Below are 115,343 nucleotides of genomic sequence, written 5' to 3'. Positions count from 1 at the left end.
TTTGTTTTTTGCTTTGATACAGCGTTTGATATTTTTCAAAAACTTGAGAAAGTTCTGTTGCCCGCTTTGGATTCGGTTGGTAAGTTTTTGAAGGTAGTTTTGCAGTAAACGTCGGATAGGCGATTCTTAGTGCGCCAAAGGAAACTGCCTCATCGATATTAATGACTTTCAATTCTTTGTTCATCGCATCTGCTTTTAGTTGCAGCCATAACGGATTATTGATTGCTGGACCAATAACAACAATTCTGTCAGCAATATTATGCTCAAAACATTCAGTTACCAATTTTAGTTCTAAAACTAATCCTAAAACTAAGGCAAAAAGAATGTCCTTAGCTTGCGTCGTCAGGTCCAATCCATAAAGCATTCCCTTCGAACGTCCGTTTTTAAAAGGAGCACCTGAACCGTTTAAATGCGGAATAAAAAAACCAGTTTCTAATGGAACGATTTTATCTTTTAGATACTCATCAAGCAATTGGCCACATTCGCTAGTTAATTGTTCCTTGGATTTGTTAAATAACTGCTGATACCAAGCAAAGGCACTCCCTCCCGTTGGCATAGAGGAAAAAATCGTGTACATCTGCGCATCAATAAAAACACCATTTGACAATGATTTCCCGAAATTTTCTTGATTATTTGCTGGGCTTCTCATTAATTGAAGTAGGCCTTCTGTCGTACCAGTTGAATTTAAAAGCTCGTTTTCCTGTAATTCGATTCCAAAAGCACCCACCATGTGGTCATGTCCAGCAATACGTATAGCTATTCTTTCATCACTTAAAATAGGTAACCCAGAATCTGTGGTATAGCCAGCAATAGTGCTCGCAGAGATGACTTCTGGAAACTGAATCAACCCATCTAGACCAAAATAGCTCAGTAGTTCATCGGACCAGTCTTTTTTTTCAATGTCATAGCACATTGTTCTGCTGGCTAATGAATATTCCGTCACTTTTCTTTTCGTTAAATAGTACGCAAAAAGATCAGGCATATTCAACCACAAATACGGACCTTGCTCTTTGTTCTTAATTCGATCCATCAGCCACTTGATTTTCCCCAAACTATAATTGGAATGCGCCGGTAACCCAGTGATCCGATAAATCATTTCTTTCTGTTGTTTTGATAAGCATTCGATATATTCTCTTGCCCGTTGATCATACCAAGCGATCATTGGAGTTACAACTACTCCTTCTTGATCAAGCAAAACACCTGCCTCCCCAACGCTGGCTATAGTGATTGAATCGATTTTTTCCTTGTTTTGGACTACAAATGATTTTAAGATTGCTTCCAATTGTCCCCAAATTGCCTGATGATCAAATAATTCGCCCTCTTTATCCTCTATTTTTATCGTAGGAAAAGATGCTCTCTCACGAATTTCTCCTGTAGTATAGTCAAATAAAGTAACCTTCGCATTCGTTGTCCCTATGTCAACCGTAATGGCAAGATTTTTGGTCATTGTGCAGTTCCTTTATCAATTAAATGCGTTTGATTGTAAGTTACTTTATAAATCCAGAATATAACTACTCCAACTACAGGAATCAGACCAAGAGCAATGATATTCCCATTGAAAATCTGTAGTAACCAATATCGTAAAGGGTTCCCCCCGTCCAAGAAACTTGAAACAAGGCCGCTCGAACCTTCTGGAAAGTTGAAATTCACATCTTTTGCCATAGTAGTGATGAATGGGGCGATTGCTGAAGCAATATAAAGATCGCCAATCATGATTGGAATTGCAATCAAGACTGCTCTAAAAACATTTCCCTTAGTCGAAAGAACTACCATTGAAGCCATCACTGCTAAGTTAGCTAAATCTCCCAAAGGAAGAACCGTATTTCCTGGTAAGATAAATGCCAATACAACTGCGATTGGTGTTAAGAGCAATGCAGTAGAAATGATCGCAGGATTACCAATCGCCACGGCAATATCGAGACCTATATACAGATCATCTCTATCTGGATAACGTTCATTCAAAAACTTTTTGATTGCTTCTGATAGGGGAAGCAATCCTTCCATTAAAATACGAACCATTCGTGGCAAGATAAACATTACTGCTCCGATACTGATACCGGTCGTTAAAATCCCTTGTAAATCATATCCAGCAACGATTCCTAATAACAAACCTAAAATCGTTCCCACCATCATCGGTTCGCCAAAAATTCCAAATCTTTTTTGAATCGTCAGCGGATTGATATCAATTTTACGGATGCCTGGAATCATGTCGATCAGCTTGTTTCCAATCAAACCGATTGGAAAAAAAGTAATAGAAGAAACAGTCGGTAATGAAATTCCTTCTAGACCAAAATATTCTTCTCCCATTGGTGCTGCCCAGTCTGCCAATTTGAAAACAATGACTGCGATCACACCAGAAGCTAGTATTCCCAACCAAAAACTACCTGTGCTATAATAAACTAAGGTTCCTGCAAGCGCAAAATGCCAATAGTTCCACATATCAACGTCGACGGTTCTCGTTTGCTTGATTGCGATCATGATTACATTGATCAACATCGTTAGTGGAATAACAAATGGAGCAATCGGTGATCCCCATGTAATTGCTGATAAAGGCGGCCAACCTAAGTCAACTACTGGAAGATTGATCCCTGTTTGTTCTACCATTGCTTGTGCTGCAGGACCTACATTATTAGTCAATATATCGAAAATCGCATAAATGCCGACAAAACCAATTCCCACGGTTAAAGAAGACCTCAGTGCTTTCGCTGGCTTGATTTTGAAGAATAGTGCCAGAATAAACAATACTAAAGGTAGCATAACTGTTGGTCCAAATCCTAAAATATATTGCACACCATCATATAATTTCTGTGTAAGATCCCCCATTTTATTCTCCTTCTGTTAGTTTTTCATAAATACTGTTCAATACCTTCTCTTCGTTGATACCTGTAATAAGCGCTAATCCATTGATTACTGGAACATTTAACTCATAAGGTATTTTTGTTGTTGAAACGATCAAGTCTGCATCATCAGAATTCGATTGAACTGAAGCAACATTTGTTTGTGAATAATTAACTGAATTCAAGCCTTTTTCTTTTAAAAATTCCATTACCTTCTCAGTAACTGCTGTTGAAGTCGCAATACCTGTAGCACATACGAACAAAAGATTTTTAGCCATTTTTTTCCTCCTATTTTTAAAGGTTCAATTCATTTTTAGCAAAAGCAAAAATTTCTTTTTTGCTGCCATTCTTCAATGCCTTTAAGATTTCTTCTTGATTTAAGATCCCCATCAATTTTTGTAAAATATTCAATTGTTTATTTGATTCTCCCAGTGCTAAAAGAAAAACAATTGAAACCTCGACCGTATCTTCATCCATTCCCCCCATAATTTCCATTTGTATCGGAGCGTTCAGGGTGGCAATCGTTACTTTATTGTTATATACAAATTCTGGATTCGTGTGGGGAATCGCCACGCCTATCGGTTGTGTCGGTAATCCTGTGGGAAACACTCGTTCTCTTTGTATCACTTGCTTAGGGAAATCCACAGTCACATCATTGTTTTCAAGTAATGGTTGCGCGATCATTTCCACAAGCTCTTCAAAATTTGAAACCTCAATATCAACAAAAATGTTTTCTTCATTTGTTAATTCTTCTATCACTATTTTTGCACCACACTATTCATACTCAAGATTTTTTCGTGAACCGTCTCGAAAACCGAATCCTCTGCTTTTTGCAGCACTTTGATTAAGTTTGCTTCATTCGGGTTTTCTTCATACGCTCGCCCGACACTTCTAATAAAGCTTTGCCGCAAATCACTCGCAATATTGATTTTGGCAACATTGTATTCAACCATTTTTTGGATATGTTCATCTGGGATACCTGATCCACCATGGATCACTAATGGAACTGGGGATACTCCATTGATTTCTTTTAATAGATCAAAATCAATATTCGGTTCATCTTCTAATCCATGAACATTTCCGACAGAAACCGCTAACATGTGGCAACCTGTCCGTTCAACAAATTCTCTCACCTGTTGAGGATCTGTTTTTGCATCGGCTTCAGAAACATGGTCATCTTCTTTCCCAAGAATAGCACCAAGTTCCGCTTCAACTGGGATACCATACGATTTCGCAAAATCCACTGCTTGTTTAGTGAAAGCAATATTTTCTTCAAAATCAAAAGCAGCACCATCAATCATAACTGAGGTAAATCCTGCGCGTATCGCTTTCCTCACATCATCAAATTTTTTGCCATGGTCTAAGTGCAATGCAACAGGTGTGTCCATCTTTTCTGCATATCGTGAGACCATATCAACTAAGTATTCATACCCAGCAAGCGTTATATTAGTCGGCGCAACTTGAATAAATGTTGGGATGCGTGTCTTTTCAACTGCTTGTAATATTCCTATAGTTGTTTCTAAATTCGTCGTATTGAATGCTCCCGCAATGACTTTCCGTTCTTTTATGATATCTAACAATGTGAATCCGTTTACTAATGGCAATTAAATTTCCTCCCTTTGAAGGATCGTTCCAAGGTAGTATTTATTAGCCTTTAACCAGACATTTCCAAATTCGACAGGGGTTCCTCCTTCCAAATAAACTAATTGTTCCAAGTGAAGAACGGGCGAATCCGGCGAAACCTCTAATTCTAGCGCTCGCTTTTCTCCCATTACTCTCGCAGCATAACGACTTTCTGAATACGCGATTTTGCTGCCAGTCAATTGTTCGATTACACGAAATAGGCTTTCGTGATTAAAATCATGCGCTTCGATTCCCTTGCACAGCTCTGCATTTAAACGGTTCTCAATCAACATGACTTTTTCACCTTCAACATATCGAATCCGTTTCATGTACAGGTATTCATCGCCAACATTAATACTGAGTCTTGTCGCGATCTCTTTCGTAGCATTTCGAAATTCAGAAGTGATAACTTTTGTTTCATAAGACAATTTTTGACTTTCCAAAGATTCAGCAAAAGAAAGCAACCCTTTTCCTAAAGGATAGGAAATATTTCCTTCTGTTACATAGGTACCCTTCCCCTGTATCTGATGAAGAAGCCCTTCCTCAACTAACATATTCACTGCTTTTTTGACTGTACCTCGACTGACTTCAAGATCCGTCATAATTTGATTCTCTGACGGTATTTGTTCCCCCTTTCCCCATTCCTCAGCATAGATACCATTTCTCAAGTAGTCTGCCACTTGAAGATAAATCGGCTTGGAAACATTACGATTGATAATCATTCAATCACCTCCTACATTCTTTGCGTACATGTATACACCACTATAGACAACTTTAAACCAGTGTGTACAACCGAGTACAAGTTCATTGTAAACGGTGACATAACGAAAGTAAAGCGGTATTTTTTAACAAAACATTATTCGGTTTATAGTTTTTGCTTAAAAATCATTGAATCTCTGACTTTTGAACCATTCTTGAGGAGTTAAAGAACACTTTTTTATTCAGAACAATCAAAAAAGAGTAGATTTCTCTACTCTTTCGTTCTTTTACTTAAACGATAGCTTGTTTATTCTGCCCGCTCCAATTCAGCAGATTTGATTGCAACCCGCTGAGCGATTTTTAGAAATGGAAAATAGATTGCTACACAGACGACGATAATGATCACTTGAACCAAAACAACTTTAAAATCCCCTTTTGATGCCAATAATGCACTAAGAATTGGCGGTGTCGTCCAAGGAACCATGACTGAAAGTGGCTCAATGAATCCTACTGCGGTCGCAAAGTAGCCAATCAACGTCGCAACAATCGGACTTGCAACGAAGGGAATGATCATTGGTAGATTGAAGACGATCGGTAAACCAAAGATGATTGGCTCGTTGATATTAAAAATACCCGGAGCTAGGGATAGATTGACGACATCCCGAAAAGGTTGGTAATTGCGGACGAATAAGAGCACTGCAATGATCAAACTGATCGTAAATCCAGTCCCGCCTAGTTGTGCGAAAACCGTCACAAATGCTGAATTTAAGATATTGGGTGGCGTAGCACCGTCCTGCACAGCCTGCATGTTCTCATTCATATTGACTAACAGCAACGGATCTAACAAGGTGCCATTGATGACGGTTTGGTGAATGCCTAAAGTAAACAGAAAGTTGCCCGTTGAATAGATGATCAAGAACCCAAAAATCGATGTGTTCAATAAACGCAGTGGTTCTTGGATCACTGTTGAAATGATTTGAATCAGGTCGGTATCAAATGCTGCTAGCACGGTCGCAACTACGGCAAAGAAGGAAATCACTAAAATAGCAGGGATCAACGTACTGAAGGATTTGCTGACAGCAGGAGGAACTTGATCCCCTAAATTGATTTTTAAGTGCTTGTTTTCTGATAGCCGAATAAATAATTCCGTGGCAACTAGCCCACAAATGATTCCAGAAAACATCCCTTTGGTCCCGACATCATCAAACAGCATCACACCACTGATGGTCACTTCTGCTTGGGCGCCTTCTGGCATCACGGCATGAGCCATCGCCAACATGACCACTAAGCAAGTCGTTGCCACAAAAGTTGCATTGATAGCGCTTGGATTATTTTTGTTGCGACAAAGGAAGTAGGCGATCATCGGAGCAATCAGCAAACCGGCGATATTCAATGTTCCATTGGTGATGGAATTGCCAAACACTTGCATTCGCGCCAAGGCAGCCCCTTCTAAGAACCACGGAAAGAAGACATTATTAAACAACACAGCGATCCCTGCGATAATAAAGGCAGGCATTAAGGTCGCAAACGCATCACGAAGACTTTTGAGATGAACCTGATTGCCGAGACGGACCGAAAACTCTGTAAATTTATCTAAAAACGTGCGCTTTTCTGCTGCCATTTTCTGTTCCTCCTATTCTGCATATGGGTTTGTATAGATCGTACTACCATTCGTTTTGATCACTTCTTTGAACCATTCATACGATTTTTTCGGCACACGTTTCATATCTCGCAACTCATGATTGCCACGATTGACATACACAAGTCCGTATCGTTTCTCCATATCACCTTGAGAGCTCAAAATGTCGATCAGTCCCCAGCCAAGATAACCAAGACAGACCACTCCATCTTCCACCATCGCTGCAAACATCGCTCGAATATGCTCTTGATGGTAGGCAATCCGGTAATCATCTTGAATCGGTTCGTTGCCATTCCAATGCTCTCTGACACCAATTCCGTTTTCAATCGGAAACACTGGCAACCGGTACCGCTGATAGACTTTATTTAAGACATCACGGAAGCCGAGCGGATCAATTTGCCAATTCCATTCCGTCGTTTCAATATACGGATTGTCTTGTTTTCCAAAAGTCATGTACCGATTTGGCGGCGTTCCTTCAGGGATTTTTTCAGCGTTCAAGGTAGAAGAAGCATAATAGCTAAAGGCAATGTAATCATTTTTCTGCGCTGCGATCGCTTCTAATTCCCCAGGTAAAATATTCATATTGAGTTGATGATTTTTCACGTATCGGTCTTGTGCTGCCGAATACTTGCCGTGCGCATAGCAATCTAATAAAGTAAAATTCGCAAATTCATCAAACTCTCTTGCTGCTTTGATGTCTTGTGGACGACAAGTCGCTGGATACGCTTCAGAATACGCCAGCATGCCGCCAATCTTCGCATTTGTTGTTTCATGAAGATAGTTACAGATCTCTGCATGGCAAACCATGACATTGTGGAAAATTTGATACAATTCTTCTGTTGTTTCTTCCCCTTCTAAATAGCCGCTGATCTTAAAGCCATGGTCTTGGTGGAAAAGATTTTGTTCGTTAAAGGTTAACCAATAATAGACTTTATCCGCAAAACGATCCACCATTTCTTTTCCAAAGCGAATGAATGCGTCCTTCACTTCTTTACTGATGAAACCGTTATAGGTTTTCGCTAGATGCAGGGGCATATCAAAATGGTACAAACAAATCATAGGTTCGATTCCTCTAGCTAACAGATCATCAATAAAACGATCGTAATAGGCGATCCCTTCTTCATTAAAGGCACCATCTCCATCGTGAACGACCCTTGACCAAGAAATTTGAAAACGATACATGTTCATCCCCAAATCTTGCATATAATCAAAATCTTCTGTATACGCATGATAGTTATCATTTGCTACATGCCAATCGCTAGCCTGTTCCGAAGCTTCCCGTATATCATAAACGGATAAGCTTTTACCACCTTCATTCCAACCACCTTCTGTCTGCATACTGCTGACACTGTTCCCCCAATAAAATGTTGTCATAGTGATTCCTCCATCATTTGTATTCGCTTACAAAACCTATTATAATTAGGTGAAATCGGCATGTAAATTTTTCAAACACACATGTAAAGCTTTTTCTGTACATTTGAATTGCAGTTGATTCTTTAATGATATACCTTGTTTTTATCCCCTTCAAACAAAACTCAAGTCCATGAATTTCTTTACATAAGGAGTGATGACTATGACAAAATACAAAGAAATTGTTGATCAGTTGCGGACGAATATTTATGAAGGTGTTTTTCCAGCTTTATCAAAAATACCGGAACAAACGGCGTTAGCCAAACGATTTCAAACCTCGCGAATGACGATCCAAAAAGCGCTAAATCAACTGAAGCAAGAAGGCCTGATTTCCACCAAAAGAGGTCATGGCACCTATGTCAATTCAGCGACCTACCAAGGACAGATCAATGAGTATATCGGTCTAGTCAACCGATATGGCGGGCGGCATAAAGTGCAAAGTAAAATCATTAGTTTCAATGTTCGTTTCCCAGAAGCCAACGAAATGGATTACTTGTCCTTGCGAGAAAACGAACCTGTTTATGATATCGTACGACTGCGCTATGTTGATAACGAACCCTTTGAATTGGAGTACACGATCATGCCCATCAAAACCATTCCCGATATTGATATGGCGATCCTTGAACACTCGATTTATCGATATATCACTGATTCCTTACACCTCAAAATAGGCCCCGCCATACGTAAAATCCGTGCCGACAAAGCGGATTCCTATGATATCAAATATTTAGAAGTTGATCCCAATGATCCGATCTTAGAATTAGAACAAGTTGCTCGTCTCTCCGACGGGCGGCCCTTCGAATTTTCGCAAACTCGTTATCCTTACCAAAATCGTGAGATTTACTATCTTTCTGAACCTTAATGGCAAAAAAACAAGTCTGAAGAAAACTCAGACTTGTTTTTATTGTCTAGGAAAGGTGAACTCGTTAAGATTCTTCGTTTTTTTTCGCCGTTCGCTCGGGACTGACCCAAACGCCGCTACCGTAGCCAAGGATGGTTTTGACGGCTGGAATAAAGGTAGTGACGATCGTTATGGCATTAATCATCCAGTAAAACAGCATGTAAAAAGGGGCAAAGCGGAAATACTTCAGCTTGCTGCGGTTGTCATCCGCCAAAAGGCTGGTAAATAGCTGCATGACCCCTGCAATCATCTCAAAACAAACGAAGAGAAAGGCCATCGTAAACATATGGTAGATCCGCTCGTAATTCCCAGTTGCCCCATAATAAATCAGATAAAAAACAAACAAAGCCGAAGACAACCAGAAAAAGAATGACCAGATAATACTTAAGGACTGATCCACAAACATCGCGGTTCGTCCGATATTTTCAAATGGGTGTAAGAAAACTTTTTTAAAATTGGTCAACCACACTTCCGTTCCGCCTTTCGCCCAACGTTTCCGTTGCCGATAGAGCATCTTGAGTGTTTCTGGCACCTCCATGAAAAACATCACTCGTGACGCAAATAATGACAACCAACCATGGAATTGGTGGTCCCAGGCAATACTGATATCTTCCGTGGCACGATTTTGTCGAAAGAGACCAACATCCATCAATGCGGCTCTACGATACATTGTGTTGGCACCGCTATAGGCATAGATGACGCCGAAAACGGCTTGCTGGGTTCGTTTGATAATTCCTACGATACTTGAAAATTCAACGGTTTGTGATTTCCCGACGATCGTTGTGCGATTTTGAACGTCCATATTCGCCGTAATGGCAGAGATATTGATGGAATCTTGGCGGATGAAATAATTGACATATTTCCACAATGCATCAGGTTCAGGGACCGTATCTGCGTCGTTGCTCAAAATCAATTCCCCTTTAGCAAACCCTACACCAATATTAAAGGCATGGGCTTTCCCTTGGTTTTTTTCGATACGCAAAACCCTTAGATTCGGGTACTGTTCCATCAATCGATCTAGTATCACAGGAGTTTGATCCGTTGAGCCATCATCCGTCACCAACACCTCATAGTTGCTGTAGTTTAGATTGTTCATTAAATAATGAATCGTGTCTTCAATTACGACTTCTTCATTGTGAGCCGGTACCATAATGGTGATCATCGGCTCGATCTCTTCGGGGATTGGTATCCACTCTAATTGACGATAGCGGAACAAAAAACGATTGCAGATCACCCCGATGAACCAAGCAAAGCCACCTAAAATTGGGTACGTGAACAGAATCATTAAAACGACCGTTAAAAATGTATCCAACCACGGGAACCCAGTATCAAAATTGACAACCATCAGCCCACCCCATTTCTACGGAAAAGTTCTTGGATCTCCGTTTCTCCAATGTTTTGCTCAGGAGCAACGGCATAGTACTTGGCAGCGTGACGCTCTTCTTTCGTTCCGAAGCGTTCTTCGTAAAAAGCTTCTAATACTTCTTTGCGTTTTTCTAAGGCAACTTCGTCATGCATCGATTGCTTTTGCAACAATCGTTTGAAACGCCGGTTGTTCCTCAAGGTCAACAAAGTAAATGTCAGAACCAAGACCAAAAAAGAAATTCCTAAGAACAACGCCAAAAAATCAAAAGTCACTGCTTCTTCCAGATATGTCCGAAAGGCGATCCGATCCGCCAGATTCGGTAAAGTCAGCGGGATGGCCAGCCAGACAAACGGAACCAAGACCATCAGCCAAGCAAGAATCGTCAAAATCGTTTGGCGGGTCTTCAAAGCAGAACGACCTTTTTGAAAATACGCATCGGTGACCAACCGTTCTTTGACTTCTTCCCGTGTCACTCGTTGTTTCATTTTACTCACTCCTTAAAAAGTATTTTTTTGCTGTGAAGAAAAAGAAGCAACAAAAGCAAGTCGTCTTTTGATGGACCTGCTTCGTTCTTCTTTTTGACCTACTTGGATTTCTTGCCAACTTTCAACGCATTGAACAGCGTGTGAAATTGGCCTTTAAAGGACATCACTTGCTCAAACACATCTTCCCCATCATTCAGCATCTTGACAGTCACCCAGCCTAATGCTTCGGTGATACCACTAGCCACACTGGCATTGATCGCAGCTCCAGCAACGGTGCCTACTGCTGGGACAAATTTCAAGATATTGCCAACGGCACTGCGTCCAAAACTCACCACCACTAACTCTTTCGAGATACTCTTCGCTAACCCTTCACGCCACGTTCGCCCAAAAATGCGATACAAACGTGCCATCATCGTCATTTGAACCGGCACAAGTAACACTGCATCTGAAAAAGGAATCGGTGAACAGCCGATGATCGCCGCCGTCAAAGAAGCCGCATGGATCGTGCGGTGGGCTTTTTTCCGCGTTTCATCATCTACGCCAACCAAAAACTCCTCAAACACCTGATCAAATTGATCCTTGCTTTTCGCTAACACTTTTTCCGCCTGGGCTTTTGATCCGTCATAGCCTTTCATCACGAGGGCAGCCGATTTTTTCGGCATTCGCTTCATGACATCCGCAAAAAAAGAAGTAAACTCCGCTTCTTCTTGCAGCTCTTCTCTCGTTTGACTTTGCTCGACTTGAACGGACTGTTCCGTTAATAATTCATTTTCGTTTTGCTTCTTTTTGCGTTTTATCCATGGTTTTTTCAAAGAAATGTCTCCTTCTTTCGACTCGTTGTTCATTTAAAAAATCAAAGTGAGCCATGATTTTGTTCCTCTTTCTATTTTAGCTCAGGTTTTTCAAGATAGCGAAAATGTAGCTTGAGAGAGCTTACACTTGATGAAAAATGCAAATTTGCATCTTTAGATTATTTATTTATATTATCGTTTTTTTATGCTATGATACACAAAAGGAGTGGATCGAATGAAAAAGAAATTGAATTGGAAAGTCCTTTTTTATCTAGGCTTATTGACTTACTTTCTTTTAAGCGGGATCTTCGCATTCTTTGGAGTCGAAATACCGTTTCTTTATAAACGTTGATCTTCACGTTTTCTCAGAACCATATCATTCAACTCTCTGCTCTATGTTGAGAGAATCCATCATTCTATCGTCCATTCAATCTAATCAGAAAAGGTGATTTTCTTGTCCATTTTATTTGATCTATTGCAGCTGCTTGCCGTTATCTGTATCGCGTATTTATTGTTCACAAAAAACCACTTCCTCAAACAATTAACTGCTGTTCAGAAAATGGTCTTTGTCGTTTTATGTATTTCGGTGATACTGCCGGCTCTCTACGAATTTATTACTGGTTTTGCGCAGGGATTTTGGGAACGGTTGTAACAAATCTTTCGTTAACTAAAAATTATATAGAGCGCTAGCAAGTCTCTAACCTATGAAAAATAGCCAACTAACAGGAACAATCATTTGAAAGGGATATCCTGTTCTCACACCTGTTGCTTTTTCATTGCTGTTGCGAATAAAGAGTAAAAAAAGAGATAACAGAACCAGTTGGTTCTGTTATCTCTTTTTGCTTAAACAACTACTTCTCTCTTACAGATCCCTTCAATCGGAATCGGGATGTAAGCTGTACGAGTCACCACAGCTAATTCTACTTCATGAGTACCTGCGGGTAAACCGCCTGCTTGCTGAACATAAATGTATAAAGGCTCGCCATACTCCCACTTATAGGTGGTAACCGTCGTCATCTCATCTAGTGTGAACCAATCTTTTTGGTCAACACTGCAACGAATAGCTTCTCTTGCTACTTCTTCACCGTCTACAGTAACGCGAATATCATTGACCATTGATAAAGGAACACCACGATAATACGTGATGTGCGTCTGTAATTCAAACCCAGCCGTCTCTCCTTCAACGACTTTATTTTTGCAAGATCCGTTAATAAACACATTGTTATCAAACATTGCTCGTCGCCCCTTCCAATTCAGTGATTATCGACTTAATCAATTTCTGATGGGCAATCACTTGTTCTTTTTCGACCATTGGGTGTCCTGGCAAAATCCAACGGTTGCCTTCATATTCTGTCGCCACATAACCATCGTAGCCATGTTCATGCAAGTAAGTCAAAATCTTACGATAATCGATGGAATACTCTTCTCCTTCGTCCGTCATTTCCCACAGTTTAAAATGGAAATGTTTGATATACGGAAAAACGTCCTCTAAAACTGAGAGAGGTGTATTCTCATAACCGTCAGCCAACATAATGTAAGGCATGTCTTTTGGTTCAGCCATCGCAGCCAATTCTGGTTTTAATTGGTGAGCTTCATCAAAGGCTTGCGAGCCATCCAATCCTTGATCAAAAAAGGCATTGAAATAGTCGATAATAGCTGGATTGACTCCCAAAACTTGCTTATTGAATTCATTAAAAACACGGGGAATTCGATCACAGAAAATACCGGTATCAATCACCAAACCGCAATAGGGTGAATTGACTCGTTTCATTTCATCGATAAATGCTTTTGTTTCGGGAATATCAAAGCTCATCCCCGCGTGGATCTCCAGCGCGAAAGCCACATCATACTTTTCCGCATACGGTAGCAACGGTTCAATCACAAAACTTGGAACCATCGAGACCAGTCGAATGAGTTTGAAGCCTAAGCGAGAGGCAAGCTTGATTTCTTCGATTAAAAGATCCAGGCATTCCTTTTGCGTCAACTCACGATTGTTATACAAATTTGTATTAAGAAAGACATCTGCGCAAACCGGCTTGACCTGTGCTTTACTCATGATGCAATCCCATTCAGCCAGCGTTTCTTTACTTGGATGAGGTGTGTCATGGAGCATTTGATCCGGTAAGATTTCAAACCCCTCAACGTCATGTTCATCTAAAAATGCGATGATTTCTGCAAGGGTCATTCGTTTGTTCATATATTCGTCTTGCAAGCTGTATAAGCTTACACCTGATTTTATTCCCATACTAACTTCTCCTTTACTATTTTTATTATTGTCTTATTCTTTCAGCCAGCAGTGTTTCTGATTTTGACTAAATAAGCTGCGCCGAAGATCCCAGCATCTTTACCTAATGATGCCCTTTTGAGTTTCGTTGTCTTGCGAACCGCTGGGAAATTCCCTTGTTCGAATCGTGCACGAACACGGTCCATTAAAAAGTCCTTAGCTTCTGCTACCCCGCCGCCAATGATGATCGAATGGGGATTTAGCAGATTGGCAATCATACTACAGGCTTGTCCCAAATAGTTGGCAGCTTCATTCACCACTTTTAATGCAAGCAAATCCCCTTTCTCGGCTTCAGCAAAGATGATTGCACTGGTCAATTTAGGGCAATGATTCAACGTAGTCGCAGTGGTAAGCCGATAACTTTCTGCTAACTTGACGATACCGGTAGCACTGACTAACGTCTCTAAACAACTGCTGTTACCGCACGAACAATCAAACGAATGAGGATTTGTCACAGGAAAATGTCCGATCTCACCACCGGCACCGCCGACTCCGGTAACTAGTTGATCGTTCAAAATGACACCTCCACCGACTCCAGTTCCTAGTGTCAAAAAAACTACATCCTTTTCGCCATCCCCAGACCCCTGCCATTTCTCTCCTAAAGCCGCCGCGTTGGCATCATTTTCAAGAAAGAAAGGCAGACACAAGCTTTGTTCAAAGGCCGCACGAATCGGTTGCGCATGCGTCCATCCTAGGTTAAAGGCATTACTGACCGTTCCATGGACCCGGTCAACGGCGCCAGGACAGCCCATCCCGATACCTAAAATCCTTTTTTGCTTCAGTTCTGATGCCAGCTCTTTTTGAATACTTGCCAGACAGTCAGGAATGATCCGTGTTCCGTTCTGACGACAGTCTGTCGGAATCCACCATTCTTTTTTCAATCTGCCTTCGGTGGTGACCAACCCGAATTTAGTCGTAGTACCGCCTAAATCAATGCCAAGATAATAGTTTTCCATAGCAGCTTCTCCTAAACAAAATTTCGCAAGTAATGGGTACTTAGGGCAACTGATTTCTTGACGGCCTCATAACTATTCTCAAAGGCTTTGTCCTCGATCTCAATACAGCTGTATCCGTCAAAGCCGATATCTGTTAATGCCGAGACGTACTTGCCCCAATCCACATCGCCGAGACCAGGTAATTTAGGACTCATATAACTCAGAGGAACAGCCATCGTACCAACATCGTTTAGCTTTTCCTGATACACCTTGATGTCCTTATAATGAACATGAAAAATCTTTTCCTTAAATTCATATAAAGGTTGAATATAATCGATCTGCTGCCAAACAAAATGGGATGGATCATAGTTTAGACCAAGGTATTCGCTGTCGAGCAGCTGAAAAACCTGACGCCAAATCGTTGGTGTGGTCATCAGATTTTGTCCTCCCGGCCATTCATCTTCTGTAAAAAGCATCGGACAATTTTCGATGGCGATTCTCACTTTCTGCTTTTCGGCATAAGCAAGAATCGGTTGCCAGACGTTGACCACTTCCTCAAAGTTCTCTCGGATATTTTTCGTTGGCATTCTTCCTAAAAACGTTGTTACAAGATTGATTCCCATGCGTTTGGAAGCATCAATCAGCGTATACAAATGGTCAATCGCTTCTTGCCTTTTATTCAGGTTTTCGTCTAAAGGATTGGGATAATACGCCAATGCAGAAATTTCCACTCCCTTTATTTGGCAATAGTGTTGGATTTCTCGAATGCGTTCATCCGTCAACTGTTTCGTATCGATATGCGATACCCCTGCATAACGCCTTTGGGCTTTTCCTTGCGGCCAGCAAGCGACTTCCACGCACTCCAAGCCGTTAGCAGCAACGATATCGATCATTTCTTCAAAATTGCTTTGATCAAATATGGCACTTACAACACCAAGTTTCATCCTTATCTGCTCCTTCTTTTTTCCACCTGTTCAAGTGGGTTTTTCTCGTTTCAATCATTTTCCTTCTGTAGCTACTGTCTGAAATTTGTCTGATAAAACGACCAAGCGACTAGGCCAGCGCAACTGCCTGCTTCGTTTCGGCAGATACGCGAATAGCATCCAATACTTTCATCAAGAAAAAGATTTGATTTGGTTTAACAGCCAACTCTTCTTCTCCTTGGACAAAGCAATAATAATTATCAAAAAACATTTCATGATTTACATGAACCTTCGGCAGCGGTTCGCTGATGACTCGGCCTTCCGGCGGTGGGCCAAATGAACGGGTCGGACCTGCTGGGGTCATGGTTACTTTGCCACTAACACTTTGCAGCAGCTCAGAAGTACGAGTGATCGTACCTTGTGGATCAAACCCATCGATAACCGCACTTCCTTTGTTCCCACCAATAAACCAGTGGCGCTCAAACCAATGCTCCTTCTCACTCAGCATATAGGTGCCCAGCTCGACTTGCCCGGTCACTCCATTGTCAAAGCGAAGCATAATCGAAAAATAATCATCAACATTCTTATTAATGACGTTTTGCACATCGGCGTAAACAGATGTTAACCGACTCGGCGAGAGCATCGTCAACATTTGATCGATCAAATGAACGCCCCAATCATAAAGCATGCCACCACCAAATTCTGGATAAATATGCCAATCATGCATGTTGCCATTAAACCCATAGAGACTGTTTTTGACCGTAAAGATTTTTCCTAACGTCTGGCTTTGGTAAATTTCCTTGGCAATACAGAAATCTTTGTCCCAGCGACGTTGATGATGAATCGTAAAGCGGACATTGGCAGCTTGAGTGATCTGCATCATCTCGGAAAATTCGGCGGCATTCATAGCAGCTGGTTTTTCGCAAATAATGTCTTTGCCGGCTTCGGCTGCTTTTTTGACCATTTCTAAATGCAGGTGATTCGGAACTGCGATAATGACTGTGTTGATTTCAGGGACAGCCAACAACTCATCTGCTTTTAAAAAGGTTAAAATAGGATCGCTTGCTTCTTTAAACTGCAGTGCATTGGTATCGCATACTGCAAGCAGTTCTGCATAGTCCAATGTCTCGATCGTCTTTGCGTGGGTCTGGCCCATAAAACCAAAACCGATGATTCCAAATTTTAGCATCGTCTATTCCCCTCTTCTATAATTCCACGACTTGCCCGGTTTCTGCTGATTGATAAATTGCTTCTAAAATCTGTGTTACAACGATTGCCTGCTCCGGTTTTACCAACGGCTCAGTGTCATTTAAGATTGCTTCGACCCATTGTTTCGCTTCCGCATCTCTTTGTTCCAACGAAGCTCCTTCAAAACCGAAGACACCGCCAGCATCAGAAGGTTGTGTTTGTTCTAATTGATTATGATCGGCTTTATTGAAAACGACGTAGCCCTGATCAAGAAAGGCTTTGCCAAACATTTCCGCACCTGCCTTATCTCCGCATAAAGTAACTTGTGCTTCTTTCGGATTCACCATATTCAAGGCCCAAGCAGCTTCTAAAAAGATCGTGGCACCATTTTCCATTTTGATTAAACCGAACGCTGAATCTTCGGTTTCAAATGTTTCAGGATCCCAAGGACCAAACATATTCGCCATTGGATTATCCTTTAGTTTTTGATAGGTTGACCCTAAGACCATTTTTGGTTTGTAATTATCCATGCACCATAAAGTAAGGTCTAATGCGTGTGTCCCGATATCAATCAGCGGTCCGCCGCCTTGTTTTTCTTTGTCCGGAAACACACCCCAGGTTGGTACTCCTTTGCGTCTTACCGCGTGAGCTTTAGCAAAATAAATGTCTCCCAATTCCCCTTTGGCGCAGGCATCATGGGTAGCTAATGAATCCGAACGGAAGCGATTTTGATAGCCGATCGTTAATTTTTTACCTGTTCTTTTGGCTGCTTCCAACATTTTTTTTGCCTCTTCATAATTGATAGCCATTGGCTTTTCACACATCACGTGTTTACCAGCCTCCAGCGCTGCCACTGTGATTTCCGCATGAGAAACATTCGGTGTCAAGACGTGAATCACATCAATGTCTGGGCGTTGGGTCAATTCCTGATAGTCTGTCGTTACGAAAGCACCACCGATTCCATAGGTTTCCGCCGCTTGAACTGCTCGTTCTTCGATAATGTCACAAAAGGCGACCAGCTCTACTTGGTCAGCTAACTTAGCTAGTGCTGGAAAATGTTTTGTATTAGCAATTCCTCCGCATCCGATAAATCCAAAGCGTAATTTTGTCATGTTCGTTCCTCCTTGTTTTGTTTTACATTTATAGATTAACCGTTTTCAAAAAAATCCACTTCCTTATTTCAATAAATTTGCACACACAAATTTAACTAAAAAAAACTTCATCTCGATCCGAAGCAAAAAAACACCACACTTTCCATACTGCATTGTCACTGTTGCCTATCAAAAAAAACCGGACAAATCCTTCATTTGAAGAACGTCCGGCACGTTAGGGAACACAGATTAAGCTGATTTTGCACAAAATACCTTAGATCATGCAAAGAGCAATGATTAAGCACCTATGTTTCGACTTGCTCGATCCGTTGGTGGATCGCAATGATTTCTTTCGCTAAATCGCAAAACGCAATCGCTGTCATCAGATGATCCTGACTATGGATGGTCAGCAGCGTAATCTCGGCTGCGATTCCTTGGGCTTCATTTGTCAGCATAGTAGTTTGGGCATGATGCGCTTCTACAATCGCAGCTTCTGCGCTTTTCATCCGTTCTCTCGCCTGCTTAAAGTCTCTGTCTTTTGCCGCACTGATAGCTTCCATCGCGTCACTTTTTGCGTTACCACTATGGATGATTAATCCCATCACTGCTTCTAACTGTTCTTGATTCATCGGTTGATTCTCCTTTACACAGAAGGAATAAATCCCTTCTATGCGCTGTTTTTTAAGGTTTCCTGCTGTCTATCGCAAATTTTCGCTTTACTTGATTGGCAACAACGTAACTGACGAGTCTTCGAAAATTTGGGTTGCCTCCAGCTGATACATTGTTGATTTTACTAATCCTGTATTCGCAACTCGCTTTTTCTTTTCTTAACACTCGGTTACTGTGCTTGCGAGACCAATCCTAATGCTTGTTGTAGTACTTTTTCTCCGTTCATCGTTCCATATGCAGACATATCGATCACCGAAACCGGAATCTGGTCTTCTACCATTGCGCGAATCTGTTTTTCCTTAAATCGAACTTGTGGACCTAACAGAATCACCTCTTTGCCGGGAAGATAACTTTTGATATCTTCGATTGGTCGCGCATCAACACTAGCGTCAATTCCCTTGGCTACCCCGGCTTTCTCCATTTTTTCAATTAGAAGGCTAGTACTCATTCCCGCATTACAGACTAATAAAATGTTGATTTTTTTCATTTTCATTCGCTCCTTTATGTTTATTCTGTTACGACAGCACCTAAATTGACTGCTTTTTCTTCTGCTTGTTCCCGCTTGTATTCAAGATTGTCGGCTGCTTTGAAAAATGGGAAGTAAATTGCAGTGGCAACAATGACACAAATGACTTGTGCTAGCATCATTTTCCAGCCACCAACCACTATTGCATTAAAGAAAGTTGGAAACCCTGTTGGAAGATGGACCCCTTGCGGCCTAGGTACCAATCCGCTGACAATCGAGAAGTAGCCAATTAACCCCGTCACTAATGGCGTTACTAGGGTCGGTACAAGAAATATCGGATTCAAGCAAACCGGTGTTCCAAAAGTAATGGGTTCATTGATACTGAAGAAAGTTGGTATACTGGTGATCCGACCGATGTTTTTGTACTGACTACTTTTAGCAAAAAGAATAAAACAAATCGCAAGTCCTAAAACACAGGCTCCCCCGCCAATTTCCAAGAAGACATAAGTAAAACCAAGATCAATCACATTAGGCGGTACCTCACCAGCTGCTGCTGCAATCATGTTCTCGGTCGTCATTGCTTGTAAGATCGGCGCATATACTCCGAAAATAATCGCTTTTCCGTGCAGACCAAACCACCAGAACAAGCCAATCAATGAATAGGCGACTAAGACACCGGCAACCGACCCGCCAATCGATTGAATCGGCGCTTGAACAACTGTATAAACCATATTGTGAACGCTACCATAACTTGTGAAAGCAAATCCCCAAGAAATAACCGCCATCAATAAAGCGATCGAAAAACACGGGATGATGGAACTAAAAGATTTTTCTACAAAACTCGGCACACTTTCCGGCATTCGGATGGTAATATTATTTTCAATAAACCAACTGTATAACTTTGCTACGACTAAGCCGACAATGATTCCTACAAACATCCCTCTGGAACCGATAAAATCAAAGCTAATAAAATCGACTGGTTGCATGGCTCCGCGTACTTCTTGATCAATCGTTGCTAAAGGGGTCAGTAACAAGAACGAAACGATTGCTAAGAAACCGGGAACCATTCCGTCAAGTTTAAACGATTTTGCCAAATTGAAGGCAATAAAGTACACAACGATGACCCCCATGATATTGCTGGTAAAAATTCCCGGAAGCAGCAACAATGTTCTTAACCCATTAGCATCAATAAAATTTTGGTAACCATCAAAAGGTATATTTGCCAACAGAGTCAGCATCGATCCTGTGATACTAAAAGGGATCGTCATGACCATCCCTTTACTGACTGCCTTGAAATAACGATTATTCGACATTCCTTCTGCCGCCATTTGCAGCTTTTCAAGCTTATTTATAAAATTCATTTTTGAAGCCTCCCCATTCGTTTCTCTAATTTAACCCGATCTTCGATGACTTACTTTAACTTTATGAGTCACTCACCGCTTCAGTGTTTGTATAATAAGTACTACAGATTCCTTCCCATAGTAATCGTCTTTTCTCATTCTCGATAAAACTATACTTATAAATTCACGCTCTGGTTATAAAAGAGCAGTTTTTTTTCATGCTTTGTCAGTGCTATCTTTGTGATTGCTGCATTCAAGACAACCTCCGCACAATCTATCTGCGGATCAATTAAATAGGCGAGATTTCGGATCGTATTGCCGTGAGTCACGACTAAAATCTTGCTGTCAGAAGAAAACGTATTTTCGAGTTTTTCCAACCCAGCTTTGATTCGAGTGACAAAAGTTTCGTAATCCTCTGCGTCTTTTTGCGGATCAGCTTCATGAAAAGCATTCATCACCTCGTTGATTTTTAAATTTGCATAAAACTCATTGACGGTCTCGAAGCCTTTTGACTTTGCAACTTTGGGCCAAACATTTTGGTTCAATTCACCTTCAAAATAACCGAAAAATGTTTCGCGGAACTCTGGCATGAGATAGATCTCCTTTGTTATGTTTAACTGAGTTCTAATGATTTTGCTGGTTTCAATCGTTCTGCCTAAATCACTTGAAACAATCTGGCTGATTCCTTTAGAAGCCAAATAAGCTCCGCATTTTCCAGCACTTATTCTCCCTTGATGTGTCAGCGGGGTATCTGCCCATCCTTGCATACGATCGTATTTATTCAAATACGTTTCACCATGTCGAACAAAATAAATTTCCATCTTCACTCGCCTCGTTTTCTGTCATCACATCTGCTTACTTCTATAATCTCAAAATCTTGTAATCGATTACAATTGAATCATATCAAGTTCTCCTTGTGGTTACTTCGCAGGTTTCTCCTTATCTCTTGTATGTGTATGACACTACTATGCTTCGAAAATAAAACAAACAGGAAAGTATGATACTTTCCTGTTTATTTTACTTATTATTCTTCGATTACAATACATTTAAAAAGCAAATCATGGGTTTCCATCGCAAATTCGATCGTCAGCTTTTCCCCTAGTGGCAAATGTTCGATCCACATTTTTGGCAGACTTTGCGCTTGTAAATACGCCTCTTCTTCTCTTGTACTAAGAGTCTCAATCGCAATTTTTGCCATTTCTTCTAAGTGAGTCCCGTTTTTTAAGCCAATCTGCTGCGTAGTGATTTTAGCTTGTTGTCTTTTGTGAATCTCCGGCAAATCAATCGTCAGGCGAAATTTTTTATCTGGCATATTATTAAAAACTGCATAGACATTTTCTTTGCGGAAGGTTCCTTGAGAATTGTAATAGTATGCTGAATTTAAATGGGCATAACTGATCGCCAGAATATTGATCGTATACGGATCAGGCATTGTAACGAGCAGCTCTTCATTATAGTAGAGGGTTCGCCCTGTCATTTTCGCTAAAAATAAGAATGCATAGTAACCGATTTTCGGAATCGCATGACGGGTTATGAGACCTGCCCCGCCAAATACTTCCTTCTCCTGGCAATCAACAGCAACAGCTGAAATATCTGAAAGCAGCCAATAGCCGATCACTTTACAGTACGGGCTGACTTCTATCGCATTTTTAATGATATAACTGCCTTTATAAGCTGTATCATTGATCAGATCTCGATTCGCGATCGTGACATTAAACTCAGTAATATAAATCGGGATATCAGCTTGAAGGCGATTAAATATCTTTTTGACGGCTTTTACGTGGCGCGACATAAAGTACATATCTGGTGATATTGGATTGCTTCTTCTTTGTTCAGTAAAATCACTTTTGATCTCATCCATCGGATAAACCGCTAGACTAAAAAAATCCGGTTGCTGTTTTTGCTCTAGCCACAACTCGATAAATGTAGATAAATTTTCGTCACTATTTTTGATATCGACACTAATGCCGCAACCACCCACCTTCATGTTCGGAAGGATTTTCTTGATTTGCTCACTTATCTTGGTAAAAAAGCAATAGAAGTCCTTGGCTCGCGTAATTTTTAACCGCGTATCATCATAAAAGACTTCACCAAGAAATGGAGCTTGGATTGCTTGTAGGACGATGGGATGCGGTTTCCATACCTCGACCTGCCATTTTTCAACTGCGATCCGACCATAGCGGCTGATGCAGTGCTTATAAAACAGAGCAATGGTTTTTAGGTACGCTTCTAAGTGAAGGCTGTTTTTACTGAAAACTTGATTCGCCAAAATCGAAGTGTAATCTTTGTAGATTGTTTTCCCTTTAAAGCCAAGTTCCAGAAATGGAATTAAATCAGCATCAAGGATCGCATCAAGGATTTGGTCTGTCTGTGAAAAGTCCAGCTGATCTGGGTCACAACCGATAATTTCCGGCGACAATAGACCCCAAATCCGTCCGTAAGTAAATGGTCCATCTTTCTTCACACGTGCTAGCGCTACATGAAAATCCTTTCTTAACAAGTCCTGTGCAAACCCTAAATTTATCAAAAAAGTCGGTGCATAGCTTTCAAAACTTTTCTCATTGCTGATTTGGATGGCATAAGTGTCGGTTCCTTCATGGGAAGTTGTCGTATCGATCAGCTTCTTTAAATCCGCCAGATCTGTCTCCTCCTCTTCCACAGGATTCGATAAGATAACGATTGATTGCTTTACTTCTTTCCGATAATCAGTCGGCGTCAGGCCTTGATACTTTTTAAATATTCGATTGAAAGAATTGATATTGGAAAAACCGGCATCATAAGCAATTTCAATCACCGATTTTTCCGTATGAAGCAGTTCATTTCTGACTTTTTCCAGACGTTTCTGCACTAAATAATCACTGATCGATAGCCCAACTTCTTTAGAAAAGACTCGAGAAATATATTGTTCAGACAAGTACAGATTATTGGCGATATCCGCTAATTTGATATCCTTTTGAAAATTATTGTCGATGTAAAACTTGATTTCTTCAATTTTTTTCGTTGTACTTTTTTTACGGTCCATGGTCTCTTTTTTTCGAAAATGCTTTTCCAGATTTCCGATCAGCGCAAAATAATTTTGAAAGGCAAACGCATTCTGGTTATATTCTTTATAAACAAATAATTGCAACAAGCGATGAATGTATTTACGAATCTCATTGTTAACAGTACTTTGCTTTTCAATAGAGTTGCCTTGGAAGATATACTCAATATCAGTATCCTTTGTGTTCATGGGAAAATCATAAGACAAAGTCAGTGTGAACACTTCCGCATTGTTGTTCTGGATCAAAATTTTTTCTCCTTTAGGAACAACTAAAAAATCGTCTTTTTGCAAAACAAATAGCTGATCACTGTCTTGAATCGAAACATCGCCGATCAGAACGAACAGCAGATGAATATCATTATCAAAATAATAGAGCTCTGAAGTATTTAGTTTTTCTATCTTTATATTTTCCCAAGGATTTACCAGCTGCACAAAATCACCTTCTTCAAATTTTTTTTAGTATACCATGAAAAGAAATGATTATTGTTACCGCTTTCTAAAAAATCTTGGGATTTTCGAACCGAATCGATGCCTTAGTCTGTTCAGCTATCAGAAATCAGAGCCCTCGCTGAGTAGGTATTTCTCGCTTTAAAAAACAATTTGCTTTTTCTTGCCCCTAGTCACTAAACTTTTTCCACAAATAAAAAAAGAACCCCTCAAAAGAGGAGTTCTCAAGGCTTGCTTACATCATGCCGCCCATACCCATTGATGGGTCCATTGCAGGAGCTGCTGGCGCTGCTGGTTCTGGTTTGTCGGCAACGACTGCTTCAGTTGTTAACAATAATGCGGCAACAGAAGCTGCGTTTTGTAAGGCAGAACGCGTCACTTTTGTTGGGTCAACGATCCCAGCTTCTAGCATGTTTACCCATTCGCCAGTTGCTGCATTGAAACCAACGCCTAAGTCAGCGTTTTTCAATTTGTCGATGATGACTGAACCTTCGTAGCCTGCGTTTTCAGCAATTTGACGAACTGGTTCTTCTAATGCACGTAACACGATTTTGACACCTGTAGCTGCATCGCCATCTGTTTCGATTTCTGCAACTTTGTTGATGACATTGACTAAGGCAGTTCCCCCACCTGAGACCATGCCTTCTTCAACAGCGGCACGTGTTGCATTCAATGCATCTTCAATACGTAATTTCAATTCTTTCAATTCAGTCTCAGTTGGTGCCCCAACTTTGATCACTGCAACTCCACCAGCAAGTTTTGCTAAGCGTTCTTGTAGTTTTTCACGGTCAAAGTCAGAAGTTGTATCAGCGATTTGGTTTTTGATCAATTGAACACGTGCGTCAATTGCTTCTTTTTCACCAGCACCTTCAACGATCGTTGTGTTGTCTTTATCCACAACCACTTTGCTTGCTTGACCTAAGTTATCGATGGTTGCATCTTTCAACTCAAGACCTAAGTCTTCAGTGATCACTGTACCACCAGTTAAGATCGCAATGTCTTCTAGCATTGCTTTACGACGGTCACCAAATCCTGGTGCTTTCACTGCGACAACGTTGAATGTTCCACGGATTTTGTTCAAGACAAGTGTTGGTAATGCTTCGCCATCAACGTCATCAGCGATGATCAATAATGGTTTTGATTGTTGTAAGATTTGTTCTAACAATGGCAAGATATCTTGGATGTTAGAGATTTTTTTGTCAGTGATCAAGATGTATGGATTTTCTAACGCTGCTTCCATTTTATCGTTGTCAGTTACCATGTATTGTGATAAGTACCCACGATCAAACTGCATTCCTTCCACAACATCTAATTCTGTTTCGATCCCTTTTGATTCTTCAATAGTGATAACACCGTCATTGCCGACTTTTTCCATTGCATCAGCGATATATTGACCAACTTTTTCACTACCAGAAGAAACAGCACCAACTTGTGCGATCGCTTCTTTTGAATCAACGATTGATGAAATGTTGTGTAGCTCTTCTACAGCCACTTTTGTTGCCATTTCGATCCCACGACGAATACCTAATGGGTTCGCACCAGCGGTGACATTTTTCAATCCTTCACGAACGATTGCTTGTGTTAATAACGTAGCAGTCGTTGTTCCGTCACCAGCGATATCGTTTGTTTTTGAAGCAACTTCAGAAACAAGTTTTGCGCCCATGTTTTCAAAATGATCTTCTAATTCGATTTCTTTAGCGATCGTTACACCGTCATTTGTAATCAATGGTGAACCGTAAGATTTTTCTAAAACCACATTACGACCTTTAGGGCCTAAGGTTACTTTTACTGTATCTGCTAATTTATCTACCCCACGAAGCATTGCTGCACGTGCGTCTTCTGCAAATTTGATTTCTTTTGCCATGATTTCATCACCTCAAGTATTTTTTATTTTTCTTATTCTACTACTGCAATGATATCTTTTGCAGCAACGATCAAATATTCTGTTCCTTCATATTTCACTTCTGTGCCAGCGTATTTTTCAAACATTACTTGTTCGCCAACGTTGACAGCAACAGGAGCTTTTTCACCGTTTTCGAGCGTGCGTCCTTCGCCGACTGCAATAACGGTACCCGTTTGTGGTTTTTCTTTTGCTGCTGATGCAAGCACGATTCCGCCTACAGTTTTTTCTTCTTCTTTTGCGACTTCGATAATCACACGATCACCTAATGGTCTTAACACGATAAATCCCTCCAATGAATGTTATAGAATTTAGTATTAGCACTCTCTTGTATCGAGTGCTAACTTACAGTTTCAATATTACTCATTTTCCCAAATTTTTGCAAGCCTTTTGCTAAATTTTTTTTGCATTTCTATTTGATTGATAAAAATAGTAGGATTTTTTGTTTCTAGAAGCAACCTAGTCTATAATGAAGCAAAGGAGTGTGAGGAAACAACTATGTCTTTATCAAAATATTCTTTGTCCACGATTCTTACTTACGGCATCGTCTTTTTTCTACCGATCGCCTTCATCCCTAGCGGACATCAAGTGGCCGCAACAACGATTGGTTATTTAGTTGGTGCTGCGATCATGTTTTTCTTGTATTTCAAACAAACGGAACCGTTATCGTTTGAACACAAAAGATCAAAAATTTCATCGATTCTTATTTATGGACTGACAGGTATTATTGCAGCGATCTTGTTGCAAAATCTAGCCATTTTTATCGAATCGCTTTTCGGTGAAGTCAGTGCTTCGCAAAATACCGAAAATATCATTGCTATTGTGCTGCAAAACCCACTGTTCGCCCTCGCGGCAATGGTTGGTGGACCAATTATGGAAGAATTTGTCTTCCGCAGAGCCTTAGTTGGCATCATTGGGAAATACAGCAATGTTTGGGTCGGTGTAGTGGTCAGCGCTGTAGCCTTTGCCTTTGCCCATAATGACAATCATCTCTTAGTCTATATTTTCTTAGGACTGTTCTTTTCTGGGCTTTATGCCTTGACCGGCAGCATTTGGACTTCCATGATTACCCATGTGGGAATGAACACTTTAGTTATTATTATTCAGTTGTTGCTTCATTACGGCTATATCCAAATGCCCTAAAGAAAAAAACGCTACGCAGAAATTTTGCGTAACGTTTTTTTTCTTTATACCTTCATGCCATTGGACGCAATCACTTGCTGATACCATGCAAATGAATCTTTCTTCCGACGATCAAGGGTCCCATTTCCTTCATTGTCTTTGTCCACATAGATCACACCATAGCGTTTCTTCATTTCCCCTGTACCAGCAGAAACTAAGTCAATGATGCCCCACGGTGTATAACCTAATAAGTCGACGCCATCATAAGCTACTGCTTCTTTCATCATTTCGATATGGGCTTTCAGGTAATCAATACGGTAGTCATCATGGATCTGTCCATCCTCTTCCACTGTATCTACGGCACCAAAGCCATTTTCTACAATGAAGAGCGGCAATTCGTAGCGTTCGTTGAACCAATTCATGGCGTAGCGTAAGCCCACGGGATCAATCTGCCAGCCCCATTCGGAAGCATCAACATAGGGATTATCCACCAGATCTTGGCTCTCATCATAGTCATAGGTTGGATCATTTTCCTTACCTTTGATCGCAAAAGACATATAGTAACTAAAGCCGATGTAGTCAACACAGCCGTTTGCCAAAATTGCTTCATCTTCAGGGGTGATATCTAAATCAAATTGTTTTCTCTCAAAATAGCTGCGCATATATCTCGGATAGTGTCCACGGGCATGCACATCTGAAAACCAATAGCGGCGCTGCATGGCCACCGTGGCTGCCATCATGTCTTTGGGATCGCAAGAATACGGATAGATTGGACACATCGCGATCATCGATCCGATTTGAAACGCAGGATTGATTGCATGCCCTAGCGCCACCGTTTTCGCACTGGCAACGAGTTCGTAATGGGCTGCTTGGTACATGATTTTTTCTCGGTCTTCTCCTTCGGTAAAGAACAGACCGGAATTGGTAAACGGCGCAAAATCTTCTTTGTAGTTTGCTTGATTGTTGATTTCATTGAAAGTCATCCAATACTTCACTTTCTTTTGATAGCGCGTAAAACAAACTTCTGCAAAGCGGACAAACAAATCGATCAACTTACGGTTACGCCAACCTCCGTATTCGGTAACTAAATGATAGGGCATTTCAAAGTGAGAAAGGGTAATAACCGGCTCAATGCCATAGCGTAAACACTCATCGAATAATTGATCATAAAAGGCCAAGCCTTCCTCATTTGGCTCGCGTTCATCACCTTCTGGAAAAATACGGGTCCAGGCAATCGATGTTCGGAAGCACTTCAACCCTAATTCGGCAAAAAGCTTGATGTCTTCAGGATACCGATGATAAAAATCGATCGCTTCATGATTGGGATAACTTTCGCCCGGTTGGATACCTTCCGTGATTCGGCGAGGAATTCCGTTGCCTCCGACTGTCATGACATCAGCGACACTCACGCCTTTTCCGCCCGAACGATAGCCGCCTTCCAATTGGTGAGCAGCGACTGCGCCACCCCATAAAAAATCGTTTCTAAGTTTATTCATTTCTTTTCAACCTGCTTCCTTGGTATTAAACGATCTCTGTTTCTTGTTTATAGTTCAAACTATCGACCTTACGAATGAAAGGATAGTAAATAAAGAAGCCGATTGCTAAAACAACAAATTGTAAAATAGCGGTCCGGATGCCCCCTACTAGAAATCCTGAAATGATCGGTGGGGTCGTCCACGGAACTTGCACAGCAGTAAATAGCGGTACGATACCGGTATAAAGTGCAAAATACGTGATCACGCCTGAAACCATCGGTGTCAAAATAAATGGTAATACCATGATCGGATTCATGACGATCGGTGTCGCAAAAATAATTGGTTCATTGATATTAAAGAATGCTGGGATCAAGGAGAGACGTCCTAATTGTTTGAACTGCGCTGAACGGGCAAAAGCCACCATATATAGCACGATGCCAATCGTCATTCCTGCGCCAGTTACCGTCATAAATTGATCTAAAAACTGTTGGGTCACGATGTGTCCCCCATTTTCCAATGTCAATGCTTTACCAGATTCAAGAATAGCCGTATTTGCTAATGAATTGGCTTGTAAAATCGGCCCCATGATGCCGCCCACGATCGTCGAACCATGAACCCCGAAGAACCACAAGAATGGTACTAAGAAGCCTAGCATCATTGCACCGCCAAGAGAATCCGTCACACCTTGCATTGGACTTTGAATCACGGTGTAGATCCATTCGACCACGGTTGTCTGAAAGACTTTATCAAAGAAAACATAAATGCCTAATGCGATGGTCGTCAAAACAGCTGCCGGAATCAACGCTGTAAATGAGTTTGCAACATTGGTGGGTACTTGTTCTGGCAGTTTGATCCGGATGTCGCGTTTTAAGAACCAAGTATAGCCCCAACCCACAAAAAGCCCTACTAAGATGGCACTGATCATGCCTTGTCCACCAGTCCATGTTTTATCAATGACATTTGCGATGGTCACATTTGCTTCAGCATCCGTTACACTTGACTCCATAGTTAATAAGAAAATAACTAAACCAATCATTCCTGCAGGGAGTCCTTCGTAACCTTCTGCTTTTACATACGAATAGGCGATGCCCATTACGGCGAAAAAGGCCATAATTGCAAAAGAGGCGCCATAGGCTTGGTTGAAGTATTCACCTAAGCCGCTATTCGTTACCCAATCCGCAATCGACTGGACGGGAAAGTTTGCTAACAGTAAGAAAATCGATCCTACGATTGAAAAGGGCATCGTATAAAGCATACCGTTTCTTAATGCAGTGATTGCTTTCGTATTAACAAATTTTAATATTGGGGGTAATAATTTCTCATTGATCCATTCGTTCATCTCACATCACTCCTAAAATAAAATTCCATCCACCGGCCAGTGAATTCGCTTACAAATAAATCTTAATGGATAATATTCCCCTTGCCTATAGCTTTTCTAAGTTATGAAACATGTTCCAACAAAAAAAACAGCCGAAGCTGTTTTTTTACGATCGCTTAGATTTGCTTGTAGACTTGATGGGCTAGAAGTTCGATCAATGTAATCACCGGGACTTGCGTTGTCAGGTTCAAATCGACTTCTTTTCCGCCACTTACGACGGGCATATAATACGATATATTGTAGTCTGCCATTTGGGCGATCGTCGATTTTTCATCATTGGTGATGCTGAGTACTTTTGCTCCATAGCGTTTGAAGTCCTCCGTTTGCTTGATCATTTGAATGGTTTCACCCGACACCGATAAAATGATCGCTAACGTATTTTCCATTCCGCGGGGCGGTACTGGCAAAAAGGGATCAACGATGCTATAAGCATTGATGCCTAAGTTGGCAAAATAGCGACTGCCATAGGTGCCCAGAATGCCGCTTGTGCCGATACCGGAAAACGCCACATGGCGTGCGGAAAGAATCAATTCTACTGCCGGCTGGATAAACTTACGGTAATCTTCATTATTGACTTTTTTTAAGAATGTATTGACTTGAATCGTTGCATCATAGAAAAGATCAAACGCTCGTGCGTCTTGTTCCTTTTTTTGACAGATTGCATACTTTAACTCTGAATATCCACGATAGCCCAATTTCGTGATACATCGTAAAATCGTCGACGTTGAGACGTGGCATGCAGCTGACAATTCGCGAATCGTCAGCTGATCGATCTCTTCAAAATGCTGGACAATGTATTTATAAACTGCCATTTCAAGCTCGTTCAAAGTCTTGATTTTTTCTTCATCAAACATCCCACTGCCTCCACCCAACAAATTCATCGCTCTGATGATCGATTAGATCGCAAATAATTCCGTCGCTTTGTCAGGATCGGTATCATAGACTTCAAACGTTTCTCCAACACCTAGATCATGTTCTTTCATGGTATTGACCATCGTTAAGTGCGCCAACTCTTTCAGGTTGTTTTCTTTACTTAAATGACCAAGATAGACCCGTTTGGTGTTGTCGGTCAAGATATCCGTCATGACAAGTGCGCCATCTTCATTCGATAAGTGACCGCGATCTCCAAGAATCCGCTGCTTGAGACTCCATGGATAAGGGCCCATTCGCAGCATTTCTAGGTCATGGTTGCTTTCCACAAGGTACGCATCGGCGCCTTTGATGATGCCTCGCACATGATCGCTGCAATAACCGGTATCCGTCAACATCACGAATGATTTGCCGTCTTTATGGAAACGATAAAATTGCGGCGCTGCAGCATCGTGAGAGACGCCAAAGCTTTCAATGTCCAAGTCACCCAAGGTCAGCACTTTTCCCATTTCAAAGATATGTTTTTGTTCGACAGCGACGTTACCGATCATTGGATCCATCGCTTGCCATGTTTTTGTATTCGCATAGACATCAAGTTTGTATTTTCGTGCCAGTACTCCAACACCGTGGATGTGGTCCCGATGTTCGTGGGTCACAAGAATGGCGTCCAAGTCTTCTGGTTTGCGCCCTACTTCATCCAATAATGAAGTGATCTTCTTGCCGCTCAAACCGGCATCCACTAAGATCCGCTTTTTATTGCTTTCGATATAGAGCGAATTCCCTGAGCTTCCGCTGGCTAGAATACTTACTTGAAAGGCATTTTCCTTCATCATGGTTTACGTGACTTCCTCTCTGGTTGTTTCAACGAGTTCCATTATACCCGCTTTTTTATGGATTTTCTACCTTTTGAACGGCATTATTCGTGATGATCCGATTGCTGAAGGCATTGACCGTTTCGATTTGGATGGTGTCATCGCCATCTAATTGGAAAGCAATAAACCATGCAGGAATATACACATTTTTTTCCCTAACCTTCAAAATCATCGTATAGGCTAATTCCGTCCAGAGAATTTTCGAGTGACTTGGCAGCTTGTTGTTCAGATAAAGCGTATTTACTGCTTCTTTTTCTGAATAGACCGTCATCTTTTCCCTTAGAGGCGTAATATTGGAGATATGTGTTTGCGTATAACGGGCAATCTGCAGTAGATCATCCGTTTGTTCTAAGGTGATATCGATCCGACTTGAGCTGTCATTGAAAGGAATGCCTTCATACGACTGGACCGCCACCACCGTCGGATGATTGGCGTTCAAGACAGAGAGGTTTTCCAAATAGTCATATTCATCCCCAAACAGGACTTGGTCTTTACGTTGCAAGAAACCATTGACGGTTTCTTCCGTTTGAGAATCATCACTGATATAAAAGCCATTGGTTGAGACATGGATCAACTGCTGCCCTTTGACCGTCGACCCTCTTTTGAACTGAGTATTGAGTTGCGGATTTCGTAGTTCTGCCTCAAAATCCGTCTGTTCACCGCTCAAATAATAGCCACTCAAGACCTCGTCTGATAATTCACCAGAATACCGAATGTCCTCAGAATCGAGTCGTTGTTCGATAGGAATCGTTTGGTTTGATTGTGAAACCATCTGATGCTCGCTGCGAGCCTCACTATAAACATTGAATAAAAAGACATTCAGACCAAGAAAAGCGAGGAAAAAAATCCATTCGATTCGTTTAAAATCCAATTAATTCTCCTCCGTTTCTGCTAATTTTGTCATTAATGCATCATAGCTAATCCAAGACGAGTCATAATTGACATACCAAGCAGGTGTCAAATCAACCAGTGGTGCATCTTTGATCTCCCCCCATTGATAGCCGACGATGATCTGTTGCAACAGCTCTGGGTCAGCCCCTGCCGCAATCAAATCATTTTTGACTGACAAACTAGAAGGCAATTCAATCTCCGTTTCAGAAGGAATCGGCACTTGGATCGCATTCAAGCTGGCAGAAATCGTCATTTCACGACTGCCGGTCTGACCACTTTCTGAAAAAGCGACACTGATCACCCCTTGGCCGCCAGTACTAAAAACTGGATAGCCTTCGACGAAAACCCGATAATCCAAGTGTTTGTCTTGTTGATCAAAATAGCGGATCGTCCCAAAGTTATTGCCTAGACGAATAATGTAATCCGCACTCAACATTGCCAGATCCATTTCATCGGAACCGTCTGTGGTGGTTTCAAACTTGACTTGCTGCTGATCTTGCAAGACCGTCATGTTTTGCCCACCTTCATAATAGTAGGTATCGACACTTTCGTCGTTGATCTTGACATTTTTAGGATTGCTGAAAAAGGCTTCTCGGAACAAACTCTGAGACTGTGTCGAAGAATAGTAGCTGTATTTTTTTAGCTTGATCGAATCCTGCGTATAGTATTGATTGCTAGATCGTTCTTGATCAGTCCTCATTGCCGTCCATTCCCGAGGATTGTCTGCTAGCAAGTGTTTTACTTGGCTTTTATCCCAGTCGATCTTGCCTCGAACTACTCGTTGATGGGTAAAGTCAACAAATTGGATCGTATTTTCTTCGAGATCAAACTGGATGCGAGAAAACGGAAAATCCTCTGTTTCACTTTCGTCCTCTAAGGACAGTTCTTTATCAAAGGTTTTCTCGTAATCTTTCAAGTAAAATGTCGTATAGTAGTTTAAGGATATTCCTTGATCGACCTCTTGGGCTTTCGAAAAAGCCTGTTCTTCACCATAGGTTCGCAGGGTCAAATCACTGATCGTTGCCTCGTTGATCACCTCTTGGATCTCTCGAATCACCGCTTCAGAGTTGGTTTCTTTGATATCCTCTTCATCATTCCATGTTAGATATAGGGGCAAAAACAAATCGCTTTTTTGTTTGTACGTTTGAACCGAAGGATTGACGCCAGTATCTGTTTCGGTGCTGGCATTGTTGAACCCGGTCGGATTTAGCCAAATCATATAGGAGAAATAAAAACTCAATGCGATCATCACGATTAAACCTGCTCGAATGATTTTTTCTGAGATTCTCATACCCACCAATCCTCCTCATACGGTTCATACGGCAACATAATGTAAAATGTTGACCCGCGATTTTCTCGACTTTCCGCCCAAATCGCACCGCCATGAGCTTTGATGACTTCACGTGAGATCGCCAACCCTAAGCCGGTACCTCCTTGTTGCCGGGCTCGAGCTTTATCGACTCGGTAAAAACGATCAAAGATCTTCGTGAGATCTTTTTTCGGAATTCCTAGTCCTTGGTCATTGATGCTAAGGACGATGTTGTTATGAGTCTCCATCAATTTCACCGTAATAATCCCACCATCTGGAGAATATTTGATGGCATTATTCATGATGTTGTCGATCACTTGGATCATTTTGTCCGTATCGACTTCCACCCACAATTCTCGTTTGGTGAACTCCCGACGAATCAGATATTTTTTGCTTTCATTCGTCACCATCATGTCAAAACGGTCCAACACGAAATTAACCATCTCATTGAAATTGATATATTCCAATTGCAGTTGCGAATTGCCGCTATCCATCCGCGACAAACTCAATAGGTCATTGATCATGCGAATCATCCGATCCGTTTCATCCAAGGTCACTTTTAGAAAGTTCGGTGCAATTTCTGGATCTTTCCAAGCACCCTCACTCAGCGCTTCGATGTAACTACGCATACTCGTTAGAGGTGTTCGCAACTCATGGGAAACGTTGGAGACAAATTCTCGCCGTTCCTGCTCATTTTTTTCTTGTTCCGTGACATCGTGCATTACCGCAACTAGACCGGAAATGAACCCGGACTCTCGACGGATCATGGAGAAATCGATGCGCAAGATCAGATTTGTTCCCGTCAAATCATTGCTAGGACGTTCCAAAAGCATGTCTTCAGGATTTTCCAAAAGTTTTCGCAACGTGTATTCTTCATCGATTTCCAATAACGTCAAAATCGACTGCCCGATCGCTTCTTCGTTAGTGACATTCAACAAGGACATCGCCATCTCATTGATGGTTATGACTTTGCCTCGTCGGTCGGTGGCAACAACGCCGTCTGTCATGTGGGATAAGACACTATCCAAACGATTTCGCTCGGACTCCATCGCCTCTTGAGTCTCTTCGATTCGTTCCCCTAGTTGATTGAAGGTTTCCGCCAGTTGTCCCAATTCATCTTTCCCATGAATCGCGACCTTGCGGCTATAATCTCCTTTAGCGATGCGAATCGCTTGTTCCCGCATCTCTCCAATTGGTTGGGTAATCGAACGAGAGACCAATAGTGCCACAATGATCGAAATCACTGCCGCAATCAGCGAGGCGGTAACAAAAATGACCGCCGTCGTACTGACTTCATTGTACTTTGACTCTAGATTGCTCCGTAAATAAAGGGTTCCTAAAACGGTATCCCCTGTCGGTGATTGGATCGACTGGACGATATTGAACACCCGCTGACCGCTGGATTCATCATAAAGGACTTCACTGCGGTTCGTATCGTAATCACGGTAATCATTTTTTTCTCCCACCGAGCCACGATCATTGATATTGGTGGTTGCACGAATAATCCCTTGCTCATCCACCACCCGCATCTCCAAAATTTCTGAAGAGTTGGTACTCGTTAAGATTCGATTCAGGGAAGCATTCATGGAATCCCAATCCAACCCGTCTTCATTATCCATGCGACTCAATTCAGAGCCTAATGTCACCACTAACGTGCTGGCCCGTGCCTCCATGTCGCGTTTGAAGGCATCGACCGTTGTTCTTTCCAATTCGCGAATAAAATACGCCCCGATAATCTGGATCGCAATCAATAAGATCAAGATAAAAGTCAGGGCGATTTTGAAGTTCACCGATTGAAAAAAGCGAACCTTATTTTTCATAGCTTATTCCTGTTCTGGGTTCCGCAAGTAATAGCCCACTCCGCGACGAGTAACCAAATAGTTTGGATGGCTCGGGCTGTCTTCGATTTTTTCACGCAAACGGCGCACCGTCACGTCAACGGTTCGGACATCACCAAAGTAGTCATAGCCCCAGACAGTTTGCAATAAATGTTCTCGGGTCATCACTTGACCAAGATGTTTTGCCAAGTAGTGCATCAATTCAAACTCCCGGTGCGTCAGTTCGATGGCTGCACCATTTTTAGTGACCATGTAGGCATCGGGATGAATCGTTAAATCACCAATCGTTAATTCGCTGTTGGCATTGTCGTCTGCTTCCTTCGCAGCTGCCGAGCCGCGACGCAGATTGGCTTTGACGCGGGCCACCAATTCCCGGTTTGAAAATGGTTTGGTTACATAATCATCCGCACCAAGCTCAAGGCCTAGTACTTTATCGATTTCAGAATCTTTGGCTGTGACCATGATGATTGGCATGTCATGGGTTTTGCGCACTTCCCGTGCAACTTCCAACCCATCCATTTTTGGTAGCATCAAATCAAGCAAAATCAGATCAGGATCGACCTCGGCTACTTTTTCTAATGCCTCTTCTCCATCATAGGCGGTATATACTTCATATCCTTCTTTGGTTAAATTAAATTTGACGATATCAGAAATTGGTTTCTCATCGTCCACGACTAGGATCTTTTTCAAAAATGTCACCTCAATTTTTTTTGGTTTCTTACTTATTATACATTATTTAAACGGGCTTTTCATCTTTCCCAAAAACCGCGGCCTTATTCTTAAGTAAAGCACAAAAAAAGAAAGGCACGGGGCCTTTCTTTTTTACTCTTCTAAAAGCTGGATACCGATCCCTAACAACCCAGGACCCGTGTGGACGACTAATGCGGGAGAAATTTGTCCAAATAAGATTTCTTTGACCTTAGGAAATTCGGCTTCTAATCGTGCTTTCATTTCTTTGGCTTCTTGCAGTGCATCACCTTGCGCCACAGCTAAACGCACATGGCGATGATCACCGATGAATTGCTTGATCAAGTCAACGGTTTTGTCCAAGCTTTTCTTCCGTCCACGAGATTTTGCGACCGTATAGTAGATCCCTTCTTCATTACAAGAGATAATTGGATTCAATTTCAAGGCATTGCCTAAGATGGATGCAACCAGACCGATGCGGCCGCCTTTTTGTAAATACTCTAAGGTAGCTACGTTGAAAAAGACTTTGTTTTTCGGCACTTCATTCGTTAATTGTGCCCGCAGTTCTTCCCAAGTCACGCCTTTTTCTAACAGTTCTGCTGCACGAATCGCTTGCAGCCCTGCACCGATTCCGATATTTTTCGTATCAAGCACGAAAACCTCAAGATCCGTCCGTTGTTCACCTAACAGGCGAACAACATTAAACGTTCCACTCAATCCGCTGGAGATGGTTACAGCAAAGACTTTTTCATACCCATCGGCTTTGATCCGATCAAAGATTTCCCCGATCGCCGCGCCATCAGGTAATGAAGTACTAGGAATCTCTTGCGGCAAACGTTCGTAAATTTCTTCGGCAGTAATATCAACTTTATCGGTATAGGTCCGATCCTTGTAAATAATTTGCAATGGCAGCATATACATGCCGTATTGCTCCATGATCTGTGCGGGAACATCGGTACCTGAATCAACTAATAGGGCAATTTTCTCTTTATTCATGGGCTTCTCCTTTATGTGTTTCTAAATAAATGACTTCTAATTCGATGGTTTTTTCTGCCAACAATTTATTAGCAAAGGAACGCGTTGCACCTTTCATGGCCACTAATTCAATCGGGATTGGTTCCGATGCCATTTGCTCGGGCTCTCCCATTGCTTCTTTGCCAACAAGATGAATTGCTTTTTCTTGTTCTTCACAAAATACATTATAGGCATTTCTGATTCCGACAGCTTTCCCTTGAAAAAGGATGCCTGTCTTTATTTCTGGAATCGTCAACACTTGCTTCAGCATCGTGATCGCGATCAAAAATGCGAGATGCTTTTGGTTGTAACGTTTTTTTTCTGGTGCGGGGATCATCCCTTTTTTGACATAATTATTGACCATAGAAGAGGTCAATAGCGGATGTTTTTCTGTTTGGATCACAGGTGATAAATATTGGTCAATCAAAGTGATTACCTGATCCATATACAGTTCCAGGGTTGGCAACTCTTCCCACCTAGGCAGATGGAATTCCAGCAGCGATTCACCCCATGTTTTCATGTCCGATTGTAATTTTTCCATGTCATCCTCCATTTTGACGAACAGAAGGTTAGATTATCACAAACTAATCATCTAGTTTCGATAACTAGATACATTTTATCACGGTTTTCTGAGTTTTTAAAGCAATCTGATCAATCTTTTAAGAATTTCCTATCATTTGAAATTGGGGAACGAATGGTGTTTTTTTAAGATAACCCCTGTTTTCCAACTGAAAAAAGCGCACATTTTTTTCAAAAGAATGATTGATTTTTAAACACCGGAGTGCTAAGATAATGAAGTACTTTTGGTACGGGCCGTTAGCTCAGTTGGTAGAGCAGCTGACTCTTAATCAGCGGGTCGCGGGTTCGAGCCCCTCACGGCCCATTGGGTGCCAAACCCACGGAACAGGTAAATGTTGGTGCGAAAGCATTTCGAAAACATTTATGCTGTTCCATTTTTTTTGTTTATTATTATCACCTTGCGAATAAAGGGATTTTTTTTGATAAGAGGATTTCTTATTTGAAGAGGTCTGTGTAAAACTTCAAAAACTTTTGAGCGATGAAGAAGGCATCTCAATACGATTCTCTCCCTTACTCAAACGATGACTCATTTACCGATCACGAAACGAGTATTCTACAGATTTAAATCATTTGAGAACATGAGAATTAGAATCATTTTGATCAATCAACTAATCAAAGTAAGCTAACAAAAAATCTGAGCCAGAATGCTATTTATTCTGACCCAGATTTGATTTTGTACGACTCATCAGTCCTTATTGACAAAGAGTCGAAATAGTTTAGCATATTATATCCCACGTTCATAGTGTGACCAAACAGAGAGAATCGTGATCGTTTTACTCTCTTCTTCCACGCTGTAACCAACCTGTGTTTGATATTGAGACGTCTTGAACAGTAAGGTAATCCTGGTAATTTTTCGTAAGGCGGCGGTGTTTGAAAAAGATTTTCCTTAATGACTTTGATCAGTTCATCAAACTTACTAGTTAGATTGATACTCTTCAATTTAGACAAATCTTTGCGAGCATTCTTTTTGATCTTTACATTCTATCCCAATCAATTTCACCTAAGTCTTCACTTTCTTCATTCTCAAAGTGTTTGATCCGATCAAGTACACCCACATTTTGTAAGTTGAGCAGTTCTTGTAAGGAGTTCCAATCGCTCTTACTAATCATGCTGACGCTTTCTTCCTCTTTTGTACTCGCAATTTCTACAGGTTGACTGTCAGCCACAACATGCTTAATGATTCCATAAAGGTTTTTTCTTGCATTCGTTGGTGTAATTACTTCCATGTTTTCTCCTCCTTCTATTTAAAAATCTTAAGCATATTATAACGTACGTAAATAAAGAGGAAGAATATACTTAATTTTTCTTACAAGTCTTCAAGTCTTTTAGTAATCGTTTTTTGTGCCGTAATTTGTGGTTTCGATTGCTCAAATTGGTTACTGTTTGCCGTCCTATTTACCAAATGGGCGGTTTCTTGTATTGATTCTTGGTCTTTAACAGCTGCCATAGTCATTTTGTCTTCAGCGGCTTGCTTTTTGATCCGTTTATTAATCGAAGAATGCAACAAGAAAAGAAATTGCCAATCACTGTTTTGCTTCTAGTATGACTGTCCTTTGTGTCCTGCACAGTAATAAGACTAAATGTATTGAAAAGGAGTAAAAACATTTTGATGCTACTTCATTTATTCTTTTGCTCAATCACTACTTCATCTTCATTTATCGGTTCTTCGAATCCTGAAAAAAACCGTTGAAGGATTTCTTCTGTAATAGGAAAAGCGGAATTTGCAGTCTGGACTTTATTTCTGATCGCTAATCGTTTTCGTAAAGTGTCATAATCAGCTTTTAGATAGATTACTTTAATCGTCACATCATATGCTGCCAGTAGTTCTCTATAAGCGTCTCGGTGACTTTTAGCCCAAAAACTAGAATCGACAACTACGTTTTTTCCTTCTTGAACAGCCCTTACTGTAAGCTCTTTCAATTTAACTGAAGATAATGACGAAACTTTTGCATATTTTTCCGAAGGGTAATCAACACCATAAACGCCATAGTCTTCCCAAATTAATTCATCTATTGCTAATCTTACATAACCTTCTTGCTCTTTTTGTTTTGAGTAAGTGGTTTTGCCTGCACCACTAACGCCACACATCAAAAGTACCTCAACCATTATTCTCCTCCTACCTTTTCTGATCAATAAACAAAGAGAACGAAAAAACCTTATTTGTAATCAACGCTCGTGTTTTAGACCACTGTTCGCCACCCACATCTGATGATACAATGATAACATTGTTTTTATGAACAACAAGCAGATTGGGAAACAATCGCAAGAAAAATAGGAAGTAAAACCATATATTAGAGAATAGAAGCGTTAGCCACTTAAGCTAACGGATAATCAAATTTTTGTCCATTTCCACTCTACTATAAAAAAATTATTTTCTACAAAAAAAAGGAACGCAAGCCAAAATACGAAAGAAACATCATGGCTAAAACTTATGTATGTAATGGTATCTTTATTTCTATTATTCCAATTTTAAAATAAAATAAGCCACCACTCCAAACTATGATAGAAAAACAAGAATAGACTCTTGAATAGAACTTGAATGCAAAACTACCTCCAAAATCAACGCAAGAGTCTATCTGTATAGATAAAGATCTTTATGTGCAAGTTCTTTTGCACCAATAAAGATCCTTAGAATCAAACAAATCAGAATGCTTTCAAATCAAATGTAATGATATCATTGTTTTTTAAAATCAACTCTTGTGCCCCTTTATCGGTCATTTCGTCATTGACGGTATAGACCCAAAATAGATTGGCTTTTTGATCTTGGCTGATGCCGTTGATCGAGGTGATAAAGCCATCTTTTTCTTTGATTGCAAAGTTTTCTTTCATTACTTCCAGCAGCGACTCATTTTCTCGGAACATTACTTCTTTTGAGGTCACAGCTTCTTGATTTTGGATGACGATCGTAGCTGTTCCTTGTTCTTGCTTCAAGGAACTTTGCTGCGTGCTTTCTGGCGTTACACTTGCCTGTTGGCACCCTGTAGCGACGAGTAGTGTGCTCACTAGCATGAATACGACAAATACTTTTTTCATCTATTTCTTCCTCTCCAATAGTCAAAATACTAATCGTTTTTCTATCCAATATGCGGATAAGAGTTATTTTATCAATCCCGTTTTTTCTTAGAGCCCGCATTTTAATTGGATTTTACAGTTTGTGCAGGTACTACAGCCGCCGATTTCCTCAATGGTTCCTTCATGGCAGATGGGGCAGATTTCACCAGAGACGACGGGTTCATCTACTTGAACGACAGGCAGCGGTTCAACTTGTGCGGTCAGCTCATTTTCTACCGCTTCTAAGGTAAGTACTTGTGAATCTCGGCTGCCATCTACATAGACGGTTCCTCCTTTGGCTCCTCCTTCATAAAGATCTCGATAAACCTTGGCTACTTGGCTTACTGTATATCCTTTTGGTGCATTGACCGTTTTTGAAATGGAGCTATCCACCCAACGTTGAATGGTGCATTGCACACCGACATGTTCTTCGGGCGTCAACTCCATAGCGGAAATGAACCATGCCGGCAACTGCGCTTTGCTTCTTTCAGGATGATCCATCAGGTATTCGTCAACGATCTCCGCATTGATTTCAATAAACTTACCTAGTCGACCGCTTCTAAAATAAGAAAAGGAGTAGTAAGGTTCTAAACCGGTTGAAACTCCCGTCATCGTGCCTGTCGATCCTGTTGGTGCAACGGTCAAAAGATGAGAGTTACGAATGCCGAATCGCAGCACGCCTTCGCGGATGTGCGCTGGCATTTTTTTCATGTATCCTGTATCGACAAATTTCTTCCGCAACGCTTGCGTCTCTTGGTCATTTTTTCCAATCAGGAAGGGAAAGCTGCCTTTTTCTTTCGCCAATTCAATGGATGCCTCATAGGCAGTGACTGCCATTGCCTCGAAAATTTGATCAACGAATTGATTCCCTTCTGCCGATCCGTATTTTTTCCCACAGTAGATCAATAAATCTGCCAAACCCATGATCCCTAATCCAACACGTCTTTCCCCTTTCGCCTGCTGCTCATTTTTGTCAAAAAAGTAAGGCGTTGCGTCAATAACATTGTCTTGGAAACGAACTGCTTTTTTCACGGTTTCTTTTAGTTTGGCAAAATCAACGGTGCCTTTCTGGCGATCCGCCATGTTTGCGAGATTGATAGCTGCCAAGTTACAGACGGCATAAGGGGTTAGGGGCTGTTCACCGCACGGATTGGTTGCCACGACTTTTTGTCCGTATGCTGTAGCATTCGTCATCTTGTTGGCATTATCGATAAAGAAAATACCAGGCTCAGCAGAATACGTTGCACAAAAAGTAATCAAATCCCATAACTCACGAGCTTTGATCCTTTGATAGGTTTTGACTTTATGACCAGCAGCTGCCCATTCTCGCACATCCCCGACTTCCGCCCATTTTGCATCATATTGCGCCATCTCTGCTTCTGAATAATTGTCAATATCTGGAAAGCGCAGCTCATACCACCCATCTGTCTTCACTGCTTCCATGAATTCTCCTGTCAAGCAGACTGAAATATTCGCACCAGTTAAGAAATCACTTTCTTTTACCGTATGGCTGCCACCTATTCGCAATTTTTCTTTTGCCTTTTGGATCATGTCATTATGTTCCTTATCTGACGATTCAGGCAGTTGCGCTAGATAAGTGAACATTCTTTCTTCCATTTTTGTCAAAGGATCAAATTGCAGTTTTTCATTGATCAGTTGTTTGATTGCCGCATTCGTGACTGTTTTTTTCAGGTGAAGCAATACAGCAGGATTTTGAACTTTAGAAAGAATAAACGTAAAAATATCTGGATGCCAATCTGCCATCATAATCATCTGCGCTCCGCGACGACTACCTCCTTGTTCGACAAGGTTCGTCAAGTTCGCCAAATCATTCAGCCAAGAAACTGCCCCAGAAGACCGACCACTGACGCCGTGGACCACACTTGATTTTGGTCGCAAGGTCGACCCATTGGTTCCAACCCCGCCACCACGACTCATAATCTCCATGACTTCTTGTCGATGGACAGCAATCCCTTTTCGGGAATCATGGATGAAAGGCATCACAAAGCAATTGAAGTAGGTAACTTGAGAATTTGTTCCTGCTCCATAAAGTACTCTGCCTGCGGGAATTAGGTTTTGCGCCACGATTTGTTGGTAAAACGTCTCAAGGAAGCGCTCCTGGTCATGGGACTCGTTGGCAGAAATCCCTTTGGCAACACGATGCGCCACTTGCTCAAAAAAGAGTTCTAACGGTTTTTCAATGTCACTTTTTCTTCTTTTCACAAGTCCACTGGCTTGTTCATCAGTATCTTCTAACGCTGAACGATAGGCCTCTTCCACTTCGATAGAGACTAGTTCCCCATCGATTGCTTTCACAATGCCGATTCCTCGTGCAGGATATTTAGGATCAGCTTTCGTTGTCAAAATCACCAAATCATCCTTACCCAACGTTTGATGGGTTTGATCCTTGAATGAGTAACGATCCAACATAATCAAACGAGCGATTCCCTCAAATGTTTTGGTCATTTCCGGTGTGATCGCCGAAACTTCTTGGAACAACTTGATATCCTCGTTCAATTTCTCAATCGTTTGTTTTTTGTAGTCCATTTCTTTCCCTCTCCTTCTAAAAACACAACATATTGTGCTCCGTTTTTATTATCGTACTATATACTGTGTATTTCAATCTTGAATTATATTATTTTCCATGTATAATGAGAATGATTATCAATTAGAAAGTCGGCGATTTTCATGCTTCCTCCCCAATCCAAGGTATTCTCCGTTCAAAGAATTTCTCATTTAGCACTGCTCACCGCAGCGTGTATCGTTGGACGGTTGGTTTTTGTCTTTATCCCTAACGTTCAGCCTATGAGTGCCCTTTTATTTTTAGTGGCTTTTTCTTACTGCTTAACCGATGCGTTGATGATTGCCTTGCTAAGTTTGCTCGGAACAAATATCTATTTAGGCATGGGTCCCTGGACGATCAGTCAATTGGCTGCACTTACCGGCACCATCGTTCTTTTTCAACAGCTTGGAAAAACCCCGATCATCAAGAAAAATCGTATCCTGCAAGCTTTCTTTGCCTTTCTTTGCGGACTTCTTTATGGCTTGATCGTTTCGTTGATGGAGGTTTGGCTGTATCAGTTTCCTTCGTTTCTTGCCTATTACCTTCAAGGACTACTGTTCGATTTCTTCCATGCCAGTGGAAACTTCGTCTTTTATTTGCTTTTATGGCCAGTATTTGAGCGAATAACACCCAACTCCTATAAATTGAAGAAAAAAAACCAGTGATTTCGATGGAATGAAGAATCCGGCTAACTTTGTTTTCGTGTTTCTTTGAAAGAATGTTAGCGTAAAGTTATTGTTAGAAAAACAAAAAAGCTACGACTACTCTTCTGTTTCCTTTGCTTAAAAATCTATCCAAAAAGTACCAGTGAAAAGCTTTTCGAAAGGGTTTCTTTCATCTTTATGCGTCCATTCATTTAAATGAAACGTTCTCTATTTCATCCACGCCCTTGACCGAATGTAGTAGCATTTCTTTCAGATTATTAATGAATGATGATGTTTGCTTTTTCTATCATCAGAAATTTATTATTTTTTTTAAATAACAATTTAATTTTTCTTGACCAAAAGAATTCAGAGGTTTATCCTAACTATGGAAAATCAATGACTGGATAAAAAAGAGCAGCTGAAATTTTTTTATTCAATTTGACCTTTGACATTTGTGAAAAAGTGCATAAGAAACTTGATAGTGATCAAGCGCTTATGGAAAGAAATTTTTTTCTCACTAAATTTCAAAAAACGCTCTATTTTAACCAGTCAGAAAAATCATTTTAAGAAGGAGAAAGCGATGAATGAGAAACAATTACGCTGGTATAATATTGCGCTGATGGCGTTCGTCTCTGTTTGGGGACTGGGAAATGTTGTAAACAATTACGCTCAACAAGGATTGACTGTTGTTGTTTCGTGGCTATTAATTATGGCTCTTTATTTTGTACCCTATGCATTAAGTGTTGGTCAGTTAGGATCGACCTTCAAAGAGTCAAGTGGTGGGGTCTCCTCATGGATCAAAGAAACCTCAACAAAGCGGTTGGCTTTTTTTGCTGCTTGGACTTATTGGGTCGTTCACGTGCCCTACTTGGCACAAAAACCCCAAGGAATCTTAGTATCCTTGAGTTGGTTATTTAAAGGAAATGGTACATTTGTATCGACGATGGGTTCCATGGAAGTCTCGTTGATTTGTTTAGCTATTTTTCTATTCTTTTTATGGATTGCCTCTAAAGGATTGACGACCTTAAAAATGATTGGGAACATCGCGGGAACAGCCATGTTCGTGATGTCGATTCTTTTTATTCTTTTAGCAGTCACCGCTCCAGCAATGACTGGTGCTGAAATTGCTACACCAAACATGTCATCTGTTTCAACCTATATCCCTAAATTTGACTTTACCTATTTAACCACGATCTCGATGCTGGTATTTGCGGTAGGCGGCTGTGAAAAAATCTCGCCTTACGTAAATAACACAAAAAATCCTGCAAAAGAATTTCCAAAAGGCATGATCTTTTTAGCCGGTATGGTGGCGTTATGTGCCTTGCTCGGCTCGATTGCTATGGGGATGCTTTTTGATGCCAACCATATTCCAGAAGATTTGATGGTCAACGGCGCTTATGAAGCCTTTCAACGACTTGGAAACTTCTACGGAATCGGCAACTTCTTTGTCATTCTTTATTCCATCGCCAATGCGTTGGCGCAAATCTCTGCTTTGGCCTTTTCAATTGATGCCCCATTGAAAATATTACTGTCTGATGCTGATTCAGAATTTGTACCAAATGGCTTAGCAAAACTAAACAAAAAAGGAACACCAGTAAATGGATATATTATGACTGGTATCCTGGTAAGCATTTTGATCATTATTCCAGCACTAGGAATCGGCAATATGACCGAACTGTACCGTTGGTTGCTGAACTTGAATTCAGTTGTCATGCCACTGCGTTACTTATGGGTCTTCTTAGCCTTTATGCTAGTCAACAAACACGCCAATCGCTTTACTTCCGATTATAAATTCGTGAAAAACACCAAAGTTGGCTTTGGGATTGGCTTATGGTGCTTCTTGTTCACGGCCTTTGCCTGCATTTTAGGGATGGTTCCTAAGCTTGATTATGCGGCAGATCCGCAAGCTTGGTTCTTCCAATTGGCCTTAAATATCATTACGCCGATCGCCTTTCTTTTGATTGGCTTGATCTTGCCAATCATTGCGAAACGTGTAAATAAAAAATAATCATTTGCTCAAAAAAAAGGTGTCCGACAACTATTTCGGTTGTCGGGCACCTCTTTCTTTGTAAATGAACTTCTCCGCCGCGTGCGGTATTTGATCCATCCTCTTGCCGAAGCGTTCATTCCTCTTTGTTGTACTCTTTGTTGTCCTTTTTGATTCCATACTTGATCCACTGCACCTTATAGCGGAAATCTTTGATCAGCTCTTTTGCGGTCCATTCATTCGAAATAAAATCTGTCAGACTATCCATCACGACCGCCATAATAAAGTAAAGGAAACTGACGGCTTCTTGCGTATCATGGATCGTGAAGCGATTTTCTTCCAACAGCTCCAACCATTGGCGAATCATGGGCGAATCGTCAGGGATCGCATCGCGCTTCGTCCAGGCATTGCTTTGGGTACATAAGTGGATCATTTTCCAATGATCATCTTCAGGTGACCATTGACTGCACCAAGCCAAGTATTCTTCGATCCCTTTGAAAAAATCATTTTTGTTGCGATTGATAAACGTAAAAATCGCAGAATGGATTTGGTTGGAATAGTTGGTGATCGCATAGTCATAGGCATCTTCTAAGTTTTGAAAGTACTTGTAAAACGCCCCTCTAGAAATGTGCGATTTTTCGACGATGGCAGAGACCTTGACTTGACTGATATGCTTGCTAAAAAATTCTTCTAAAAGCACGGCATCGATTTTTTCTTTTTTCTCTTGTTTTAAATGAAAAAATGTTGTACTTGGCAAGGGATTCTCCTCCATCATTCGCAATCTACTCCCTCTATTATAAACAAATCCCTCTACTTTTCCACTCAGACTTGTGCAGTTTCTCTTGATGGGGCGTTTTGTTCGATCAGATTGCCATCTTCCATTCGGAAAATGCGATCACTCCATTGGATCATTCGCTCGTCGTGGGTGACCATAACTGTCGCTTTCTTTTTCTCATGCGCTTCTTTCACTAATAACTTCACGACTTCATACGCATGATCGGTGTCTAAGCTGGCAGTTGGTTCATCCGCTAAAATCAAGCTTGGGTCATTAAACAAGGCCCTGCCGATCGCTACTCGTTGACGTTCCCCACCAGATAAATCGCGGGGAAACTTGTCTTGAAGATCGAGAATATCTAATGAAGCAAGCAATTCATCAATCCGTTCCTTTTCCTTGGCTTTTCCTGAAACTTTGTCGACCAAATAAAATTGTTCCTTTACTGTTAGAAAAGGGATCAAATTCGAGCTTTGCAAGATAAACCCAATCTCTTTAAAACGCAACTTCCCTCGTTGCTTTTCATTTAATTGGGAAAAGTTGACCTGGTTGATGATGATCTCTCCGGCTGTTGGACTTTGTAAGCCGCCAGCGATGGTCAAAAAGGTACTTTTTCCTGAACCAGAAGGACCGATGATACTGACAAACTCCCCTTCTTGAACGTGAAAATTCAGTCCTTTTAGTGCCGTTACTTCGGTATGCTGCTTGCCAAATTTTTTTATAATATCCTTCATTACTAAAATGTCTTTCATCTTTGTTACCCTCCTATTGCCGTTATTGGATCGACTTTTGTGACCGTCCGAATGGAGAATAAGCCGCCTAGAACTGCCACGAGAATCAAGATGCCGCTATAAAGCAGCCATTGCTTTAATTCAAAGAAAAATGGCATGGCATCTGGTAAAAACAAGCTGGTGCCGTATGCCGCCGCAAAGGCTAGGGCTACCCCGATCACTCCTACCATAAATGCTTGCGCAATAATTGATTTGGCAATGAAGCTGGTCCGAATCCCTTGGGCTTTCATCACACCAAAAATCGCTGTTTTTTGTAGGGTGATCACATACATGAAAATCCCCACGATTGCCGTTGCAACAACAAACAAGAAGTAGATCATGGCATTTAAGGTCAAGTTTTGGGCAGAAAATCCGGGAAGCTTTTCAATAAAGTCTTCCGTTGCCAACACTTTGAGCTGGGTTCCTTCCTGGTTATTGACTTTCGGATCACTTGATTTGGTCACAATGATATTGATTGGCTGCTCCTTGTCAGATGCAAATGGTTGATTAGCAAACTTCATTTTCGTCCAAGTATCGAGGGAAGTATAAATCACTGGTGACACCGTATAAGACGTTTCTGGGGTGATCCCAACGACTTTGAAGGTTTCATCTGAGCGTCCGATTTTCACTTGATCCCCGACCTTGATACCTTCTTCTGCTAAGTTTTCTGAAATCGTGATCTCATTTTCTTTTGAAAACAGCTTGCCCTCTAAGACTTCTGGTAACAAGAACGCATCGTCTTGTGTACCAAAAACAGTCACATTGACTTGTTCATCGTTGACCGTAATGACACTGCTGTATAAACCAATTGGGGCTTTTTGTGTCCCTTCTACACGGTCTAAATCCCCTCTCGTCAATTGCGAAGCCGCAAATGTGTCATTCGCATCTTCTGATAAAACGATCGCGGATGAATCCCAGTCGACGATGGCCTTTTTAAAATCCCAGTTAAGTCCGGTAGCTAAGCCAGACAATATAAAAACAACATAGGCGATCAAAAACATGATTCCTACGATCAACCCATATCTTAATTTTGAATAACGCATTTCTTTTATAGCCAGAAACATTGTTCTTTCCTCCTACTTTCCAAATATTGACAAAGTGTCACTTTTTGAAGAATACCACACAAGGTGACACTTTGTCACTTTTTACCACTCGGAAAGTTTGTAAGGTTGATCGATCATTCTTTTTCTGTCATTCACTGAGGATGTTTTTTCCTAAAGGAGTGTGAATAAAGAGAGTTGAATATTGGGCGTTTCGCGTAAAATACGCCATTTCCTTTTAACATTCTTTGCTAGATGAAAAAAAGCATGGCAGACCGTAAATAGTCGAACCATGCTTTGGCAAAAACGAACACGAGGATTTCATTATTGGTGTTCTAGAGATCAGCTGACTTTGCTTTGTCCAATTGTGGAAATTACTGCTCGTAACTGATGACACGAAGTATCAAATTGCCGTTTTTCCTCAGGTGTAAGCGTCAATTCAATAATTTCGCGGACGCCGTTTTGGTCCACGACTGCAGGAACCCCTGTGAATAAATCGTTGATGCCATATTCCCCATTAAGGTAGGAAGATACCGGCAGAATCGCTTGCTCATCATTTAAGATCGCTCGAACGATTCTTGCGACACTCATCCCTATCCCGTAAAAAGTTGCTTGTTTTCGATCGATGATTTCATAGGCAGCATTTTTTACTCGTTCAGAAAGAACCGCTAGATCGGCAACGGTCAAACGATCCTTTTGCTTGATCAATTCTACGATCGGTTTCCCACCGATCGTTGTATGGGACCAGACAGCGACTTCCGAGTCACCGTGTTCCCCAATGATGTACCCATGAATATTCCGTGGATCGATGGCTAATTTTGCCGCCACTTCTTTTCGAAGTCTTGTGGTATCGAGGGTCGTTCCCGTACCAACGACCCGATTGGCTGGCAACCCGGACACACGCCATGCTTGATAAGTTAAGACATCGACTGGGTTTGAAGCGATAACAAGCACGCCATCAAAGCCTGAATCCATCACTTGTTTTGTGACGCTTGCCATAATTTCGGCGTTCACATCAATCAATTCAAGCCGTGTTTGTCCTGGCTTTTGGTTGACCCCTGCGGTAATAACCACGATGCCAGCATCTTTACATTCCGAGTACTCTCCAGCCCAAACTTTGATGTTTTCTTGCCCCCATGACATACCGTCTAACAAATCGAGGGCTTCTCCTTCTGCTTTGTCCCGATTGACATCGATCAAGACCAATTCATTGATCAGTCCTTGATTGATCATGGAATACGCAATGCTCGTTCCAACGAAACCTGTTCCGACAACGACAACTTTTCTGCTTGTACTTTTCATGTGCGATCCCTTCCTTTTCTTTTCAAATACTTGTGCTATTGTTTTGCGTATATTACGTATTTTCTCAAAAAATGTATGATCTCTTGTGCTTCCTTAGTAACTATGACCGGCAATCAGCGCTTTGGCTTGCTGATACAAATGAATTGCATATTTTCCTAACACATAGCAGACGACAATCACGGCAAAGCTTGTTTCAATAATCGTTAAGGCTTGTAGAAACCCAAATATCAGTGGGTGATTCGCAAAAAACAGCGCTGATTTGAACATAGCAGTCGCTGAAATCACAAGAGGAAACGTAAATGCCGCATAGCTTGGGTAAAAGCCGACTGCCAGCATGTTTTTCATATAAGCGACGACACAAAAATAAATCGTTTGTGACAATAACAGCATAAAGGCGACAAACCAAGCAGAGCCTTGTTCAAATACGGAAAGGTAACCTGCTAAGCAAAGAGAACCTGGTGCTGTTAAAATCGTGATCAAAGGAACTGCCGCACGTTCCGTCAGCTTCTGATGGACGATTCGTTTTAAAATAATCGGCAAAAGCGCAAAATACAATACCAATGCGATCCAGACGATCACTTCCCCCAGCTCTTTAAAAAAGACAGCAGAAGTATTGGGAATGACGCCAATACCGACGAAGGTAATAAACCAGCTCGGATAAATGTATTCCAGCGAAAGGTCGACAGGCAAAATATGCACGACAACAAAATAGATCATTAAAGCAAAATGTAAGCCGATAGCCCCCCACCAGAGCAGATCATTCATCACTGCATCGGGAATGACCCGTTCAAAAACAGTGGAAATCACCATCAGCGCCATCGTAAAGGTCGGCGCCACAGAAGCAACGATTGGGTTTTGCAACTCTGACATCGTGTGCTTAAATGTAAAGCATACTTTCAGAAGGAAGAGCCCCATGATGAAAATACCAAGGGTACAAAACGCATTTCCAACCGTCTCCATTCCTTCTGAATACAATAAATTCCCCAAAGACACAGTGCCTAAAATCAAGCCACAAATCGGGATTGGCAATGAATGTAAAAAATGCTGGATCGATGTTTTCATCAACTCATCCTTTCTAAACGTATGAAAATTTCAACTAAATTTGCTTTCTTTTTTCTCTACACTTATACTATAATCACCTGATAACTATTTGTAAAATTATACTTTTAAATACTAATTATAAATATTATTAATAATAAAGGAGTCCCCAAAATGATTGAATTGCTCAAAACCTTCATTGTTGTTTATGAAACGAGAAACTTTAGTCTTGCCGCCAAACAACTCTATAAAACTCAACCAACGATTTCCTTGCAAATCCAACGCTTAGAGGCCGAACTTGGCTTCAAACTTTTTGAACGTAAAGGAAAACAATTGATTTTACCCACCAGCCAAGCGGAGTTTTTGTATCCTCGTGTGGTCGAGTCTCTCCGCTCAATGTCCACTATTTTTTCGCAAGCCAAAGACACCAAAAATTTTAAAACAGAGTGTGTGCTCGCTTGTTCGAATACCACCGCCGTCTACTTACTGCCCAGCATCATGGCGCAGCTGATTGCAGAATTTCCAACGTTTGCTTTTGAAATCAAAATCATGAATTCTCAAGAAGTAATCGATGCCGTCGAATCAAACAAAGCCCATATTGGCCTGATCGAAAAATCAATCGTTTCGCCATTGATCCAAAAAGAATTCGTTTATCGCGATGAATTGGTGTTAGCAGGCAACCTCGCTTCTGATTTTTGGGTCTTGCGGGAAAACGACTCGGGGATGTACTACATTAACGAAACCTATCTGTACGCACAGCACTTGCATCCGCAAATCATCAAAGCCAATAACAGCGAAGTGATTTTGTCCCTACTAAAACAAAACATCGGCAAATCGATCATCTCGAAACTTTCACTACCAGAAGAGTTGCCTTGGCAGGAACTTGATCCAGAGTACCGCTATCGTGATCTTTTTATCATTCAGAATCGTCAGCGTGCGACGCCGGAGACCGGAGAGATTTATGAGGAGATTAAACGGCTGTTGTTGGCTTTGATTCCATAAATACTAGACTTTTGAAACAATTATAGTGAATACAAAAAAGACGCTGAAGAGTCGTTTGTCACTCCTCCAGCGTCTTTGCATTTTTATAATTCCTTGATAAACCGTTTCTGTTCATGACTGCTGTGATAGCCATGGTTTTCATAAAACTTGTGGGCAGCATGGCGTTTGACATTCGAATTTAATCGAATGCCTTGCATTCCTCGCTGTCGGGCTTCTGCTTCAATTGCCGACAGTAGTTTCCCGCCAACGCCTTGCTTTTGCACTTGATCATCCACTACCAAACCTAGGACATTAAAAAATCGCCCGGCAGAATAAACTGTTGAATATGGCTGTGCTTCAATCATTCCAACTGCTTTTCCCTCTATTTCAGCGACCAGCAAGAGATGATCCTCCTCAGCTAAAATTCTCTTTAGGCCTTCGATCAATACTTCTTCTTCGATTGGATAGCCTAGTACTTTCGACAAATGAGCTAGTTCTTTATGATCAGACAATGCAGCAGCTCTAATTCTCATAGTATTCTCCCACCTTTTGGCTTTTTATTCGGTCTTGTTTTAGATAACTCACATTCATTTATCAACTTAGAAATAAATGACAGCTAGTTGATTTGTACAAGTGCAATAGAAAAAAAGTATACAGACAATGTACTAGAAATCCCTTTGCTATGATCTTTTATGTTATTTAGCTAAACCAGTTTTTAATTTTGATCAAATGAAATGAGTGCATATTCGTTAGGAATATACCTGATTGTCGTATATTCGAATAATTTTCCCATATCATTATAGACCGCATTTTCCAATATTCCCACACAATTATTTTTTCCTAAAGCTAATTCTTTAAAGTCAGAATCTTTTGCAGATTCAACTTTCATTATAGACTTTGATGCAGCGATTTTAAAATCTAAGTTTTGTTTGATATGGTCGTAGATTGATCCGGCTATGATTTTCTCATTAAGCCCCTTAACGATACTTTTTTTGAAATAACTCGTATCTGACATCATCGCTTTCCCATCAATGAGGCGTAATCGTTTCACAAGGTATACTCTTTCACCAACCGGAAATGAAATTTTTTTTGCTAATGAATCATCAACAGTCAACTCGTGAAATTCTTGCACAATTGTTTTTTTTTCGACCTCAGTATCTGCGGATAGTGCCTTCAATCCTTGAAAATTTCCTACCTTGAAAGACTTCTTGTCAATCTCGATTCTTTCAAGAATAACTACCCCTCTTCCTTTCACACTATAAACCAATCCATCTTCATTAAGCAGTTGAATCGCTCTGCGAACTGTATTTCTACTAGTACCAAATCGCTCAATTAACGCCATTTCGGTCGGTAAAACCATTGTATCGTTATAGAGTCCCTCATTAATTTCATTTTTCAAAGTGTCATATATATCCCGAAACTTATTCACCATAGTTCCACCTCACTCTTTCAGTTGATTATAACATGATATCATTCTACCTATACAAATAACTTAAATTTGTTTAAACAAATGCTTGATTATTTGTTTAAACAAATTTAAAATGGGCCTAACCGGTTAAAAGAAATGAGGAGGTTTCATTATGAGTGACAAACAGTTAGCGGAGTACATGATTGAGTACGTTGGTGGAAAAAATAATATCAAAAATGTGATCCACTGCATTACACGTGTTCGTTTCTATCTAGTGGACAAAGAGAAAGCCGATACAACTAAGATAAAAGAGTTGGATGATGTAATGGGCGTAGTAGAAGCTCAAGGACAATATCAGGTGGTTGTTGGAAACAAAGTAAATGCTATTTACGAGGAAGTAATGCGCCAGTTAAACAATGATCAAGTCTTTGATTCTACAGAGGGAGTGGTGGAAAATGATTCCAATAGTGATTTTCTTCAGCTATTTCGAAATGGCTTCAATCAGTTTATTGGCATAATTACAGGTTCAATGATGCCCGTCATCGGTCTTCTTGCAGGAGCTGGAATAATCAAAGGATTACAAGCTTCGTTGGTGACGTTTGGTTTATTACAAGATAGTTCGCAATCTTATCTATTGATTAGCACGATTGCAGATGGCATTTTTTATTTTTTACCTGTCATCTTAGGTTTTACTGCAGCTCAAAAATTAAAGGTGAATCCTATTGTTCTGGCAGTCGTGGGTGCGATACTCATTCATCCAAATATAGTCACTATTGCTTCAAGTACAGCTGCGAAGGTCGTTATTTTTGGCATAGAATTCCCCATTATGAATTATACAGCTTCGGTTTTCCCTATTCTGGTCGCTGCTTGGTTAGCAACGTATGTTGAAAAGTTTTTAAAGAAAATTGTTCCTCTCGTGATTTCTTCCATTGTGTCACCAATCGTTGAAGTTCTGGTACTAAGCTTAGCCGTTCTTCTTATCATCGGACCAATCATAACGATTATTAGTGATGGGCTAGCATTCGGAATTAGTACCATTTTTGACTTTAACACGATTATTGGCGGAGCAGTCTATTGCGCACTTTTTCCAGTCTTAGTGGTCTTCGGCATGCATTGGCCATTGATTCCGATCATCGTCAACGATTTAACTGTTAACGGATTTAGTATGATGAATGCCTTCTCGTCTGTATTGATGATGGGTATTGCGGGTGCAACGTGCTCAATCGCATTGAAAACAAAAAAAGCTCAACTAAAACAAGTTGCCTTTGCTGCCACTCTTTCACAAATATGCGGTGTTGGCGAACCTGCAATCTATGGTATTCTACTAAAATACAAAAAAGTCTTCTATCTCGTGACCCTTTCAAATATTTTTGGTGGTGCTCTAGCAGGTTTCCTTCACTTGGTCAACTATGGATTCGCAGGTGGGGTTATAGGATTTGCCTCTTTTATCAACCCGGTTGCAGGGATCGATAAAAACTTCTATGCTTATCTACTCTCTCATATAGGAACATTTTTGCTATCCTTTCTTTTGACTTGGCTTTTTGGTTTCAATGATAAAATGAAAGCTGCAGATGAACTGTAAGGTGATATATGATGAAAAAAATAATTTGGCATCAAGTATTTTCTAATTACCAAGTACTAAACTTTTCTCCTAATGGACGTAAATTACGTTTAAGAATCAAGCAGCCGCTTTCTGGACAACAATTAGCACTCGAACTTTGTAACCGCTATGATTCTTTTGATTTAAACGTAGAGTCGATAAAAATCAGTAGTAATCCGGGAAACCAACAATCCAGTGTTATTACCTTAGATAATCGACCACAATTCATTGTCCCAGCTGGGTTCACTTTATGGACAGATGAAATTGTTTTTTCAGTAACCAAAGGAGCCGATATTCTGATAGAGGCATTATTTTCCAACGAGATCAATCGAGTATCTTCCTCGGCAAACTTACTATCTGATCAAGTAGTCCATTCGAATATAAGAGAAACCAATAACTTTATTTTTGGGATTACTTCAGTTGCTCTAGAAACGAAAGTTGATGCAAAAGTCATTGCTTTTTTTGGCGACTCTTTGACGAATCAAGGATATTTTAGTGATAGTGTCATCGACAATCTAAACAAACGTGGTCTGATTGCAACAAGCTTTAATGCTGGCATATCAGGCAATCGTCTGACACATGCTGGTTCAGGGATTTCTCGTTGGAAAGACAGCTTTGGGGTTGCTGGGATAAACAGGTTCCAAGAAGATGTCGTGGATCAAAAGCCAGATTTGATTGTTTCTTTGATTGGGTTAAATGACTTATTTCATCCAGGAACGGGCTCACCACTTTCAGAATTACCTACCAAAGAGGAGTTGATCAAACACTACAAAGTTCTAATGAATCTGGCAAAAAAAGCAGACATTCCGTTTGTTCCCCTCACGCTTCCCCCTTTTAACTATTCTTACAACCAAGGAAAGCCGAGTTGGACCGAGGAAAAAGAAGCTATCCGAACTGCGTTTAATCAATGGTTAATGACGCAAGAAAATACGATCGATATCAATGATATGGTAAGAGATTCTTCTGATAAAACGAGATTAGCTTCTGCATTTGATTCGGGGGATCATCTGCATTTTTCTCAAACTGGAGGGGAAATTTTAGGAAAAGCTGTTGCTGAGAAAATTCTTTGCCTTTCATTGCTGTGAATTGATAGACTCTCAACAAAAACTGTTAAAAATAGTCAAAAATAAAACCTACCTCCCATACACATCTGGTTAAAATGTATACGGGAGGTTGACCTTTTCACTATGAATTTTCTTCAACTCTGTGTTTGAATATCCTTACTCTCGATCACTAGCAATTACTCCACATACAATGTCACAAATTTTGCATGGTCTATTTTTTCAAGAGTGACTACATTCTTTTCCACAACAAGTGCTTCTTTTGTAGCTTCTTTTAAATCGACTGTTTCTACTACGTTCACTGGATGGTTAAATGTGATCGTCGCGTGTCCAACTTCATCTAAAAGCCCATTGTATAGACGCAAAATATAACCTGGACGAGCTTCGGCTTTTTTCAATACACTTAGGGTCAAATTGCCATTGTTCTCAAAAAGACTAAAGTTTGCCGGTAAGGTTGGTTCAACCGGCCCTAAAGTAAATATCAAGCGGGAATTCAGGAATTCTGCGGATTGATAAAGAGTGATCGGTGTTACTGCTTGTTTGGCACGCTGTGCAACATTTGCTTGATCAAATCCTTTAGCAAAGTAAGCAACAGAGAAATCAAAATGCATCTTTTTGTGACACTGCGCAGCTGGTGTTGCAATCACTGATTCTCCTGAAGCACGCCCTGGTCGATACAGTAGATTCTCTTTCCCCATGAAGCCATAGGTTCGGAAAATCGTTAAGCGAATCGTGTCAAACGCTTTCCCCACGATCTCATATTCACGTACACCCTTGGGCATGACTGATACGCCATGGGATGCATCGAATAAACCGACAAACGATTGACAAGTTTCTATGGCGATCGGCTGCTCATTCCATTGCTCTTTATTAGCTTCCCAAAGAGCCATTTCTTTTTCAAACACAACGGGGCGCTGCAACGTACCAAACTGTTGGTCAGCCAGCGAAAATTTCGAGGCAATTCCGGTATCAAATAGCACACATACCCGATGACTATCCACTTGTTGGTTTTCAACCGTTAAGTTGAAATCAATTTGTTGCGATTGTTTTTTCAACACGATCGTCAATTGGATCGGCAGTGAAGCCGAGACCTTCTTTTCTGCACGTTCAGCTAAATCCTTCGGAACCCTCAGCGTGAATGCCACATCAATCTTTTGGTAGATTGCTGATTGCTGAATCGAGATCGTTGGTTGCGCATCAATTGATGAAATCACAAAATCTTTCACAGGTGGTGAATAATTGAATGAATCACCATCGTCGCCATTTTCTTCAATAATCCCTTGATTTTGATAAAGTACTTGATTGGTTTTATCTAGAATATCCAACGAACCATTGCTATTGACAGTGATCTGATAGTACTCATTTTCGATCGTATTGGTTGTAATCTCCTGCAATGGTGCGCTTGTATCACCTTTTAAATCAATCGTCAGCTGGGTATACCCCATACTCGGCACGTCAGTCGTTTCTATGGCAATTTTTGCTTTATAGACTTTCTCCGGCAAATAGATCTCCTTGACTGGATCTAATATGTTCCCCTGATTCAACACATACTCCGTTTGGTCGGTAAGCTCTAAAATCGTATAAGGTAACGCCTGACCTGACTGGTCAAGGATCGCAAACTCTTTTTGCGGCAAATAAACCTCTGCTTCGATCACCCCATTACGTTTTGTGTCATAGGTATTGAAAAGCGTAAAAGTAATTTCTTTTGCTTGTGGGTTGTTGATTGCAGTAGAAATCTGTCGTAACGTCAATTCGACAAGATTCATAGAAATATCTCGCGCTTGCTTATAGCGCATATAGATATCTTCGTTGGTCGTATCAGAAACACAAGAACCAATCGAATCATGCGCCGCATTTTCAAACATTAACTTCCAAATCTCTATGACTGTTTCTACGGGGTACTCAAATCCTAATTGCATAGCCATGGTTAAGATAGGCTCCATGACATTGACTAAGTAATGTTGGATCTGGGTGTTCATCGCCTTCAAATCAGGACGTGAAGAAAAAATCGTTTTGTGGATTCGCATCAATTTGCCGTTGATCAGTTCACCAGCGATTTCTTCCAACTCAGGATGGCGTGCTTTGACCGCAGCAATGTATTTTTCGATCGTTGAAAATTGTAACACATACTCATCCTGATACAGTTGATTCATTCGATCAACCAATTCTGGAAGATTTTCTCTAACTGGTGCTTGATCGAAACCATTTGGAAAATACACTTGATCCGTTGCACTGCGTCCCCAAGTCGTTTTAAACGGTTCTTGATGTAAGAACTTTGCTAATTCTACTTCTCGCTCAGGAATGGCACCTCCAATGTAGTACCCACTTGGGATCTGATAAACATTGACCACAGAACCATCTTCTCCACGCCATTTGTACTCTGTGCATTTAACATCGTCATCACTGACACCGCGCCAAAACATCGTGTCAGTGATACCAAACTCACGATAGATTTGCGGCATACTAGCTGCTTGTCCGAAAGAATCTGGCACATAGCCGACATTCATGTAGGTTCCGAATGCTTCACAAATTTTCATGCCATATAACATATTTCGAACAATGCTTTCTCCCGAAATCACTAATTGATCGGTTTGTGTGTACCATGGACCAATGATCAACTTCCCTTGTTGAACAAGTTGTTGAATCCTTTCTTTGTCCTGCGGACGCCATTTCAAGTAATCATCTAACAGAGAAGCCTGTCCATCTAAGATAAAACTTTCATAAGGATCATCCTTTTCTAGTTGTTCAATGACGTTTTTTAGATCGTGCATCAAATAGATTTTCGAGCGACTCGTCGTAAAATACCATTCGCGATCCCAATGACTGTGGGGTACGACATGTACTGTTTTTTTCATTCAATCATTCCTCTCCCGTGATTAGAAAAGGCACGTAACGATGGGTGTCGTTCGTGCCTATTAATTTTTCTCAATTTTTTTACCATCTGGTACACATAATTTGATTCTTACACAAATACTTCGAATTTTGAAAATCGATTCTCTTCAAATACTCTCGTTTTCTTCCCCAAGTCTTGACATTGTCAGATGCCTTAAAGCGTTCTTGAAAAATCACCTGCTCGTGCCTTTTCTTTTGCTACTATTTAGCTAATCAGCCTTGTTGCTTAATTTTCAAAGCTCACTTCAATATCATCGAGGGCAATATCTTCTGTTTGTTCTTCTTGCTTATTGAAATTCACGAATAAAGGCGCGACAAAACCGATGAAGGCTGCTCCTGCAAATAGTCCAATCAAATACGCCCAACCGTTTCCAACAGTGAAGAAGCCGTATATTCCCCCAACTGGCGGCATTTTGTCATACATTCCTAATGCGATCCCCAAACCAGAAGCGATTGCTCCTCCCAACATGTTGATCGGCACAAGCCGTAATGGATTGACTAATGTAAAAGGAATTGCTCCTTCTGTGATTCCGATGAACCCCATAATAAAGTTATTACGCCCAGCATCCAGTAGCTCTTTGTTGAATCGATTTTTGTGGAACAAAGTTGCTAAGGCATATCCAAATGGTACCGCACAAATCGCAACATTCACGATGATAGCTGGCAAAAAGACCCCTTCCGCTAGTAACACATTTCCTGCCATCCAAGCAGCTTTGTTTACAGGTCCCCCTAAGTCAGAGCCAATCATTGCCCCCATGATGACTGCCAGTAAAATTTTGTTAACGTCATTTTCAATCATGGTTCGGATCCATTCAACCAAACTAGTATTGATCCACGCCAATGGCTCAGAGAGTAAGGCGCCCATGACGATTGCTACAGACAATGTAGCAATCAAGGGTAAAATTACCAGCGGCATCACCCCAGCAAACGACTCCGGTAATTTGATATGTTCTTTCGCCCACTTCACTAAGTATCCTGCTAAGAACCCAGCAATAACTGCCCCTAAAAACCCAGCATTGGTGCTAGAAGCGACTGCACCACCGATAAAGCCGGCACCTAGCGCAGCCTTATCTCCAACAGAATACGCGATAAAACCAGCCAAGACAGTATTGATCAAGCCGATTCCTGTCCACCCTACTTGTTCAATCAAATAAAGCGCATGTTTAAAGCCTTCCGTGTCAGCATAAGGATCTAAGCTTGTGATCCCCATACCAAGAGCAATCATTTTCGGAATGGCAACAACCAGTGAAGCACCAATAATCAATGGCAGTACAAAACTAATTCCACTCATCAAGTGGCCTTTTAAATCTGCTAGAACTCTTTTCATCATCCTTGCCTCTTTCCTTTAGTTTGCGTTTCTTTGTTCAACAGCAGCGACACATTTCTTCAGCACCGCTTCCGGTGCTTTGATACACGTATTGATATTTACTCGAATTTGCGGTTTTCCTTCAAACCGTTCCATCCCAACAACTTTTTGGTCAGTCGCTAAAAGCAAGAAATCTGCTTCTTTTGCTTCGGCTGCAGTGATCTCATTGACTTGCCCTAACGAGCCTTGCTGTTCGATCTTGACCTCATAGCCAAGTTTCGCACCAGCTTTTTCTAAAGCTTTTGCCGCCATCGGTGTATGTGCCAATCCTGCTGGACAGGCGGAAATCCCTACTATTTTCATATAATTTTCTCTCCCATCATTTCCTTTTTGATCAATTCTGCTAAATAAGCTTTGTCTTCTGATTGTTGAATCTGCTGGATGAATGTCTCTTCAAGCAATGCGGTTGCTAGACGACTCAGCATTTGCAGATGCACCGTTCCTTCATCTTTTTTAGGGACCATCAAAGCAAACACATTTTTGACTGCCGAATCATCGAAAGTTTCCCATTCGATGGCTTGCTCTAAACGAATAAACAAAACGGTCGGTTCCAAAACCGGTTCAGCTTTTGCATGTGGAATAGCAAAGCCTTCTTGTAAGCCGGTTGAATATTGTGCTTCCCGTTCAATGAATGCCTCACATGTATCTGCTGCATTGGTAACGATCCCTGATTCATAGGCATGATGCGCAATTACGTGAAACAGTTCTTCTTTTGATGTAACAGCCACATTCAAGAGAATACTTTTTTCCTGAAAATCCATCTCATCTGCTCCTTTCCTTTATTATGAAACCATTAGCGTAATTCGTGTGGTTTATTTTCTGTACACGTTTAATTTACGGTTTCTGATTCACCATGTAAACACAACAAATTTCCAATTCAAGCGGCACTCATTAGTAAAGCGTTTTCCAAAATGATTGCCAACTCTTCTGGAAACTTTCGGTACTGGTGAAGCATTTCCTTCTTATTCTTTCTATTGTATGATGAGAAAGAGCACGGAGGTGAAACAAGTGTCAAAACTTGCTTATCAACGATTAGATGATCTAATGGAAGTATTAACTAGACAAACGGCGCCGCTACCAATGAAGGAGTTAACAAAAAGCTTCTCGATTTCTGAGCGAACGGTTCGGACCGACATTGCAAATTTGAATGATTTGTTAACAAATGTAGGAGCCTCCATCAAGTTGATTCGAGGACAAGGCTATTTGTTGTCTATTGGTTCAAAAGAACGATTTCATGACTGGTGGACTGAAAGTATGTCGACTACCGAGTCCTTTCTAACTACGAGTGAAGAACGACAAGCTTATCTACTTTTCCTTTTATTTAAGAATGAAACCCCTTTATCCTTGGATGATTTTCTTGATCGATTATTTATTAGTAAAAACACCTTTTACTCATACTTAAAAACGGCTCGAGACAATTTAGCGACCTATCAATTAAAAATAGTAAATCGTCCAAATATTGGCTTTGAAGTCTTGGGTAACGAATTCGCCAAACGCCAAGCAATCAGTGATCTGTTGATTGAAAAAGATCTCCAAGAGTATTTGGTCGGCTTCACGGAAATGGAACTTGAGTTGTTTGATACGATTGATCTAACCCGCTTGCAAGAATTGTCATTAAATCATCTGGCACCCTTAGACTTATTAGACTCTGATTACTATCATAAAAACATTCTTTCTCATTTTGCTTTAGCAATCAGTCGCTTTATAGCCGGTCATCAGATCAACGAATTTCCCTTGCATGTGCCCGCGCTCAAAAAAGACGCCCAGAAAGTTGTAGGTCACTTCTTAGAAGAAATCGATCATGCATTTGATATACAATTGACTGCTGGAGAAAAACAATACTTCATTTACTATCTCGCGATGAACGCACCACGTTTAGTTGAAACAGGCGATGCAAGCGATTCTTCCACGAAAACTGCGAAAGCCATTGTGGAAGAATTATTAACTGCGATCAAACAGACGTCAAACTATGCATTAGAGACAGACAAGATGCTAATAGAAGATCTGACATCTCATATTGAGGGCTTTATCAATATGAATCTAATGGATGCACGCCGTAGCAATCCATTGCTGACAACGATCAAAAAATCTTTTCCACAGGCTTATGATTTATGTTTGACTCATTTAGAAACGGTAAGCCTGAAACACGGTTTTTATTTTTCTCCTGATGAGATCGGCTATATCGCTTTGCACATCGCAGGTGCTATGGAAAGGAATTCCATCAGAAATCATCATAAACATCGCGTCATCCTTGTTTGTGGAACTGGTCGAGCCATGAGTCGTATTATTGAAGCAAAAATTATCAAGCACTATCAAGAAACGATCGAAGTCGTTGATCGCTTTTCTTACGTCGAGCTACAACAATGTGATCTTTCTGCGATTGATTTTGTGATCACAACCGTTCCATTAGAACAGTTTTCGGTTCCCTCTATTTACATCAACATGGCCAAGCTAGATAAAGAAATTGGCAAAATCGAACCGTTCATTGAAACGCTCAGTGAAACAAAAGACGGCATCTATTCATTGTTTCAAAAAGCATTTTTTCTTCATGAAAATCATGCAGATAAAGAAACCTTACTAAAGAAAATGGCGCAGCAATTGTACCAAAAAGATTTTGTGCCCCAAGATTTTTATGACAGTGTGAAAAAACGAGAAGCAATCAATCAGACCAATATTAACGAGTGGCTTGCTATCCCCCACCCCATGACATTGCTGGCAAAACGCTCAGCCGTTTCAGTGGCGATCATTCCTGATGGTGTTGATTGGGGAAATGGTGATTTGGTTAAATTTGTCTTTCTCTTTGCGATTCAAAAAGACGAATATGAAGATACCGAAGAAATCTATAGTCTTTTATTAGAATTGATGGATCGTGAAGATATTCAACAAGCAATCTTACAAAAAAGTGACTATCACCACTTTTTGAGCTGTATCAAGCAATTATAAAAGGAGCTGGGGAATCCAGCTCCTTTTGTTGATTCTAACTTTTGTGAAATGCATGCAAACTATGGTTAGTAAATGAAAAGATTCTGAATTCAGAGAGTTTGACAATCTCTCCCTTTTCAGCTAAGATTTTATTATTGTTACATTAATTGAATATCCAAAACACCACCGGGTGATAGAAGTGTTTGGTAAACTCATTAGGTCCTTGAAGAGTTTACTGAATGCTTATTTTTTTTTGAGGAGGAGAATAAATTATGACATGGATTTATTTACTTTTAGGAGGATTTTTTGAGGTCGTATGGGCATCTACCATGAAACTGAGCAACGGGTTTAGCCACTTTTGGTATAGTATTTCAACAGTCATCGGAATGCTTTTCAGTTTTGGCTTCTTGGCTTTAGCGGTCAAAAACCTACCATTAAGTATCGCTTATCCTGTTTGGACAGGGATAGGTGCGGTGGGATCGATTATTGTGGGGGTCGTGTTCTTTAAAGACCAGCTATCCCTTCTGACTTGGGTTTTCGTCGTCTTATTAATAGTTGGTATTTTGGGCATCAAGTTTACCAGCGGACATTGATTTAGCCATTTGATAATAGTTTTGCTAGCCTTTTTGTAGGTACCTTCATCAATCAAGCGCCTTGACTCCTATAACGAAACACGGATCCAAATCGCCATTTTCAGCCCATCTAAAGAATTTTTTTTGCAATTAGCCTATAGGTAAAAAATATTTTCAAAAAACGTTTGACCTTATAGTCACTCTAACCTTTATGCTATTCATGTAAAGAAAACGGAGGGAAAATAATGAAACAATGGCATAATTTGGATATTGAAAAGGTGCAGTCAGCGACAAGTAAGACGCTTATCACAAATGAGGTACGTAAAGCGTATCAAGAAAAACACGGGAAAAATAAATTACAAGCATCAGAAAAGACACCCGAATGGAAGAAGTTTTTATCTTACTTCCACGATGCGTTAATGTATGTCTTGATCGGTGCAGCTGTTTTAAAATTTATTACGGGAAGTTTAGTTGAAGGAGCGATCGTTTTACTCGTTGTCGTTTTAAACGCAATGATTGGTTACTACCAAGAGAGAAAAGCAGATGATTCACTATCTAGCATTTCAAAATTACTTAGTTCAAAGGCGACAGTCGAATCTGAAAACGGACGTCTTTCAATCGATGCAGAAGATTTGATTCCAGGGGACCGTGTTTATTTATCACCTGGTGATGTTATTCCTGCTGATTTGCGTATGGAAACCGTGAATGAACTAAAAATCGATGAATCGATTCTGACTGGAGAGCCTGATGCAGTCGTAAAAACAAGTGCTCGTTTAGAGGGGCAAATAGCACTTGCTGAACGAACCAATATGGCGTATTCAGGTACGCAAGTACAGTCAGGAACTGGAAAAGGGCTCGTTGTTGAAATTGGCTCGGACACTGAGATTGGTAAAATCAATGCTTCTTTAGCAACCATTGAAGTGAAAGAAACCCCTTTATTGAAAAAAGTGAACGAAATGAATCATGCTATTTTTAAAGGGATCGGCGTCTTTATCTTCTTATTAGGATTGATCAGCTACTTCATTTATGGCATGAGTCCGATGTATATCGTGTCAGCAATCATTGCTTTGATCGTTTCTTCTATTCCTGAGGGATTGCCTTCTATCTTGACGATTATTCTGTCTTCCGGCGTGAAAAATATGTCTGAGCAAAATGCGATCGTAAAGGGATTGCCTACTGTCGAAACACTTGGCTCAATGACAGTCATCTGTTCTGATAAAACAGGTACTTTGACCAAAAACGATATGACCCTTACCAATGTGTTTTCTAATAATCAGGTAACAGTGATTGATCATGAAGACCAAACAGATTCTTCGAACAACGAACTGCTAGCCAAAATCATGCAAAACTGTCAAGAAACACAGAGTTTCGATGATCGCCACTGTCCAGTGACCGGAAATGCAACAGAATTAGCTTTATTACGTTGGACCAATCGTATTGGCACACCGCGGATCAAGAGTCTAGAAACATTACCTTTTGACTCAAAATATAAGTATATGGCAACAAGCCATTTGATCAATGGGAAAAAGCGGATTTTTGTAAAGGGTGCTCCAGATATCGTTTTAAATAAAGCGACTGCTGCACATATTGATGGGCAGATAGCGGAGTTTGATCATGCACAGTGGGAAAAGATCAATTTGGCTTTTGCTTCAGAGGGACAACGAGTGATCGCGTTTGCTTATAAAGATGTAGATACAACGACTGAATTGACTCATGAAGAGATGGACGAGCTCGTAATCATCGGATTAGCTGGCATTATCGATCCAGCAAAAGAATCAGCGATCGAAGCGGTAGCAGATTGTAAAAAAGCCGGGGTCAGAGTCGTAATGATCACCGGGGATCACCCAACGACCGCAAAAGCGATTGCCAAAAAATTAGGAATCGACCATTCTGAACGGGCAATCACTGGAACTGAATTGGATCGTTTATCCACAGATGAGTGGCAAAGAGTGGTAAAAAATACCAATATTTTTGCCCGAACGACACCTGAGCATAAACTGATGATCGTTACTTATTTACAAGAACAAGGCGAAATCGTTGGAATGACTGGTGATGGGGTCAATGACGCACCCGCACTTAGAAAAGCAGATGTAGGGATCGCCATGGGAATTAAAGGAAGCGATGTTAGTAAACAAGCTGCCGACATGATCCTCATTGACGATAATTTTGAAACGATTGCAAAAGCAATCAAAGAAGGCCGTCGAATTTTTGATAATTTAAAAAAGACGATCCTCTTCTACTTGCCAACCTGTCTGGCCCAGGGGCTTTTGCTGATCGTTTCTATGTTGGGAAATCTTCCTTTACCACTAAGCACAGTGCAGATTCTTTGGTTAAATCTAGTTGCGTCAATTACACTCTCCTATGCGTTAGGTTTTGAACCAGCTCACAAAATGATCATGAATCGAGCACCTCGTGATATGAAAGAAAAAATCATTTCCAAATATACACTCTTTCGAATCGTTTATGTCGGCCTACTCTTGACCTTCTTCGGCTTTCTAACGATGAATGCATTCGGCGACGAAGCTGTCAGACAAACCGTTTTGATCAATGCGATCGTTTTCGGTCAAGCTTTTTACATGATCAACTGTCGTGAGATCACGGATTCAGCCTTCAGTAACAAAATCAAGCAGAATAAAGCCTTGATTTACTCATTACTTGTTATGGCGATTCTCCAATTAGGAATGGTCTATTTTTCACCATTGCAAAGTATCTTACAGACCACCTCTTTAACTTTATCCGAACTGCTTATCAGTGTTCTCCCAGCAACTCTACTTTTCTTATTAGTAGAATCTGAAAAGCACGTAACACGAGTCATTCTAAAGGAAACTACTCCCACCTACTCAATGGATACCAAAGTAGAGAAATAAGAACAGTTCTATTTCATAAGTCATCTTATCGATAAACTTGCTGAATCACTAAGTACCAATAGATACGTTTCTCCTTGATCGATTCCGTTTTAATCGGGTTGATCAAGGAGAATTTCTATTTTACTCACGTATTCTTCCGGTAAATTCGTCTCATGAAAATCAATCAAGTAGAACTCATAAAAATTTCCTTTCGCGACCAGTCTATTTTTCTTTAGGTAACTTTTTAGTTCTGCTAAAGCAGCTAAGCGCTGCTTATATGTGCCCGTATAATAAATAGCGAGATACTCTCCTGCAGGCATTGTAAATGCCTTCTCATCTGCCAAATCGTTTGTCAGACAATAGAAAACTTGATGCCTAAATGCGTCTTCGTGCGGCAGTAAAATCGTTCCGAAAACATTTTGATTATTGGCATGCAGTTCTTTTTCAAATTGTTTGTGCAGGCGTTTAAGTTCAAAGTACAAGTCTTTCCCCATTGTGTCTTTCTCTTGACTTAAAACAAGGTACCGTTCTTCATAAAATGTACGTTCAATTTCATGGTTTTGCTTTTTTTCAGCGTAGACAAGCAAGTCAATTCGCTCTTTTAACAAATCTTGTTTCTCTTTTAACGCATGGATTCTGTCTTCTAATTGCTCCATCTCGAAATGAAGGATTTCTTTAGTCAGCGCTTTATTCTTTGTATCCAAGTAGTTCTTAATTTCCTCAAGTGACACATCAAAAAAACGCAGGTCTCTAATGGTATTTAATCGCTCAATATCCTCGTATGAGTAATCTCGATACCCATTCTCAGTATAGTTGGGTGATAGCAAACCAATTTGTTCATAGTACCTAAGAGTATGTGGTGTGATATCATAGTTTTCACTCACTTGTTTTATCTTCATAGTTCCATCCCTCCCTTTATCTTTCATAGCGTGTCTCTGTCACAAAATCATATCATAATTTTCTTCAGAAAACGAAGGAGTTTTTCTATTGAAGTGGTCAGAAGGTTTGGTGTGTGATAGTACTTGAACAAGCTTCAAATCATAATGAAAAGACTGCTGATAAATTTCCAAGATTAGTATGGGAAATTATCAGCAGTCTTCTACTTCGCCAGTATTCTATTCCATTTCATAAGAAAGCTTTTTCTGATTTCTTATTTTCGTTTCTGTCTTAAGCGTCTTAAGAAAAATGCTAGCAGGGATGATACCGCCATAGTCACTCCAGCGTATAATATGAAGGGTTCCTCTTTCTCTCCTGTTTTTGGAAGACTTTTTTCACTCGTGACTGTTCTTGTTGTTTCTGATACGTTAGTCGTTATTTTCATATCAGTAGACGATGTGTTATCATCTGTTTTTGTCTGATCATTTGGCGTGTTGCTTGACTCTTTTGATGAGTCTGTTGGATTGGCTTCGTCTGTTGCATTTTTTATATACGTCACAGTCAGCTCCGTATCTTCATCTTCTGCAGTCATTCCTGTTTGTTCTTTGACTGTCGTCTGGTCTGCCGTGTAGCCCTCAATTTGCTTGCTTTTCACCTCATCAAATGTCGTGTCACCATTTGTGGCTGCCCAGTCACTATATGCGACTTCACCAGTCAGCAGATTGGTTGTTCCCGTGCGTGTATAGGTTAAGGTTTCCGTATAACTTTCTGCCGCTTGGCTACCATCTTCATAAACATAATGAATCGTCCGCGAAACCTCTTTACTTTCCTCTTTCGTTTCCGTATTTGCTTTGTAGATCACAGTCAACTCGGTATCTTTTGCATCGGGTTGAATATTCGTAATTGCTTCGATCAACTCATTATCTGGTGTGCAATATTCAATCATTGGGCTGGAAATTTCAGCAAAAGTCGTGTCGTTGTCTTTTGCCTTCCATTCGCCATAGGTCACTACACCAGTTGCCAAATTCTTTGCTATCACCCGGGTGAACGTGACTTTATCGGTATGATCGTCCGCCGCTTTGCTACCATCTTCATAGACGTAATGAATCGTTTGCTTGACTTCCTCAGTTTCTGTTGCGGTTTCCATTTTTGGCACATACGTAACGGTGACTTCGATGTCTTGATTATCAACCGCTACTCCTGTAACTGCTTCGATCGTTTCCTTATCGACGGTATAGTTCTTAATCTCAGGACTCTTCACTTCGTCAAATGTCGTATCGTTTTCTTTGGCTTGCCATTCGCCATAGGTCTTATCACCTGTTGCTTCGTTGGTGGTGACCGTCCGCGTGAACGTGACCGTGTCTACTTTATCTGGCGCGGCTTCTTTGCCATCTTCATACACATAATGGATTGCTTGGTTGACTTCTTTGGTCTCCGTAGATTCAATCATGTTTGGCGAATAAGTAACAGTCACTTCACGATTTTTGTCCTCTGCCGTCAAACCTGTGACTTCCTCGATGCTTGTTTTGTCTGCGTGATAGTTCTTAATCTCAGGACTCTTCACTTCGTCAAATGTCGTATCGTTTTCTTTGGCTTGCCATTCGCCATAGGTCTTGTCACCAGTTGCTTCGTTGGCGGTGACCGTCCGCGTGAACGTGACCGTGTCTACTTTATCTGGCGCGGCTTCTTTGCCGTCTTCATACATATAATGGATCGTTTGCTTGACTTCTTTGGTTTCTGTTGTTTCGGTCATATTTGGTGAGTAAGTGATTGTTACTTCACGATTTTCTGATTTTTCTGTCAGCCCTGTAACTTCTTCGACTGTTGCTTTGTCTGCATAATGGTTCTTAATTTCTGGGCTCTTCACTTCGTTAAATGTCGTATCGTTTTCTTTGGCTTGCCATTCGCCATAGGTCTTGTCACCAGTTGCTTCGTTGGCGGTGACCGTCCGCGTGAACGTGACCGTGTCTACTTTATCTGGCGCGGCTTCTTTGCCGTCTTCATACATATAATGGATCGTTTGCTTGACTTCTTTGGTTTCTGTTGTTTCGGTCATATTTGGTGAGTAAGTGATTGTTACTTCACGATTTTCTGATTTTTCTGTCAGCCCTGTAACTTCTTCGACTGTTGCTTTGTCTGCATGATAGTTCTTGATTTCAGGACTCTTCACTTCATCAAATGTTGTATCATCACCTTTGGCTTGCCATTCTCCATAGGTCTTGTCACCAGTTGCTTCGTTGGCGGTGACCGTCCGCGTGAACGTGACCGTGTCTACTTTATCTGGCGCGGCTTCTTTGCCGTCTTCATACATATAATGGATCGTTTGTTTGACCTCTTTGGTCTCCGTAGATTCGATCATATTTGGCGAATAAGTGACAGTCACTTCGCGATCTTCTGATTCTGCAGTCAGACCTGTGACTTTATCAACCGTTTTTTGGTCCGCATTGTATTTGTCAATTTCTGGACTTAACACTTCATCAAACATCGTATCATCATCTTGGGCTTGCCATTCGCCATAGGTCTTGTTGCCAGTTGCTTCGTTCGTGGTGACCGTTCGAGTGAACGTAACCGTGTCTACTTTGTCTGGGGCGGCTTCTTTGCCGTCTTCATATACAAAATGGATCATTCGTTTGACTTCTTTGGTTTCTGTTGACTCGGTCATATTTGGTGAGTAAGTAACAGTCACTTCACGATCCTTGTCTTCTGCTGTCAAACCTGTGACTTCCTCGATGCTTGTTTTGTCTGCGTGATAGTTCTTGATCTCAGGACTCTTCACTTCGTCAAATTTCGTGTCATCATCTTTCGCTTGCCATTCGCCAAAAGTTTTGTCACCTGTTGCTTCATTTATTGTGACAGTTCGTGTAAAAGTAACAGTGTCCGTTTTGTCTGGCGCGGCTTCTTTGCCATCTCCATACACATAATGGATCATTCGTTTGACTTCTTTGGTTTCTGTTGACTCGGTCATATTTGGTGAGTAAGTAACAGTCACTTCACGATCCTTGTCTTCTGCTGTCAAACCTGTGACTTCCTCGATGCTTGTTTTGTCTGCGTGATAGTTCTTGATCTCAGGACTCTTCACTTCGTCAAATTTCGTGTCATCATCTTTCGCTTGCCATTCGCCAAAAGTTTTGTCACCTGTTGCTTCATTTATTGTGACAGTTCGTGTAAAAGTAACAGTGTCCGTTTTGTCTGGCGCGGCTTCTTTGCCATCTCCATACACATAATGGATCGTTTGGTTGACTTCTTTGGTCTCCGTAGATTCGGTCATGTTTGGCGAATAAGTGACAGTCACTTCGCGATCTTCTGATTCTGCAGTCAACTCAGTGACTTTCTCAACCATTTTTTGGTCTGCATTGTACTTGTCTATTTCTGGACTTAACACTTCATCAAACATCGTGTCATCATCTTGGGCTTGCCATTCGCCATAGGTATTTTTCCCTGTTGCTTCATTCGTTGTCACTGTGCGTGTAAAGGTGACCGTGTCGACACTGTCTGGCGCGGCTTCTTTACCATCTTCATACACATAATGGATCATTCGCTTGACTTCTTTGGTCTCCGTAGATTCGATCATGTTTGGCAAATAAGTCACAGTTATTTCGAGATCTTCTGATTCTGCCGTCAAATCTGTGACTTTATCAACCGTTTTTTGATCTGCATTGTATTTGTCAATTTCTGGACTTAACACTTCGTCAAACGTCGTATCATCATCTTTGGCTTGCCATTCGCCATAGGTATTTTTCCCTGTTGCTTCATTCGTTGTCACTGTGCGTGTAAAGGTGACCGTATCGACATTGTCTGGCGCGGCTTCTTTACCATCTTCATACACATAATGGATCATTCGCTTGACTTCTTTGGTCTCCGTAGATTCGACTATCTTTGGCGAGTACATGACAAATTCTTCAATATCTTCTGAATCGGCCTTTACATCGATAACTTCATCGATAAACTCCCTGTCTGTATAGTAGTTGACTATCTCTGGACTCTTGACTAAATCAAATATCGTATCATCATCTCTTGCTTGCCATTCACCAAAGGTTTCTTCGCCAGTGGCTAGATTCGTCCTTACTTCTCGAGTAAATTCAACTGTGTCTACTTTATCTGGAGCAGCTTCTGTACCGTCTTCATGCAAATAGTGAATGACTCGTGCGACAATTTTTCTTTCCTCATTACTTTCTATTTTAGGATTATAGATATACGTGACCGTTTGCGGAACATTGCTAAAGACAATTTTTTCCTCTCCTTGAACTTCCTTCAATGTATAGTTAGGAATATCCTCAGGAACAACTTCAATTGAATCGCCAATATTTCCACCAGTCAATACATTAGGTGGCAATAATTCATTACCCTCTTCATCTAGGTAATTGACTGTGACTGGTGCTCCTTCAATAAACCGAGGCTGCCATACATAGGTGTCAGCCATCGTCGTGCCATCGTAAATCAGCACTAGCTCCTCTGATTTTAATATATGTTCACCGTATGGCGCATCTATGGTACCTGTCCCTACATTTTGCCAGTAGCCGGTATAATAACTTGAATTCCATCCGTACATCCCACTTGGGTCAACCAAGTTCACCGGATAGGAATTGCCTGGCCAATTGTTCCACCCAACAAAACTGAATTTTGGTCCTAATGTTAATTCTCTTAGATAGCGTACATTTGCTAAAAACTGGTTCATCCCAGCACCTAAAGAATTTATAACACCGGTGCTATCAAAATTCGATAAATCTAATGTAGATCCGCTATAGCCATAAAACATACTATTCATCGTGGTGGCTTGACTCGTATCAAGATAAGTCAGCCCAACAATCTCATTCAATTGAGAGGGTACAGTGCCATAGTGGGAGTAGCTCTCGAACAAACCTGCCACATCGGCTGGCAGAATGACGGGCGCAGTGAGAATAACTTTTTTTATGACCATATTTTTAAGTTCTTCCGTTAAAGGAATCACTTGGTCCACCGCCGTTGTCAATGTACCTGCTCCTACAGTCAAAACCCCTTCAATATCTAATGTGGCTGGAGCGGTTCCCCAGTTACCTGACCAAAGGATATTTTCTGCTTCCGCTACTTTTGTTTTCGACTCCTCATCAGATGTTGTACTGCTCTCAGCGGCTTCTGGCTCACTGGAGGATTCTGTCATTTGCTCTGTGGATGGTTCCACTTGATCTTCACTTGCTTGTGATGACTCCGATGCCCCATGTTCCCCTGTACTTTCTACTACTTGTGTTTCTGAATCGACGGTTTCTTCACCTGTAGCTTGTTCGACTATTCCTTCTTGTTGTTCAGATATGAATTCATTTGTACTTCGTGTTACTTCTTCTGTCGTTGAAGTGCTGATCGTTTCAGCTACTGCCGGAACACTGACAATTGCTTGCGTGATCAATGGGCTGCCTAATATAAAAACAGAAGAACTGATCAGAATACGTGATAAAAGTTCTTTCTTCGCTGGTTTTTTCATTGCTTTTCCCTCTTTCAAATTAAGTAAATAAGATCAGCTACACTCTCTCCAATTAAAAAAAGCTGCCCATTGACAACTACTTCTTACATCTATGTAATACGTTCGCTGACTCATTCCTTATGACTGCATTATTGCATGGTTTTCAGGGACGAACACGACAATAATTGTCATGAAAATGACAAAATAAGTCCTATTTTATAAAACGAAAATAAAGAATATGAACAACTGCGTCTCTGAAAGTGTGAACAAATTAAAGAAATATAGCTTAACTTGCTTCCTAGAACTGGTTCACACTATGTTTACAAAGCGTTCGGAGTCCTCGTAAAAAACTTTGGGTTTATCCGATCAATCCAATTATCTCGAAGGAAAAAATAGCTGTATAGAGATAAAAAAAAAGAGACTGGATATTCAGCCCCTTTTGTTTATCATTCTTATTCATAGAAACAGCCAAGACGCCCTTGATCTTCTCCCCTTATCCTACGGCTAACAAGCAAAAACATCGAAGCCCATTTTGATTTCTAGGTACTTACTTTCCCTGATCTTCCTTAAAAGCAATGGCATCGATTTGAAAAAGAATGCCTACCTCTCCAGAATGAGCGAAAGCTGTCTGAATTGATTTTCTAACCGGAAATTTCCCATGGAAGGTTTCTTTCAAGATCTTCTCCATCACTGGAATATCAAACACATCTTTAAAAAGTACATCCATTTGAACCACATTTGCAAATGTCAAATCGACTAATTTCAAACGTTCTTCTAAATGATTCAATGCCCCTACAATCTGTTGCTCTATTGGCTGCCCGATGTTCCCCACGCAATAGCCCACGAAAACAAAATTTCCCGCTTCAATCACACCTGAAAGTGCCCAGTCCTCATTGATATCGTATCGCTTCATTCGTTTTGTTTCCCCTTTCTATTTATTTTCATAATAAAAACCATGTCTGTTAATTGACTTGGTCATATTATTGCTTTTTTTGTCTTTGAGCGTCAATCCGTACATTCCAACTGATAAATTCCTACTCCACCGAAAAATGCAAGGAATGAGGGGTTGGGGCGATCAATGTCAGCCCGCACCTTTCTTTAAAGTAAGTCTTGCTGTCTTCTTTTGCCACTTGCAAGATTTCCGCTTCAGTAAAAGGCACAACACTGTCACTGCCTCGAAGCTCACTACACTCTAAAATAATCAAAATCTCTGCTTCAAGGGTATTGATTTTCGCAAGCTGTTCGAAAAAATTTTTTTGATTGATTTCTTGAATCGCCATGCGAATTTCTAAACAGTTTCTATGGATTTTTTCTTTGATTTTTCCATACTCATCTTTACTGAAAAGCCGTTCAGATTCCTCAATATAAAAGTTCAAATATTCTTGCAATGTGTGGATTTTAAATGGTTCCTCCATCTCCAGCACCTCCTGTATTTTAATGGTTGATTCTTATGTAAAATGATTTATTCCAGCTTTGTATGTCTGTATTATCACACGATTTTTAGCTGGAAACGCGTCAATATGTGACTGATTAAATACAAAATACGTCCTGTTATATAAATACTGATTCTAGTTAGTACAGTTCATTTACATAATCACCTTTATCTCCGAACATACTTCGCAAGCTATAGAAGGTGTGACACTGTTGTTCAGCAAATTTCTATCCTCTGGCTATAAAGAAAAACAGGCAGTCCTCTCAGATTTGAGAATACTGCCTGTTTGCTGATCTTGGGTAAATCAATCATTTTCATTGTATTTTTTATTGGAGGTATTTTGAAATGTTTCCACCGCTTCAATTAGTTCCAGCCACCGGTCACCGGTTGGAAAGCTATTCCACTTAAAAAATTGGACGTTTGGATTTTGGTCCAAAAAGGCTTGCCAATCAACTGGATAATCGGTCACCACAAAATCTGGTTTTTCTGAAACGAAAGCGAGGGTATAGCCAAACCAGCGTTTCAATCGTTCTTTTTGTCTGATTTCTTGAATTTTTCCAAATTTTGATTCATGAAAGATGCGGACTGTCGTTCGATCGATTTTTGCTACAATTGAAAGAAGCATGCTGTATTGAAAAAGCAGTCGATTATTGGAAGCATACATGGTAGTAAAAATTGGGGATTGTTGGGCTAACGATTGGTACATCTCCTGCACGAGTGGAAAAATTTTGGGAAAGACTCTGCGATAATCTTTATCCGTTGTCGTTTTTCCAAAAGCATCAATTTTATTTTTCGACGCAAAGAGGAGTGACACAGAATGAATGTTCAAGGCATTAACGAAAAGATACTCGATCTCCCCTTCAGGGACGAGAAAGATCTTCTGAGCAGTTTTTGCAAACAGTCTTGCTGTTGCAATTGATCCTTCCGAGAAGTGATCAACAACTCTTAGTTGGCTAGGAATCTCTTCAGGCAAATACGTCGTCATCACAGAAAACATATAATATAAGAAGAGAAACTCTGTTTCTGGAACGTCACTTAGAATCAAGTTAGCGTTTAGCAATGGTTTTATGAGCTCTTCTTTGAATTGCTCGTAGGAAATCGTGTGATGGACCATTTTCTTCATCTCTTGAGGAATCTCTTTTACCGGAAAACCTCTTTTAAAACGATAAAGACTTAGTGCAAGCAGTTGAATAAATTTTTCCTGATCGATACCACGATAAAAACTAGGATAACTTGTCAACTTCTCCTTCAATGCACGAACACTTTGCTTCGACAATCCAATATAACGCACATTCGTCGCATCATAGATCTGCCAATACATGATATGGAAAAAATGACGAATTCGGTATTCTTCCGCTACAAATAACGGTTTCTTTTTTAAATTCAATTTGATTTGATAATTCTCAAGAATCGTTTCTACTTCCTTGAGCTTTCTTTGAACCGTTCGATTACTGACATAATGTTGTTGGGCGGTTTCTTCCAAAGACACGTATTTATCACTAAAGAGTCTGTCTAAAATTTGAAAGGGCATACTTTCTGCTAACATAACCGAATAGAATTTTGACAACAAAAAATTAGGCGCAAAATCAAGGGCTAGCTCCCTTCCTTCTCGCATGTCGATTTCAAAAAAAGGGTATGATTTTTGTAAGTCTCTGGCACGCTCAAAAACTAAAACGATTCTTCTTTTTGATAAATGCACATGATCCGCAAGGTCACTCAGTAGTTCACGATCAATGGCATGTTCAAAAAAATACGCAAATAGCTCATAGACATCTTGATCCAATTTAGTTAAAAGAAATTTATACATAGTAATACCTCTTAACTTTAGTTTTACAGTAATTATACTCTTTTAAACGTGCATTTTCATTTCCTAGGTGTTGATTCATTCGTTTCTCTCAATGAAACATTCTTGCTAAATAATTCTGTTATTCGAGATTGTCTTGGAACGTTAGTCTGATAAAGAATCAGAGTCTCAAATGATCAGAAATTCTTTGAGCTACTGGGAATAGTCAGATAAAATCCATTCAAAGATTAAGGAGACGAGGAAACCGTCCAATCCATCCTACAAAAAAGGAGTGGATCGCCCCACTCCATAAAAGGTTAACTTTTTAAACCAATCGTCCATTCTGGACATATTTTACTCTTTATAGAGAAGCTTTAATTCTCAGTTTTTCTTTTTCTTCGCCAAATTGCTAAGAAAGAAAATAGAACAATGATCGTTCCCAAAAAGCCCATGATTCGTTGACCTGTTAGTTGCTCTCCTGTGGCAGGTAATTTACTTTTCCCGTCGGTTTGTGTGTTGGTTTGTGTGTTCATTTGATTGTCTTTGTTTCCTGATTTATCCTCTTTTTCTTCTTCAGGGGTTTTGTTTTCTGATTCAGGCGTATCTGCTCCTGAATCATCCTCTGGTTTATTCTCTTTTTCAGCACCGTACACATAGATGACTTCTTGTGCGGTAGTACTGAACATCCCTTTGGCATTGCTTGGTATTTGAGAAACCGTCCAGCCTGAAAGTTCTTTGGCTTCACTCTCATACGGCAAACCTACTTTGCCGTTCAGAATCGTTGGTTCGGCTAACTGATTGCCTTCTGTATCTTCGTATTTTACCGTCACGGGTGCAGCATCACTACGTTCATACACATAGACCACTTCTTGCGCGGTGTCGCCGAAGATGCCTTTGGCATTCGCTGGCGTTTGAGTCACCGTCCAGCCTGAAAGTTCTTTGGCTTCACTCTCATACGGCAAACCTGCTTTGCCGTTCAGAATCGTTGGTTCGGCTAACTGATTGCCTTCTGTATCTTCGTATCTTACCGTCACGGGTGCGGCATCACTACGTTCGTACACATAGACCACTTCTTGCGCGGTGTCACTGAAGATGCCTTTGGCATTGTCGGGTGTTTGGGCTACATACCAACCAGAAATAGATTCTGACTTGCTCTCATACGGCAAACCTACTTTGCCGTTCAGAATCGTTGGTTCGGCTAACTGATTACCTTCTGTATCTTCGTATTTTACCGTCACTGGTGCAGCATCACTGCGTTTGTATACATAAACGACTTCTTGCGAGGTATCACTGAAAGTACCTGTTTTATCCCCTTGGATTTCTTTCAATGTATAGCCAGCAATCGGCTCTTCTTGTGTCGTATACGGTTCACCAACAACCCCTGATAAAGTGACGTCTGGTAACAATGTCTTTTTATTTTCATCAACATACTTGACGGTCACATCTTCTGCAGTATTCACATACTTCACTGGTATTTGATAATTCACTAAATATTGAATGGTACCTGTACTAGCAGCTCTCTCGGTGGATAAACGATTAGGAACAAGAGAAGTGATTGATAAATAATCAACATTGGCGGGAATATTTTTAAATTGAATCCCTTCTTCAGTAAGTTCAAACCCATCATTTTCATATAAGGGAAAGATATAGCCATTTTTATCTATCCCCCGAATCGAATAAGAATACTTTTTGTTGGACAAAGAAGAGAGCAACGCATTTCCTTGGGTATCAACCATCATACGGTCTTTATAAAGAACATCAGATTGGCCGTCTTTTACTAACATTGGCTCTAATAGTATTTTCTCCTGAGTCATAATAGATAGTTGGGAATTTTGATGGTGTTCTGCAGATAGCTCTAACTTAGAAAAATCCGTCATGCTACTTGCATAGACCGTCAGATAGTCTGTAACCCATCCACTAAGATATTGACCAACCCCAATTAATTCTTGGGCTGTCAAATAGGCATCATAATTTCCTATGTGGATATTTGAAAAAGATCCTTTTGGAAAAATTTGTGCTAGTACATTAGGACGGGTAAACAATGTTGCATTGTCCGCCATAGTGATTTTGGGAACATTCGCAGCAATAATAGACGTCGTATATAACGCTTGTAAGTTGCTAGCGTATTCTAAGCCAGTAAAATCGACTACTGTGTCTTTGACTAAAGAAGAAAAATCTAGCTGTTTTAGATTCGCCATATCTTCTTGAGTGATTGTATCAACTGTTTTGTTTAGCCCTTTCGCTACCTCATTTTGCAAATTCTTATCCGGCATCCAAGCGTCCAATGGAACGCTGCGATCAGAGAATGCCTCTTTCATTTCTGCTGACGATTCGGTTGCCAAGCTAGCTGTGTCTTCACTTGAATCAGGTAGTTTTTTTTCTGTACTTTCCGTCGAGCCATTTTTCTCATCATCATTAAATACTTCTTGCGATTCTGAGTTACTTGTGGTGTCCCCGTTGAATTCTTCTATACGAGAAGAAGCGACTGTTTCAGTAGTCTCCTCCACTTTTTCTAATGTTCCTAGTGTCGTTATTTCCTTGTTTGATGGAACGGTTTCCTGTTCCTCAGCCATAACTTGTGCCAAAGGTGCCAACACAGGCTGACTTAACAAGATCGCCAATGACAAATAGCCCCAAAATTTCCTTTTCATAACATTCTCCTTTTATATTCGTTTAAATACGATACGCTTTCCTATCTTTCACCTATCTACAAACTTCGCCTTCTGATGATGGTGATGACTTGTTAATTACAACCTTTAGACACAGGATGCTCCTGTTCATTTTGATAGTATTGCATGGTTCATCATTCTGAACACGTCAACATTTGTATCAGAAATGACCAAACTTGTCAGGTTTCAACGAACAGGTTATTCAAGCAATCAGATCGTTCACTTAACCTGCTTCTTCATGCTCCAAGCTTGGACTCGGTCAGTGTTCCAATCACTTATTTAAATTGTTATTTTTACACACATAAAAAGAGACACATAACATGCATCTCTTTAGGCGCCCCATTGTAAGTTCAGTCTATTATTGATTTTTTACTAGTTATCCCGATACTCGATCGTCAATCCTTTTAAAAAGTTGCGGGCATATTTGTCTAAGCATGGCTTGTAATTGCGATGGCCTTCTTTGCGTAAAATGGCGCCCAGTTCACCTTTTGAAACCGTAACTCCCGCTTGCTCGAAAATGTTCAGCATTTCATCCGTTGTTAGGGAAAGGGCGATTTTTATTTTCTTCAGCATCAAATTATTCACATTGCCATTGTTCAACTCTAAGACAGGTTCTGCAGCATCTGACTTTGTTCCTCGTTGCGAGCGAATCAAACCATTTAAGAAACGCTCAAAGGCTTCATTGGTACACTCAATCTCGTAGGTCTCAGGGTCTTTTTTCTTCAATAATTGTCTTACTTCTTCTTTCGTGAAAGAAGCGCCGCCAAGTTCAAAAATTTTCACCATGTCAGTATCTTTGATATCCAAAGCATAGCGTAAACGCGTCAAGCGATCATTGTGATTCATTCTATACACCATCCATTTCTTAGGTTGATTATAACAAATAAAGGAGCAAGTGATATAGTTTATTAATTTTCCCGGTAATATCGTTACCTTATTCCAACAAACTATAAAAATTTCTAACAGAAAAATATTAATTGTTTAGAGTGACGGCTCAATAAGAAAAGTTGGATTCGAAATAGAACTGAAAATTCTCTCGGCTAACCAATCATCATCTACTATGGTATTATTCCTCCCGAAGTATCCTCCCACAAGTTTGTATTGCCCATTTGAATTGTAGGGATATCCTGATCGTGGATTTTCTGTAATTTTTCCTATTCCATTTTTACCAATTTCAAAATAGTCATCTCTATACTCATGTTCAAAATTCATATAAGATACATTATAAAATCTATTGATTATCATCCCTGTAATAGTTGCATCTACCCCACTTTGATCAATCATTTCATTAATTTTTCTTGTGGTCTCTAAAGTGTCAAATCTTTTCGGAAATAATGCTTCAAACTCATATTGTTCTTGTGACTGTTCATATTGTAACTCTTTTTGAATATACAAACTCTTATTATTATAAGTACCATATACATAAATAATTTCAAAAACAGAAAAGTTCACATTATTCATTTCTCCTTTTTTTTGATTTAATGTGTAAAGAATCGTATTCTCAGATTCGTTTAAGTCAAATGTAAATGCAGGATGTGTATTGGCTTTATTGAGCTCAAACTCCTCTCTTTTAAGCAAATTTTGTTCTTCTTGAATTATCCTACTATTTTCAGAGATTTTCATTTGAACATCGTTTGATTTATAACTTATAAAAATTGATCCTAATATTGATAATGAAATAGGAATAATTTCTAAACAAATTTTTCTTAGTTCTTTACCAACTTTTTTATTATTTTTTTCTCTAGTTAGTTGGTTATATCTTCTATAATATCTTTTCATCGTCACACCTCAATTTTATTTTTTTAACATAATTAAAACGTTAATTATATATTTAATATTTTTTTTAATCAAATCCAATATTCTTATCTTGCTAGACTCTTATTTACAATCTACGCATAATAAAGCTTTATATACCAAAGTATTAACATAATAATGTATATCGCTTCTCTCATTCTACTTCCTCCGCTATACTTGATTTAGGGAGTAAATTTATTCTAACAGAACAATAAACGAAAAAAAGCATCTGGTACGATGATGTTTTGGATTGCTTTATTGTTTTTATTTTGTATACAAAAGGGAGAGGAAAGAAATGAAGAAGTATGGGAAATTTTTGGTAATGATTGGGGTATCGACGGTGATTATGTTTTGTATGATGTATTTCAATGTCTATGCCCTCGATCATATTTTTTTCAGCCAAACCCGCCTGTTTATGGCACTTATGATGGGCGCGATGATGGCAATCATCATGCTATTGTTTATGTGGAAGATGTATGACAACAAGAAAATGAATATCGGCATTCTAGTTGTCAGTGTTGCACTCTTTTTTAGTTCACTTTTTATGGTCAGAAGCCAAACTGCCGTGGGAGATACAGCCTGGATGAAAGCCATGATTCCCCATCATTCGATTGCGATTCTAACCAGTAAAAATGCCGATTTGTCTGATCCAAGAGTAAAAGAACTTGCAGAAAAAATCATCGACGCACAGGAAAAAGAAATCAAAGAAATGAAAGAATTGATCGAAGAGTTAGAAAACAAATAGCAATTTTATGTGCTCACTTAAAGAACCAGCAGATCAACTTTTTCCTCACGGATGAGAAGCCCTTCAAGCAATAGCTGAAGGGCTTCTTTTTTATCGTCAGCTACTTTCTTTCTACTGAAAAATCCTGACCGTTATTGCATCCGCTCTTGTTTGACTTTCTTATCCACAACATGACGCTTGGCAAGCTCTTGGCGAATAGCCGCTAAATCAATCCCCATTTCTGCCATTAAAACCAATGTATGATACGCCAAATCAGCAATCTCATAAACGGTTTCTTGACGGTCTTCCTTCATCGCCCCAATTACGACCTCGGTTGCTTCCTCGCCGATTTTTTTTAAGATTTTTTCACTGCCTTTTTCAAACAAGTAGCTGGTATAGCTGCCTTCTTGTGGCGTACCTTTACGACCTTTTATCAGCTCATACAACGCATCGATGGTTGGAGAGGATTTTGTACCATAAAGCACCTCTGTAAAGCAGCTTTCTGTGCCTGTATGGCAAGCAGGTCCGTCTTTTTTTACTTTGGCGACTAAGGCATCTTGATCGCAATCTGCGGTCAATGATACTAAATGCTGGTAATTGCCGCTAGTTTCTCCTTTGCGCCACAATTCTTGGCGACTGCGGGAATAAAAGGTCATCAATCGGTCCTTCAAGGTCAAGGTCAAACTTTCTTGGTTCATATAAGCCAAGGTCAAAACTTCATTCGTTTCCACATCTTGCACGATCACTGGAACCAATCCTTGTTTATCAAATCGTACTTGCACCATGTTATCCACTCCTTCTATTGCCTGTCAAAACGCCAACGCTATACGGTTCGTACGGGAATATCGACGGCCTGTAATTGTGTTTTTAGCTCTGGGATTTTTACCTCGCCATAGTGAAAAATCGAGGCTGCCAACCCTGCTTCAATATTTGGCAATTGAAACAGCTCGATAAAATCGGCACTTTTGCCAGCACCACCGGATGCGACGATCGGTAATTTGGTGATTTCGCTGACAGCTTTCAGCAAGTCGAGATCAAACCCCTGCTTCACGCCATCGGTATCCATGCTGTTGATGACTAGTTCACCAGCACCTAACTGCTCAGCTTGGTGAATCCACGCCAATACTTCTAAGCCTGTATCTTCCCGTCCGCCTTTGGCAAACACATGCCAGTTCTCACCGACACGGCGAACATCAACGGATAAAACAACGCACTGGCTGCCATAGCGTTTCGCGCCTTCTGCGATCAGCTCTGGTCGGCGAAGCGCTCCCGAATTGACGCTGACTTTGTCGGCGCCACAGTTTAAGACTCGCTCAAAATCTGCTACTTGATTGATGCCGCCCCCCACCGTCAAAGGAATAAACACTTCTGACGCCACGCGCTGCAAAATGTCCGTGAATAAGCCGCGTTCTTCTGCAGAAGCAGTAATGTCATAAAAAACCAGCTCATCGGCGCCTTGTTCATTGTAAAAACGCGCCAAAGTCACCGGATCATTGACATCTTTTAAGCCAGCAAAGTTGACCCCTTTCACGACTCGCCCATCTCGCACATCAAGGCAAGGAATGATTCGTTTGGCGATCATGACCTTTCCTCCCCTGCTGCTAAGACATCGGCCAATTGGAGACTGCCGTTATATAAGGATTTCCCGACGATCACGCCAGAGATCCCCAACTGTTTTAATCCTTTGATATCTGCCAATGAAGCCACGCCGCCAGAAGCCACGATGTCGCAATCCAATTGATTGAGTTTTTCGTATAAGGGCAGATTGATGCCTTCTCCTGTACCGTCACGGGAGATTTCGGTAAAGATGATCGTTTGCGCGCCCCATGCCACCAATTGTTGGCAAAAAGTAAACGCGTCTGTTGCCGTTTTCTCGAGCCAGCCTTCCACTGCCACTTTTTCTTCCTTGGCATCGACTCCAATGGCGATCTTATTGCCGTATTTCTTGAGCATCGCTTTTGTGAATGCTGGGTCTTTCTGGGCAATCGTGCCGAGGATCACCCGATGAACGCCTGCTGCCAAACAATGCTGGATCGTTTCTTCCTCACGAATCCCGCCGCCAACTTCGACAAACAGATTGGTCTGCTGGACGATGTTTTTTGCGATATCAAAGTAATGGAGTTTGCCGGCTTTGGCACCATCTAAGTCGACGAGGTGCAGATAGTTGGCACCCGCTTCTTCAAATGAACGAGCAAATGCCACTGGATCATCCCCAAACACTTCTTTTTGCTCATAGTCTCCTTGGTACAAACGGACCACTTTTTGATCTAACAGATCGATTGCTGGAAAAATTTTCATAGCGGCACCTCCGTAAATGCTTTTAAAATCTTCAACCCGACTGCCCCGCTTTTTTCTGGGTGAAACTGAGTGCCGAAGACATTGTCTTTTTGCACGATACCGGGAATTGCTAGACCATAGTCACTGTCTGCCACGACATACTCTTGGCAATCAGTAGCAAAATAACTGTGGACATAGTAGACAAAGTCTTGTTCCCCTAGCCCGCTGACGAGGGGACTTTCTTTTCTGACAGTCAAACGATTCCAACCAATCTGCGGCACTTTCAGATTCAGTTTGGCTTCTTCAAAGGCGCATTGCATGGAAACGATCCGTCCTGGAATCAAACCGAGCCCCGCATGTGTGCCAAACTCCTCACTGCTATCAAACAACAGCTGCATCCCTAAACAAATGCCTAAAAAGGGTTTGCCAGCTGCTGCCAATTCTTGGATCGGTTCGATCAGCGACAACTCTGCTAACTTTTGGCGGGCATCGCCAAAAGCGCCTACGCCGGGTAAAAGAATGCGGTCGGCAGCTTTTAATTCTGCTAGTGAACGCGTGATTCGGCACTCAACACCCAAGAAGTCCAGCGAACGAGACAAGCTGAACAAATTGCCGACCCCATAGTCGATGATTGCTAACATAATACGCCCCTTTCCTTATCTCATCCCTCTGTGTGGAAGATACGTAATCATTTTCCCCCTCATGAATCACTGAATCGTCCCTTTGGTTGAAGGGATCTCATCTGGGGCTGCTTGATTGATCGCCACCGCTTCACCTAAAGCACGCCCAAACCCTTTAAAGCAAGCTTCCACAATGTGGTGGCTGTTTTTGCCAGCGATTTGATGGAGATGAATCGTAGCACCTAATTCACGGGCAAAAGCAATGAAGAATTCTTCAACCAACTCCGTATCAAACTGCTGCCCGATTTTTTCACTCGGTATCGCCAACTCTACGACTGCCATGCCGCGACCGCTAATATCGATCGCTGTCATAACTAAGGCTTCGTCCATCGGCAGCAGCATACTACCATAGCGTTTGATGCCTCGTCGCTCCCCAAGACTTTCTGAAAACGCTCGGCCAATGGCGATGGCAACGTCTTCTGTTGTGTGATGGGCATCCACTTCTGTATCGCCATCACAAACCAACGTCAAATCAAAGCGACCGTGGCGGACAAATAATTCCAGCATGTGGTCTAAAAACCCCACACCAGTCTTGATTGATTGCTGACCAGTACCATCGATCGTCAACTGCAGGTGGATCTTGGTTTCCGTCGTATTGCGGGTAACTTCTGCTTTTCTCATTCCTTCACCTCTTCTATGATCGTTGTTAGCACCGTCATCAGTCGTTCCATCTGGGCCTTCGTTCCTACCGTAATTCGTAAATACTCTTTGATGCGGGGCTGATTGAACCAGCGGACGAAGATTTTCTGCTCTTTCAGTGCCTGATACAACTCTTCACCGGCAATCGCAGGGTGCCTTGCAAACAAAAAATTCCCTTGGCTGTCGGTCTGCTCAAAGCCGAATTTCGCTAGGGCTTGCTTGCTCCACTCACGCACGTGGATTGTGGCTTGGATTTTCTCATCGACATACGCTTGTTCCTGCAAAACGGCTGCACCAGCGGATTGGGTCAAACTATTGACATTGTACGGATTCAAGCTAAATTTCAACCGATTCAAGTCTTGGATCAGTCCTTCATTGGCAACCGCAAAGCCTAAGCGTGCTCCTGCCAGCTGCCGAGATTTCGAAAACGTCCCCACAACCAAGAGATTTGGGTATTGATCGATCAAAGAAACCATTGAAGAGCCGCCAAAATCGATATAGGCCTCATCGACTATCACTAAGCGATCGGGATGCCGTTTTAGAAAGGCACAGATTTCGCTTTGTTCTTGATAAACCCCAGTCGGGGCATTGGGATTGGCAAAAATGACGGTCCCTTTGAGTGAATCGTAGTCCGTTAACGCGATCGAGAAATCTTCTTGCAGCGGAACAACGGTGGCAGCGACTTGGTACAAGGCACTATACACTTGATAAAACCCGTAGGTCACATCGGGAAAGGCGATGCCGTTTTCCGTGAAGCCTTGAAAGAGGTAGGACAAGACTTCGTCACTGCCATTACCGAGAAACAGTTGGGCTGGTGTAACGCCAAGATAGGCAGCCAGAGGGTTTGTCACCACTTCAGCAGCAATATCCGAGTAACGATTCAGCTTTTGGGCGGCATCAGCAACCGCTGCTTGAACACTTGGCGCTGGCGGATAAGGACTTTCATTGGTGTTCAGTTTAATAATGACTTGCTCATCTACTTGTTCCCCCGGTGTATAAGGAGTCAGCTTGTGATACTTTTGATGTAAAAAGGTCATTTTTCTCCCTCTCTTCGTACATTGATCGAACGGGCATGGCCGATCAAGTCTTCGGTTTCCGCGAACAACGCTACAGCTGGACCAGCTGCTTTCATGGCTGCCTCTGGGTAATACAAATAACTGCTTTTCTTAATAAAATCATCCACTGATAACGGCGAATAGAAACGAGCCGTCCCTTCTGTCGGTAGGGTATGGTTTGGTCCAGCAAAATAATCTCCCAGTACTTCCGGTGTATGGTGACCTAAAAAGACGCTACCCGCATTTTCTACTTGTCCCAATAATGCAAAAGGATCAGCCACCGCTAATTCAAGGTGTTCTGGAGCAATTTGATTGGCAATGGTAAGTGCTTCGGTCAAATCTTTGACCAGAATCAGCTTTCCGCTAGATTCAAGCGCCGCAGCAGCAATGTCTTTACGGGGGAGTTGCTTCAGCTGCAAGTCAAGCTCGGCTTGTACTTCTTCAATCAAAACTGCTTCTGTTGTGACTAAGATGGCTTGCGCTAAGGGATCATGCTCGGCTTGTGCCAAAAGATCCGCCGCCAGCCAGCGAGGATTTGCGCTGGCATCAGCGAGGATCAGCACATCGCTGGGCCCTGCGATCATATCGATATCAACTTCGCCGTACACCATTTTTTTCGCTGTGGCGACATAAATATTTCCCGGTCCGACGATTTTGTCGACTTTGGGAATCGTTTCTGTTCCATAAGCCAATGCCGCTACGCCATGAGCACCACCGACTTTGTAGATTTCATCCACTCCGGCAACGGAAGCTGCCGCTAAAATAGCAGCCGGAACTTTTCCCTGACTGTCCGTCGGTGTGATCATAACGATTTTTTTGACCCCGGCGATTTTTGCCGGCAGGACATCCATCAAAACCGTACTTGGATAAGCTGCTGTGCCGCCAGGAACATAGACCCCGACTTTTGCTAATGGTAAGACCCGCTGTCCCATCACAACGCCATTTTCCTTCGTTAAGACAAAGCCTTGCTGGACTTGTTTTTGATGAAATGCCAAAATGTTTTCTTTCGCCTGTTCCATCACATTAAGCAGCTCGGGTGAGACGGCATGGACAGCCGCGTCTATCTCCCCTGGACTGACGGTTAAGGAAGACAAGGTCACTTGATCGATTTCCTCAATTAATTGAAACAACCCCTGATCTCCTTGCTGCTGAACACGGGCAATGATTTGGGCGACAATGGTTGAAACATCTTTCGTTTCCGACTGTTTCCTTGCCACAATCGTTTCGATCGTATCTTTTTGGGTCGAAAAAATTCTCATAATTGCTCCCTCACCTTCTCAATCACTGTTTGAATGCGTTCTTGCTTGAAACGCCACGTGGCGTGGTTGATCACTAAGCGCGCTGAAGACGGCGCGATGTCTTGGATCACTTCTAAATCATTTTCTTTTAGTGTCGTCCCCGTTTCGACGATGTCAACGATCACATCGGAGAGACCTAATAAAGGGGCCAATTCAATCGATCCATGCAGTTGGATCAATTCCACTGAGCGACCTAACCCTTGATAAAACTGGCGGGTGATCTGCGGATATTTTGTAGAGACCCGCAACGGTCGGGAGAAATCTTCCTCGAAATCCTTACGCGCCGCTACGGCCAAACGGCAGACCCCCATATGCAAATCAAGAAATTCGATGACTTCCGCCTTGCTTTCCATTAAAATATCTTTGCCTACGACACCGATATCCGCCACTCCGTGCTCCACATAGATTGCTACATCGCTAGGCTTGACTAAGAAAAAGCGCAGCTTGTTTTCTTCATCACAAAAAATTAGTTGGCGATTGTCTTTAAAGACGCCTTGCGCAGCGACTCCGGCTTTCGTGAACAAATCGTATACGGCATCCCCCATACGGCCTTTTGGCAGCGCAATGTTCAAATAGCCTGAACTTTCGTTGTCAGTCGGCAACTTTTGCCCTACATGGTTGAGCTTCATACCAAACCCGATCGCCCCTTGCGCTTTGCCTTGCCGACTCATCAAGCGATCATAACGGCCGCCATATAAAATCGTCTCTCTTGCTTCTTCGATAAATCCTTGAAACAGCAAACCACTGTAATAATCGGCATCATTTAAAATCGAAAAATCCAACCTTATCCGAATGGAGGCTGACAGTTGTTCTTTTTGCAATGCTTGATACAGTTGGTTCAGTTCTGCTAAACCAGCTTGAGCTTGGGGATATTCTGCCAGCAGTTCTTTGGCTTTTTGATACTTGGTTTCAAAATCACCTGACAAACGTACCAGTTTCGCTAATTTTTCAGCTTCTGTTGCTGACAAGCCAGCCTTTTCAGTCAGTGCATCCATGCCATGAGAACTCTTGTCCCGTAGGCAGTGCAGTACCTTTTGTCGATCCGCTTCGGGGAAGCGTTGGCAGATACCGTCCAAAATCCCCATATGGGACAGATCTAAGGTCCCTTTTCCCACCTGAGCCAAACTTTCCCACGCCAGTTTTACAACCTCCAGTTGATCTTCCCACGTGATTTGGTCAATGAGCTCCAAACCGATTTGATCGATTTTTTGGTATTCCCCAGCTTGACGATCCTGTCGATAGACATCTTCCACGTAATACACTCTGCGCGCCTCTCCAGACGGTGTATTTTTGGCAATAGACAAGGTAACATCGGGTTTTAGCGCCATCGTCCTGCCATCCGTGCCTGTAAACGTGATGATGGAAGAACCACGCAAAAACTGATCATTTTGCTGATAGTTGCGATACTCTTCAAAGTTGTTCGAGTGATAAGGTGAAAAATGATGCTGCGTATACAATTTTCTTAATTTCAGTTCGACTTGTTCGGCTGGTTTCAATACATTCCATAACTCTTCCACACTTATCACTCCTATTTCATGCCACTGATCCGGCTTTCTCACTGTTAAAGCCACGCTTTATCATCGATTCACCATCAGTTTTTCTAATAATACTAATGGTTTTGCCATAAATAAGCAATGGTATTTTTCGAAATATTCTGGATTTTTTCGATACAATTCATTGGTAGAGACAAAGAAAGGACATCAAATAAAAAAGCCCTGCTGAAAATTCAGGACAGGGCTTTCACTTGAAGGTATAGTTGATGTCCGCGTTAAGAAGCTTGAAAAAGAAATGATTGGGAACCCATTATTGAACTGAAAATAAATAATCGCTGCTATTTACTTTTTGCTGTATCGTCTGAGCAAATGGTTCATGATCAGCTGTGTTTGTGACAATGATGGGGATCGTTAGATCATAGCCTGCTGCACTGATTTCTTTTTCGTCAAAAGAAATCAGTTTTTCTCCAGCTTTAACGTATTGATTTTCAGCTACATAAAGAGTAAATCCTTTTCCATCTAAATGAACCGTGTCGATCCCGATGTGGATCAAAAGTTCGACCCCATTTTCACCTCTTAAGCCAATCGCATGCTTGGTGGGTGTAGTCATAATCACATAACCATCAAAAGGAGCGACTATGGTCTCATCAGAAGGAATGATCGCCACTCCGTCCCCCATCATTTTTTCCGAAAACATCGGGTCCTTGACTGTCTCAAGGGAAACAACGCTTCCCGATATTGGACTGCTGACTTTCAAAGCATCTTCGGCTTTACTCATTTGACTTACTTGAACTCTTTTTCGTTCTAAGAGAATCGTTGTAGTAAAAGAAACGCATACTGCTAGAAGAATGACGACAATTGCAAACCAAAAATTGCTATTGAATCCAGAACCATCTGTCGGGATAAAAGTCGGGATCGCAACCAGACCTGGTGAAACAACTGCATATTGTTTTAGTTGAACAAATCCTGCCATGATCCCACCTACTGCACCACCTAGAATCGCTCCTATAAAAGCACTTCGATAGTTGATCAAGATGCCAAAAATAGCCGGCTCGGTGATCCCCATCACACCAGTCAGTCCTGAAGAAAGAGCCAATGCTCGTTTTTCAGTATTTTTTTCTGTATAAGAAATAGCTAAGGCTGATGCACCCACGGCAACGTTAGCTGCTAGCATAGCCGGCATAACAAATGAATCATAGCCGTAGTCCCCTAACATAGCAAAGACCAAGGGGAACAACGCTTGATTGGTGCCGGTCATGACCAATAGCGGAGTCATTGCTCCTAAGACACCAACTGAAAACCAACCGAGTTTGTCGTATAAAAAGCTCAACCCACTAGCAATGTATCCGCCCACTGCATTTCCAATTGGCCCTAATACAATTAATGTGACAGGCACTGTAATTAAAATAACTAATAATGGCTTGACGAAATACTTGATCGATTGCGGAATACACTTATCCCCGATTCGATCCATTACCGCCATAAACAAAACACCAAATATTACGGGAATAGTCGTTGTATTATAGCTCATCGTTGGGATAACGATTCCTAAGAAATTCAATCCTTCCACGCCATTGATCAATGAGTGGACGAGGATCGCACCTAGGAACATACCCATCAAACCATTGATACCAAGTTTTCTAGCAGCACTATACCCAATATAAATCGGCAGAAAATAAAAACCCGCATCGTTGATGGCATTTAAAATCGTGTAGGTCCCGCTGTCAGCTGCAAGTCCGAAAAAGGTCACACCAATATTCAATACCGCCGATACCAGCCCAGCAGCTACCAATACGGGCAGAACCGGAACGAAGGTTCCACTGATAAAATCGACAATCAGTAAGCCGTAGTCTTTGAGGGTGCGCTTAGTTTTTCGTTCCTCCTTCGCCTGACCATTCATTTGATTTCGCTCTTCTGTAAAAATTGCATACACTTTTGGCACATCCGGACCGATGATCAGTTGAACTTCATGTCCTCTTCTCACTGTGCCCAAAATGAGTTTGTTTTCTTTTAATTGCTTGTCATCAAAAGCGGTCGGATCACTTAGCTGTAGACGAAGCCTAGTAGCACAGTGATTGACTGTTTGAACATTTTCGATTCCTCCGATATTTTTTATAATATACGCAACCAGTTCATGATAGTTTGACATAGTGATTCATCCTCACTTTATTTTATAAACCGCTTTCATTAAAGTAGTTTTTGGAGCGATAGAAGCTCTTTCTTCTATCGCTCATTTCTCATCCTTTTGGACGTGCTAACGTTTGACCATTTGATTGGATCACTTCTTTATACCAATAGTAAGAATCTTTCGGGATTCTACGTAAATCCAGTAACTCTTCATCAGTTGTATTGATATAGACAAGTCCATACCGTTTCGCCATCCCATTGCCCGTACTCAAAAGATCAGTAAAGGACCATGGATTATAACCAAAGACTTTTGCGCCATCTTCAATCGCCAATCCGACTTGATAAATCTGATCATTTAAAAAATCAATTCGTTCTTGATCATGTACTTTTCCATCCTCACCTAGCTTCTCATGCGCCCCGTAACCATTCTCAGTAATCACCATTGGTAAATGATAGTGGTCTTCCATGTAGCGTAACAAGTAACGCATAGCAACTGGATCGATCTCCCAATCCCAATCGGTTGTCTCGACAAAAGGATTGACCGTTTGCGCAAAAATCCCTGGATAATTTGGGTAAACAAATTCCCCTTTTCTCCCCGATTTGTTCAACCCAATTTCTTGATGATCGGATGCCACTGGTGACTCCTTCGCTACATTGCTACGGTAACAATTGATGCCGAAAAAGTCGATTTTTGCTTGTGCAACCAATTCCATATCCCCAGGGCGAATATCTGGGTCAATATTATTTTCTTTCCAATAACGTTTAATAAAACCATTGTATTCACGATTTGCATTAAAATCATTCCAGATTTTTTCCGTCAGTTCTTCTGCATTCATCGCTGCAATCTGATCTGCTGGTTTTGCTGACTCAGGATAAAACGGAACCATCCCAGGAACCGGGCCGATCTTGCCGTCTTCAACCAATTCATGACACGCAATCACCGCTTTTGCATGACATAGGTTCATAATATGATTGACTTTCCACTTATCTTCGAACCAAGTCTCTGGGTATTTGCATACTCCTAACCAGTCTCCATAGACAATTTGCATGTTCTGCTCATTAATTGCCAGCCAGTATTTCACACGATCGCCGAATGACTCAAAACAGGTTCTAACATATTGGTCAAATGCATCAATGATGCCTCGGTCGTACCAACCATTAAATTCTTCATCAACCCAGACTGGCATATCGTAGTGATACAAAGTGACGATTGGAGTAATGCCATGTTCAACTAATTCATCAATCAGCTGATTGTAAAAGTCAATGCCTAATTGATTGGGCACCCCTGAATTATCAGGATAGATCCTAGGCCAAGCAATCGAAAAGCGATATGAAGTAAAGCCCGCATCAGCCATTAATTGGACATCTTCTTTGTATTTATGGTAATGATCAGCGGCGATCGAATTATCTGTATAGGGCTTTTTCTTTTTGCTGTTTAAGTCGATGATCGCAGTTGAACGCCCATCTTCTGCTACAGCCCCTTCAACTTGCCACGCCGCACTTGAAGCGCCCCATAAAAAATCCTTTGGAAATAGTGGTTTATCTTTATAATGCATGCCCATTGCCTTCTCTCTTAAATTTAAGTAAATAACCATTGAATAGCAGATCAAGTACGAAATCAATGCCATACGTATAGTAAAGCAGCTCATTAATTTCTTTTTCATGTGTTTGTGAACTTAAATGATACAATTTATCAAAATAGCGGTTATAGATTGGGTTTCTATTATTTGTAAACAAAATCGTTGGTGCCTTGACTTCTTTTAGTATTTCAAGCATGGAAGAAACGAAGAGACCCGATAGCGAAAAAACAATGATCAAGGGATCTTGGTAGTGTTCCAAGGCTAACGTCAGATCGCTCTTTGACGTTAATAGAGTAATTCTTTTGCCGAAGATAACCATTCGCTGTTGGAATGTTTTTACACTACCTGTAATATTGCTTGAACACAAAATCATAACTTCTCGACTATCATTGATTAATCGGACAAGACGATCGACTTCTTGTGTATTAAAACGCAGACTTAATTCTTCCATTAAGGAAGTAATATTGTCTTGAAGCTTAGTCAAAAAATTGGGGTAGCCGTAAAACCTCAGAAATTCATTGATTCCATCATCAAAAGTTTCCGCATTCTTTTTCATATCTAAAAAGTTTTCGTAGCCCAATTGTTTCGCAAATCGTCGAATGGAGGCCCGCGATACATGCTGCTCTTCTGCAATCTGATAAATGTTCCATCGAGTCACGCTTTTGAAGTTCTCTAAGAAAAATTTAGCAAGTTCAAATTCAACCGTCCCTACTTCATTTTCGTTCACAATATGATTTAACTTATAAATGAAATTCAATCGATTATTATCCATTTTTTTAATCTCCCTTGGCCAAGTTTGATTGTATCTAAATTATAACGTATCCGTTTCCAATATTGGGGTGCATGTCTTGTCCCCAGTTAAATCTTATCTAGAAATAAAAAAAGAGGCACAGAATTCGGCTTCTGTCCCCTTTTACCTATTGTATGTTGTATAGTCACTGATAGTACTTCTTTCTAATCAGAGCCTTCTTCACAAGAATGAAGCAAAAAACTACTCTGTCGATCACTTTACAGGTCTTCTGAACTTTGTTGCTATGAAACCTGACTAGCATAAAAAAGCATGTGCTAATCATGTTTTTTAGTAGCTACACGAGGCCGTGCTTTTGGAGCGCTTGCGCAATCCCGCCGTCTTCTGGTCGAGCCGTCACCTCGTCAGCTACTGCCAATAGCTGTTCACAGGCATTGCCCATTGCAATTCCCGTCGCAACAGCTTCAAACATTTCGACATCATTATGGCCGTCACCAAACGCCAAGGTATCTTTGTTATCGATCCCTAAATGGTTCAAGAGAAAATCGATGGCTGTTTTCTTGTGGATATTCTTGATGCCGATCTCGCCGCTATCTTTGCCAAAAACAGGTACCGTACTGCGAATCATTTGGAATTGTTCGTGGTATTGGTCATGGACCCGTTCATAAGGAATGGAATGATTGATAAAGGAAACTTTGTTCACGTCATCGTAATCGATTTTCGCTTCGTCCTCAATCAGTAAATCAAGGAACCACTGAATAGTTTGAACGCGTTGTTTTCCTGCTTCACTTTCAACAGACTCACCTGCTAAGACGATCTCCAGCAAACGATTTCTTAGATTGGTACTTGCAAATAAACCTTGGTTCGATTCCAAGTAATACTCGATTTGGTTTTCTTTTAAGAAATCAATCAATCTTAATAAAGCTTCTTTTTCAAAAACTTTGTGCAAAATCACCTCATTATGCACCTCACAATAACCGCCGCCGGCACCAATCATCCCACTTAGGGGCAGTGCCAACACGTCTTCTGTAATTTCGGCCTTTGAACGACCGGTACATAAGAAAAATTCATGGCCTTTCTTATGCGCCGCTGTGATCGCTTGGCGTGCACTTTCTGGTACATTTCCAGCATCATCACATAATGTTCCATCTACATCTAAAAAGACAATTTTTTTCGTCAAATCATTCCCTCTTTTCTCACTCAATCAATAAAGCGCTCACATGAACGTACTTGCCGAACACAAGGTGTCAAGATCAGCTCCTTAGAATTAGTATAACAAATCACAAGGAAAGTGCGCTAGACTATTTTACTAGATCATAAGATGGGATTCTGTTATTATGATCCCTCTTTCTATTCCTCTACTCCCGTGTTCATCGCGTTATTGCTCCATGTGTTCTTTCTTGAGATGGTTGAATTATCCTAAAATATGCTTACTCCTCACTTAAATAAATTAAACTCCATTTTGGTACTTGATTGTTTTTTTGACCTGTAAGCTCGCGATAATAAGATTTTTTATCATTTTTGATCATACAAATAATTTCATGCTCATCCATACAAAACTCTTTGCATAGGTTTGTTCTACTATTTTCAAAAAGTTCCAGTAAAATTTGAATCTGCGCATCTATTGCTAGAAGTGCTTTGAGCTGAACAAATAAACTCTTTGATTGATCATAGTAAATGTGCTCAAATTCATTGCAGAGTTCTTGATAAAAATGAAAAATTTTGGGGAAATCTGTCATTACCCCTAAACTTAGCAACACTTCTTTTGAATAACACAAATAGTCTTTCGGTTCCTTGATATTTTCTGATATCATATCCTTACTCCTTTACATCTATTTTTTTTTGGTGAAAGTAGCGCTATCCCTTCTGCTCGCTTTGATTTTCTTCCGATAGGTTTTTTAATTGAAGCTTAGCTGTCCAAAAACCACTAAAAATGATTGGGTCTTTAGCTCTTACCAATGCAGACACATTAAGAAAATCAGTTACGCCTATTATAGTTTCCCTTTCAGATTCTCTTATAATTACTTTTTATTAAATAAAAGAAATAAGAGTGAAAAAGAGGCGGCCCCGTTCCCTTCTGCTAAAAAGTAGTGCCCGAATGCAACTAGATCGTCTCTAATGACAAGAAAATGACTATAATATCCACAAAAATCAACAGATAGCTAAAATTGTTGCTTCATGTAAATAGACGCCCCATATCCATACCAACAAAAAAAACCAATAATCGAATCTATCGATCATTGGTCGAAACCTCAAATATACTGCTGGAAGAAGACGTTCAGTCCATTCTATTTTTCACGCTACAGATCAAAAATAGAAATGATTTTTAAACTGTATCAGTAAAAATAGATCAAGCATAGATATAATCTAAAATATCCTGCGGCGCTTCTGCCAAAGCATCTGGTTTTTCAGCGGAAAGTTTTTTCGCATCGTGGCTGCCCCAGGTAACAGCGATGGTTTTGACACCGGCTGCTTTGCCCATCTGGATATCAAAAATAGCATCTCCTACCATGATCGTCCTTGTCGGATCAAACTGATACTGAGTTACTACTTTATTGATTCCTTCTGGATGAGGCTTGTAGTGGGACACCGCATCTGAGCCGATGATTTCTTCAAAGAACGCCACCAGGTTCTGAGCAGCCAAATTTCGTTTGACGACCGCTGTCTTCTTACTTGAAACCACGAAACAAGGAACCTTTCGTTTCATTAAGATTTCTAGGACATGGGGAATTTCAGGAAATACGTTCAAGGTACTTTCCTCGTATGTTTGATAATAGGTACGAAAAACCCGAATCAGTTCCGTTGCTGTTTCTTGATCCAATGGCTGTTCTGACATTTTAAAAAACGATTCTTCGATCGGTATCCCCATGTAATGTTCAATGACTACCTCACTCGGTACTTTGAGTCCCATCTCTGTAAAAGCTGCTTTTGTCGCCTTGATGCTGCATTCTCTCGAATCTAATAGGGTTCCGTCTAAATCAAATATCACACACTCAATCTTCTTCACGACATTTCCTCCTCTGAAAGATACTACAGCACGTTTCTCCAAAGTGCTTTTTAAATCCTGTAGTATTCCTTTTCATTACTGATTATCTCTATTTTAACACTAAAAAAAAGCATTATCATAATTTTCGATACCATCATTTATTTAATACTAATATTTTTATATAAAAAACGACTCAATTTGAAAACAGAGTCGTTTCTACCTGAAAAGCAGTCGAAGCTACAAAGAGGTCTATTCGTGAGAAATAAGGCTTCGATGCTCTTTTGATCACACAATTTTCTTTTTATTGTAAGATATAGCCTTTGCCCCAAGCGGTACGAACCCGTTTTTCAGTGTAGTCGTATTCATCTAATTTTTCATTGATTCGTTTCGCTAATATTGACAACTGAGATTTTCTCGAGTTTGTTCCACCATTTCCCCAAATTTTCCAACACAGGTCTTCTCGGTTAATAAATTGCTCTTCTCCTAAATTGTTAAAAAAGATCTGTTCTTGCAGACTAAGAAATTTAGGAAAGGATTCTTTCGTGACGGATGCTTTTTCTAACTTACGACTAATTGGTGGTAGTGCAGCCAAAAATTCTCTCAGCTCGACAAAAGAGCGATTCAGGTACGTGGCATTTTCAGCTTTTTCCATCCTACCTTCTTGTTCAATATTCCCTGGCAAGATACGGACGATTCGTTTTTGATAATAAGGAGCCAACGCCTGATTGATCAATAAAAATTCTGGATCTGCAATCGTTTCACTGACAAATAAGCAGTCAAATAATTTGGCGCTTTCTATCAACCATTCCGCCTCTTCTGTATTTTTCCCTACGAACACTTCATGACTCAAAATCTGTAACTCCCGCTGCAAATCAATCTCATATGATATATTTTTCGTCAGTATAATAATTCTCATGACACATCCTGCTTTCTTTCCCTTTTATTCAGAAATCATCTACTGAATCCTTTCCGACTCATTTCTGAATGCTTTATGTTGACATTATTACTTATTTTTATCAGTTTGAGGTGTCATTTTTTGTTCATAAATGATAGTCTACTGTCATGTTTTGTTGGAAGGAGCACCATTCGTTTCATGATTCGTTTTCTCGAGAGCTAATAAAAAAGCAACCTGTTGGTCAGGTTGCCTTATTAGTCATTTTGATTTTCTTTTTGCTGCTCCCACTTCAAATCTAACAGCTCCAGCATTTCATGGTAGGCGGTTTCTATGCGCTGTCGTTTTTCTTCAGGAACACGTTTGGCGTATTGTCCATCCGGTAGATAATCTTCGGCCAAGTAAACTTGAAAATCAAAGGCCTGTAAGACGCCGTATTCTGGATCATAATAGGTACGATCAGGGATCGGCTCTTTGGAGACCCAAGTTGGATGTAAGGCAATCTTACTTAAATAGGTCCGAGCTCCCTGTTTGGTGATCTCAACTTCTGGAATGACGCCGCGTTCGGTCCAATAGTTGTTATTGACGGTTTCATAACGTTGATTCGACAATAAGTTCCCCATTGAATAAATGATAAATTTCTTTTCACCGTCCTTTTCGATGATTTCGGTTGGTTCTGCTACATGCGGATGGCCGCCGAAGATAATATCAGCACCAAAATTGATCATCTTCCGATAAACTGTTTGTTGTTCTTCCGTTGGTTCTAAAGAATACTCGACACCAGACTGAGGCATCACGATGGTGATATCCGCCAAGGTTTCCGCTTCTTTGATCTCTGCTTCCACTTTATCGAGGGACAAGTCTTTCAAAAAGGTGTCATACTCTGCTTGAGTTAAGCTTTCTTCAAGGCCATTGAAGCCGTAGGCACAGGCCAAGAGAGCAACTTTGATCCCGTTGACTTCTTTGACCAGGATTCCACTGTTGTCGACCGTGACACCAATCGTTGCCAAGCCTTGGTCGTGAAAAGCAGCCGCCGTCGTTTTGATTCCTTCGATCCCCGTATCTAAAATATGGTTATGGGCAAGATCGATCACATCAAAGCCCGCGTCTTTGATGCTGGTAACAGCATCGATAGGGGCGTTGAATAGGGGAAAACCGCCAAGCGGTTTATTAGGATTGATGGTTCCTTCAAAATCACCTAAAGCAAGGTCCGCCGATGCAATCAACGGTTTGACCTGCTCAAAATCGTTGTCAAAATCATAACGCTTTCCGTCGTAAGCGCTTAAATAAACAGGTGTATGATAAAGCATATCACCACTAGCTGTCACTGTGATGGTTTTTACTTCTGACTTTGTTTCGATAGAACTACTTGATTCTTGCATTGTTTTTGTCGGTTTTGTCGATTCTGCTGTAAGACGCTGTTCGGGGATGCTTGTCGCTTGAATCACTAGATAAATCACTCCGAATGTGATCGCCAATAATGCTACACTTAACCCAGCAATGATCCGCTGGCGTTTCTGACGCTCCCGTCTTCGTTGTTGTCTCATGCCCTCACCCTTTCACTCTGCTTTATCAAAAGCCTATCTTCGTTTACGTTCTAACTAGGTTCCCTGCTCCCTTTCCTACAAATCCCACTAAATAATATCTTTTCATTAAATAATTATACTATATTTAAGATCCCTTTAATAGATCGTTTTTTAAAGAATAAAAAAACAGCCCGATCGTGATCGAACTGTTTCTCCACTTCTATGGTAGCTGATTTCCGAGTGAATCTTTCTTGTAGAACTGGACTAACCTCAAACAGCATAAATTAGTATCATTAGATAGTTCTTCGGCTGTTAACAGTTCTGGAGGACATCCCTCGCTTTCGGATGAACAGCAGCAAACGATGAAGGCAAATTACTCCCCTTCGCACACTTCTCTCAATAAAGACCAAAGAGTATATGCTTTATTCTATAATACTTACAGTTTTTTCGAAAAAATTTATACAGCAGCAGTACGTAAAATCTCTGCAAACCAGTGATAAACGGTTTCCGGACATTCATGTTTTTCTAATTCTCGAAAAAAGTCTTTGGATTCAATAAGGGTAATAAACTGAGTCATCGCATTTAGATGCTGCTTGCTGTCTAACGCAGAAAGAGTAAAGATGTACTTTACAGGAATCGTTCCTAAGACATATACTTCAGATTCTAATGTTGTCAATCCCATGCCAAGTTTTTTTGCACCTGCTTCAGGAACCGTATGCGGTAAGGCAACTTGATCGAATATCACCATATAAGCACCTTCTGATCTAGTTTGTTGAATGATCGAATCGATGTAATTTCTAGTGATGATCTTTCTTTCAATCAATGGATTGGCTGCGAGATAAAAGGCCTCTTCCCATGTTCTGGCTTTTTTGTTTAATTGTATCAATTCTGGACGCATCATATCCAACAGCATTGCAGGTTCTTTTGACTTTTTCTCTTTTTGAGACATGATAGATGCCGTTGGCGAGCAGGTCTCTTGTACAAATTTCTCTAAATGATGCCGCAGAGCTGACTCACTAGTAACTGTTGAATATTGTTGAATAACCTGCATCAAGCCGTCGATCGTCACAGTATTGGGCTTGATGCTTGTACTGGTTTCGAATTTGACATCTAAAAACAACTGGGTTCGTTCCTCGTAAGACATGATCGGGTTTACTACAAAAATCGGCTTTTTTAACGGATAAAGTTGAAAGTTGGGTTTTGTCGTAAAAATGATATCGTAAGACTGATCAAATGAATGCAGTTCGCTTGTTTCAATCGGTCCCAATAAGATAAAAGAGGGAAAGATTTCCTTTAATTCATTGTAAATGATTGCTGAGCTTCCAATACCATTTGGGCAAACAACGACCCCCACTTTTTGTTGCACCATGTATTCTTCAGAATTCCTGATCAAAAGCGCAAAGTGCATTGTCAAAAAGGCTACTTCTTCATCTGGAAGCTTTGAATCAAAGCTATCACTGATTGGTCTCAAGGTTTCTTTTACGATCTGATAAAGGTCATTATATTTTTCAAAAATTTTCTCCTGCATAGGATTGATGATCGGTAATCGAAACAGCATCCGGAAATAGGTCGGTCGAAAATGACTATATAATTGCTTGATGACAGAGTGTTTATCCTTGAAACGAATACCTGAAAGCAATTCAAATCGCTCGACGATTCTTTCTACCAAGTCAATGATGACCAAATTTCCTTGAAGCCATTCCTTTTCATTCCCTAATGCCATTCCCAGGACCCACCCACAGAGATAGTTCTTTTCTATAGTATTCATCACCCCTGCGTTTTCTAAAACTTCTTCAGCAAAGCGGTACTCCTTCATTTTTACTAACTCATGATCATTAGAAAAGGGCTTTAGATTAAATTCATTCAAGCCCATTCTTGGGTATAAAAAAATAAGGATATAGTTCAATTCAATCAATCTATTTTCAACTAACTCTATCGCATGTTTTTCTAAAAGAAGAGAAAGATAGGTGTCCTGCTCATCCGCCAATTGTATTCGTTCGTTATGAATAAAGTAACGGTAAATAAAATCATCGTCCTTGCTAGTCACATCTTCCAAAATCATTCGAAATAAAGCGTAACGAATCATCAGTTCATCACCTGCTAAGTGATACCCCTCTTTTCTCGAGTAACTGATTGAAATATCGTACCCATGTAATTCCGCTTGTAATTTGCGCAGATCACTCATAAAGGTTGTTTTGCCGATTTTTAACGCATCTAAAAAATGATTGACCGACAGATAGTCTTTCTCGTAGTAAAAGAGCGTCAAAAAGATATATTTTCCTCGTTCTTTTGAACTCATCTCATAATACTTAAACATACGCTCACGTAAAAATGACTCCAACAAATATTCCTTGCTTTTTTCAGGCAGTCGAATCACACTTTCCTTATTCACGCTAAGTGGTAGTTTTTGGGCAGATAGAAACTGGTTGATTTTATCAATGGTATACTCTATTTGAGTGCGGTTCATAGAATAATTCCGCTGAAGATAATCGTAACTGATGGTCGGTTTTTCAATCAGAGCCATCATCATCTTTCTCGTCCTATAGTCAATTTTTACCATCAATGTTCCCCCATTTCTGCAGCCTACTGTTCTACTTTCAATGTAAATCCTTCCGCTTGTACATATTTTTGAAGCACTTGATCTACCTGCTGCTTTTCTTCTTTCGTAAGATCTAGAACAGGCAGTTTCGGTAACCCAACATCCTGTCCGATTGCCCGCAAACAGTATTTCAGCCCAGACGGAATCGTTGAGCATTTGCAGGCTTCTCTAAAATCATCAATACTTGCTTGTTCTTGCCGCGCTTGCTCTATGTTTCCAGCTACAAATTGTTCATAGATCGACACATCTGTTTTCGTCACAACATTTGCGGTTGAAGCCACAGAGCCATCTGCTCCTAACTGTAATGCTTCTAAAATCTTAGAGTCGCTTCCCATCAGCAAAGAGAAATCCTCTCGATGATTTAATTCAAGATAGCCCTTGAAGTTTTCTAGATCACCGCTTGAATCTTTTATCCCAATGATCGAATCAATTTTGAGTAATTCCGAGAAAACATGACGATTGATGAAATTTCTAGTATTTGGCGGAATATTGTACAAAATGATTGGTAGTGTCGTTTGCTCAGCAATCATTCGGTAGTGATGGATCAACTCCTCATCGGTATATTTCAAAAGATACGGCGTAATGATGGAAGCAGCATCAACGCCGATTTTTGCAAACTCATTTACTAACTCAATCACTTTATTCGTTGCGATATCTCCGGCACCTGCAAATACTGGTACTCTGCCCGATACTTCATCGACAACGATTTTGGCAAACTGGATTTTCTCTTCTTTGCTTAAGGTATGAAATTCGCCATTGGTTCCTAAAATAAACAACCCGTGGACACCACCAGCAATCAAATGCCTTACAAGCTTTCTGGTGCCCTCTTCATTGATGCCGTTCTCATTTAATGGTGTGACCATTGCTGGTATAATTCCTCTGATTTTCATTGCGTAAGCTCCTTTTTTGTCGTTGCTCCTAAGCTCCCCCCTGGATGCCATTTAAGGTAATCTTCTAAATTGATTTCTTTTGCTTCTTGCAGCAACACCGACAGAACCTGCAGCTGGATCATTTGGGCGATCACAGAGGAACGTGGCGGTTTATTCAATGAGTCCCCTTCTTGGGAAACATAAGAAGACAATGTGACTTCAGCACAGGAAGCTAGGGAAGAATCTTCATTTCCTGTTACCGCTAAAATTACAGCGCCATTGGCTTTTAAGGCAGCAAGTGCATATTCTAATTCTTTGGTGTTCCCACTATTACTTATCGCAATCACTACATCGCCAGCCACGACTTGTCCTGCCGATCCGTGCACAGTTTCGGTTGTGTCTAAAAAATAGGTTGGCGTGCCGACAGATGAGAAAAGTGAAGCTGCATAGCCTGCTACATAGGAACATTTTCCCACGCCTGTTACATGAACACGCTTATGATTTTTTTCTGCATGGAGAATAAGTTCTTTGGCCTTCACCATCTGTTGATAGACTTCTTCTTCTTCAAGCCGATAAAATTGAGCATCGCTTTGGGCTTTTAAATTCGTACTATATTCAAACAAAACGTTTTTTTCATTCAATACAGATTTTCCTTCCTTATAGCAAGGAGAAATTGTATCCACCTTTCTCCTTGCTAATCATACTGTTTAACTAAATAGTTTTAAGATTTTATCTAGTAAAATTCCGATAATATTGTAGTCGATTTGAGGAAATCCAGCGTCTGTGATGCCTAATTCAGAAAAAGCTGGGAAAAGCACCAAAGGCAATGCAGTCAGCAAAATACCGCCTAAGAAGGATGCGATGATCGCCCCTTTCAACCCGCCTCTTATTGAACCAAAGACACCCATTGTTCCACCCGAGAAAAAAGCAATCCCAGCTGCTGGCAAAAGTACAACGGGAGAACCCATAGCAGCCATGGCAAACGTCGCTGTTAAGCCACCTATAAACGAGGTAATAAAACCGACAGGAACCATGGTTGGCGCATATTGGAAAAACACAGGAACATCTACTGCCGGCATTGATCCCGGGATATATTTTTCAGAGATCGCCACGAAGGCAGCCGTTAATTCAGCAATAAATTGACGCACACCATAAATCAGTACAGACATACCCGCCGCAAATTGCAACCCTTGAATCAACGGATACAAGAACCATAAGTCGTTGCCAGCCATTTCTTGAACGACATCCATATGACCACTTAAAACTGCTGCGATCGTTGCAATGTAGAAAAGAATAATCATGAAAAATGCAACAGAGAAGACAAAATCTCGGAATACGGAGAAGAAATCAGGAAGCTCACGATTGGCTGCTTTCTCTTTCTTTGCTTGCCAATTTTTCCCGCCAATGACACTGCCGATGACACCTGAGAACCAGTAAAAAATCAAGTTAAAGTGACCTAGTGCAACCCCTGCATTACCTGTCAGCTCATCTGTATATTTCTGAGCCAATTTGGGCAACCCTGCTCCTGCAAAACCTAGTACCAAAGAACCAAAGATAACTGTTACCCAAGTGGGCATACCATTCGAAATAAAAATCAACCCAATGACAGCAGCAAAGAAAAGATAATGCTGACCGGTTAAGAAAATTGATTTTAAAGGCGTCAATTTCGCAATAACTAATCCGAATATGAACCCTAGCCCCATAATCATTGATATTTCAAAACCATATACATCCATAGCTAACGCTGTAGCAGGCTCTACTGCCAGAACCGTCCCTTGAACACCAAATGCGGTCTGAAACAACGTGGCGAAATTTGCAGCAATCGTTCCTACATGACCACCACCAATATTAAAAATCATAAACCCAATGCCCACTTTGAGGACACCGCTCAGGGTCTCCTTCGCAGGCTTTCTTTGTGCAAGTAACCCGATCAAAGCTAAAATCATTAGCAACACAGCAGTATTTCTGAATTGGTTCATTACTAAAATTGCCATTCAATTTATTCCTCGCTCCATCAATTTATTTTGTTTGCATCGTTTCAAGAAATGTTTCTAGTTTTCCTTGGATCTCTTCTTTACTCATAATATTTTGAATACCTATGACTTCATAAGGTTTGTTTTGAAAATCAGGTTCCGCTGCGATATCTGCCATACTCATAAAGGCATCACCCGTAAAACCAATGAGAACATCTAGATTTCCATGAATCGTTTCAATGGGATAGCCGTTTTCTTCAATCACTGATTTTACTTTTATGTGAAGCAGCGTTGAACTCCCCATCCCAGCACGGCATGCAACCGCTATCAAAAATTTCTTGCCATTACTCGCCTTAGGTTTTGCATCTGATTGGATCGATGCATCATTTTTCTTTTTTTGAAAGAATCCCATCTTAACTCCTCGTTTCTTCTAATAGTTTTATAAATGCTTCTGGTGTCTCCACATTTGCTAAACGATCAATGATATTGTCCCTTGCTAAAACCTCTGCTAACTCACCCATCAGTTCCAAATGACTGGTCGGGTCTATCGCTGCCAAACAGAAAATGACTTTAACTGGATCATTGGGCGAACCAAATGAGATGGGGGTATTTAAGGTCATCGCACTTAGTCCTAAACGACAAACCCCATCTTCTGATCGGGCATGGGCCAAAGCAAACCCAGGCATAAGCACGATATACGGCCCGGCATCTAAGACGGATTGAATCATCGCTTCGACATACTGTTTTGAAACACTGCCATTCCTCAATAACGGCTGGGCAGCTTTTTTGATTGCTTCTTGCCAACTGGTACTGTCTTGCTGAAGTAAAATGTTTTCTTTTGTTAATAATGTAGTTTGCAAACGACGATTTCCTTTCTAAAAAAATTTCTTTAGGTTTTAGTAAAAGAATTTCTCGAGATAATTCCTATACACACACTATAAGTGAAAAGTTCTGACCTGAATAGACGATTTGCGACCACATATTTGTACACGCTTCCAGATTAAGTGAACTGCTCTTCTCAAAAAGACCAGGAATACTGCCTATTTTTTTTGATAGCCTCCAGTTTTTCTCGATAACCTTCTTGAGCAGTTCACAAAACTTATTCTATCAAGGAAAAAATGAACCAAAAATGGACAGATCTTTTGCTTGCACCCACAATAAAAAAAAGAAGCTCTTAAATAAACTAAGAACTTCTTAAAGCAAACACTCTATTCATGGCTATAGATCTACCGTTTCAATTGTATTTCTACCCGTAGGTGTTTTCACACGAATTTTTACTTACAACCGCTATTTTCTACTTTGCTTCCTCATGCTTCACGGGACAACTGCTGTGGCAATCAGAACAATGATCCTTTTTCACCATGCGGTACACCACACGACCGCCATAGCCAAAAATCAGTCCGCTTAGAATTACTGTAGCAATCATTTTTCGCCTCCTACGACTTGGATCAAGGGCGCACTCCCTCGGAATGGTTTCTTCACCAGAGCAAATACTAATAGACCAGCAATGACTATTGCCGCAAAAACACCTAGCGTGAGGTGTCCGCCTTCAAAGATGACGTGTCCGAATTGGTAGACCAGAAAACTGGCGCAGTACGCCAAGCCGCATTGATAGCCAATGGCTAACCACGTCCACTTGCTGTCCCCCATTTCACGGTGAATCGCACCGATGGCAGCAAAACAGGGGGCACATAGTAAATTAAAGACGAGGAAAGAGTATGCCGCCACAGCAGTGTAATCGCCGCGCAACACTTGCCAAATCTCCGTCCCACTTTCTGACAACTCACCGGTTTGTCCGTAGAGAATCCCGAATGTGCCGATCACATTTTCTTTGGCCACCAAGCCAGTGATCGTCGCCACGGCGCCTCGCCAAGTTCCCCAGCCTAGGGGAGCGAAGAGGGGCGCCAAAAGTCGACCGAAAAAGGCCAAAATGCTTTGGTCTTCACTGACCCGCTGCAAGGCAAAGCTGTAGCTGGAGGTAAACCAGACAAAGATACAAGCTACAAAAATTATCGTACCGGCTTTTTTTACAAAAGCAACGGCTCGATCACAGGCACTTTTCAAAATCGTTGTGAGCTGCGGCAAATGATACGCTGGCAGTTCCATAATGAATGGTGCCAGATCACCTGCAAAAAGCGGCGTTTTTTTCAAGACGATCCCTGAAAAAATCACAGCGCCCATGCCGACAAAATAGGCCGATGGTGCGACCCAACTATAATGAGGGAAAAAGGCACCCGAAATCAATGCAATGATCGGCAATTTGGCAGAACAAGGCATAAAGGTCGTGACCATCACCGTCAACCGACGATCCTTTTCGTTTTCAATCGTTCGGCTTGCCATCACCCCCGGCACGCCGCAACCTGTAGCGATTAACATGGGGATAAACGACTTGCCGGATAGGCCAAATTTGCGAAACAACCGGTCCATGACAAATGCCACCCGTGCCATGTATCCACAGTCCTCCAAGATAGCCAAGCAAAAAAACAACACGAAAATCTGCGGCAAAAATCCTAAGACCGCACCGACCCCTGCCACGATGCCATCCAAAATCAATTCTTGCAGCCACTGGGCGACCCGCAGCTGTTCTAGCCAGTGCGCTGCTGTTTCGGGTATCCAGCTGCCAAATAATACATCATTGATCCAATCGGTGCCGATCGTGCCAATCGTCTGAATCGATAAATAGTAGATTCCCCACATAATGAAGGCAAAAATTGGTAGCGCCAATACGCGATGGGTCAACACGCGGTCGATTTTGTCGCTGAAGGCTAAGTGCTGATCTGTTTCCTTGATGACTGCCAGCGCCAACAATTCTTCAATGAAGCCATAGCGCTCATTGACGAGAATGGCGTCACTGCTGTCTTTAAAGATCATCTCTAAAATCGAAATCGTCTCCTGAATGACTGCTTGCTGGGAATCAGTCAGTTTACACATTGTTTGAATCGCTTCATCTTTTTCGAAGAGTTTTATGGCAAACCAGCGTTTTCGCTGCTGAGGGATCGTCTCTGGCAAAATCGCCATGATCTCGGTCAAGCCAGCCTCTAGACGAGCATCGTAGCGGGGAGGGAGCTGTAGTGTGTTGGCTGCTTGCTTCGCTGCCTCGATCATTTTGGCTAAACCACGTTGTTTCAAAGCACTGATCCCCACTACAGGAATCCCTAATCCGTAAGCCAATTTTTCGAAGTTGATCTGCAAGCCTTTTTTCTTTAATAGATCGATCATGTTGATGGCTGCCACGGTCGGAACATTCATTTCTAATAATTGCAATGTTAAATACAGATTTCGCTCAAGATTAGTTCCGTCAATAATATTGATCACCGCATCCAGCGATGCTTCCATCAAATAATTGCGGGAAATCAGTTCTTCAGGAGTATAAGGCGACAAGGAATAGATCCCGGGCAGATCTTGGATCAGCACGTGCCGGTCTTTTCGCAGTCGCCCCGCTTTACGTTCTACGGTGACACCCGGCCAATTGCCCACTGTTTGTTTGGCACCAGTCAATTGATTGAAAGTACTTGTTTTCCCGCTATTGGGATTTCCTGCTAATGCAAATTGATAGGTCATCAAGCTTCGACTCCTTTTTCGATAAAAACCAACGCTGCTTCTTGCTTTCTCAAAGACAATTCATAGCCGCGGAGCCGAATCTCCATTGGATCACCCAATGGAGCCAGTTTCACTACTTCCAAATGAACGTTTTTCGTAAGACCCATATCCATCAAACGACGGCGCAAAGCACCTTTTGCACCAATCTGGTTGACCTTCCCACTTTCACCGACTTGTAGCTGATCCAAAGAGGTAATGACGGTTTGCTGCTGGATTTCTGTGACATCGATTTGTTCCATGACCCGTGCATCTAAAGCAATCCGCGTCCCTTGGTGCAAAATGATGCCGCCTTTGCGATCTTTTTGCACCACAACGATTTCAACCCCCGTGCGAATGCCAAGATCGTTTAAATGAACCGTGATTTCTTTGGTTGTTGCCAACGAGTCGATTTTGTATGTCCCAGAAGCCCAAGTTTGCGCCATTTTCATTGGTTCTTACTCCTTTTGTGAAGTGTTTTTTAATTAACCTACTTTAATTGAGAATGATTATCATTATAATAGAGCCATTTCCATAGGAAGTCAATCTGTTTTCGACTTAACTTTGAATCTTCCTTCACAATAGAGATTTTTTTTACTCATTTTGATTGCATATCCCCTCTAATAATTACGCAAAAACCTTGTAATTCTAAGTATTTTCCGCTTTTTTCATTTGCATAAAAAACACAGAAACACTATAAATTGTGTATGCCGAATTCACAAGCACAAGATATAGTGTTTTTTCGTTGACTTTCTCCGAGACTTATTTATACTAGGTTTATAACTATTACAACTCGGAGGAAACAATTATGAATATCAAACTATTTTCTAAAAACAACTGCATGCAATGTAAAATGGCGAAACGCTTTTTAAGTGAAAATCAGATTGCCTTTGAAGAAATCAATATCGATAATGAGCCTGAAGCATTAGAATTTTTGAAAGAACAAGGATTTCAAAGTGTGCCAGTCATTACCTCTGATGCGCAAACGATCATCGGTTTCCGTCCAGATCAACTACGTCAATTAGCGAGCTAAGATTTTTCTCAATGTGATGCTTTTGAGGGATTTGTCAGTCGTCCAGACCGCAAGTCCTTTTTTATACGAACAAAACAAGAAAAGAGGTTAGCCATTTATGAGCTTGAAAGAAATCAAAGATGTCAGTTATTTCAAATTGAATAATGAGATCAACCGTCCAGTAGATGGTCAAATTCCATTAAATAAAGACAAAGAAGCCCTAGCGGCATTCTTTAAAGAAAACGTTGAACCAAATACCTTAACCTTTGCGACTGCAATGGACAAAATCAATTATTTGATTGAAAATGATTATTTAGAAGAAGAATTTATCAAAAAGTACCGTCCTGCTTTTATTGAGGACTTGTATCAATTCTTAGATGAGCAACACTTTACTTTCAAATCATTTATGGCTGCTTACAAGTTTTATTCACAATATGCATTAAAAACGAATGATGGTACCGCGTATCTTGAGCGTTACGAAGATCGGGTGGCGTTCAACGCCCTTTACTTTGCGGATGGGAATGAAGAGTTAGCCATGAGCTTGGCAGATGAAATGATCTACCAACGTTACCAACCAGCAACCCCTTCTTTCTTGAACGCAGGACGCAAACGTCGCGGTGAATTAGTTTCTTGTTTCTTGATCCAAATCACTGATGACATGAACGCGATCGGTCGTGGGATCAACTCCGCGCTGCAACTTTCACGGATCGGCGGCGGTGTCGGGATCACATTATCAAACTTGCGGGAAGCTGGCGCGCCTATCAAAGGCTACGAAGGTGCAGCAAGTGGTGTGATGCCTGTAATGAAATTGTTTGAAGATAGCTTCAGCTATTCAAACCAATTGGGTCAACGGCAAGGGGCTGGTGTGGTCTACTTGAACGTCTTCCACCCAGACATCATCAGCTTTTTATCAGCGAAAAAAGAAAATGCAGATGAAAAAATCCGTGTCAAAACCTTATCATTAGGTGTGATCGTACCTGACAAATTTTACGAATTGACGCGTAAAAATGAAGAGATGTATCTCTTTAGTCCGTACAGTGTCGAAAAAGAATATGGCGTACCATTTTCTTATGTCGATATCACCAAGGAATACGACAACTTAGTCATGAATCCACGGATTCGCAAGACTAAAATCAGAGCTCGCGATTTAGAAAATGAAATTTCTAAATTGCAACAAGAATCTGGTTATCCTTATATCATTAATATCGATACAGCAAACCGCAGCAACCCAATCGATGGCAAGATCATCATGAGTAATCTTTGTTCCGAGATCCTTCAAGTTCAAGCACCATCTGAGATCAACGGCAAGCAAGAATACGAGGTTTTAGGAACAGATATCAGCTGTAACTTAGGTTCCACCAATATCGTGAACCTGATGGACAGCCCTGACTTTGGGAAATCTGTTCGAGCAATGACTCGTGCCTTGACCTTCGTTACTGATGCGTCTGACATTGACGTGGTACCATCGATCCAAAATGGGAATGCCTTGAACCACACGATCGGTTTAGGCGCAATGGGCTTGCATACCTATTTTGCAAAAAATCAAATGGAATACGGTTCACCAGAATCCCTTGAATTTACTGATCTTTATTTCATGTTGTTGAACTATTGGACATTGGTTGAAAGCAATGCCATCGCCAAAGAAAAAGGCGAAGTTTTCCATAACTTTGAAAAATCAGCTTATGCAGATGGCAGCTACTTCACTGATTATATCCAAGGTGACTACCAACCAAAATCGGAAAAAGTCAAAGCATTGTTTGAAGGCGTCTTTTTACCAACTGGTGAAGATTGGGCAGCCTTGGCACAAACCGTCAAAGAAACCGGCTTGTATCACCAAAACCGCTTAGCCGTTGCACCAAATGGTTCGATCTCTTATATCAATGATACGAGTGCCAGCATCCACCCGATCACTCGGATGATCGAAGAACGCCAAGAAAAGAAAATCGGCAAGATCTATTATCCAGCACCTTACTTGAGCAATGAGACGATCGGCTACTACAAATCAGCCTACGATATGGATATGCGCAAAGTGATCGATGTTTACGCAACTGCTCAAAAACACGTCGATCAAGGGATGAGTATGACCTTGTTTATGCGTTCAGATATTCCAGAAGGTCTTTACGAATGGAAAGAAACGACAAAACAAACCACCCGTGATTTGAACATCTTGCGTCACTATGCTTTCCACAAAGGGATCAAATCGATCTACTATGTACGGACCTTTACAGATGATGCAGAAGAGATCGGCAGCAACCAATGTGAAAGCTGTGTCATCTAATCCAACTTTTGCCTGAAAACGAACCAATAGCCTGCCCCTGCTCTCTATTGAGAGCGGGTCGGCTGTTGTCTTGATACGATTATTGGAGGAACCGACTATGGGTAAGACTTACTATGAAGCAATCAACTGGAATGAGATCGAAGATATCATCGATAAATCCACTTGGGAAAAATTAACAGAGCAATTCTGGTTAGATACGCGGATCCCTTTATCAAATGACCTTGATGATTGGCGGACGCTATCACCATTAGAAAAAACGACGGTGGGCTACGTCTTTGGCGGCTTGACCTTATTAGATACCGTTCAATCAGAAAGCGGTATGGATCAACTGCGTAAAGATGTCCGCACCCCACATGAAGAAGCGGTCTTGAACAACATCCAATTTATGGAATCTGTCCATGCAAAAAGCTATTCATCGATTTTCAGCACCTTGAATACAAAAGCGGAGATCGCCGATATTTTTGAATGGACCAATACCAATCCTTACTTACAAAAGAAAGCCGAACGAATCAATGAGATTTACAAAAATGGGACACCGCTAGAGAAAAAAATCGCCAGTGTGTTTCTAGAGACCTTCTTATTCTATTCAGGTTTCTATACACCCCTTTACTACTTAGGTAATAACAAACTAGCGAACGTAGCGGAGATCATCAAATTGATCATTCGTGACGAATCCGTTCATGGCACGTATATCGGCTACAAATTCCAATTAGGTTTCAACGAATTACCAGAAGACGAACAGCAAAAGCTGAAAGACTGGATGTACGACTTGTTGTATGAGTTGTATGAAAACGAAGAGCGTTATACCGAAGAATTATACGATGAGATCGGCTGGACCGAGGAAGTCAAAACCTTCTTGCGTTACAATGCCAATAAGGCTTTGATGAATCTAGGACAAGACCCGCTTTTCCCAGACACCGCCAACGATGTCAATCCAATCGTCATGAACGGTATTTCAACTGGTACCAGCAATCACGACTTCTTCTCACAAGTTGGGAACGGGTATCTGCTTGGTTCCGTTGAAGCGATGAAAGACGATGACTACTTCATCGGACTTGATTGATTTGCTTACAAATAAACACCTTGTTTCTCGCCAATAGAGGGTGAGAAACAAGGTGTTTTTAGTTAGCCAGCTGGTCTTTGATAAAGGTCAACGTTTCTGTCAAACATTCCTGTGCTTGCGGCAAGCTATAATCAAATTGGTATTCGTGGGTCACTGTTTCCGAATCCCCTTTGTAAAAACGACTTGTCACGGGAATATCAAGAGCTTGCAGCTGGTTGGCAAAGGCAATGCCTTGGTCTTCAAAGGAATAGGCGTTGCCATCAGTGATATACGTTGGTGGAAAATCAGCCGTCAATTTATCCACCAGTGAGATCTCCTGCAGTTGGGGACTATCTTGCCATTCTTTTTTGCCTAATAACGACCAAGCCACCGTTTTAACAAAGAATTTCATAAAACGATCATCCGAAGAAGTTCCAACGATCTGCTTCAAATCAAGGGGGCCGCAATAGGAAATAAACCCTTTCAGGGCCGATGTAGGAATGTCTTGATCAAAGGACATTTCCTTCGCATACGCTGGATTGGTTTGCAGCGCCACATATTGCCCGGCAATTTGGGCACCTGCAGAATCTCCACCAAAGAAGAGTTGATCGAAATCAAGCATGGGGTATGCTTGGGCATCTGCTTTGATCGAGTCTACCGCTTGGGCTAATTGTTTGACCTGTCCCGGATAATGCAAACTTGGTGCCCATTCATAATTAATCGAAATCACAGCGGCTTTGGTTTCATCGACGACATAGGTCGCAAATTCTTTGACGCCTTCTTTGTCTCCCCCGACATATCCGCCCCCATGGACCCAAAAAATGACTGGAACAGGGCCTTGTGCATCTTTGGGATAATAAAGATCAAAGGTACTGCGTTGATAATCCGATTGATAAGCCAAGTCCTGTTTGACCGTCACATTCGGCAAACTTTTTTGATAAGCCGCCTCATCCTTGATGGTCACTTCTTGGTTAAACATATGACCGATCAAAAAAGCCCCCGGTCGTGGGGAGAGTTGAAAAGCCAGAAAAACGGCAGCTAAGAGTCCGATCAGGACAATCGCCACCCACATGAAAAAGCGCAGAATTTTTTTCACGCAAAAGCTCCTTCCTTCGTTCTGTTTCAGCTTTTTCATTTAACCATGTTTTTTTAGCAAATTCAATGACAATCGCTAAAGATTAAAAAAGGATGATACCAATAGGCACCATCCTTAAAATAACATCGTTTATAATGGCAACATCATAAACAAACCAGCTGCGATCGCTGCACCGATCATTGGACCGATGATTGGTACTAACGCATAGCCCCAATCGGAAGTCCCTTTGTTTTTGATTGGTAAGATTTGGTGAGCGATCCGTGGTCCTAAGTCCCGTGCCGGGTTGATGGCATAGCCTGTTGGTCCACCAAGAGACAGTCCGATCGCTAAGATCAAGATCCCAACAACGATGGGATTTAATCCATCCGTAAAGGTATTGGCACCAAAAGCCAATAAGCCAAAGACTAAGACAAAGGTACCAATCACTTCAGTGATCGTATTCGATACTAAATTACGAACTGCAGGCCCTGTTGCAAAGGTACCTAAAATCGCGCCTTGGTCTTTTGTTTCATCCCATAATGGCAAGTAGTTGAGCCAAACGAGGATTGCTCCTACGATCGCACCAGCAATCTGCGCCAGCATAAACGGTATAGCCAAACTCCAAGAAAAATTCCCTGTCATCGCCATGCCTAATGTAACGGCTGGATTCAAGTGAGCAGGTCCCATGTACCCTGAAACGTATACGGCGATGGTCACCGCCGTTGCCCAGCCCATCGCGATCACGATCCAGCCAGAGGCTTCTGCTTTACTCTTTTTCAGATTGACAGCCGCACACACGCCATCCCCTAACAAAACCAAAATAGCCGTTCCTAGAAATTCACTAAAGATCTGTGTTGCTTCATTCATCTTTTTTTCCTCCTTTTAAGGCTGTTAAATCTGATTCTGCGATCACTTGGTTCAATTCTAATACATGGGCTGCTTTTTCTTCTTCGCTCCAGCCAAAGAAGTCGGTCATAGCTGCAACGACACCGGCTTTGACATCATCTAAGGTGTCTCGCATAAATAGGATATGGTTGGTCCGACGCAATAGATAATCAACGGGCGTCAGAACCATTTCTTCATGCAAGGAATAGTTCAAGGCAGTGCTTTCTTTTTCATCTAAGCCTTCAAACTTCGTCTTGTAGTTCAACACTTGGGGAAGATTCGACCCATAAAGATGAGCCAAATACGTCGCAGCTGCTTCATTGAACCCAGCGGTTTGTGCTTGGTCAGCCAGCTTCGCTAATTCTTCCTCTACATTGGCTGCATCAAGCTCACCACCAGAAACTGGGTACGTGGTTGAATCCACCAACTCGAAGGAAGCACCGCTTTCTTGGAGCAATTCATTGATCCGTTTGACTGCTCCTTCCGCCATCAAACGATAGTCGGTGATTTTTCCGCCTGCCAACGTCAATAGTCCGTCTTTTGAGCGTTCCAAACTGCTGCCGCGAGAAACTTGCGATGGATCCACTTTGCTGGCTTCTACTCGTTCTTGCGCTTGTTTTACAGCTTTTTCTACAACTGGTCGCTGCCGCTCATCTGCAAGATATTCTTTGACGCTTTCAACGATCTGCTCAAAGCTTTCATCAGATAATTTGCCTTTACCACCACCATTGTAATCCGAACCACCATTATTCGTAATCAATGGACGTAGACCAGCCCAGCTCGCTTCGATATCATCAAGGGTGATCTGTGCATGTGGAAAGCGTTCATTCACGATGGTCAGTAGATAATCGACATCTTCTTGTGTGACCGTCGGATGGGCAAAATCGCCTGTATAGTCCGTATCGGTTGTGCCAAAATAGGTCTTGTTTTCTCTTGGTACCACGAAAACCATCCGACCATCATTTTTCCCAGTATCAAAATAGGTTGGTTGTGGCACTTTTAGTTTTTCCCGATCGACCACTAAATGGACACCTTTCGTCGGACGCATTTGTGGTGGCAGCTCATCATTCTTGTCTAATTGACGAACGATATCTGACCAAGGGCCGGTCGTGTTGATCACGACTTTGGCGTGAACCT

At 41.1% G+C, this 115,343-nt stretch carries 100 protein-coding genes, 1 tRNA gene and 1 pseudogene (2 of these 102 cut by a window edge); 17 read left to right on the top strand and 85 right to left on the bottom strand.

Annotation, left to right across the window (positions count from 1 at the left end; translation table 11 throughout):
• The 8 genes from IGJ01_RS04005 to IGJ01_RS03970 form a co-directional block, all read right to left on the bottom strand.
• On the bottom strand, positions 1-1,447 hold the 5' portion of the coding sequence (locus tag IGJ01_RS04005) for an FGGY-family carbohydrate kinase (protein ID WP_430601439.1). Its footprint begins 26 nt before the window's first position; 1,447 of the gene's 1,473 nt are visible here — the first part of the coding sequence; the start codon lies at positions 1,445-1,447; the stop codon falls past the left edge of the window.
• Complete coding sequence (locus IGJ01_RS04000) at positions 1,444-2,823, bottom strand: PTS galactitol transporter subunit IIC (protein WP_086294729.1); 1,380 nt, start codon at positions 2,821-2,823, stop codon at positions 1,444-1,446. The genes IGJ01_RS04005 and IGJ01_RS04000 overlap by 4 nt, the downstream gene beginning before the upstream one ends.
• Position 2,824: 1 nt before the next feature.
• Positions 2,825-3,115: a PTS sugar transporter subunit IIB gene (locus IGJ01_RS03995; protein WP_086294728.1), complete on the bottom strand. Its 291-nt coding sequence runs from the start codon at positions 3,113-3,115 to the stop codon at positions 2,825-2,827.
• A 16-nt stretch (positions 3,116-3,131) separates the two neighbouring features.
• Positions 3,132-3,596, bottom strand: a complete 465-nt coding sequence (locus IGJ01_RS03990; RefSeq protein ID WP_430601438.1) for a PTS sugar transporter subunit IIA — start codon at positions 3,594-3,596, stop codon at positions 3,132-3,134.
• Entirely contained in the window at positions 3,596-4,441 is an 846-nt protein-coding gene (locus tag IGJ01_RS03985; RefSeq protein ID WP_430601437.1) for a class II aldolase, read from the bottom strand. The genes IGJ01_RS03990 and IGJ01_RS03985 overlap by 1 nt, the downstream gene beginning before the upstream one ends.
• Positions 4,442-5,182: a GntR family transcriptional regulator gene (locus IGJ01_RS03980; protein ID WP_086294725.1), complete on the bottom strand. Its 741-nt coding sequence runs from the start codon at positions 5,180-5,182 to the stop codon at positions 4,442-4,444. It lies immediately after the preceding gene.
• Between the two features lie 284 nt (positions 5,183-5,466).
• On the bottom strand, positions 5,467-6,780 hold the full coding sequence (locus tag IGJ01_RS03975) for a PTS sugar transporter subunit IIC (protein ID WP_430601436.1): 1,314 nt from the start codon (positions 6,778-6,780) through the stop codon (positions 5,467-5,469).
• A gap of 12 nt (positions 6,781-6,792) precedes the next feature.
• Positions 6,793-8,172 (bottom strand): glycoside hydrolase family 1 protein, encoded by a 1,380-nt coding sequence (locus IGJ01_RS03970; protein WP_430601435.1) that lies wholly within the window; start codon positions 8,170-8,172, stop codon positions 6,793-6,795.
• Between the two features lie 199 nt (positions 8,173-8,371).
• Between IGJ01_RS03970 and IGJ01_RS03965 the strand changes: the two genes are divergently transcribed.
• Positions 8,372-9,070, top strand: coding sequence for a GntR family transcriptional regulator (locus IGJ01_RS03965; RefSeq protein WP_430601434.1), 699 nt, complete (start codon positions 8,372-8,374; stop codon positions 9,068-9,070).
• Positions 9,071-9,134: 64 nt separating this feature from the next.
• Here the strand turns inward: IGJ01_RS03965 and IGJ01_RS03960 are convergent, their stop codons facing one another.
• The 3 genes from IGJ01_RS03960 to IGJ01_RS03950 form a co-directional block, all read right to left on the bottom strand.
• Entirely contained in the window at positions 9,135-10,454 is a 1,320-nt protein-coding gene (locus IGJ01_RS03960) for a glycosyltransferase family 2 protein (RefSeq protein WP_005237369.1), read from the bottom strand.
• The gene (locus IGJ01_RS03955) at positions 10,454-10,960 is read right to left on the bottom strand and encodes a hypothetical protein (protein WP_086332101.1); all 507 of its coding nucleotides are present in this window, start codon (positions 10,958-10,960) and stop codon (positions 10,454-10,456) included. The genes IGJ01_RS03960 and IGJ01_RS03955 overlap by 1 nt, the downstream gene beginning before the upstream one ends.
• A 98-nt stretch (positions 10,961-11,058) precedes the next feature.
• Positions 11,059-11,805 carry a YcjF family protein gene (locus tag IGJ01_RS03950; protein ID WP_005225303.1) on the bottom strand — a complete coding sequence of 249 codons (747 nt, stop codon included), beginning with the start codon at positions 11,803-11,805 and terminating at the stop codon, positions 11,059-11,061.
• A 400-nt stretch (positions 11,806-12,205) separates the two neighbouring features.
• Between IGJ01_RS03950 and IGJ01_RS03945 the strand changes: the two genes are divergently transcribed.
• On the top strand, positions 12,206-12,403 hold the full coding sequence (locus IGJ01_RS03945; protein WP_016610551.1) for a hypothetical protein: 198 nt from the start codon (positions 12,206-12,208) through the stop codon (positions 12,401-12,403).
• Between the two features lie 191 nt (positions 12,404-12,594).
• Here IGJ01_RS03945 and IGJ01_RS03940 read toward each other — a convergent pair whose 3' ends face one another.
• From IGJ01_RS03940 to groES, 13 genes are all read right to left on the bottom strand, one after another.
• Positions 12,595-12,984 (bottom strand): C-glycoside deglycosidase beta subunit domain-containing protein, encoded by a 390-nt coding sequence (locus IGJ01_RS03940; protein WP_430601433.1) that lies wholly within the window; start codon positions 12,982-12,984, stop codon positions 12,595-12,597.
• On the bottom strand, positions 12,977-13,996 hold the full coding sequence (locus IGJ01_RS03935) for a sugar phosphate isomerase/epimerase family protein (RefSeq protein ID WP_430601432.1): 1,020 nt from the start codon (positions 13,994-13,996) through the stop codon (positions 12,977-12,979). Before IGJ01_RS03935 ends, IGJ01_RS03940 begins: the two co-directional genes overlap by 8 nt.
• A 41-nt stretch (positions 13,997-14,037) precedes the next feature.
• Positions 14,038-14,991 (bottom strand): ROK family glucokinase, encoded by a 954-nt coding sequence (locus tag IGJ01_RS03930; RefSeq protein WP_430601431.1) that lies wholly within the window; start codon positions 14,989-14,991, stop codon positions 14,038-14,040.
• A gap of 11 nt (positions 14,992-15,002) precedes the next feature.
• Positions 15,003-15,914, bottom strand: a complete 912-nt coding sequence (locus IGJ01_RS03925) for a sugar phosphate isomerase/epimerase family protein (protein WP_430601430.1) — start codon at positions 15,912-15,914, stop codon at positions 15,003-15,005.
• 109 nt (positions 15,915-16,023) lie between these two features.
• Positions 16,024-17,082, bottom strand: coding sequence for a Gfo/Idh/MocA family protein (locus IGJ01_RS03920; RefSeq protein ID WP_430601429.1), 1,059 nt, complete (start codon positions 17,080-17,082; stop codon positions 16,024-16,026).
• A gap of 16 nt (positions 17,083-17,098) precedes the next feature.
• Positions 17,099-18,193: a Gfo/Idh/MocA family protein gene (locus IGJ01_RS03915; RefSeq protein WP_153883422.1), complete on the bottom strand. Its 1,095-nt coding sequence runs from the start codon at positions 18,191-18,193 to the stop codon at positions 17,099-17,101.
• Positions 18,194-18,477: 284 nt separating this feature from the next.
• A complete protein-coding gene (locus IGJ01_RS03910) occupies positions 18,478-18,801 on the bottom strand; it encodes a PTS lactose/cellobiose transporter subunit IIA (RefSeq protein WP_430601428.1) in 324 nt (107 codons plus the stop codon).
• A gap of 209 nt (positions 18,802-19,010) precedes the next feature.
• Positions 19,011-19,328, bottom strand: coding sequence for a PTS sugar transporter subunit IIB (locus IGJ01_RS03905; protein WP_086294714.1), 318 nt, complete (start codon positions 19,326-19,328; stop codon positions 19,011-19,013).
• Positions 19,329-19,348: 20 nt separating this feature from the next.
• Complete coding sequence (locus IGJ01_RS03900) at positions 19,349-20,668, bottom strand: PTS sugar transporter subunit IIC (protein ID WP_430601427.1); 1,320 nt, start codon at positions 20,666-20,668, stop codon at positions 19,349-19,351.
• A gap of 155 nt (positions 20,669-20,823) precedes the next feature.
• Positions 20,824-21,468 (bottom strand): histidine phosphatase family protein, encoded by a 645-nt coding sequence (locus IGJ01_RS03895; protein ID WP_430601426.1) that lies wholly within the window; start codon positions 21,466-21,468, stop codon positions 20,824-20,826.
• Between the two features lie 203 nt (positions 21,469-21,671).
• Entirely contained in the window at positions 21,672-24,119 is a 2,448-nt protein-coding gene (locus IGJ01_RS03890) for a GH39 family glycosyl hydrolase (RefSeq protein WP_430601425.1), read from the bottom strand.
• Positions 24,120-24,369: 250 nt separating this feature from the next.
• Positions 24,370-25,998, bottom strand: a complete 1,629-nt coding sequence (gene groL, locus IGJ01_RS03885; protein ID WP_005237384.1) for a chaperonin GroEL — start codon at positions 25,996-25,998, stop codon at positions 24,370-24,372.
• A 32-nt stretch (positions 25,999-26,030) separates the two neighbouring features.
• Positions 26,031-26,315, bottom strand: coding sequence for a co-chaperone GroES (gene groES, locus IGJ01_RS03880; protein WP_005225291.1), 285 nt, complete (start codon positions 26,313-26,315; stop codon positions 26,031-26,033).
• Between the two features lie 217 nt (positions 26,316-26,532).
• Here groES and IGJ01_RS03875 point away from each other — a divergent pair, with 217 nt between their 5' ends.
• The gene (locus IGJ01_RS03875; RefSeq protein WP_008377239.1) at positions 26,533-27,177 is read left to right on the top strand and encodes a CPBP family intramembrane glutamic endopeptidase; all 645 of its coding nucleotides are present in this window, start codon (positions 26,533-26,535) and stop codon (positions 27,175-27,177) included.
• Between the two features lie 44 nt (positions 27,178-27,221).
• On the opposite strand, the gene IGJ01_RS03870 is transcribed toward IGJ01_RS03875, so the two are convergent.
• The 10 genes from IGJ01_RS03870 to IGJ01_RS03825 all read right to left on the bottom strand — a co-directional run bounded on the left by IGJ01_RS03870 (position 27,222) and on the right by IGJ01_RS03825 (position 38,031).
• Positions 27,222-28,652 carry a 6-phospho-beta-glucosidase gene (locus IGJ01_RS03870; RefSeq protein WP_430601424.1) on the bottom strand — a complete coding sequence of 477 codons (1,431 nt, stop codon included), beginning with the start codon at positions 28,650-28,652 and terminating at the stop codon, positions 27,222-27,224.
• Between the two features lie 25 nt (positions 28,653-28,677).
• The gene (locus tag IGJ01_RS03865) at positions 28,678-29,970 is read right to left on the bottom strand and encodes a PTS sugar transporter subunit IIC (RefSeq protein ID WP_005237388.1); all 1,293 of its coding nucleotides are present in this window, start codon (positions 29,968-29,970) and stop codon (positions 28,678-28,680) included.
• A gap of 155 nt (positions 29,971-30,125) precedes the next feature.
• Positions 30,126-30,863, bottom strand: a complete 738-nt coding sequence (locus IGJ01_RS03860; protein WP_034872439.1) for a MurR/RpiR family transcriptional regulator — start codon at positions 30,861-30,863, stop codon at positions 30,126-30,128.
• 42 nt (positions 30,864-30,905) lie between these two features.
• Positions 30,906-31,712, bottom strand: coding sequence for an MBL fold metallo-hydrolase (locus IGJ01_RS03855; protein WP_005231151.1), 807 nt, complete (start codon positions 31,710-31,712; stop codon positions 30,906-30,908).
• A gap of 55 nt (positions 31,713-31,767) precedes the next feature.
• A complete protein-coding gene (locus IGJ01_RS03850; RefSeq protein WP_005237391.1) occupies positions 31,768-32,622 on the bottom strand; it encodes a two-component system regulatory protein YycI in 855 nt (284 codons plus the stop codon).
• On the bottom strand, positions 32,623-33,933 hold the full coding sequence (locus IGJ01_RS03845) for a YycH family regulatory protein (RefSeq protein WP_086372670.1): 1,311 nt from the start codon (positions 33,931-33,933) through the stop codon (positions 32,623-32,625).
• Positions 33,930-35,771, bottom strand: a complete 1,842-nt coding sequence (walK, locus tag IGJ01_RS03840) for a cell wall metabolism sensor histidine kinase WalK (RefSeq protein ID WP_315043900.1) — start codon at positions 35,769-35,771, stop codon at positions 33,930-33,932. The genes IGJ01_RS03845 and walK overlap by 4 nt, the downstream gene beginning before the upstream one ends.
• Positions 35,772-35,774: 3 nt before the next feature.
• Positions 35,775-36,479 carry a response regulator YycF gene (gene yycF / locus IGJ01_RS03835; RefSeq protein WP_010747607.1) on the bottom strand — a complete coding sequence of 235 codons (705 nt, stop codon included), beginning with the start codon at positions 36,477-36,479 and terminating at the stop codon, positions 35,775-35,777.
• 132 nt (positions 36,480-36,611) lie between these two features.
• Positions 36,612-37,472 carry a DegV family protein gene (locus IGJ01_RS03830; RefSeq protein WP_005225280.1) on the bottom strand — a complete coding sequence of 287 codons (861 nt, stop codon included), beginning with the start codon at positions 37,470-37,472 and terminating at the stop codon, positions 36,612-36,614.
• A complete protein-coding gene (locus IGJ01_RS03825) occupies positions 37,465-38,031 on the bottom strand; it encodes a DUF1836 domain-containing protein (protein WP_034872437.1) in 567 nt (188 codons plus the stop codon). The genes IGJ01_RS03830 and IGJ01_RS03825 overlap by 8 nt, the downstream gene beginning before the upstream one ends.
• A gap of 269 nt (positions 38,032-38,300) precedes the next feature.
• Between IGJ01_RS03825 and IGJ01_RS03820 the strand changes: the two genes are divergently transcribed.
• A tRNA-Lys gene (locus IGJ01_RS03820) sits at positions 38,301-38,373 on the top strand.
• Positions 38,374-38,525: 152 nt separating this feature from the next.
• A pseudogene (locus IGJ01_RS03815) lies at positions 38,526-38,695 on the top strand (ISL3 family transposase); the annotation flags it as partial.
• Positions 38,696-39,043: 348 nt separating this feature from the next.
• On the opposite strand, the gene IGJ01_RS03810 reads toward IGJ01_RS03815, so the two are convergent.
• The 4 genes from IGJ01_RS03810 to IGJ01_RS03795 form a co-directional block, all read right to left on the bottom strand.
• Positions 39,044-39,295 (bottom strand): type II toxin-antitoxin system Phd/YefM family antitoxin, encoded by a 252-nt coding sequence (locus IGJ01_RS03810; protein WP_430601423.1) that lies wholly within the window; start codon positions 39,293-39,295, stop codon positions 39,044-39,046.
• 391 nt (positions 39,296-39,686) lie between these two features.
• Positions 39,687-40,175 (bottom strand): AAA family ATPase, encoded by a 489-nt coding sequence (locus IGJ01_RS03805; protein ID WP_005237399.1) that lies wholly within the window; start codon positions 40,173-40,175, stop codon positions 39,687-39,689.
• A gap of 537 nt (positions 40,176-40,712) precedes the next feature.
• Positions 40,713-41,102: a DUF4430 domain-containing protein gene (locus IGJ01_RS03800; protein ID WP_430601422.1), complete on the bottom strand. Its 390-nt coding sequence runs from the start codon at positions 41,100-41,102 to the stop codon at positions 40,713-40,715.
• Positions 41,103-41,189: 87 nt separating this feature from the next.
• Positions 41,190-43,667: a vitamin B12-dependent ribonucleotide reductase gene (locus IGJ01_RS03795; protein ID WP_430601421.1), complete on the bottom strand. Its 2,478-nt coding sequence runs from the start codon at positions 43,665-43,667 to the stop codon at positions 41,190-41,192.
• A gap of 141 nt (positions 43,668-43,808) precedes the next feature.
• On the opposite strand from IGJ01_RS03795, the gene IGJ01_RS03790 reads away from it, so the two are divergent.
• Together IGJ01_RS03790 and IGJ01_RS03785 are read left to right on the top strand one after the other, a co-directional pair.
• A complete protein-coding gene (locus IGJ01_RS03790; protein WP_430601420.1) occupies positions 43,809-44,348 on the top strand; it encodes a hypothetical protein in 540 nt (179 codons plus the stop codon).
• A 559-nt stretch (positions 44,349-44,907) separates the two neighbouring features.
• Entirely contained in the window at positions 44,908-46,335 is a 1,428-nt protein-coding gene (locus IGJ01_RS03785; protein ID WP_005225272.1) for an APC family permease, read from the top strand.
• A gap of 115 nt (positions 46,336-46,450) precedes the next feature.
• Here IGJ01_RS03785 and IGJ01_RS03780 read toward each other — a convergent pair whose 3' ends face one another.
• The 5 genes from IGJ01_RS03780 to IGJ01_RS03760 form a co-directional block, all read right to left on the bottom strand.
• Positions 46,451-47,089 (bottom strand): TetR family transcriptional regulator, encoded by a 639-nt coding sequence (locus IGJ01_RS03780; RefSeq protein WP_016613761.1) that lies wholly within the window; start codon positions 47,087-47,089, stop codon positions 46,451-46,453.
• Positions 47,090-47,136: 47 nt separating this feature from the next.
• Entirely contained in the window at positions 47,137-47,838 is a 702-nt protein-coding gene (locus IGJ01_RS03775; protein ID WP_008377215.1) for an ABC transporter ATP-binding protein, read from the bottom strand.
• Positions 47,839-47,843: 5 nt separating this feature from the next.
• Entirely contained in the window at positions 47,844-48,920 is a 1,077-nt protein-coding gene (locus IGJ01_RS03770) for an ABC transporter permease (RefSeq protein ID WP_016613760.1), read from the bottom strand.
• Positions 48,921-49,238: 318 nt separating this feature from the next.
• Entirely contained in the window at positions 49,239-50,198 is a 960-nt protein-coding gene (locus IGJ01_RS03765; RefSeq protein WP_008377211.1) for an L-lactate dehydrogenase, read from the bottom strand.
• Between the two features lie 93 nt (positions 50,199-50,291).
• Positions 50,292-51,260 (bottom strand): TDT family transporter, encoded by a 969-nt coding sequence (locus IGJ01_RS03760; RefSeq protein ID WP_429970162.1) that lies wholly within the window; start codon positions 51,258-51,260, stop codon positions 50,292-50,294.
• A 150-nt stretch (positions 51,261-51,410) separates the two neighbouring features.
• On the opposite strand from IGJ01_RS03760, the gene IGJ01_RS03755 reads away from it, so the two are divergent.
• Positions 51,411-52,238, top strand: a complete 828-nt coding sequence (locus tag IGJ01_RS03755) for a LysR family transcriptional regulator (RefSeq protein WP_429970161.1) — start codon at positions 51,411-51,413, stop codon at positions 52,236-52,238.
• Between the two features lie 83 nt (positions 52,239-52,321).
• On the opposite strand, the gene IGJ01_RS03750 is transcribed toward IGJ01_RS03755, so the two are convergent.
• Together IGJ01_RS03750 and IGJ01_RS03745 are read right to left on the bottom strand one after the other, a co-directional pair.
• On the bottom strand, positions 52,322-52,750 hold the full coding sequence (locus IGJ01_RS03750; RefSeq protein ID WP_008377173.1) for a GNAT family N-acetyltransferase: 429 nt from the start codon (positions 52,748-52,750) through the stop codon (positions 52,322-52,324).
• Positions 52,751-52,932: 182 nt separating this feature from the next.
• On the bottom strand, positions 52,933-53,649 hold the full coding sequence (locus IGJ01_RS03745; RefSeq protein ID WP_005237422.1) for a GntR family transcriptional regulator: 717 nt from the start codon (positions 53,647-53,649) through the stop codon (positions 52,933-52,935).
• Positions 53,650-53,797: 148 nt separating this feature from the next.
• Here IGJ01_RS03745 and IGJ01_RS03740 point away from each other — a divergent pair, with 148 nt between their 5' ends.
• Together IGJ01_RS03740 and IGJ01_RS03735 are read left to right on the top strand one after the other, a co-directional pair.
• A complete protein-coding gene (locus tag IGJ01_RS03740) occupies positions 53,798-55,207 on the top strand; it encodes a PTS transporter subunit EIIC (protein WP_430601419.1) in 1,410 nt (469 codons plus the stop codon).
• 11 nt (positions 55,208-55,218) lie between these two features.
• Entirely contained in the window at positions 55,219-56,310 is a 1,092-nt protein-coding gene (locus tag IGJ01_RS03735; protein ID WP_430601418.1) for an SGNH/GDSL hydrolase family protein, read from the top strand.
• 155 nt (positions 56,311-56,465) lie between these two features.
• On the opposite strand, the gene mngB is transcribed toward IGJ01_RS03735, so the two are convergent.
• From mngB to IGJ01_RS03715, 4 genes are all read right to left on the bottom strand, one after another.
• A complete protein-coding gene (mngB, locus tag IGJ01_RS03730; RefSeq protein WP_430601417.1) occupies positions 56,466-59,141 on the bottom strand; it encodes a mannosylglycerate hydrolase in 2,676 nt (891 codons plus the stop codon).
• A gap of 263 nt (positions 59,142-59,404) precedes the next feature.
• On the bottom strand, positions 59,405-60,505 hold the full coding sequence (locus IGJ01_RS03725; protein ID WP_008377165.1) for a PTS fructose transporter subunit IIC: 1,101 nt from the start codon (positions 60,503-60,505) through the stop codon (positions 59,405-59,407).
• An 18-nt stretch (positions 60,506-60,523) separates the two neighbouring features.
• Positions 60,524-60,847 (bottom strand): PTS fructose transporter subunit IIB, encoded by a 324-nt coding sequence (locus IGJ01_RS03720; RefSeq protein ID WP_005237427.1) that lies wholly within the window; start codon positions 60,845-60,847, stop codon positions 60,524-60,526.
• On the bottom strand, positions 60,844-61,305 hold the full coding sequence (locus IGJ01_RS03715) for a PTS sugar transporter subunit IIA (protein WP_244733114.1): 462 nt from the start codon (positions 61,303-61,305) through the stop codon (positions 60,844-60,846). The genes IGJ01_RS03720 and IGJ01_RS03715 overlap by 4 nt, the downstream gene beginning before the upstream one ends.
• Before the next feature lie 247 nt (positions 61,306-61,552).
• Between IGJ01_RS03715 and IGJ01_RS03710 the strand changes: the two genes are divergently transcribed.
• The 3 genes from IGJ01_RS03710 (at position 61,553) to IGJ01_RS03700 (ending at position 66,905) form a co-directional block, all read left to right on the top strand.
• The gene (locus IGJ01_RS03710; protein ID WP_244733112.1) at positions 61,553-63,487 is read left to right on the top strand and encodes a BglG family transcription antiterminator; all 1,935 of its coding nucleotides are present in this window, start codon (positions 61,553-61,555) and stop codon (positions 63,485-63,487) included.
• A gap of 251 nt (positions 63,488-63,738) precedes the next feature.
• Positions 63,739-64,059 (top strand): DMT family transporter, encoded by a 321-nt coding sequence (locus tag IGJ01_RS03705; protein ID WP_005237430.1) that lies wholly within the window; start codon positions 63,739-63,741, stop codon positions 64,057-64,059.
• A 224-nt stretch (positions 64,060-64,283) separates the two neighbouring features.
• A complete protein-coding gene (locus tag IGJ01_RS03700; protein WP_430601416.1) occupies positions 64,284-66,905 on the top strand; it encodes an HAD-IC family P-type ATPase in 2,622 nt (873 codons plus the stop codon).
• A gap of 89 nt (positions 66,906-66,994) precedes the next feature.
• Here IGJ01_RS03700 and IGJ01_RS03695 read toward each other — a convergent pair whose 3' ends face one another.
• The 8 genes from IGJ01_RS03695 to IGJ01_RS03660 all read right to left on the bottom strand — a co-directional run bounded on the left by IGJ01_RS03695 (position 66,995) and on the right by IGJ01_RS03660 (position 80,857).
• Positions 66,995-67,783 (bottom strand): MerR family transcriptional regulator, encoded by a 789-nt coding sequence (locus IGJ01_RS03695; RefSeq protein ID WP_176374326.1) that lies wholly within the window; start codon positions 67,781-67,783, stop codon positions 66,995-66,997.
• 251 nt (positions 67,784-68,034) lie between these two features.
• Entirely contained in the window at positions 68,035-73,215 is a 5,181-nt protein-coding gene (locus tag IGJ01_RS03690) for a mucin-binding protein (RefSeq protein WP_430601415.1), read from the bottom strand.
• 526 nt (positions 73,216-73,741) lie between these two features.
• Positions 73,742-74,107: a RidA family protein gene (locus IGJ01_RS03685; protein ID WP_016622027.1), complete on the bottom strand. Its 366-nt coding sequence runs from the start codon at positions 74,105-74,107 to the stop codon at positions 73,742-73,744.
• 121 nt (positions 74,108-74,228) lie between these two features.
• Entirely contained in the window at positions 74,229-74,609 is a 381-nt protein-coding gene (locus tag IGJ01_RS03680) for a DUF7006 family protein (RefSeq protein WP_008377151.1), read from the bottom strand.
• 321 nt (positions 74,610-74,930) lie between these two features.
• Positions 74,931-76,433, bottom strand: coding sequence for a helix-turn-helix domain-containing protein (locus IGJ01_RS03675; protein WP_430601414.1), 1,503 nt, complete (start codon positions 76,431-76,433; stop codon positions 74,931-74,933).
• A gap of 350 nt (positions 76,434-76,783) precedes the next feature.
• Complete coding sequence (locus IGJ01_RS03670) at positions 76,784-79,060, bottom strand: MucBP domain-containing protein (protein ID WP_244733108.1); 2,277 nt, start codon at positions 79,058-79,060, stop codon at positions 76,784-76,786.
• A 390-nt stretch (positions 79,061-79,450) separates the two neighbouring features.
• Positions 79,451-79,924 (bottom strand): DUF1456 family protein, encoded by a 474-nt coding sequence (locus IGJ01_RS03665; protein ID WP_086299161.1) that lies wholly within the window; start codon positions 79,922-79,924, stop codon positions 79,451-79,453.
• Positions 79,925-80,059: 135 nt separating this feature from the next.
• Positions 80,060-80,857, bottom strand: a complete 798-nt coding sequence (locus tag IGJ01_RS03660; protein ID WP_207463027.1) for a hypothetical protein — start codon at positions 80,855-80,857, stop codon at positions 80,060-80,062.
• Positions 80,858-81,167: 310 nt separating this feature from the next.
• Here IGJ01_RS03660 and IGJ01_RS03655 point away from each other — a divergent pair, with 310 nt between their 5' ends.
• On the top strand, positions 81,168-81,617 hold the full coding sequence (locus IGJ01_RS03655) for a DUF305 domain-containing protein (protein WP_005237438.1): 450 nt from the start codon (positions 81,168-81,170) through the stop codon (positions 81,615-81,617).
• Positions 81,618-81,748: 131 nt separating this feature from the next.
• Here IGJ01_RS03655 and hisIE read toward each other — a convergent pair whose 3' ends face one another.
• From hisIE to IGJ01_RS03530, 25 genes are all read right to left on the bottom strand, one after another.
• Positions 81,749-82,381, bottom strand: coding sequence for a bifunctional phosphoribosyl-AMP cyclohydrolase/phosphoribosyl-ATP diphosphatase HisIE (gene hisIE / locus IGJ01_RS03650; RefSeq protein WP_086316937.1), 633 nt, complete (start codon positions 82,379-82,381; stop codon positions 81,749-81,751).
• Positions 82,382-82,419: 38 nt separating this feature from the next.
• Positions 82,420-83,178 carry an imidazole glycerol phosphate synthase subunit HisF gene (gene hisF / locus IGJ01_RS03645; protein WP_244733106.1) on the bottom strand — a complete coding sequence of 253 codons (759 nt, stop codon included), beginning with the start codon at positions 83,176-83,178 and terminating at the stop codon, positions 82,420-82,422.
• Positions 83,175-83,894 carry a 1-(5-phosphoribosyl)-5-[(5-phosphoribosylamino)methylideneamino]imidazole-4-carboxamide isomerase gene (hisA, locus tag IGJ01_RS03640; RefSeq protein WP_061053829.1) on the bottom strand — a complete coding sequence of 240 codons (720 nt, stop codon included), beginning with the start codon at positions 83,892-83,894 and terminating at the stop codon, positions 83,175-83,177. Before hisA ends, hisF begins: the two co-directional genes overlap by 4 nt.
• A complete protein-coding gene (hisH, locus tag IGJ01_RS03635) occupies positions 83,891-84,514 on the bottom strand; it encodes an imidazole glycerol phosphate synthase subunit HisH (protein ID WP_086316934.1) in 624 nt (207 codons plus the stop codon). Before hisH ends, hisA begins: the two co-directional genes overlap by 4 nt.
• Positions 84,515-84,580: 66 nt before the next feature.
• Positions 84,581-85,174: an imidazoleglycerol-phosphate dehydratase HisB gene (hisB, locus tag IGJ01_RS03630; RefSeq protein ID WP_005225202.1), complete on the bottom strand. Its 594-nt coding sequence runs from the start codon at positions 85,172-85,174 to the stop codon at positions 84,581-84,583.
• Entirely contained in the window at positions 85,171-86,229 is a 1,059-nt protein-coding gene (gene hisC / locus IGJ01_RS03625) for a histidinol-phosphate transaminase (protein ID WP_086316933.1), read from the bottom strand. Before hisC ends, hisB begins: the two co-directional genes overlap by 4 nt.
• Entirely contained in the window at positions 86,226-87,506 is a 1,281-nt protein-coding gene (hisD, locus tag IGJ01_RS03620; protein ID WP_086316932.1) for a histidinol dehydrogenase, read from the bottom strand. Before hisD ends, hisC begins: the two co-directional genes overlap by 4 nt.
• Complete coding sequence (hisG, locus tag IGJ01_RS03615) at positions 87,503-89,062, bottom strand: ATP phosphoribosyltransferase (protein ID WP_034878755.1); 1,560 nt, start codon at positions 89,060-89,062, stop codon at positions 87,503-87,505. Before hisG ends, hisD begins: the two co-directional genes overlap by 4 nt.
• A 286-nt stretch (positions 89,063-89,348) precedes the next feature.
• Complete coding sequence (locus IGJ01_RS03610) at positions 89,349-91,187, bottom strand: glucose PTS transporter subunit IIA (RefSeq protein ID WP_005237447.1); 1,839 nt, start codon at positions 91,185-91,187, stop codon at positions 89,349-89,351.
• An 88-nt stretch (positions 91,188-91,275) separates the two neighbouring features.
• Complete coding sequence (locus IGJ01_RS03605; RefSeq protein ID WP_430601413.1) at positions 91,276-92,721, bottom strand: glycoside hydrolase family 1 protein; 1,446 nt, start codon at positions 92,719-92,721, stop codon at positions 91,276-91,278.
• Positions 92,711-93,517, bottom strand: a complete 807-nt coding sequence (locus tag IGJ01_RS03600; protein ID WP_005225196.1) for a MurR/RpiR family transcriptional regulator — start codon at positions 93,515-93,517, stop codon at positions 92,711-92,713. Before IGJ01_RS03600 ends, IGJ01_RS03605 begins: the two co-directional genes overlap by 11 nt.
• A 313-nt stretch (positions 93,518-93,830) precedes the next feature.
• On the bottom strand, positions 93,831-94,673 hold the full coding sequence (locus IGJ01_RS03595) for a Cof-type HAD-IIB family hydrolase (RefSeq protein ID WP_034872862.1): 843 nt from the start codon (positions 94,671-94,673) through the stop codon (positions 93,831-93,833).
• 250 nt (positions 94,674-94,923) lie between these two features.
• Positions 94,924-95,307, bottom strand: coding sequence for a DUF7006 family protein (locus tag IGJ01_RS03590; protein ID WP_430601412.1), 384 nt, complete (start codon positions 95,305-95,307; stop codon positions 94,924-94,926).
• Between the two features lie 536 nt (positions 95,308-95,843).
• On the bottom strand, positions 95,844-96,500 hold the full coding sequence (locus IGJ01_RS03585; RefSeq protein WP_042891036.1) for an HAD family hydrolase: 657 nt from the start codon (positions 96,498-96,500) through the stop codon (positions 95,844-95,846).
• A gap of 280 nt (positions 96,501-96,780) precedes the next feature.
• Entirely contained in the window at positions 96,781-97,395 is a 615-nt protein-coding gene (locus IGJ01_RS03580; RefSeq protein ID WP_005237455.1) for a hypothetical protein, read from the bottom strand.
• A 233-nt stretch (positions 97,396-97,628) separates the two neighbouring features.
• Entirely contained in the window at positions 97,629-98,918 is a 1,290-nt protein-coding gene (locus IGJ01_RS03575; protein ID WP_430601411.1) for a CapA family protein, read from the bottom strand.
• 436 nt (positions 98,919-99,354) lie between these two features.
• Positions 99,355-101,457 carry a BglG family transcription antiterminator gene (locus IGJ01_RS03570; protein WP_430601410.1) on the bottom strand — a complete coding sequence of 701 codons (2,103 nt, stop codon included), beginning with the start codon at positions 101,455-101,457 and terminating at the stop codon, positions 99,355-99,357.
• A gap of 23 nt (positions 101,458-101,480) precedes the next feature.
• Positions 101,481-102,386, bottom strand: a complete 906-nt coding sequence (gene dapA, locus IGJ01_RS03565) for a 4-hydroxy-tetrahydrodipicolinate synthase (RefSeq protein ID WP_016611964.1) — start codon at positions 102,384-102,386, stop codon at positions 101,481-101,483.
• A complete protein-coding gene (locus tag IGJ01_RS03560) occupies positions 102,383-103,048 on the bottom strand; it encodes an SIS domain-containing protein (protein ID WP_005237461.1) in 666 nt (221 codons plus the stop codon). Before IGJ01_RS03560 ends, dapA begins: the two co-directional genes overlap by 4 nt.
• A 24-nt stretch (positions 103,049-103,072) precedes the next feature.
• Positions 103,073-104,359, bottom strand: a complete 1,287-nt coding sequence (locus IGJ01_RS03555; protein ID WP_016610457.1) for a PTS ascorbate transporter subunit IIC — start codon at positions 104,357-104,359, stop codon at positions 103,073-103,075.
• Between the two features lie 25 nt (positions 104,360-104,384).
• Complete coding sequence (locus tag IGJ01_RS03550) at positions 104,385-104,750, bottom strand: PTS sugar transporter subunit IIB (protein WP_005237463.1); 366 nt, start codon at positions 104,748-104,750, stop codon at positions 104,385-104,387.
• 1 nt (position 104,751) lies between these two features.
• The gene (locus IGJ01_RS03545) at positions 104,752-105,198 is read right to left on the bottom strand and encodes a PTS sugar transporter subunit IIA (RefSeq protein ID WP_086333041.1); all 447 of its coding nucleotides are present in this window, start codon (positions 105,196-105,198) and stop codon (positions 104,752-104,754) included.
• Positions 105,199-105,632: 434 nt separating this feature from the next.
• Positions 105,633-105,764: a hypothetical protein gene (locus IGJ01_RS03540; protein WP_005237465.1), complete on the bottom strand. Its 132-nt coding sequence runs from the start codon at positions 105,762-105,764 to the stop codon at positions 105,633-105,635.
• Positions 105,761-107,899 carry a ferrous iron transport protein B gene (gene feoB, locus IGJ01_RS03535; RefSeq protein ID WP_430601409.1) on the bottom strand — a complete coding sequence of 713 codons (2,139 nt, stop codon included), beginning with the start codon at positions 107,897-107,899 and terminating at the stop codon, positions 105,761-105,763. The genes IGJ01_RS03540 and feoB overlap by 4 nt, the downstream gene beginning before the upstream one ends.
• Complete coding sequence (locus IGJ01_RS03530) at positions 107,899-108,366, bottom strand: FeoA family protein (RefSeq protein ID WP_005237467.1); 468 nt, start codon at positions 108,364-108,366, stop codon at positions 107,899-107,901. The genes feoB and IGJ01_RS03530 overlap by 1 nt, the downstream gene beginning before the upstream one ends.
• Before the next feature lie 356 nt (positions 108,367-108,722).
• On the opposite strand from IGJ01_RS03530, the gene nrdH reads away from it, so the two are divergent.
• The 3 genes from nrdH to nrdF all read left to right on the top strand — a co-directional run bounded on the left by nrdH (position 108,723) and on the right by nrdF (position 112,267).
• Positions 108,723-108,947, top strand: a complete 225-nt coding sequence (gene nrdH, locus IGJ01_RS03525; RefSeq protein ID WP_005225182.1) for a glutaredoxin-like protein NrdH — start codon at positions 108,723-108,725, stop codon at positions 108,945-108,947.
• 97 nt (positions 108,948-109,044) lie between these two features.
• Entirely contained in the window at positions 109,045-111,204 is a 2,160-nt protein-coding gene (gene nrdE / locus IGJ01_RS03520) for a class 1b ribonucleoside-diphosphate reductase subunit alpha (protein WP_008377092.1), read from the top strand.
• A 97-nt stretch (positions 111,205-111,301) separates the two neighbouring features.
• The gene (nrdF, locus tag IGJ01_RS03515) at positions 111,302-112,267 is read left to right on the top strand and encodes a class 1b ribonucleoside-diphosphate reductase subunit beta (RefSeq protein WP_005225180.1); all 966 of its coding nucleotides are present in this window, start codon (positions 111,302-111,304) and stop codon (positions 112,265-112,267) included.
• A gap of 58 nt (positions 112,268-112,325) precedes the next feature.
• Here the strand turns inward: nrdF and IGJ01_RS03510 are convergent, their stop codons facing one another.
• From IGJ01_RS03510 to glpO, 3 genes are all read right to left on the bottom strand, one after another.
• Positions 112,326-113,381, bottom strand: coding sequence for an alpha/beta hydrolase (locus IGJ01_RS03510; protein ID WP_016620571.1), 1,056 nt, complete (start codon positions 113,379-113,381; stop codon positions 112,326-112,328).
• A 90-nt stretch (positions 113,382-113,471) separates the two neighbouring features.
• Positions 113,472-114,188 (bottom strand): MIP/aquaporin family protein, encoded by a 717-nt coding sequence (locus IGJ01_RS03505; protein ID WP_061053818.1) that lies wholly within the window; start codon positions 114,186-114,188, stop codon positions 113,472-113,474.
• Positions 114,181-115,343: the 3' portion of a type 1 glycerol-3-phosphate oxidase gene (gene glpO, locus IGJ01_RS03500; RefSeq protein WP_005237472.1), read on the bottom strand. It continues 667 nt past the right edge of the window; the window shows 1,163 of its 1,830 coding nt (coding positions 668-1,830); its start codon lies beyond the right edge, outside the window; the stop codon is at positions 114,181-114,183. Before glpO ends, IGJ01_RS03505 begins: the two co-directional genes overlap by 8 nt.

This window comes from Enterococcus sp. AZ089, assembly GCF_050547225.1.
GTDB classification, from domain to species: domain Bacteria; phylum Bacillota; class Bacilli; order Lactobacillales; family Enterococcaceae; genus Enterococcus_D; species Enterococcus_D entomosocium.
The sequence above is the reverse complement of the archived record's forward strand: the minus strand, read 5'-3'. Positions and strand labels throughout refer to the sequence as shown.

What these genes read in the sequence shown, in the direction of transcription:
- IGJ01_RS03830 (WP_005225280.1), bottom strand. Translation starts at nt 37,472, where the DNA reads ATGAATAAAGAGAAAATTGCCCTATTAGTTGATTCAGGTACCGATGTT.
- IGJ01_RS03740 (WP_430601419.1), top strand. Translation starts at nt 53,798, where the DNA reads ATGAGTGACAAACAGTTAGCGGAGTACATGATTGAGTACGTTGGTGGA.
- IGJ01_RS03695 (WP_176374326.1), bottom strand. Translation starts at nt 67,783, where the DNA reads ATGAAGATAAAACAAGTGAGTGAAAACTATGATATCACACCACATACT.
- IGJ01_RS03775 (WP_008377215.1), bottom strand. Translation starts at nt 47,838, where the DNA reads ATGAAAGACATTTTAGTAATGAAGGATATTATAAAAAAATTTGGCAAG.
- IGJ01_RS03570 (WP_430601410.1), bottom strand. Translation starts at nt 101,457, where the DNA reads ATGGTAAAAATTGACTATAGGACGAGAAAGATGATGATGGCTCTGATT.
- IGJ01_RS03930 (WP_430601431.1), bottom strand. Translation starts at nt 14,991, where the DNA reads ATGGAAAACTATTATCTTGGCATTGATTTAGGCGGTACTACGACTAAA.
- IGJ01_RS03745 (WP_005237422.1), bottom strand. Translation starts at nt 53,649, where the DNA reads ATGGTGAATAAGTTTCGGGATATATATGACACTTTGAAAAATGAAATT.
- IGJ01_RS03920 (WP_430601429.1), bottom strand. Translation starts at nt 17,082, where the DNA reads ATGCTAAAATTTGGAATCATCGGTTTTGGTTTTATGGGCCAGACCCAC.
- IGJ01_RS03505 (WP_061053818.1), bottom strand. Translation starts at nt 114,188, where the DNA reads ATGAATGAAGCAACACAGATCTTTAGTGAATTTCTAGGAACGGCTATT.
- IGJ01_RS03720 (WP_005237427.1), bottom strand. Translation starts at nt 60,847, where the DNA reads ATGAAAATAGTAGGGATTTCCGCCTGTCCAGCAGGATTGGCACATACA.
- IGJ01_RS03670 (WP_244733108.1), bottom strand. Translation starts at nt 79,060, where the DNA reads ATGAAAAGGAAATTTTGGGGCTATTTGTCATTGGCGATCTTGTTAAGT.
- IGJ01_RS03825 (WP_034872437.1), bottom strand. Translation starts at nt 38,031, where the DNA reads ATGGAAAAATTACAATCGGACATGAAAACATGGGGTGAATCGCTGCTG.
- IGJ01_RS03575 (WP_430601411.1), bottom strand. Translation starts at nt 98,918, where the DNA reads ATGAGACAACAACGAAGACGGGAGCGTCAGAAACGCCAGCGGATCATT.
- hisA (WP_061053829.1), bottom strand. Translation starts at nt 83,894, where the DNA reads ATGAAAATTTTTCCAGCAATCGATCTGTTAGATCAAAAAGTGGTCCGT.
- IGJ01_RS03760 (WP_429970162.1), bottom strand. Translation starts at nt 51,260, where the DNA reads ATGAAAACATCGATCCAGCATTTTTTACATTCATTGCCAATCCCGATT.
- IGJ01_RS03530 (WP_005237467.1), bottom strand. Translation starts at nt 108,366, where the DNA reads ATGAAAATGGCGCAAACTTGGGCTTCTGGGACATACAAAATCGACTCG.
- IGJ01_RS03870 (WP_430601424.1), bottom strand. Translation starts at nt 28,652, where the DNA reads ATGAATAAACTTAGAAACGATTTTTTATGGGGTGGCGCAGTCGCTGCT.
- IGJ01_RS03935 (WP_430601432.1), bottom strand. Translation starts at nt 13,996, where the DNA reads ATGGGAATAAAATCAGGTGTAAGCTTATACAGCTTGCAAGACGAATAT.
- IGJ01_RS03680 (WP_008377151.1), bottom strand. Translation starts at nt 74,609, where the DNA reads ATGGAGGAACCATTTAAAATCCACACATTGCAAGAATATTTGAACTTT.
- IGJ01_RS03780 (WP_016613761.1), bottom strand. Translation starts at nt 47,089, where the DNA reads ATGATGGAGGAGAATCCCTTGCCAAGTACAACATTTTTTCATTTAAAA.
- IGJ01_RS03600 (WP_005225196.1), bottom strand. Translation starts at nt 93,517, where the DNA reads ATGGATAATAATCGATTGAATTTCATTTATAAGTTAAATCATATTGTG.
- IGJ01_RS03795 (WP_430601421.1), bottom strand. Translation starts at nt 43,667, where the DNA reads ATGGACTACAAAAAACAAACGATTGAGAAATTGAACGAGGATATCAAG.
- IGJ01_RS03675 (WP_430601414.1), bottom strand. Translation starts at nt 76,433, where the DNA reads ATGTATAAATTTCTTTTAACTAAATTGGATCAAGATGTCTATGAGCTA.
- IGJ01_RS03555 (WP_016610457.1), bottom strand. Translation starts at nt 104,359, where the DNA reads ATGGCAATTTTAGTAATGAACCAATTCAGAAATACTGCTGTGTTGCTA.
- IGJ01_RS03905 (WP_086294714.1), bottom strand. Translation starts at nt 19,328, where the DNA reads ATGAAAAAAATCAACATTTTATTAGTCTGTAATGCGGGAATGAGTACT.
- nrdH (WP_005225182.1), top strand. Translation starts at nt 108,723, where the DNA reads ATGAATATCAAACTATTTTCTAAAAACAACTGCATGCAATGTAAAATG.
- hisD (WP_086316932.1), bottom strand. Translation starts at nt 87,506, where the DNA reads ATGAGAATTTTTTCGACCCAAAAAGATACGATCGAAACGATTGTGGCA.
- IGJ01_RS03765 (WP_008377211.1), bottom strand. Translation starts at nt 50,198, where the DNA reads ATGAAAAGTACAAGCAGAAAAGTTGTCGTTGTCGGAACAGGTTTCGTT.
- IGJ01_RS03605 (WP_430601413.1), bottom strand. Translation starts at nt 92,721, where the DNA reads ATGCATTATAAAGATAAACCACTATTTCCAAAGGATTTTTTATGGGGC.
- IGJ01_RS03660 (WP_207463027.1), bottom strand. Translation starts at nt 80,857, where the DNA reads ATGAAAAGATATTATAGAAGATATAACCAACTAACTAGAGAAAAAAAT.
- IGJ01_RS03875 (WP_008377239.1), top strand. Translation starts at nt 26,533, where the DNA reads ATGTCTTTATCAAAATATTCTTTGTCCACGATTCTTACTTACGGCATC.
- hisH (WP_086316934.1), bottom strand. Translation starts at nt 84,514, where the DNA reads ATGTTAGCAATCATCGACTATGGGGTCGGCAATTTGTTCAGCTTGTCT.
- IGJ01_RS03895 (WP_430601426.1), bottom strand. Translation starts at nt 21,468, where the DNA reads ATGGAAATTTATTTTGTTCGACATGGTGAAACGTATTTGAATAAATAC.
- IGJ01_RS03900 (WP_430601427.1), bottom strand. Translation starts at nt 20,668, where the DNA reads ATGAATTTTATAAATAAGCTTGAAAAGCTGCAAATGGCGGCAGAAGGA.
- IGJ01_RS03785 (WP_005225272.1), top strand. Translation starts at nt 44,908, where the DNA reads ATGAATGAGAAACAATTACGCTGGTATAATATTGCGCTGATGGCGTTC.
- IGJ01_RS03845 (WP_086372670.1), bottom strand. Translation starts at nt 33,933, where the DNA reads ATGAGAATCTCAGAAAAAATCATTCGAGCAGGTTTAATCGTGATGATC.
- IGJ01_RS03590 (WP_430601412.1), bottom strand. Translation starts at nt 95,307, where the DNA reads ATGATATCAGAAAATATCAAGGAACCGAAAGACTATTTGTGTTATTCA.
- IGJ01_RS04000 (WP_086294729.1), bottom strand. Translation starts at nt 2,823, where the DNA reads ATGGGGGATCTTACACAGAAATTATATGATGGTGTGCAATATATTTTA.
- IGJ01_RS03950 (WP_005225303.1), bottom strand. Translation starts at nt 11,805, where the DNA reads ATGAACAACGAGTCGAAAGAAGGAGACATTTCTTTGAAAAAACCATGG.
- IGJ01_RS03655 (WP_005237438.1), top strand. Translation starts at nt 81,168, where the DNA reads ATGAAGAAGTATGGGAAATTTTTGGTAATGATTGGGGTATCGACGGTG.
- nrdF (WP_005225180.1), top strand. Translation starts at nt 111,302, where the DNA reads ATGGGTAAGACTTACTATGAAGCAATCAACTGGAATGAGATCGAAGAT.
- dapA (WP_016611964.1), bottom strand. Translation starts at nt 102,386, where the DNA reads ATGAAAATCAGAGGAATTATACCAGCAATGGTCACACCATTAAATGAG.
- IGJ01_RS03735 (WP_430601418.1), top strand. Translation starts at nt 55,219, where the DNA reads ATGAAAAAAATAATTTGGCATCAAGTATTTTCTAATTACCAAGTACTA.
- IGJ01_RS03965 (WP_430601434.1), top strand. Translation starts at nt 8,372, where the DNA reads ATGACAAAATACAAAGAAATTGTTGATCAGTTGCGGACGAATATTTAT.
- IGJ01_RS03700 (WP_430601416.1), top strand. Translation starts at nt 64,284, where the DNA reads ATGAAACAATGGCATAATTTGGATATTGAAAAGGTGCAGTCAGCGACA.
- IGJ01_RS03995 (WP_086294728.1), bottom strand. Translation starts at nt 3,115, where the DNA reads ATGGCTAAAAATCTTTTGTTCGTATGTGCTACAGGTATTGCGACTTCA.
- IGJ01_RS03975 (WP_430601436.1), bottom strand. Translation starts at nt 6,780, where the DNA reads ATGGCAGCAGAAAAGCGCACGTTTTTAGATAAATTTACAGAGTTTTCG.
- IGJ01_RS03685 (WP_016622027.1), bottom strand. Translation starts at nt 74,107, where the DNA reads ATGAAGCGATACGATATCAATGAGGACTGGGCACTTTCAGGTGTGATT.
- IGJ01_RS03810 (WP_430601423.1), bottom strand. Translation starts at nt 39,295, where the DNA reads ATGGAAGTAATTACACCAACGAATGCAAGAAAAAACCTTTATGGAATC.
- groL (WP_005237384.1), bottom strand. Translation starts at nt 25,998, where the DNA reads ATGGCAAAAGAAATCAAATTTGCAGAAGACGCACGTGCAGCAATGCTT.
- IGJ01_RS03860 (WP_034872439.1), bottom strand. Translation starts at nt 30,863, where the DNA reads ATGTTTGATGAAGAAAAAATCAAGACTTTGAACGAGCTTGAAATGGCA.
- IGJ01_RS03915 (WP_153883422.1), bottom strand. Translation starts at nt 18,193, where the DNA reads ATGACAAAATTACGCTTTGGATTTATCGGATGCGGAGGAATTGCTAAT.
- IGJ01_RS03690 (WP_430601415.1), bottom strand. Translation starts at nt 73,215, where the DNA reads ATGAAAAAACCAGCGAAGAAAGAACTTTTATCACGTATTCTGATCAGT.
- IGJ01_RS03925 (WP_430601430.1), bottom strand. Translation starts at nt 15,914, where the DNA reads ATGAAACTTGGTGTTGTAAGTGCCATATTTGATCAAAGCAATTTTGAA.
- IGJ01_RS03755 (WP_429970161.1), top strand. Translation starts at nt 51,411, where the DNA reads ATGATTGAATTGCTCAAAACCTTCATTGTTGTTTATGAAACGAGAAAC.
- IGJ01_RS03550 (WP_005237463.1), bottom strand. Translation starts at nt 104,750, where the DNA reads ATGGGATTCTTTCAAAAAAAGAAAAATGATGCATCGATCCAATCAGAT.
- IGJ01_RS03855 (WP_005231151.1), bottom strand. Translation starts at nt 31,712, where the DNA reads ATGATGAAGGAAAATGCCTTTCAAGTAAGTATTCTAGCCAGCGGAAGC.
- mngB (WP_430601417.1), bottom strand. Translation starts at nt 59,141, where the DNA reads ATGAAAAAAACAGTACATGTCGTACCCCACAGTCATTGGGATCGCGAA.
- IGJ01_RS03665 (WP_086299161.1), bottom strand. Translation starts at nt 79,924, where the DNA reads ATGAATCACAATGATCGCTTGACGCGTTTACGCTATGCTTTGGATATC.
- IGJ01_RS03540 (WP_005237465.1), bottom strand. Translation starts at nt 105,764, where the DNA reads ATGATTGCTACAGTAATTCTAAGCGGACTGATTTTTGGCTATGGCGGT.
- IGJ01_RS03715 (WP_244733114.1), bottom strand. Translation starts at nt 61,305, where the DNA reads ATGGATTTTCAGGAAAAAAGTATTCTCTTGAATGTGGCTGTTACATCA.
- IGJ01_RS03705 (WP_005237430.1), top strand. Translation starts at nt 63,739, where the DNA reads ATGACATGGATTTATTTACTTTTAGGAGGATTTTTTGAGGTCGTATGG.
- walK (WP_315043900.1), bottom strand. Translation starts at nt 35,771, where the DNA reads ATGAAAAATAAGGTTCGCTTTTTTCAATCGGTGAACTTCAAAATCGCC.
- IGJ01_RS03910 (WP_430601428.1), bottom strand. Translation starts at nt 18,801, where the DNA reads ATGAATCAAGAACAGTTAGAAGCAGTGATGGGATTAATCATCCATAGT.
- IGJ01_RS03790 (WP_430601420.1), top strand. Translation starts at nt 43,809, where the DNA reads ATGCTTCCTCCCCAATCCAAGGTATTCTCCGTTCAAAGAATTTCTCAT.
- IGJ01_RS03980 (WP_086294725.1), bottom strand. Translation starts at nt 5,182, where the DNA reads ATGATTATCAATCGTAATGTTTCCAAGCCGATTTATCTTCAAGTGGCA.
- IGJ01_RS03580 (WP_005237455.1), bottom strand. Translation starts at nt 97,395, where the DNA reads ATGAGAATTATTATACTGACGAAAAATATATCATATGAGATTGATTTG.
- IGJ01_RS03805 (WP_005237399.1), bottom strand. Translation starts at nt 40,175, where the DNA reads ATGGTTGAGGTACTTTTGATGTGTGGCGTTAGTGGTGCAGGCAAAACC.
- hisIE (WP_086316937.1), bottom strand. Translation starts at nt 82,381, where the DNA reads ATGGTGCAAGTACGATTTGATAAACAAGGATTGGTTCCAGTGATCGTG.
- IGJ01_RS03510 (WP_016620571.1), bottom strand. Translation starts at nt 113,381, where the DNA reads ATGAAAAAGCTGAAACAGAACGAAGGAAGGAGCTTTTGCGTGAAAAAA.
- IGJ01_RS03955 (WP_086332101.1), bottom strand. Translation starts at nt 10,960, where the DNA reads ATGAAACAACGAGTGACACGGGAAGAAGTCAAAGAACGGTTGGTCACC.
- nrdE (WP_008377092.1), top strand. Translation starts at nt 109,045, where the DNA reads ATGAGCTTGAAAGAAATCAAAGATGTCAGTTATTTCAAATTGAATAAT.
- IGJ01_RS03610 (WP_005237447.1), bottom strand. Translation starts at nt 91,187, where the DNA reads ATGTCAAACTATCATGAACTGGTTGCGTATATTATAAAAAATATCGGA.
- feoB (WP_430601409.1), bottom strand. Translation starts at nt 107,899, where the DNA reads ATGACCTATCAATTTGCATTAGCAGGAAATCCCAATAGCGGGAAAACA.
- hisB (WP_005225202.1), bottom strand. Translation starts at nt 85,174, where the DNA reads ATGAGAAAAGCAGAAGTTACCCGCAATACGACGGAAACCAAGATCCAC.
- IGJ01_RS03725 (WP_008377165.1), bottom strand. Translation starts at nt 60,505, where the DNA reads ATGAAAAGAGTTCTAGCAGATTTAAAAGGCCACTTGATGAGTGGAATT.
- IGJ01_RS03770 (WP_016613760.1), bottom strand. Translation starts at nt 48,920, where the DNA reads ATGTTTCTGGCTATAAAAGAAATGCGTTATTCAAAATTAAGATATGGG.
- hisC (WP_086316933.1), bottom strand. Translation starts at nt 86,229, where the DNA reads ATGACCTTTTTACATCAAAAGTATCACAAGCTGACTCCTTATACACCG.
- IGJ01_RS03865 (WP_005237388.1), bottom strand. Translation starts at nt 29,970, where the DNA reads ATGAACGAATGGATCAATGAGAAATTATTACCCCCAATATTAAAATTT.
- IGJ01_RS03800 (WP_430601422.1), bottom strand. Translation starts at nt 41,102, where the DNA reads ATGAAAAAAGTATTTGTCGTATTCATGCTAGTGAGCACACTACTCGTC.
- IGJ01_RS03960 (WP_005237369.1), bottom strand. Translation starts at nt 10,454, where the DNA reads ATGGTTGTCAATTTTGATACTGGGTTCCCGTGGTTGGATACATTTTTA.
- IGJ01_RS03750 (WP_008377173.1), bottom strand. Translation starts at nt 52,750, where the DNA reads ATGAGAATTAGAGCTGCTGCATTGTCTGATCATAAAGAACTAGCTCAT.
- hisF (WP_244733106.1), bottom strand. Translation starts at nt 83,178, where the DNA reads ATGATCGCCAAACGAATCATTCCTTGCCTTGATGTGCGAGATGGGCGA.
- IGJ01_RS03970 (WP_430601435.1), bottom strand. Translation starts at nt 8,172, where the DNA reads ATGACAACATTTTATTGGGGGAACAGTGTCAGCAGTATGCAGACAGAA.
- IGJ01_RS03940 (WP_430601433.1), bottom strand. Translation starts at nt 12,984, where the DNA reads ATGTTTGATAACAATGTGTTTATTAACGGATCTTGCAAAAATAAAGTC.